Below are 115,343 nucleotides of genomic sequence, written 5' to 3'. Positions count from 1 at the left end.
GCACCGTCAGGTAGGGATGCAGTCGTACCCGCTCGAACTCGCCCGCGCTCAGTGGGCCGGGTTTCGACCAGATCTGGTTCGACACCCCGATCCGGCCCAGGTCGTGCACATGGCCGGCGCGACGGGTCAGCGCGATCGTGTCCGCGTCCAGGCCCGCGACCGCGGCTGCATCACCGGCTAGTTGTGCCACTGCCCGCGAATGACCGAGCGTGAAGGGACATTTCAGGTCGACGAAGTCGCCGAGTGCGATCAACATGGCGTCCAGCCCGTCGTCATCGAGGCACTCGTGACGATCGGGCGCCTCGTGCAGCGCGGCGGCCCACACGTCTCCGGTCGTGGGACCGGCCAGGATCGCGTCCGCATGCCGCACGAACACATCGACGACCCGCGGGTCGAACTGCCCGCCGCGACGGGCAGTTGCCAGCGCCACCGCGCGCGTGACGCCACCGGTGCGGTGGTGCACCTCGGCCAGGTCGGCGAGCTGGGCGATCCGCATCTGGATAGGAATCGCGTCCCCGCCCACACCGGCCGGCATGCCGCCGCCGTCGTACCGCTCGAAGGCGAAGGCCAACGCGGCCTGAACTTCGGGCCCCAGGCCCATCCGGTCGGCCAGTAACGCAGCAGAAGTGCAGTGCGAGTGAATCATCTGCGACAGCTGGCCGCGGGCATCGACGAACAACGTGGCCATCACGTTCAGTCGCCGCCCCAACGGCTCGCCCCTGGCGATGCTGTGCAGCAGGAACCGTAGAAAAGGAAGTCCCTTCGCCTCGACCTGGTAGGTGTCGTGGCGGACGGCGATATCGTCACCGAACCACCGTGCGTATTCGTGGGAATCGGCGTGACACCCGATCCACATGATGAGCGTCGTGTAGTACACGGCGTCACGCTGCGGCCCGGTCAGCCCGAGCCGATCGGCCAGTCTGGTGGCGATGAGCGCAGACCGCAGCATGTGTTCGCCGGGCTGCCCCAGACCGAGATCGACGGCCACCGACAACGCGGCCAGCAATTCGGCGCGAGTGGGTGTTTCGGCCGACGGGGAGACCATCGGCTGATTATGCGCTGCGGTGCACCGCGGGGTCATACGTCTCGAAGTGTCCTGAGCCGACCACGAAAATGCCGCGTTGCGGCGGCCGGAAATCGGCGAGTTCGGCCTGCCGGCGTAGCGGCCCCGGCGCCCCGAGATCCTCGCCGTGCAATGCCGCGCGCCCAGACGCCAGCCACACCTGGCGCGGAGCGATCATGAACTGTTGTCCATTGGGGGCGGTACCGGACAACTGGACGGTCCCGGCGCGCAGCAAGGTGCCCGCTGTCGAGCCGATGAGGCTCAGCGCCGTCGGACTGGTCCAGGCCCGTTCGGGCAGTGCCCGGCCGATCGCACTGACGACACGGGTCATCGGCGTGGCGCGGATATCGACCGTCCACTCCAACAGTCCGTCGATCTTGACGAACACGGTCCACGGGCTGACCCAGGCGACGTCGATATCGCACTGAACCGCTTCCTCGGTCGCTGCGCTGAAATAGCGTGAGCAGCTCTGCTGGCCGGGAGTCGTGGCATAGAAGGTCCACGTCCCCGCGGGGTCGCGGTGCCAGACGGACCGATAGCCCGGGGCGAACGTGGTCGCGGGGAAGTGGCGCAGCGCCAGATAGTGGCCGCTGGCGAACGGAAAGCCCATGACGCCGAAACCGACGAACCGTTCGTCGTCACCGTCGGGCAGGACGGGGTGAGCGAGTACCGCGGTCGCGGCCGCGAGTGGGGTGATTGACATGGTGCCCACGCTGCCCGCCGGCAACGCCCGGTACATGAGGCGTCTGCCTCAAAATGCCGCCGCCGCCGGCTGGGACCGGCAGGTACTGTGGAAGCCGGTGCACATCGGACCCGACCAGGTGGTCAAGACCCCAATCCCGTCACGACGACGACACGCCAGGGACACGGACCGCGTGCCGACGGGTGGCAGACCACCAGGAGAGATATGTTCTCCTGCACGCGAACAAATACCACCGACGCGATTCGGCCCTTCGGTCGCACCGTGACGGAACGAACGGGTAGCGTCGGGTTCACACCCGGGGCAACCCACATTTTTTGAGTGACAGCCAAACAGGAAGTAGGACCCCCCCACATGGCTCGCATCGGAGACGGCGGTGACCTGCTGAAGTGCTCGTTCTGTGGGAAGAGCCAAAAGCAGGTGAAGAAGCTCATCGCGGGGCCGGGCGTCTACATCTGCGACGAGTGCATCGATTTGTGCAACGAGATCATCGAGGAGGAGCTGGCTGACGCCGACGACGTCAAGCTGGACGAACTCCCCAAGCCCGCCGAGATCCGCGAGTTCCTCGAGGGGTACGTGATCGGACAGGACACCGCGAAGAAGACGCTCGCGGTCGCCGTCTACAACCACTACAAGCGCATCCAGGCTCAGGAGAAGAGCCGCGACTCGCGTGTCGAGCCCGTCGAGCTGGCCAAGTCCAACATTCTGATGCTGGGCCCGACCGGCTGTGGCAAGACCTACCTGGCGCAGACGCTGGCCAAGATGCTCAACGTCCCCTTCGCCATTGCCGATGCCACCGCACTCACCGAGGCCGGCTACGTGGGTGAGGACGTCGAGAACATCCTGCTCAAGCTGATTCAGGCCGCCGATTACGACGTGAAGCGCGCCGAGACCGGCATCATCTACATCGACGAGGTCGACAAGATCGCCCGCAAGAGCGAGAACCCCTCGATCACCCGTGACGTCTCCGGTGAGGGCGTGCAGCAGGCGCTGCTCAAGATCCTGGAAGGTACCCAGGCGTCGGTGCCCCCGCAGGGCGGGCGCAAGCATCCGCACCAGGAGTTCATCCAGATCGACACCACGAACGTGCTGTTCATCGTGGCGGGTGCGTTCGCCGGCCTGGAACGGATCGTGTCGGATCGCGTCGGCAAGCGTGGCCTGGGCTTCGGTGCCGAGGTGAAGTCGAAGGCCGAGATCGACACCCAGGACCATTTCGCCGAGGTCATGCCCGAGGATCTGATCAAGTTCGGTCTGATCCCCGAATTCATCGGCCGTCTGCCGGTGGTCGCCTCGGTGACCAACCTGGACAAGGAATCGCTGGTTCAGATCCTGTCGAAGCCGAAGAACGCACTGGTCAAGCAGTACACCAGGTTGTTCGAGATGGATGGCGTCGAACTGGAGATGACACCGGAGGCCCTGGACGCGATCGCCGATCAGGCCATCCACCGCGGCACCGGTGCCCGTGGCCTGCGCGCCATCATGGAAGAGGTCCTGCAGCCGGCGATGTACGACATCCCCAGCCGCGATGACGTCGCCAAGGTCGTCGTCACCAGGGAGACCGTGCAGGACAACGTGCTCCCGACGATCGTGCCGCGTAAGCCCCCGCGCAACGAGCGCCGCGACAAGACCGCATAGCTCCAGCTGCACCTAGACGAAATGGCTGTTCTTCCCCCGGGGAGAACAGCCATTTCGGCTATCTCGACGAGCTCAGGTGCCGTTCGGCGATCACCTCGTCGAGCATGACGGCGATCTCGGCGAGACCGTCGCGCCGAGCGAAGGCCGTCTCCAGCTCGCGCGCCCGGCGCAGGTAGCGGTCATCATCGAGGACCTCGCGTACCGCGGCGCGCACCATCGCCGGGTCGGGTGTGCCCGTCCTGAGGTTGAGGCCCGCCCCGGACCAGGCGACCCGGGCGGCGACCTCCGGCTTGTCCTCGGTACTGCCCGCCACCACCATCGGCACCCCGCACGCCACGGCACGTTGCACCGCGCCGTAGCCGCCGTTGGTCACGATCACGTCCACCCGGGGCAGCAGCACGTCATGCGGCAGGAAGTCGGCGACGTGGGTGTTCGCCGGCACCGGACCAGACAAGGTACCGCCGCACGTGGTCACCACGACCGTCACCGGCTCGGCTGCCAGTGCCGCGATGGTCGGCTCGATCAACCGGCTCAGGTCGGCGTTGTCGACGGTGCCCTGCGTGACGTGCACGACGGGCCGGTCGCCGTCGAGCTCGTGCCACCAGGGCGGCAGCCGGAAGCCGATGGACTTGCGGGGGTGCACCGCGCCGACGAACCGGACATGGGCGGGCAGATCGCTGCGTGGGTACTCGAAGTCGGGCACTGTCGGCACGATCATCCGGTCGGCGAGCCGGCCGCAGTCCAGCAGGAAGACCGGAAGAGGCGGTCGACCGAGTGTCTTCAGCGTGGCGTTGGCCGCGTTTTGTGCCCGGCGCAGCAGAATTCGCTGCGACAGCACGGTCAGCGCACGATTGCGCAGCGGGCTCCCCGGTGCCAGTCCGAGCCCATTCGGTGCGGTGTCGCGGCTGGAGAGCATCAGCGGGGTCGGTGTGTAGTACAGCACCGGCGGACGCTCGGCCGGATCGCCGAGCAGCATCGGCAGCACCCCGAAGAAGCCGTAGTCGGCGATGATCGCGTCGCACCGGTGCTCGGCCAGCACCCTCGACAGCTCGGCGGCCTGATGCGGCATGGGTCGCAGGAACAGCCGGACGATGGCCTCGTTCATGGCTTTCAGCGGGGAGGCACGCCCGCGCATCGCCGCATCGAACTGTTGGTCGTCGAAGTCGGCGATCGGGGGCAACGGATGGGGAGTCGCGCCCACGGAGCGGATCGCCTCGCTGTGGGAGGCACCGGTCAGCACGGTCACGGTGTTGCCGCGTTCGACCTGATCGGCCGCGACGGCCAGAAGCGGTTCGATGTGACCGACCGGTGACAGTGCGGCGATGAGAATTGCGGCCATCAGACCCGCCCCAACTCGGCGGTCCGTGCGGCGATCACCTCGTCGAGCACACCGGCGATTTCGGTGACACCGTCGCGCTCGGCGTATGCGCCCTGCATGCGGCGGGCGGTGTCGCGGAAGGAGCCGTTGCCCAGGATGTCGAGGACCGCGCGACGCACCTCGGTGGGGGTCGGGGTGCCAGTGCGCAGATTGATTCCGGCACCGAAGTATTCGACGCGTGCGGCCACCTCCGGCTTGTCCTCGGTCTGGCCCGCGACCACCAACGGCACCCCGTCGGACAGCGCGCGCTGCACTGCGCCGTAGCCGCCGTTGGTCACCATGACATCCACTGCAGGCAGCAGCACGTCATGGGGCAGGTACTTGGCGGCAAAGGTGTTGGCCGGCAGCGGTATCCGAATCTGCGAGAGCGGGCGCCCGCCGGTGGTGACGATCACGGTGACATCCTCGCCGGCCAGGGCCTCGATCGTGGGCTCGATCAGCCGGCTCAGATCGGCGTTGTCGACGGTGCCCTGCGTGACGTGCACGACGGGTCGTCCGCTGTGCAGCACATCCCACCAGGGCGGCGCCGTGAAATCGTCGCTCGGCAGCGGGTTGATCGCGCCCACGAATCGCACATGAGCGGGCAGATCGCTGCGGTGGTATTCAAACTCGGGGATGGTCGGCACGATCAGCCGGTCGGCGAGCACCCCGCAGTCCAGGACGAACACCGGCAGCGGCGGAAGTCCCAGCGCGGCGAGCATGCGGTTGGCGGCCCGGTGCGAGGGCCGCAGCAACACGTTCTGGACGGCCGAGGTGAGCACACGGTTGCGTATCCGTCCCACCATCCCGCGCATGGGGGTGATGCCGGGGCCGCCTGGTGCGGTATCCCTGCTCGTCAGGAACAAGGGGGTGGTGGTGTAGCTGAGGATGGGCGGGCGGGCCGCCGTGTCGTCGAGCAGCAGCGGCAAGGTGCCGAGGAAGAAGGCATCGGTGAGGATCGCGTCATAGTCATTGTCCACCAGCAGTTCCCGCAGTGCATTGAACTGGTGGGGAAGCGGGCGCACGAAGACGTGCTCGACGTCGAAGTTGATCCGTGCGATACCTGAGGTCTCGGCACGGCCCGGTAGTTCCGCGTCGAAGGCCGAATCGTCGTAGTCGGCGCCCAGCGGGAGCGGACGCGGTTCGGCGCCGGTGGCGCGAACTTTGTCTGCGTGACGTGCGCTGGTGAGGACGGTGACGCTGTCACCGCGGGCGACCAGGCCACGGGCGACGCGCAACAGGGGAGCGATGTGTCCGACGGGCGGGCAGGAGGCGATCAGGATCTTCGGCATGCCGACGATGCTGGCTGATCGGCGGGTGCCCGCACTTGGAGGTTCTATGGAGAAAGCGTGGAGATTCCGAGTTGGTGGCGGACCCGGTCGGGCCGGGTGTAGACGTTCATCGAGTCGCCGCGCAGGAACGCCACCAGCGTCAGACCGGACTGCGCGGCCAGATCCACTGCCAGGGACGACGGTGCGGATACCGCTGCCAGCAGCGGTATTCCGGCCATCACCGCCTTCTGCGTCAGCTCGAAGGAGGCCCGCCCACTGACCAGCAGCACCGTGCCGGTGAGCGGCACCCGGCCGGACTCCAGCGCCCAGCCGATCACCTTGTCCACGGCGTTGTGTCTACCGATGTCCTCACGTACCACCAGTGCGGTGCCGTGCGCGTCGAACAGTGCGGCGCCGTGCAGTCCGCCGGTGGCCGCGAACACCTTCTGCCGGTCGCGCAGCTTGTCGGGCAGTGCGGCCAGCATGGCGGCGTCGACGACCAGCGGATCGTCGCCGGGGGCGTGCTTGCTGCTCAGCCGCACCGCGTCCAGGGAGGCCTTACCGCACACCCCGCATGAGGACGTCGTGTAGAAATTGCGGGTGACATCCACGTCCGGCATCGGGACACCTTGCGCCAATGTCACGTCCAGCACGTTGTAGGTGTTGAGACCATCCGGACCCGCGCCGCTGCAGTACTGCACCGCGGCGATGTCCTCGCGCCGGGACACGAGTCCCTCGGTGAGCAGAAACCCCTGGGCCAGTTCGACATCGGAGCCGGGGGTGCGCATCGTCACCGTCAGAGGCGTGCCGTTGACGCGAATCTCCAGCGGTTCCTCGACGGCCAGCGTCTCGGGCCGGGCGACGGCGTCCGCGGCGGTCACATGCTGCGCGCGGCGGCGTGCGGTGACCCTACCCATCTTTGTCTCCCGTCGCTGCGCTCGACAGGGCGGCCGCTTCCAGCCGGATCACCACGGCCTTGGACACCGGTGTGTTCGACCGTGCGGCAACGTGATCCAACGGGACCAGCGGATTGGTTTCCGGGTAGTACGCTGCGGCGTTACCGGCCGGGGTGGCATAGGCCACCACCCGGAAGTCCGTCGCCCGGCGCTCCTGGCCGCCGAACTCCGAGACCAGGTCGACGCGGTCACCGTCGTGCAGGCCGAGGGCGGCGATATCGTCGGGGTTCACGAACACCACCCGGCGTCCGCCCTTGACCCCGCGGTAGCGGTCATCGAGTCCGTAGATGGTGGTGTTGTACTGGTCGTGGCTGCGCAGGGTCTGCAGGATCAGCCGACCGGGCGGTACCGGAACCCATTCCAGCGGGCACACCGAGAAGTTGGCTTTGCCGGTGGCGGTGTGGAATTCGCGGGAGTCCCGCGGCGGGTGGGGTAGCTGGAAACCATCGGGTTGGCGCACCCGGATGTTGTAGTCGGTGCAGCCCGGCACCACGTCGGCGATGGCGTCGCGGATGCGGTCGTAGTCGGCGTTGAACGCTTCCCAATCGACCGGGTGATCGGGGCCCAGCAGGGTGCGGGCCAGTTGGCAGACGATGGCCACCTCGCTGCGCAACTGGTCACTGGCCGGGGTTAGGCTGCCGCGGGACAGATGCACCATGGACATCGAATCCTCCACGGAGACCAGCTGCTTGCCCGACTCCTGGACGTCGCGGTCGGTGCGGCCCAGGGTCGGCAGGATCAACGCGGTCCGGCCGTGCACCAGATGGCTGCGGTTGAGCTTCGTCGAGATCTGCACCGTGAGAGCGCAACTGCGTAGTGCAGCCTCGGTGACCTCGGTGTCGGGGGTGGCCGAGACGAAGTTTCCGCCCATCCCAATGAAGGTCTTGGCGTGTCCGTCACGCATCGCGCGGATGGCGTCGACCGTGTCGTAGCCGTGCTTGCGGGGGCTGGTGATGCCGAATCGTGAATCGAGCGCCGCGAGAAACGATTCAGGCATCTTCTCCCAGATGCCCATGGTGCGATCGCCCTGCACGTTCGAATGCCCGCGCACCGGGCACACGCCGGCGCCCGGTTTGCCGATCATGCCGCGCAGCAACAGCAGATTGGTGGCCTCGCCGATGGTGGCGACCGCGTGCCGATGCTGGGTCAGGCCCATCGCCCAGCAGATCACCGTCCGCTCGGAGCGGATGAGGATGTCGGCGACCCGGCGCAGCTGAGCCTCGTCAATCCCGGTCGCTTCCAGCACCGTGTCCAGATCGACTGCCCGGGTTTGGCGTTCGTAGTCGTCGAACCCCGCGCAGTGTGTGTCGACGAACAACCGGTCGACCACCGTTCCGGGCGCGCGGTCCTCGGCTTCGAACAGCAGCCGGCCCAGCCCGGCGAACAGCGCCATGTCGCCGCCGATCCGGATCTGCACGAACTCATCGGCGATCGGGATGCCGTCGCCGATCACGCCGTGCACCTTCTGCGGATCCTTGAACCGGATCAGTCCGGCCTCGGGCAACGGGTTGACAGCGATGACTTTGGCGCCGTTGGCCTTTGCCTTCTCCAACGTCGACAGCATTCGCGGATGGTTGGTGCCAGGGTTCTGTCCGGCGATCAGGATCGCGTCGGCGTGCACCACATCGTCGACGGTCACCGAGCCCTTGCCGATACCGATGGAGTCGATGAGCGCGGTGCCCGAGGATTCGTGGCACATGTTCGAGCAGTCCGGCAGGTTGTTGGTGCCGAAGCTGCGGACCAGCAGCTGGTACAGGAACGCGGCCTCGTTGCTGGTGCGCCCGGAGGTGTAGAACAGCGCCTCGTCGGGGAGGCCAGATCATCGAGGTGATCGGCGATCAGCCGGTAGGCGTCGTCCCACTCGATGGGTTCGTAGTGGGTGGCACCGGGACGCAACACCATCGGATGGGTGAGCCGGCCCTGCTGGGAGAGCCAGTATTCGGGCTTCTCGGACAGCTCCGCCACCGAGTGGCGGGCGAAGAAATCGGTGGTGACGGTGCGCTTGGTGGCTTCCTCGGCGACCGCCTTGGCGCCGTTCTCGCAGAACTCGGCGAGCTTGCGGCCGCCGTGCTCCTCGGGCCAGGCGCAGCCGGGGCAGTCGAAACCGTGCCGCTGGTTGAGGCGGGCGAGTGTGGCCGCGGTGCGCAGCGGACCCATCTCGGCGAGGCCGCGCCGCATGCTGACCATGACCGCCTTGACGCCGGCCGCCTCGTGTTTCGGGCCGCTGACGGTGACGTCTCGCTCGTCATAGCTCGCATCGACATCCTTGGCCATATTCTCCAGGCTAACCCTCGTCGGCGGGCGGGCACACCGATCGGGCGCGGTGCATATTTGCCATTTCACATGCAGTGATAGACGGTATCTATCGATGGCAAACGATGTCCTGCTCCAACACCTGGACTACCTGCTGGCACTCGCGGCCGAACGCCACTTCGGGCGGGCCGCCGCGCGCTGTCATGTCAGCCAACCGACGCTGTCGGTGGCGATCCGCCGCCTGGAGAAAGATCTGGGCATCGTCATCGTGCAGCGCGGCCACCGCTTCGAGGGTTTCACCGAGGAAGGGCGCCGCGTCGTGACGTGGGCCCAGCGGATCATCGCCGAACGCGACGAGATGCTCGCCGATCTGGAACGCATGCGGGGCAGGCTGACGGTGACCGCCCGGCTGGGCGCCATTCCCACCGCGGTCCCCGCGAGCCCGTTCATCACCACCGAGTTCCTGCACCGCAACCCGGCCGCCTCGGTGCGGATCGAGGCGCTGTCATCACGCGAGATCGCCCGGCAGCTGGCCGATTTCGAGATCGATGCCGGGTTGACCTATCTCGACGACGAGGCGCCGCCGGGGACGCGTGCGGTCGAGCTGTACCGGGAGCAGTACGTCCTGGTCGCCCCCGCCGACAGCTCATTGATGGGTGAACCGGAAGTGGCCTGGTCGGATGCGGCGGCGCTGGAATTGTGTGTCCTGACCACCACGATGCGCAACCGGCGCATCCTGGACGCCAACATGGCCACCGAGGGCGTTCAGTACCGCCCCGTCGTGGAGGCGTCGTCGGTCGACGCGCTCTATGCCCACATCGCCCATTCGCGACGAGCGACCATTGCGTCCACGGCGTGGTTGCCGCGACTCGGTGTTCCGACGGGGTTCGCCGCGCGGCCGATGGTCCAGCACGGGCCCCGCCCGGCGATCGGACTCGTCGTGCTCGATCGGGCACCGGCGTCGATCGTCGCTGCCGCCCTGGTCGAGGTCGCCGCGGCGGTGGACCTAGGGGCCCACATCGACAGCGCGTGGGACGCCGCTCGGCTCGGGTAGATCACGGTCCGCGGATGCCGGTACTGCGATCGCAGTGGTCGATGAGGACGAGTTCGTGGGGGTTGCGCGTGGCCACGGCGACGGTGCGTGTCTTTGCGTCGACGACGACGCCCGCGGGCGCATCACCGACGCGGAGCTGGCGGCCGGGCAGCCCCGGTGCCGGGGCCGGCGCCCGCTGGGGTTCGGCGGGCGGCGGCAGGCCGTCGTCCGGCGGGCGGGTGCCCTCGGTCGGAACGCCGGTCGGCAGCAGGCCGGTGGTGGTGGGGCTTACGGGTGGAGCGGCAGCGGTCGGACCAGGCTTTTCTGCCGGTGGCGCGCAGCCCGCGACGGTCAGCACCAGTACCACGGCGAAAAGACGGTCTCGGATGGGCAGGGACTACCCATCTGACCGACTTCGACCCACCGTTCGGCCGCCGCGACGGAGGAATTCACCCGCATTCCGCTGTTGACGCCGGCGTAACAAGTTCGGCATCCATTGTTCCTATCGTTGGCCGGTCAACGTCCGTCGAGTAGCTGGCGGACCGCAGTGCAAAGGAATTCCATTGAGCGGAAATTCGGTACGCCTCCAGGCGATCAACAGCGTCGAGGCCTACGTGCCTCCTCCGATCAGTTTTGATCCAGGCGAGGCCCCCGGGGAGATCTTCGGTACCAACGTCTTCACGCTGGCCGAGATGCGGCTGCGCCTGCCCAAGGCGGTCTACAAGTCCATGGTCGCGACGATGGAGAAGGGCGCCAAGCTGGATCCGGCGATCGCCGACTCGGTCGCTTCGGTGATGAAGGACTGGGCGCTGTCCAGGGGTGCCACCCACTACGCGCACGTCTTCTACCCGATGACAGGGCTGACCGCCGAAAAGCACGACAGCTTCCTCGACCCGGTGGGCGACGGAACCACGTTGGCCGAGTTCGCCGGCAAGACCCTGCTCCAGGGTGAACCCGACGCGTCGAGCTTCCCGTCGGGCGGTCTGCGCAGCACCTTCGAGGCCCGCGGGTACACCGGATGGGATATCACCAGCCCGGCCTACATCCTGGAGAACCCGAACGGCAATACCCTGTGCATCCCGACGGTGTTCGTCTCGATGACCGGCGAGGCGCTGGACTACAAGACGCCGCTGCTGCGTAGCCAGCAGGCCATGGGCGCCCAGGCCGAGCGCATCCTGAAGCTGTTCGGCCACACGAACTTTGACAACATCGTGTCGTTCTGCGGCCCCGAGCAGGAGTACTTCCTGGTCGATCGGCACTTCTTCCTGTCACGGCCTGACCTCATCAACGCCGGCCGCACACTCTTCGGTGCGAAGCCGCCCAAGGGTCAGGAATTCGACGACCATTACTTCGGTGCCATCCCGGACCGTGTGCTGGCCTTCATGATGGACACCGAGCGTGAGCTGTTCAAGCTCGGCATCCCGGCCAAGACCCGGCACAACGAGGTCGCCCCCGGGCAGTTCGAGATCGCGCCGATGTTCGAGCGGGCCAATATCGCCGCCGACCATCAGCAGCTACTGATGACGACGTTCAAGACGATCGCCAAGAAGCACGGCATGGAGTGTCTGTTCCACGAGAAGCCGTTCGCAGGCGTCAACGGCTCGGGCAAGCACGTCAACTTCTCGCTCGGTAACTCGCAATTCGGCAGCCTGCTGGTGCCCGGTGACACCCCGCATGAGAACGCGCAGTTCCTGGTCTTCTGTGCAGCCGTGATCCGCGCGGTGCACAAGTTCTCCGGGCTGCTGCGGGTCTCGGTGGCATCGGCCACCAACGATCACCGCCTCGGCGCCAACGAAGCCCCGCCGGCGATCATCTCGATCTTCCTCGGCGACCAGCTGGCCGACGTGTTCGAGCAGATCGCCAAGGGCGCCGCGACGTCGTCGAAGGGCAAGGGCAGCATGATCATCGGTTGCGACACCCTCCCGGTGCTGCCGACCGATCCGGGCGACCGCAACCGCACCAGCCCGTTCGCGTTCACCGGCAACCGATTCGAGTTCCGGGCGCCGGGTTCGGGCCAGACGATCAACGTGCCGATGATCATCCTGAACACGATCATGGCCGACTCGCTGGACTACATGGCCACCGAGTTGGAGAAGGCCGTCGAGAGTGGCACCGAGTTCGACGCCGCCGTGCAGACGCTGCTGACCGACATCATCACCGAGCACGGCGCGGTCGTGTTCAACGGCGACGGCTACTCGGAGAACTGGCAGATCGAAGCCGCCGAGCGTGGTCTGCCGAACCTCAAGACCACCCTGGACGCGATCCCGGAGCTCATCAAGCCGGAGGCGATCGAGGTCTTCGAGAAGTACGGCGTGTTCAGCGAGCGCGAGCTGGAGAGCCGCGTCGAGGTCCGGTACGAGATGTACGCGCTGACGGTCGCAGTCGAGGCCAAGCTGGCACTGGAGATCGGTTCGACCGTGATCCTGCCTGCCGCGGTGCGGTACCAGACCGAACTGGCACAGAACGTCGCGTCTCTCAAGGCAGCCGGCGTCGAACCGGATCTCACACTGCTGCAGATGGTCTCCGAACCCATCGGTGCCCTCACCGCAGCCTTGGCCACCCTCAAGGAGGGGCTGTCGCATCACGCGGACAGTGCCACCGAGGAAGCCAAGCACGCCCAGTCGGCGCTGCTGCCCGCGATGGACGCCGTGCGTGCTGCGGCAGACACCCTGGAGAGCATGGTGGCCGACGATCTCTGGCCGCTGCCCACCTATCAGGAGATGCTCTACATCCTCTGACGCGGACCTGGAGCCGCCCCGGCGGCGACATCGGACATCGCCGGGTGCGGGGGTCAGGCCCGTCCGGGGCCTCTGGTGACCTCAGCCCCCGTGCCCGGCGATCACCCTCGCGACGTGCATTCCGGCGTCGCCTGTACCGCGGCGATATCAGGGACTTAAGTCTCTGCTGCTGCGTGCCCCACGCGGCCTACGTTGGGCGCATGGGAGATCACGATCATCACGCCGCTGTTCTTGCCGACTTGAAGCCGCAGCATCGCGCGTTGTGTCAGATGATTCCAGAGGTCTACGACGGTTTCGGCGCGTTGAGTCGAGCGGCGCTGGGCGCCGGCGCGATCGATGCCAAGACCAAGGAACTGATCGCGATGGTGATCGGCGTCGTGCAGGGTTGCGACGGCTGCATCGCCTCGCACGCACAGGGAGCTGTCCGCGCGGGTGCCACCAAGCAGGAGGCGGCCGAGGCCATTGGTGTGAGCATCATGATGCATGGCGGACCGGCCACGATCTACGGCGCGCGCGCCTACGCGGCCTTCTGCGAGTTCGACGACGTGGCGATCTGATCGGCTCGATGACACCCGATCGCTCGTGATCAGAGAACGGTCCCGGCCGTACCGTCGTCGCGACGTACCGGTAGCCCGGCCTCCCGCCAGGCCTTCATGCCGCCGACCATGTTGTAGACGGTGAACCCGGCGGCCGCGAGTCTCTTTGCCGCTGAACCAGACCTGTTGCCCGACCGGCATACCGCGACCACCGGCGCCACGGCAGCGAAGGTGCGCGGATCGAGTTGACCTAGTCGCACATGAACTGCGCCGGGGGCATGTCCGGCTGTCCACTCGTCGTTTTCCCGAACGTCGAGCAGGATGGCGCCGGATTCGTCGACAAGCCCCATCGCTGCGATCGGATCGACCTGTAATACCTCCATCACGCTTCGCCTTTCACCCGGATCGCGGCCTCGACCTCATCGGCGGGGATTTCCCTGGTGCAGAAGAACCAGTCCTCACACGTGACGCCCTCGTCGTGGCCGTCCATGCGTTCCTTGGCGGTGCCGCAGGAGCCGGCAGGGGAACGATGACGGGCTCGCCGGGTCGCCAGTCGGCGGGTGTGGCGACCGAGAAGTGGTCGGCGGTCTGCAGGGCCTTGATGACGCGAAGCAACTCGTCGAAGTTGCGGCCGAGGCTCAGTGGGTAGTAGATGACGGTCCGGATCTTGCCCTCGGGGTCGATGACGAAGACGGCCCGTACCGCCTTGGTCGAATCCTCTCCGGGCATGATCATTCCGTACAGTTCGGCGATCTTCATCGATGTGTCTTCGATCAGCGGGAACGTAACCTCGACGTTCTTCATGTCGCGGAAGGTGATCTTCTCCTTGATCGTGCGCAGCCAGGCGATGTGACTGTAGAGCCCGTCCACCGACAGTCCAACCAGTTCGGTGTTGTAGGCCGCGAACTCCTGCTGCATCGATGCGAACGTCATGAACTCGCTGGTACAGACCGGGGTGAAGTCGGCGGGATGGGAGAAGAAGATGACCCATTTGCCCGCGTAGTCGGCGGGGAAGGTGATGTCGCCCTGGGTCGTCACGGCGGTGAACGCCGGAGCCGGGTCACCGATTCGCGGCATGCCCGACGCGGCAGGTGTGGTGGGAGAGACAATCTCGTTGCTGGTCATGGGAATTCAGTCCACTTTCATTGACGGTCCGCGGGTGACGAGCCATCGCTAGGAAGCCCAGATATACGGTAGGGGGTATATCCGCCTCCATCGTACATATACCCCTGGGGGTACAGGCAAGGGCGGAATATTTGTCGATCCCGGTGCGGTTAATATACCCGTAGGGGTATAGATAGAGTCGGCGTGAACCCACACGTCGACTCGCCACCAGATGTACCGAGAAGGGAAACCGCGATGTCAACCACGACCATGACCACCGCCGACTTCGAGACCACCATCGCCGAGAATCCGATCGTGCTCGTCGACTTCTGGGCATCGTGGTGTGGCCCGTGCCGCGCCTTCGCCCCGGTCTTCGAACGCTCGTCGCAGTCGCATCCGGAGGTGGTGCACGCCAAGGTCGATACCGAGGCGCAGCAGCAACTTGCCGCTGCTCTGGAGATCCAGGCGATCCCCACGATCATGGCGTTCCGTGACGGAATACTCGTCTATCGCCAACCCGGCGCCATGCCGGCCCCAGCTCTGGAGGATCTGATCACCAGGGTCAAGGCTCTCGACATGGAGGACGTCCGCGCCAAGATCGCCGCTTCGACACCCTAGCCGAATCTCAGATCAGCCAAGGAGAACCCATGTGCTACCCAGAGAAATGCCCGAAGTGTGGCAAGACCGGCTGGGCCGGGTGTGGCCAGCACGTCGACGATGTGATGCGTTCGGTGCCCGCAGCGCAGCGATGCACCTGCGGGCCCGATCCCGCACCGCAACCCCGTCCCCGTGCGGCGAGGTCCTGGTGGCGCCGGTGACCACCCTGCGGTGACCTGAGCGCAAACGTCAGCCGACGAGTGCGGCGGACGATGCCCGGCGCAGCTTGCCCGACGGCGTCTTCGGGATCGAACCCGGTCCCAGCACCGCCACGTTGCGTGGCCGCATGTCGACCTCGGTGACGACCTCGTGTGCGATGTCATGTTTGATCCGGCGGACCTCGGCGGCATCGTCGAAATCGTTGGATTCGACGACGACGGCGAATGATTCACGGGCATCGCCGGCATCCAGTCGTACCGCGACCGCGCACCCCGCACGCACACCCCGGACTCGGCTCGCGGCCCGCTCGATGTCGGTGGGGTAGATGTTGCGTCCCGCCATGATGATCACGTCCTTGACGCGGCCGCAGACCACCAGATTGCCGGTCTCGGTGAGGTACCCGAGATCGCCGGTGTCATACCATCCTTGGGTATTCCGGGCCCCGACGAATCCACCCTTGGTGAGGTAGCCGCGCGTCACGGGCCCGCCGCGCAGTTCGATCACGCCGACACTGCGCGCCGCCATCAGGTCGCCGGCCTCGCCGATGATGCGGGCCTCGAGTCCGTCCAGCAAAGGGCCGAGGCAGGCCAGCCTGGTGGTTCTGCTGCGGTTGTTCGCCGGAACGGCCTGGCCCAGCACGGCCAGCAGATCGGTGTCGACCTCGTCGACCACGAGACCGCCGCCACATTCGGAAAAAGACACCGCGACAGTGGTTTCGGCCATTCCGTAGGCGGGCAGTACGGCTTCCGGCCGTAGCCCGAACGGTCTACCCACCTCGATGAGTTCCTCGACGTCTGCCGGTTCCACGTGTTCGGACCCGGACAGTGCCCAGCGCAGGGTGGAGAGGTCGAAGTCCCCGACTCTCGCCTGTCTGCGGAGCCGTTTGGCGAGCAGGGCGTACGCAAAGTTGGGCGCCGCGGTCATCGTGCCCGCGTACTTGTCGATCAGCCTCGGCCACAGCAGGATGTCGGTGAGGAAGTCCATCGGTGTGATCTTGACCAGTTCGGCGCCGAAATACATCGGCACCGTGAGGAATCCGGTCATGCCCATATCGTGGAACAGCGGCAGCCAGCTCACGATCACGTCGGTGTCGGTATCGACCTCGGCCCCGACGAACATCGCATCGGCATTGGCGACAAGGTTGTCGTGGGTGATCTGGACGGCCTTGGGTGACCCGGTCGAGCCGGACGTCAGCTGCAGCAATGCAATGTCGTTGCCAGTGGTGCGGACCGGTCCGATGCCGTCTGCGGTCAGTAACTCGGCCACCGTCAGGACCGTGACGCCGTGCTCTTCCAAGATGGGAACGGCGGCCATGAAGGGATCGGAGACGATCACGGTCTTGGCTGCGATCATGTCGATGACGCTGATGGTGTCCAGGGCCCACGACACCAGATCGGTCCGGGGCGTCGGCTGGTGCAACATCGTGATGCTGGCACCGCGCATCCACAGTCCCTGTGCGGTGGGGGCAATCTCCACGGGCGCGCCCGCCAGCACGCCGACAGCGTCGCCGTGCCCGACGCCCGCGGCGGCGAGGCCGCCGGCGACCCGGCGCGCGAGGTCATGGATTTCACGCCAGGTGTGGCGGACCGGGTGGTCGGGTTCACCCGTCACCATCCCGTTGACGCTCCATTGAGCGTTCGCAAACATGTTGTCCGTAAAGCGGCTCACGACAATCCTCCGGATCAGGGCGCACATCCCGAGGTCCGGGGGATAGGCGTAGGCCAGCTAGCCGAATTCTAATAGCAAGTCGCGAAGTAGGGGCGTCGACGAGGAGGAAATGAGGCACGGATGTCGCTCGGACGTTCTCGCGCGTGGCTCGAAGTCGTTGTCTAGACGAGCACCGCGGCCGCGGACTCTGCGGCGAGCTTCAACGCGTGCGCCACCGGGAGCCTCCGGAACTCGGAGGACAGGATCTCCACGCCCCACGGTCCACGAAACCCGAAGTAGCGCAACAGCTCGATCAGCCCGACCAGGTCGAAGGACCCATCGCCGCAGAGCAGCCGGTTGTGCACGGTGTCCTCGAACAGGGTGCCGACGATATCGTCGGCGGCGTCATCGAGTTCGACGCCGAAGATGATCTCCGGGGTCAGTGACCGGGCGAGATCACCGATCGTGGTGCCGGCCCGGAACACGTGCCACGCGTCGATGAGCAGCCCGACCGCCGGGTGCGCGGCCGCGCGTGCGAGCGCGGCGCCCGCCGGTACGGTGTCGATGATCGAGAACGGCATGGGTTCGATCGCGATCCTGGTGCCGTGCGCCTCGGCCTGCGCCCCGAGCTCACGCAGGGGAGCGACCACGTCGAGGAGATCTCCGGTGCGGGCCGCCTGTTCGGAGCCGATCTTGATGAAGGCCGGGCAGAGAGTATCCGCCGCCTCGAACAGCAGGTCCCGCACATCGTAGGAGTGACCGAGTCGCCCGCGCGGAATCCACCACCTCTCGATCAACTCGATCTCGATATGGGTGAGCGCGGCCTCGGCGGCCATGTCCCGCAGCGCCGCGAATCCGATCCCCTCGCGGACCGCAATGAGGTCATCGGCGATCAGCCCGAAGCCGACAAAGCCCGCCTCGGCTATCGCGGCCAGCCGATCCGCGATCGGTACCGGACTCGTCGCCGGGTTGAGCATCGGCGACACATCGCCGGCGCTGGTCCACGCGGTGGCGACGAGTTGGGGTGTGGACATGGATCCTCCTCGATCGCGAGCGTGCGCACTGTCCTCCCCGCGAGCGGCGTGTCGGCTTCGGACACGCACGCTCGCGGGAGATTAATTGGTGGGGAAGCCGAGGTTGATGCCGCCGTGGCTGGGGTCCAGCCAGCGGCTGGTGATGGCTTTTTGGCGGGTGAAGAAGTGGACGCCGTCCATGCCGTGGGCGTGGCTGTCGCCGAACAGGGAGGCTTTCCAGCCGCCGAAGCTGTAGTAGGCCATGGGAACCGGGATGGGGACGTTGATGCCGACCATGCCGACCTCGACTTCGTTTTGGAAGCGTCGGGCGGCGCCGCCGTCGTTGGTGAAGATGGCGGTGCCGTTGCCGTAGGGGTTGGTGTTGATGAGTTCGAGTGCTTGGTCGTAGGTGTCGACGCGCAGGACGGACAGGACGGGGCCGAAGATTTCGTCGGTGTAGACGCTCATCTCGGGGGTGACGTTGTCGAGCAGGGTGGGTCCGAGCCAGAAGCCCTCGGCTCCGCCGTCCGCGGTGACGTTGCGGCCGTCGACGACGACCTTGGCGCCGTCGGCTTCACCGGCGTCGATGTAGGAGGCGACTTTGTCGCGGTGGGCTTTGGTGACCAGGGGGCCCATATCGGAGTCTTTGGTGCCGTCGCCGATCTTGAGGCCGACGGTGCGTTCGGTGATTTTGGCGATGAGGTCGTCGGCGACGGGGCCGACGGCCACGCACGCCGAGATGGCCATGCAGCGTTCGCCCGCGGAGCCGAAGCCGGCGTTGACCATGGCGTCGGCGGCCAGGTCGAGGTCGGCGTCGGGCAGGATGACGGCGTGGTTTTTGGCTCCGCCCAGGGCTTGGACGCGTTTGCCCGCGGCGGTGCCGGTGGCGTACACGTACTGGGCGATGGGGGTGGAGCCGACGAAGGACACCGATTTGATCTTGGGGTTGGTGAGTAGTTCGTCGACGACGGTTTTGTCGCCTTGCAGGACGTTGAACACGCCGTCGGGCAGGCCGGCTTCTTTCCACAGTGCGGCCAGCCACAGCGAGGCGGAGGGGTCTTTTTCGGAGGGTTTGAGGATGACGGTGTTGCCGCAGGCGATGGCGACGGGGAAGAACCACATGGGCACCATGGCGGGGAAGTTGAACGGGGAGATGATCCCGACGGGGCCCAGGGCTTGGCGGATGGAGTAGACGTCGACCTTGGTGGAGGCGTTCTCGGTGAATCCGCCCTTGAGCAGATGCGGTATTCCGCAGGCGAACTCGACGACTTCCTGGCCGCGGGCCACTTCGCCGAGGGCGTCGGAGACGACCTTGCCGTGCTCGCTGGTGATGATCTCTGCCAGCTCGCCCTTGCGTTCGTTGAGCAGTTCGCGGAAGGCGAAGAGCACCTGGGTGCGTTTGGCCAGTGAGGTGTCGCGCCAGGCCGGGAAGGCGGCTGCGGCGGCATCGATGACCACGCGGGCATCCTCGACGCTGCCCAGGGCCACCTGGCCGGTGACCTGCCCGGTCGCCGGATTGGTCACCGGCGCATTGGCGCTACTGGCGCCCGCGAAGGACGTGTTGTTCATCCAATGGGAAATCGTGTGTGTCATGGCTACTTTCCGTACTTTGCGACGTATTCGGTCATGGTCTTCAGTTGGTAGCGCGATATTTCGTGCGCCGTCTCGTCCTCGGCGAATACGGATGACACCATCACCGTGTCATCGCGGTCGTAGAAGCCGATTTCGGCCAGGCTGGAGAAGAATTCGTTCCAGTCGACATCGCCATCGCCGATCTTGAGGTGTTGGTGGACTCGCACCGGATTGCCCGGCGGGTTGGTGATGTAACGCAGGCCGTGGCTGCGGTGGTGGTCCATGGTGTCGGCGACGTGCACCAGACGCAGTGTGTCGCCGGCCGCCCGGATGATCTCGGCCATGTTGCCGCCCATGTGGAAGCTGTGGCAGGCGACGTAGACCATGCCGATGTTCGGTGAGTTGACGCCGCGGATGATGCGCAGCGCCTCCATGCCGTCCTCGACGAAATCGTCGGGGTGCGGGTCGATCCGGACGTCGATGCCCTCACGCTCGATGATGGGCAGCAGTTCCTCCATGGACCGGAAGAACGCCCGCTCCGATTCCTCGGCCTTCTCCGGACGGCCGGAGAACTCGGTGTTGATCACGTTGACCCCCAGGTCCACGGTGATCTGCAGGACGCGCTTCCAGTTGCGCACCGCGGCCTCACGGGCGTCCGGATCGGGGCTGGCCCAGCGCAGCACCGGCAACACCGAGGCGATTCCGACGCCCGCGTCGGCGCACGCCTTGCGGAACTTGGCCACCAGATCGTCATTGGCGCGCGGGTGGTTGAAGAACGGGATGAAATCCCGGTGTGGGGTCAGCTGTAGGTACTCGTAGCCCAGCTCGGCGACCAGCTTCGGGAAGTCGAGCAGGTCGTAATCGTGATGGAACGGTGTGGGATCCAGCGCGATCTTCACGTCACGCCCCGGTGATGGATACGCGATCGACCATCGCGACCTCGACGGGCAGACCGCTGTTCAGCGATTCCACGCCGGCTTCGCAGACCGCGGCCGCGGCGTAGCCGTCCCACGCCGACGGACCATCGACATAATTGGTGGCGGAGTCACCGCCCGTTACACCGGTCGATACCGCGTCCACCCAACGCTGGAACTCGGTGTCGTAGGCCTGTCCGAAGCGCTCACGGAAACCGGGGGTGATCTGGCCACCGCGCGAGCCGTCGCTGCGCGACCGGACCAGGTTGACGTCGAGTCCGATCATCGCGCTGCCCTTCTCGGCGACGACCTCGGTGCGTACCTCGTAGGCCACCCCGGTGGTGACGAACAGCTCGACGTCCACGTGCCGGCCCGATGCCGTGCGCAGGATCGCGATCTGCGGGTCCGCAAGACCCTCCGGCGCACCGGGATTGGCCGACGGCGTGATGATCTGGATCGAGACGATCTCTTCGTCGAACAGGAAGCGCGTCACGTCCACCTCGTGCACCAGCGAATCGCGGACGACCATGGCGCTGTCGAAACCGTTCGGGACGGCGGGGTTGCGGTGTGCGCAGTGCATTACCAGCGCGCGGCCCAGGTCGCCCGAGTCCAGCAGTGCCTTCAACTGCGCGTACTCGTGGTCGAAGCGGCGCATGAAGCCCACCTGGATGAGGCGCTTGCCCAGTTCGGCCTCGCGTCTGACGATCTCCAAAGACGTGGCCGCATCTGTGGTCAGCGGCTTCTCGCACAGCACGGGCTTGCCGTGGTCGAGGCAGGAGAGCAACTGCTTCTCGTGCGTGGGGCCGGGGGTGGCCAGCACCACGGCATCGACCTCGGGGGCGGCAATGGCGTCGAGCGGATCGGCGATGGCGCGACATCCCTCGATGCCTGCCGCGATCTGCTCGGCCTTCTCGGCGACGAAGTCATTGACGACCACGACCCGAGCCCCGGAGATGCGGCTGGTCAAGCGGGCGACGTGATCGGCGCCCATGATGCCGACGCCGAGCACGGCGACGCGAAGGTCGGACATGTCCTGAACTCCTACAGATCTAGTCGAAACGAACGGAGGGCACGCCACACGAGCCCAGATATTTCCGGGTGCGCTGGGCGATGGGCAGGGGTGCGTCGACCTCGCAGGGGTACATGTCCTGCTCGACGATCGCGAACACGTCGATACCGAGCTTCTCGATCTCGGCGAGCAGCGGCGGCATCTCCGGAATACCAAGGGGCGGTTCGATCATCGCGCCGAGCTTGACGGCCTCACCGAACGGCAGGTCCTCGGCCTCGACCTTGGCGCGTACCTCGGGGTCGACCTGCTTGAGATGCAGGTAGCCGATGCGCTCCGGGGCGCGGCGGATGATCGCGATGTTGTCGCCGCCGCAGTAGCTGATGTGCCCGGTGTCCAGACACAAGTTGACGAACTCGCCGTCGGTGCCGTCGAGGAAGCGGTACACGTTCTCCTCGGTGTCGACGTGGCTGTCGGCATGCGGGTGGTATTGCGCACGCACACCGTACTTCTCGAACATGGCCTTGCCCAGTTCGTTCATGCCCTGGGTCTTCTTGCGCCACTGCTCGGTGGTGAGGTTGCGGTCTTCCAGCACCGCACCCGTCGCCGGGTCGCGCCACATCTCCGGGATGACGACGACGTGTTTGCCGCCGACGGCCGCGGTCAGCTTGGCGACATCCTCGATCTGCGACCACACGGCATCCCAGCTGTCATCGTGATGCAAGTGTTCGAACACCGTGCCGGCCGACAGCTTGAGGTTGCGTGTGGCGAGCTCGTCGGAGAGCTGCTCCGGATCGGTGGGCAGGTAGCCGTACGGCCCCAGTTCGATCCACTCGTAACCGGATTCGGCGACCTCGTCCAGGAATCGGGTGTACGGGGTCTGCTGTGGATCGTCGGGGAACCAGACGCCCCAGGAGTCCGGGGCGGATCCCACGAGAATTGACGACATCGAACTTTTCCTTTAGCGGTCGGACGGGAATTGGTCAGACGGGCGGAGAAGTGGACGTTGTACTTTCTTCCAGTCCGAGTACCGCGCGTAGGCATCTTGTGTGGAGGCCAATGTCGATACTTGACTGACGGGGACGTCCCACCAGGAGAAGCTGTCCGGGGCGTAGATTCGCGGGTCGGTCTCCACGTAGATGACCGTGGTGACGTCGGCGGACTTGGCGACCTTCACCGCGTCGGCGAATTCGGCGGCGGTGGCGACCTTGATGACATCGGCACCCAGGCTCGCGGCGTTGGCGGCCAGATCGACCGGCAGCTTGTCGCCGTCGAGTCGGCCGTCGGCACCGCGGTAGCGGTAGGCGGTGCCGAAGCGCTGCGAACCGAGGGACTCCGAAAGCCCGCCGATGGAAGCGAATCCGTGGTTCTGCACGAGCACCGGGATCACCTTGATGCCTTCCTGCACCGCCGTGGCGATCTCGGTGGCCATCATCAGGTAGGAACCGTCGCCGACCATGATGAACACATCGCGGTCCGGTGCGCCCATCCGGACCCCGATGCCACCGGCGATCTCGTAGCCCATGCAGGAGAAGCCGTACTCGACGTGGTAACCCTTGCGGTCCCGGGTGCGCCACAGCTTGTGCAGATCACCGGGCATCGAACCGGCCGCACACACCACCACATCGCGCGGGTCGGACAGGGTGTTGACCAGGCCGATGACCTGACTCTGGTTCAGTGGCACACCGTCCTCGGTGGCGTATACCGAGGACACGGTGTCCTCCCACTCGGTAGCGAGTTCGCTGACCCGGGAACGGTATTCGTCGCTCACGCGGTAATCGGACAGGGCGGGTGCCAGTGCCTCGAGCGCCTCGCGCGCGTCGGAGACCACGCTGATGCCGCCCTGCTTGACCGAGTCCAGCGAGGCGACGTTGATGTTCACGAACCGCACATCGGGGTTGTTGAACGCCGTGCGTGAAGCGGACGTGAAATCGCTGTACCGGGTCCCGATCCCGATGACCACGTCGGCCTCGGCGGCCAGCGCGTTGGCTGCGGTGGTGCCGGTCGAACCGATGGCGCCGACACTCTGCGGGTGGTCGTAGCGCAGCGAGCCCTTGCCGGCCTGGCTCTCGGCGACCGGGATGCCGGTCTGCTCGCAGAACGTGGCCAGCGCTTCTTCGCCGAACGCGTAGTGCAGCCCGCCGCCGGCCACGATCAGCGGTTTGGAGGCGGACGCGATGACCTCGGCGGCGCGGGCGATCACCGAACGCTCCGGCAACGGCCGGGCGATATGCCAGGTACGTTCGGCGAACAGCGATTCCGGCCAGTCGTGCGCCTCGGCCTGCACATCCTGCGGGATGGACACCGTCGCGGCGCCCGTCTCGACGGGATCGGTCAGTACCCGCATAGCGCCCAGCAGTGCGGCGGGCAGCTGCTCGGGCCGCCATACCCGGTCGAAGTACCGCGACAATGGCTTGAACGCGTCGTTGACGGTGACATCGCCGGAGGCCGGCAGTTCGAGTTCCTGCAGCACCGGGGAGCTGACCCGGGTGGCGAAGGTGTCGGCGGGCAGCAGCAGCACCGGCAGCCGGTTGATCGTCGCCAGTGCGGCGCCGGTGAGCATGTTGGTCGAGCCGGGGCCGACGCTGGCGGTGACGGCCCAGGTCTGCAGGCGGTCCTTCTGCCGGGCGTAGGCGACGGCGCTGTGCACCATGGCCTGCTCGTTGCGGCCGAGCACGTACTTCAATCCCGGTTCGCGGCCGGCCTGCCGCGACTCGACCTCATCCTGCAGCAGCGCCTGGCCCAGCCCGGCCACGTTGCCGTGCCCGAAGATGCCGAAGCAGCCGGCGAAGAATTTGGTGCGCTCGCCGTCGTGTTCGACGTACTGGTTGGCGAGGAACCGAATGGTGGCCTGCGCGACGGTGAGTCGCACGGAGGACTCGGTGTCGGCCAGCTTCTCGGTTGACTTCGGCGCGGTGGAAACCACGGGTCAGGCTCCTTGGGTCTTGCGCATCGGCAGGCGCGGATCGATTTCCTGGTGTGCCCAGCTGCTGCGTAGCCAGGTGTGGTCGGGGTTGTCGCAGATCAGCCAGGCGCGGTCGGGACCGGACCCGGCCATCACGTTGAGGTAGTACATGTGGTGGCCGGGCGCCGCGATCGATGGCCCGTGATAGCCGTGCGGCACCAGCACGACATCGCCGGAGCGGACCTCTTCGAGCACCTCGATGGGGCGCTCCGGAGTGCCGAACACCCGGTGGTAGCCGAATCCCGTTGTCCCTGCTGGGCTGTCATCGATTTCGAAGTAGTAGATCTCTTCCAGCTGGGTTTCGAGCTCGGTGTTCTCGTCGTGCTTGTGGGCGGGATAGCTCGACCAGTTGCCGCCGGGCGTGATGACCTCACAGGCGATCAGTGAGTCGGCTTCGAAGGTGGTGGCCGTGCCGAAGTTGTGCACCTGCCTGCTGCAGTTACCGGCGCCGCGCAACTCGACGGGCACGTCGGCTGCGGCGACCCGGCGGTTCGGGAACGGGCGGGTGGCACGCGCTCCACAGATGGCGACGCGGCCGTGCCCGGACAGCGAGTAGGCCTGGTTGATGCCCAGGTAGACCATATCGGCCGGCCCATCGAAAACCGATGCGCGGGGCGACAGTTCGAAGGTCTCACCGTCGCAGGTGACGGTGCCACCGCCCGACAGCGGCAGGATCATGACTTCGCCATCACCGGTGCGCCTCGTGACGGACTCGGCATCATCGAGGTCGACGACATGCAGGCTGGACTCGGCCCAGCCGGCCGACTCCGGGGTGACGTCGACGGTGTAGGGGGTGACCGCGGTGTTCGCGGGGATGTACCACTTGCTCTTCATGGTCAGCGCACCAGCTTCACGGCGGTTGCCACGGCTGCGGCGACGTCGTCATCGGGCGGGTAGAGCAGGGTGCGCCCGACGATCAGGCCGCGCACCGCGGGCAGGGACAAGGCCTTCTCCCAGCTGGCGAACGCCTCGTCGGGGTCGGTGGGATCGCCGCCCAAGAGGAGTGTAGGCAATGTCGTGGAATCCATCACCCGGTCCATTTCAGGGACGACCGGCAGCTTCATCCAGGTGTAGGCCGATGTCGAACCCAGCCCCTGACCGATGTGCACGGACTTGATCACGGCATCGGGGGAGAGGTCGTTGCGGACCTTGCCGTCGACCCGCGAGGACATGAACGGCTCCAGCATCGCGATCAGGCCGTTGGCGGCCAGGTCGTCGACGGCCTGGGCGCAGGCGGCGAGGGTGGACACTGTACCGGGATCGTCGAGATCGATGCGGCACAGCATCTTTCCGCCGTTCATCCTGGCCGCCGCGGTGGAGGCCGCCGTCGCACCGGTCATCCGGTCATCCAGCTCGAACGAGGATCCGGCCAGTCCGCCGCGGTTGAAGGAGGAGAACACCACCTTGTCCTCGAGCGCTCCGAGCAGCAGCAGATCGTCGAGGATGTCGGCGGTGGCCAGCACCCCGTCCACGCCCGGGTCGGCGAGCGCGGCGCGCAGCCGGTCCAGCAGATCGATCCGGTTGTTCATCGCGGTCGGGCGCGACCCGACCGCGAGCGCGCCGCGGGCCGGGTGGTCGGCGGCGACGATCATCAGCTGGCCGTCGCCGCGCACGGTGGGCCGGGTGGTGCGGGCCTGCCAGGCCTTGGCCACGGCGCCGGGATCGGCGGCCCGCACGTCCGTGACCTCGGCGTAGGTTTTGGCGGGACTAGACATTGACGGCCTCCACAGCGGTCTGTTCGGCAAGATCGGCCACCTCGGCGGCGGTCGGCATCGCGGTCGAGCATTCGAGGCGGGACGCGACGATGGCACCCGCGGCATTGGCATAGCGCAGCGTCTTCTCCAGGGGCCACCCGCGCAGCAGACCGTGGATGAGGCTGCCGCCGAAGGCGTCTCCGGCACCGAGGCCGTTGATGACGTCGACCTCGTTCGGCGCGACGGTGACCGAGCTGTGCTTGGTTTTTCCCAGCACGCCGCGCGGGCCCTGCTTGACGATGGCGAGTTCGACGCCGAGGTCGAGCAGCGCGTCGGCGGCCTTGTGTGGGCTGGTCTCGCCGACGGCGATCTCGCACTCCTCGCGGTTGCCGACGGCCACGGTGACGTGACCCAGCGCGCGCTGCACCTGCTCGGAGGCCGCGGCCGGCGTCTCCCAGAACATCGGGCGGTAGTCGAGGTCCAGCACCGTCAACGGAGCGCGCTTGCGCGCCGCCCAGGCGGCGAAATGAGCGCTGCGGCTCGGCTCTTCGGACAGGCCGGTGACCGTCGACCAGTACAGCCGGGCGTCGCGGACGGCGTCGGTGTCGATCTCGGCGGCCGCGATCTGGAGGTCGGGCGCCGACGGCTTGCGGTAGAAGTACAGCGGGAAATCGTCGGGCGGAAAGATCTCGCAGAAGGTGACCGGGGTCGGGTACTCGCCGTGGGTACCCACGTACCGGTTGTCCACTCCGAGCCGGGCGAGCTCGTTGCGGACGAACCGACCGAACGGATCGTTGCCGGCGCCGGAGATCAGCGCGGTCCGGTTACCCAGCCGGGCAGCCGCAACCGCGACATTTGCCGCGCTGCCGCCGAGGAACTTGCCGAACGATTCGACGTTCTCGAGTCCGACCCCGGTCTGCAGGGGGTAGACGTCCACACCGCTGCGCCCGATGGCGATGACGTCGAACGGTTCCGCGCTGGACGGCCTTTCAAAAGACACTGTGGCTCCCGAAGATGGTGGGCGGGCTCTGCACTTAAGACTGTGCCTCGCGTCACTCACTCATGTCAATAGTTTGTCCTGACATTCGAACTTTCAGTCATGCTGCTATGGTTCAGCTAATCTGTCTGATCATCGGCCGCAGATCGGAGTGGACGTGCCTTTAGCTGTTGAGCTCGACAGGTCCAGCCCTGTTCCCCTCTACTATCAGCTCGCTCAAGCGATCGAAGCGTCGATCCGCAACGGCGATCTGGCCCCGGGCGACCGTTTCGAGAACGAGCTGGCGCTGGCGAGCAGGCTCGCGTTGTCGCGCCCGACGACCAGGCGCGCCATCCAGGAACTCGTCGACAAGGGCCTGCTGGTCCGTAAGCGCGGCGTCGGCACCCAGGTCGTGCAGAATCCTGTGCACCGCCGGGTCGAGCTCACCAGCCTCTTCGACGACCTCGCGAAGTCCGGACAGGACCCGACGACGCAGCTGCTCGAATACCACTGCGGTATCGCCGATGAGGAGATCGCCGCCGAACTCAACCTCGGCAAGGACCATGAGATCGTCACCATCCAGCGTCTTCGGTGCGCCAATGGCGAGCCGCTCGCGGTCATGACGAACCATCTGCCCGTCGAGATCGCACCGGATGCCGAGGAGCTCGAGGCCAGCGGTCTGTATCAGGCCCTGCGCGGGCGTGGAGTGCACATTCGGCTGGCTCGGCAGCGAATCGGCGCCAAGCCGGCCAACCGTCACGAGGCAAAGCTTCTCGGCGAGAAGGCCGGTGCACCGCTTCTGACCATGAGCCGGACGGCGTTCGACGACTCCGGTCGTGCGGTCGAGTTCGGTAGTCATTGCTATCGCGCCTCGCGCTACTACTTCGAGACCACGCTCGTCGACCGCTAGCTCAGGAGAAGGCCGCGCGGAACGCCTCCAGCGCCGCAACGCTGTCGTCCACATCCCCCCGGTCGCTTCGCTCCAGCCCGCCGGTCGACGCGTACGCCTCCATGCCGACTGTCCCCTCGTATCCGATGTCGCGTAGCGCTTTTGCAACCGCCGGGTAGTGGATCTCACCGGTACCGGGCTCGCAACGGCCGGGTACATCGGCTACCTGGATCTCGCCGATCGCATCACCGCAGCGGCGCACGAGTTCGACGAGGTTCCCTTCGCCGATCTGGGCGTGGTACAGGTCGAGCATCATTTTCACGTTTGGGTGTCCGACCCCCTCGATGAGCGCCAGGGTGTCCTTCGCGCGGGCCAGTGGCACACCGGGATGGTCGACGATGGTGTTGAGGTTCTCGACACAGAATGTCACCCCGGCCGTGGCCCCCAGTTCGCCGATGCGCTCCAGGGTGCGCAGCGCCGTCGACCACATCTGACCGGTGGCGCGCTGGCGCGGTCGGGCTGCCTGGCCGTCGACGAGTTCCGCGGTGTGCAGATTGAGCCGCGGAACACCCAGCACCGCAGCGGCTTTGATGCTCAGCTCGGCGGTGCGCACCACCTCATCGGCGCTCTGCGGGTCGACGAGGTCGCCGTGCAGGTAGCCGGTCATCGACGAGAACCGCGCTCCGGTCGCGGCCAGCGCGTCGAGGTCCTTGTCGTGCCAGCTCCAGATCTCCACATCGAAGCCGAGCTCATCGATCCGCTTCACCCGGTCCAGGATGGGCAGCTCGGTGAACACCATCTCTGAACACACCGCGAGCCTCATGCGCCGACCTCGCAGGCTCCGTCGGCGCATTCAATGCTGCTGATTCGCGTGCACGCTGCGCTCATGCCGACACTCCGCTCAGCATCACAGGCGCCTTGGTCTCGATGGATTCACGGGCCGCCAATGCTATTTCGAGTGCGACGCGGGCGTCGGCCCCCGTCACGGACGGCTCGGTGCCTGCCAGCACGCTATCGGCGAAGTGGGCGAACTGCGCGGTATAGGCATCGGCGAACAACTCGGTGATGATCCGGCCGGCGTGCTCGGGGGCCAGCCCGGCCTGCAGTACGCCGCCGGAGCCGAAGACCTCGCCGCGGATGTCATAGCCGTACACGGCCTGGAAGCTGGCTTCCGCGATCGCGAACGCGCCATTATCGAACCGGATCTGCACCACGGAGGTGTCCAGGAAGCCCTGGTCGGCGAACTGCGGATGGACCAGCGCATCGGCCTGTGCGTATACCTCGGTGACCCGCGCGCCGGGATTGAGCCAGCACAGCGTGTCGAAATCGTGGATGAGCGTCTCGTTGAAGATCGTCCACGGCTTGACGCGGGCGGCGACCTCGGCGGAGATGCCGGGATCACGGGTCAGGGAACGCAACAGCTGCGGGGTACCGATGTCGCCGGCATCGACACGCGCTCGCACGGCGGCGAAATCGGCGGCGAAGCGCCGGTTGAAACCGACCTGCAGTGCCACGCCGGCGGCGTGTGCCGCGGCGATGGCCCGGTCGGCGTCGTCGAGCGTCAGCGCCATCGGTTTCTCGCAGAACACGTGCTTGCCCGCGTGTGCCGCCGCGACCACCAGGTCGGCATGGCTGTTGGCGGGGGAGCAGATGGCCACGGCCTGCACATCGGGATCGGCGATGAGCTCCAAGGGGTCCTGGTAGGCGCGTGCTCCCGAGTACCTTTCCGCCGCGCCGGGTACCGGATCGGCGACGGCGGCGAGCCGGGTGTTGGGCAGGCGCGCGGCAAGGGTCTCGGCATGGAAGCTGCCGATCCAGCCGGCGCCGATGAGGCCGAAGGACAACGGGGAGGACATGGGGACTCCGATCGACTAGAACGTTCTAGGGACGGTAAGCGGATCGGGCGTGTTTCGTCAACAACGTTCCTAGAACGTTCTAGGATCCACATGTGCAACGACGCCCGACGCTTGAGGACGTGGCCACCCGCGCCGGTGTGTCGCGCGCGCTGGTCTCGATCGTCATGCGTGATGCGCCGGGTGCCAGCGAGCAGACGCGTGACCGGGTGCGCCGGGCCGCCGACGCACTCGGGTACCGGCCCGATCACCGGGCGCGCAGGCTGCGCCAGCTGCGCACCAAGCTCATCGGCGTCACCTTCACCGCCGGCCAGGAGTTTCATGCCGATCTCGTCGACGGCGTCTACGTCGCGGCCGACGAGCTCGGCTATGACGTGGTACTCAGTGCCATCACCCCGCACCGCGACGAGACTCGTGCGTTGCGCACGCTGATCGATGAGCAGTGCGAGGGCCTGGTGCTGATCGGCCCGGAGGCGCCGGCGCGGCGCATGATCGAGCTGGCCATGCGGGTGCCGGTGGTGGTGCTCGCCCGCCGGATCCGCGGTGTCGACGCCGTGCGCAGCGACGATGCCGCCGGCGCTCTGCTCGGTGCCGAGCACCTGATCGGGCTCGGCCACCGCCGGATCGTCTATCTCGACGGTGGCCGGGCGCCGGGCGCGGCCGAGCGGCTGCGGGGCTGCCGGCGGGCCGCCGATGCCGCCGGGGTGACGTTGGAGGTTCGTTCCGGCGGGCTCACCGAGCGCGAGGGCGCTGCGGCCGCGATCGCGATGCTGGCCGAATCCGAGCTGCCCACCGCGGTCTTCGCGTTCAACGACCGTTGCGCCCTTGGTGTGCTAGATGTCCTGATTCGTGCGGGAGTGTCGGTGCCGCAACAGATATCGGTTCTCGGCTTCGACGACAGCCCGCTTGCCGGGCTTGCACACGTGGATCTGACCACGGTGCGCCAGGACGCCACGGGATTGGCGGCGGCGGCGGTGCGGCGGTTGGTCGGCCGCCTCGATGGTCCGGACGGGCCCGGCGGGGTGGTGGACGTGGTGCGTGAGCCGACGCTCGTCGTGCGAGGTTCGACGGGCACTCCCGGGGACCGGCCTGCGGAAATGGAACGAGTAAATGACTTGCAGTCCTAATGTCAGGACAAAGTGTTGACTTTCCGGTGTGAGCCGTATTACATCAACTGTGCAGGCGTAGCGTCCGGCACTCGGTCCGCCGGGCCGATGTGGGCGACACGGCGATCTTGAAACGAGGAGAAACAATGGCGTTGAAGCGGCTCGCGGTACTGGCCGGAGCGGGCGTAATGGCGTTGAGCATGGTGGCGTGTTCGTCCAGCGGCGGCAAGCAGGACGGCGCCGGCGAGGGTAGCGGCGGCGGCACCGTCGACACCCCGCGCATGACGATCGCGATGATCACCCACGAGGTGCCCGGTGACTCGTTCTGGGACCTGATCCGCAAGGGCGCCGAGGCGGCGGCCAAGAAGGACAACATCGAACTGCGCTACTCCAACGACCCCGAGGCGCCGAACCAGGCCAACCTGGTCCAGAGCGCGGTCGACAGCGATGTCGACGGCATCGCGCTCACCTTGGCCAAGCCCGACGCCATGCAAGCGGCGGTGCAGGCCGCGGAGGCGAAGAACATTCCGGTGGTCGCCTTCAACGCGGGGATGGATGCCTGGAAGCCCATGGGCGTCAAGGAGTACTTCGGTCAGGACGGCCGGATCGCCGGTCAGGGCGTCGGGGAGCGCCTCACGCAGGAGGGTGCCACCAAGGCGATCTGCGTGATCCAGGAACAGGGTCACGTCGATCTGGAAGCACGCTGCGCCGGGGTCAAGGAGACCTTCCCCGCGACCGAGATCCTGAACGTCAACGGCAAGGACATGCCGTCGGTGGAGTCCACCATCACCGCCAAGCTGCAGCAGGATCCGGGCATCGACTACGTGGTGGCCCTCGGCGCCCCGTTCGCGCTCACGGCAGTGCAGTCGGCCAAGAACGCGGGCAGCACCGCCAAGATCGGCACCTTCGACACCAATGCCGCTCTGGTCGAGGCGATTCAGGGCGGCGACGTCCAGTGGGCCGTGGACCAGCAACCCTTTCTCCAGGGCTACCTCGCCGTCGATTCGCTGTGGCTGTACCTGAGCAACGGAAACGTGATCGGCGGCGGTCAGCCGACCTTGACCGGTCCGGCGTTCATCGACAAGTCCAATATCGACGCGGTCGCCGAGTACGCCAAGGCCGGCACGCGCTGATGACCGCTCGCGCGCAGGAAGGAATGTGATGACTACTCAGGAGGCGCTCGACGTCGCCAACCACACCGTGGTGCGCGACGAGCGGGTCAAGGAACGAAATCGTCTACAGCGGTTCCTGATCCGGCCCGAGATGGGCGCAGGTATCGGTGCGATCGGAATCTTCATCGCGTTCTTCATCGTCGCGCCCCCGTTCCGTGAGGCGTCGTCGCTGGCGACCGTGCTCTACGCCAGCAGCACCATCGGCATCATGGCCTGCGGTGTGGCGGTCCTGATGATCGGTGGCGAGTTCGACCTGTCGGCCGGCGTGGCGGTGACCTTCAGTTCGCTGGCGGCCTCGATGCTCGCGTTCAACCTGCACCTCAACCTCTGGGTCGGGGCGGCACTGGCGCTGGTACTCGCGCTCGGAGTCGGTTTCCTCAACGGTTTTCTGGTGATGAAGACCAAGATCCCCAGCTTCCTGATCACGCTGAGTTCGTTCTTCATGCTTGCCGGTATCAACCTGGCCGTGACGAAACTCGTTGCGGGACAGGTCGCCACCCAGAGTGTCAGCGATATGGACGGCTGGGACTCCGCGCAGAAGGTGTTCTCCTCGACGTTCACCGTGGCCGGCGTCGGAATCCGCGTCACCGTGCTCTGGTGGATCCTGTTCACCGTCGTGGCCACCTGGGTGCTGTTCAAGACGAAGATCGGCAACTGGATCTTCGCGGTCGGTGGGGACGCCGAAAGTGCCAGGGCCATTGGTATTCCGGTGACCAAGGTCAAGATCGGCCTGTTCATGTTCGTCGGGTTCTGCGCCTGGTTCGTGGGCATGCACCTGCTGTTCGCGTTCAACACCGTGCAGTCCGGTCAGGGCATCGGCAACGAGTTCTTCTACATCATCGCCGCGGTCATCGGCGGCTGCCTGCTGACCGGTGGCTACGGCACCGCGATCGGCGCGGCCATCGGCGCGTTCATCTTCGGCATGACCAACCAGGGCATCGTCTATGCGGGCTGGGACCCCGACTGGTTCAAGTTCTTCCTGGGCGGCATGCTGCTCTTCGCGGTGATCGCCAACAACGCCTTCCGTAACTACGCAGCGAAGAAGTGATCTGATGACCGCAACAGTCGAATCCCCCAGCAACGAGGCCGCGGCCGACCGCAAGGTGCCGCTGGTCGAGCTACGCAATGTCGGCAAGTCCTACGGGAACATCACCGCGCTCAAGGACATCAGTCTGCGGGTGCACGCCGGCCAGGTGACCGGCATCCTCGGTGACAACGGCGCGGGCAAGTCGACGCTGATCAAGATCATCGCCGGCCTGCACCAGCAGACCGAGGGCGAGCTCCTGGTCGACGGTGAGGCCACGAAGTTCTCGTCGCCGGCCGACGCGCTGGGCAAGGGCATCGCGACGGTCTACCAGAATCTCGCCGTGGTTCCGCTGATGCCGGTGTGGCGCAACTTCTTCCTCGGCCAGGAGGTGCGCAAGAAGTCGTTCCCGTGGTCGCTGGACGCGAACGCGATGCGGGCCACCACCTTGACCGAGCTGTCGAAGATGGGTATCGAGTTACCCGATGTGGACGCGCCGATCGGGTCGCTGTCCGGTGGCCAGCGTCAGTGCGTCGCGATCGCGCGGGCCGTGTTCTTCGGTGCGCGGGTACTGATCCTCGACGAGCCGACCGCGGCTCTCGGTGTCAAGCAGTCCGGCGTGGTGTTGAAGTACATCACCGCCGCCAGGGACGCCGGCTTCGGTGTTGTGTTCATCACCCACAACCCGCATCACGCGCACATGGTCGGCGATCACTTCGTCCTGCTCAACCGCGGACGCCAGAAGCTGGACTGCACGTATGACGAGATCTCGCTGGAGCACCTGACCCAGCAGATGGCCGGCGGCGATGAGCTGCAGGCGCTGTCCCATGAGCTCGGCCGCAAATAGCCCCTGACGACCTCGGCGCGGTCCTCCGGTTCGCCGGGGTACCGCGCCGATGGCGTATCCGGTCGGGCGCACCGGCGCTGTGTAGCGGCGGCATCCGCCGGGTATAGGGACTCCCATGACCACGTCAACACTGAAGACAGAAGACGCCGGGCCGCGCACCGTGAGCCGCAGTGTCCAGGTGGCCGCCCCGGTCGCGGCGCTGTTCGACCAGATCGCCGACCCGCACCGGCACCACGATCTCGACGGTTCGGGAACCGTGCGAGATGCCGACGTGAAGGGGCCGCACCGGCTCACCGAGGGCGACAAGTTCACTGTTGCCATGACGCAGTACGGCCTGCCCTACTCGATCACCTCGAAGGCCACCGCGGTACAGGAGAATCACCTCGTCGAATGGGAGCACCCATTGGGCCATCGGTGGCGCTGGGAACTCACCGAGGTGAGTCCCGGCACCACGAAGGTCACCGAGACATTCGATTATTCGACGGCCAAGGTGCCGTTCGTGGTGGAACTGCTCGGGTTCCACAAGAAGAACGCCGAGGGCATCGAGTCCACGCTGACGGGTCTGGCCGAGCGGTACGAAACCCACTGAGTATCCGGCGCGACTCGATCGCCGCCCGTCGGGAACTAGGAGCCTCTGGCGGCGTGTTCGTCGCGTAGTTTGCCCTTGAGAACTTTTCCGCCAGGGTTCCGGGGCAACGTTTCGACAATCACGAGCTGCTGCGGTCGTTTGTAGTGGGCGAGATGCGCGCGGCAGTGTGCCTCGATCTCAGCATCGGTCGGTGGATCGGAAGTCTCGCGCGGCACGACCACCGCGATCGGGATTTCGCCCCATTTCGGGTGCGGTACACCTATTACCGCGACCTCGGCAACCTTGTGATGCGCCGCGACAACGTTTTCCACCTCGGCGCTGTAGATGTTCTCGCCACCGGAGATGATCATGTCCTTCTTCCGGTCGACGACGTATACGTAGCCTTCTGCGTCTTGTCGTACGAGGTCTCCGGAGTGGAACCATCCGCCGCGAAACGCTTCGGTGGTCTCGGTCGCCTTGTTCCAGTATTCCTTCATCACCAACGGACCGAGATAGACGATCTCGCCCACCTCACCTCGGGCTACGTCGTTCATCTCGTCGTCCACGATGCGAATCTCGACGTTGAGCATCGGAATGCCCACCGAACCGATCTTGCGGATCGAGTCCTCACCGCGCAGCAGGCAGGTGATGGGGCTGCATTCGGTCTGTCCGAACGCCGCGATGATCTCGGCGTTGTCGAAGGTCTCGACCATTTTGCGTAGCAGCGGCGTGGACGCTGGCGCGGCGCCCCACCAGACGCGGCGAAGTCGCGAGACATCCCGTGACGCCAGGTCCGGCAACGCGAACACGCTCTGCCATTGAGTCGGGGTCATCCAGCAGGAGGTGACGTGTTCGTCGACGATGGTGCTCATGATGGCGTCGGGGTCGAAGCCGACCGAGGGCGTAATGACGGCGGTGCCGCCAGTCAGGAACATCGGCAGCATGCCCGATGCGCCGGCGGTGTGGAACAGGGGTGCCACCGCCATCCAGCAGGTGTCGTCGCTTCGATGGCCGACTGTGGCGATCGAACTGTAGGCGTGCAGGTAGAGGTTGCGGTGGGTGAGCACCGCACCCTTCGGGAAGCCGGTTGTCCCTGACGTGTACATGATGAATGCTGGGGCGTCGTCACCGACGGCGATGTGCGGGACATCGGGTTCTGCACCGCTGAGGATCTGCTCCAGGTCCGGGCCGATGGTCAGCACGGTGAGCAGAGCCGGCAAGCGCGAACGCACTCGCGCCACCGTTGGTTCGAGCGCGGCATCCACGATGACGGCGGCAGCTCCGCTGTCGGCGAGCACGTAGGCGATCTCCTCGGCGACGAGCCGAAAGTTCACCGGCACCGCGATGGCGCCCAGACGCAGGGCGGCAAGCCAGGATTCGACGAGTTCGATGCTGTTGTAGCCGATGACGGCGACCCGGTCGCCGGGTCGGATCCCGCGCGTCGCCAGCGCGTTCGCCAGTCGTGTCACACGTTGGTTGAGCTCGCCGAAGGTCACCCGACGCTTCGGGTCGACGAAAGCACATGCGTGGGGCCGGACCAATGCATGGCGGGTGAGAACATCGCTCAGGGTGATCCCGGTGTTCATGTCGGCTCCTCTGGGGCTGAGGGTCTAGAGGCCTATGCGGTCGGCGAGCACGCTGCGGTGGTATGCGCTGCCGCCGAAGAGGGCCTCGGTGGTCTTGGCCCTGCGGAAGTACAGGTGCATGTCGTGTTCCCAGGTGAACGCGATTCCGCCGTGGATCTGGAACGCGGCACCGGCGCACAGGGTGAAGGTATCGGCGGCCTGCGCCTTGGCCAGCGGTCCGGTGATCCGCAGTTCGTCGGGGTCTGCCGCGCTCATGGCGGCGAACATGACCGCCGCACGGGTGGCGTCGATCTCGATCGACATCTCGGCACACAGGTGTTTGACCGCCTGAAATGACCCGATCGCTCTATCGAACTGCCTACGGCTGCGGGCATATTCGACCGCCATCGCCAGACATCGCTCTGCACCACCGAGCATCTCGGCGGCCAGCAGCACCCGAGCGGTATCAAGCACCTGCTCGATTCCGTCCGGTGGGCCGGCGGTGAGCGACTCGGCCGGCGCCCGATCCAGCCGCAATCGTGCGACTGGCCGCGTGGCGTCGAACGAGGACAGGCGTTCCACTGCGACCCCGGGCGCGCCGGACGCCACCACATGCAGGACCACCCGGCCGTCGATCGCCGCGGGCACCACGAAAAGGTCGGCGACGTGCCCGTGCAGCACGGGGGACACGTCTCCGGTGAGCACGGTCCGGCCGTCGAGCTGGTCGACTCGCACGGTCACCGCCGCGTGGTCGGTGACATCTGGTCCCGCGGCCGCGAGCGTCCCGGCCTGTGCTCCGCTCAGCAATCCGGGAAGCAGCCGGGCCCGCTGCTCCTCGTCACCCATCCGTCGCACGGCTTCGATCGCGAACACTGTGGCCGCCAAGGGCACCGGGGCCAGCGCCCGGCCGAGCTCCTCGAACGCGATGGCAGCCTCGACCAGGGTGCCGCCGGCACCGCCGGCGTCGAGCGGCAGGTGCAGCGCGGGGAGCTCCAGATCGCGACACAGCCGCCGCCAGAGCTCCCGGTCGTGACCGTCGTCCGCGGCTACTTCACGAACCCGCGTAACGGGCGCCGCGGCCAGCAGTAGGCCCCGCAGGGAGGCACGCAAGTCGTCATGTTCGGTGCTGTAGCGAAAGTCCATCTCAGTTTCCCCCGCGCAGACTTGCCGCGGGTACCCGGATATCGGCACGGACCGGTTCCTTCGGCAGCCCCAACAGCTGCTCACCGATTACGTTGCGCTGGATCTGCGAGCTGCCCGCATAGATCGTCGCGGCACGCGCATAGAGCATTTCGTCCATCCAGCAGGCGGGAGAGTTCGGTGTCCCCGGCTCCGGGACGATGAGCGCTTCGCCGTTGCCCGGCCCCGCGGGGCTCAGCGCCTCGAGTCCGAGTATCTCCACGGCCAACTCGGTGTAGCGACGGAAATACTCGCTCCAGATGACCTTGCTGATGGCTGCTTCGCGACCCGGCCGTTGCCCGGCGAGCAACAATGTCAGACCTCGGTAGCCCTGATAACGCATGAGCTGGACACGGGAATAGCACCACGCCAACCCGTCCCGAGTACGCGCATCGGCGAGCAGTCCCCGGTCGCGCGCGAGCGCGCACAGCCGCTCGAACTCGCGCCCGAAGTTGATCGCCGCCGTCGTGACCTGTGACCCCCGTTCGAAGCCGAGCACCGTCATCGCCGCCGACCACCCGTCGCCGACGTCACCGACGACGTTGCGTTCCGGCGTGCGGGCGTCGGTGAAGAAGACCTCGCTGAACGATGCATGCCCGGCGGCGTTGACTATCGGCCGTACGACGACGCCCGGTTGGTCGATCGGTACCAGTAGCAGCGACAGGCCCCGGTGTTTGGGGGCAGCAGGATCGGTGCGCACCAGCACGAAGATCCAATTGGCGGTGGGTCCCGCCGACGTCCAGATCTTCTGGCCGTTGATCACCCACTCGTCATCGTCGCGCACGGCCGCGGTACGCACGGACGCCAGGTCAGATCCCGCTTCGGGCTCCGAGAAGCCCTGGCACCAACGGTCTTCGGCGGTCAGGATGCGCGGCAGGAAATGTCTCTTCTGTTCCTCGGTGCCCAGCGCGATCAGTGTGTTGCCGAGCAGTTCGATCCCCAGCAGATCATTCTCGGCCCGTTCGGGGGCACCTGCACGGGCGAATTCCTCGTCAAGCACCACCTGCTCGATCACAGAGAGACCGGCGCCGCCGTATTCCTTGGGCCAGGACACCGCGACAAGACCGCCGTCCACCAGCGCTCGTCGCCATCGACGGGCCGCAGTCGCACGCTCGTCGGGCGGCAACGACCCGCCGCCGGACCAGTCCGGTGGCAGGTGCTGCGCGAGAAACGCGCGGATGCGGGTACGGAACACCTCGGCTTGCGGCGGGTAGTCGATGTCCATGTGCTGTTCCCTCGGGTCAGGGCCGGCTCTTGGCGGCGGGCAGTATCTCCGGAGCGGTGCGCCAGTCCTCGAGCCCATGTTCGACGGTTCCGATGCCCAGGGGGTTGCCGGTCGCTTCGGACCAGTACGCGTGGTTGAGCTGGTGAATGGTGAAGCATGCGTCCAGCGCCGTGGTGAACCCCATGGCGTCGACGGTCTGGTTCACCGATTCCTTGATGAACAGCGCGGTCGCCGTCGGCAGCTTGGCGATGCGGGCTGCGAATTCGGATGTGCGGTCCGACAACTCCTCGTCGGGGAATACCTTGCTTACCATTCCGAGGGAATGGGCCTCGTCGACGCTGAGCGCGTCCCCGGTGAGCAACAACTCCTTGGCCTTTCGTGGCCCGAACTCCCACGGATGGCCGAAAAACTCCACACCGCACATGCCCAATCGGGTTCCGACGACGTCCGCGAACACGGTGTCCTCGGCAGCGACAATGAGATCGCAACACCAGGCCAGCATCAGACCGGCTGATAGCACCACTCCATGCACTTCGGCGATGGTGATCTTGCGTAGATTGCGCCATCGCTTGGTGTTCTCGTAGAAGTAGTGCCATTCCTGCCGGTGTCGTGATTCCACGCCACCCTTGGTCCCGCCGTTGCACTGGTACGTCGGATGCTGGCCTGGGCCGGGTGCGCGCTCGCGGACGTCGTCGGACGAACCGAGGTCGTGGCCGGCGGAGAATGACGGGCCCGCACCCCGCAGGATCACCACCCGGACGTTGTCGTCGGCTTCGGCGGTCTCGAAGGCCGACCCCAACTCGACGAGCATTCCCCGATTCTGCGCATTGCGCTGCTTCGGACGGTCCAGCGTGATGACGGCAACCCGGCCATGGTCGCCGAGTTCGTAGCTGAGGTACGTGAACGGGCAGTCGACGTGCTGCACTCCAGCACTCCCTTCGGGGAATGGGCACTCATCCGAGTTGACGTGGATGCGGTGTCCTCGGGCAGTCCGCGGGCCGTGCGCACCCCGTGCTGCCCGCGGTGGATCTGACCTTGAGAAGGTTACGGCGCCTCAGCACAAAATGTCCATAGCCGATACGGCAGCGAGTTTTCTCTGAAGAGCTAAATCGCCAAGAAAAGTCGCTATTGCATTCCACGATGTATCTTGTTAGTACTGTGGTGTACGTCGCAGTCGAACGGCTGGGAGGCGGAGGTCCGCCGCCCCGCGGCTTCGGCTCCAAGTCGCTACTGAGGAAGGTTGAAGATGGAGATCGGATTATTTCTCATGCCGGCACACCCGCCGGAGCGCAGCCTGTACGACGCGACCCAGTGGGACCTCGAAATCATCGAGCTCGCTGACCAATTGGGCTATGTTGAGGCCTGGGTGGGAGAGCACTTCACGGTTCCATGGGAGCCGATCTGCGCTCCGGACCTGTTGCTGGCGCAGGCGCTGCTTCGGACCACGTCGATCAAGCTCGCCCCGGGCGCCCATCTGCTGCCCTACCACCACCCGGTAGAACTGGCCCACCGAGTCGCGTATTTCGACCATCTCGCGCAGGGGCGCTTCATGCTGGGCGTCGGCGCCAGCGGGATCCCTGGCGACTGGGCCCTGTTCGACGTGGACGGGCAGAACGGCGAGCATCGCGAGATGACCCGAGAAGCGCTGGAGATCATGATCAAGGTCTGGACCGAGGACCAGCCTTGGGAGTTCCGCGGAAAATACTGGAACGCCAACGGAATTGCGCCGATGTTCGACGGACTGATGAAGCGTCACATCAAGCCCTTCCAGGCGCCGCACCCGCCGATCGGAGTCACCGGATTCAGCGCGGGATCCGAGACGCTCAAACTCGCCGGCGAGCGTGGCTATCTACCGATGAGCCTCGACCTCAACACCGAATACGTCGCGAGCCACTGGGATGCCGTGTTGGAAGGTGCAGCCCGCAGTGGCCGCACGCCGGATCGCCGCGACTGGCGCCTCGTGCGCGAGGTCGTCGTGGCCGAAACCGACGAGCAGGCGTTCCGGTATGCCGTCGACGGCATGATGGGCCGCAACATGCGCGAGTACGTGCTCCCGACCTTCCGCATGTTCGGCATGACCAAGTTCTACAAGCACAACCCCTCGGTGCCCGACGATGACGTGACCCCGGAGTACCTGGCCGAGAACACGTTCGTCGTCGGTTCGGTCGAGACCGTGGTGGACAAACTGGAGGCCACTTACGACCAGGTTGGTGGGTTCGGGCACCTGTTGATCCTGGGCTTCGACTACCGCGATGACCCGGGCCCATGGAAGGAATCGATGCGACTACTGGCCGAAGAGGTGATGCCGCGACTCAACGCGCGCATCGCCAAGAAACCCGGCGTCGCGATCATCTAGTCACCGACAACCCGTACGAAGGAGCTGAGCTGTGGTGGTTCGTCAGGTCACCGTCGGATATCTGGACGGGACACGCAAGACGATGCCCGTGCATGCCGGGCAGACGATCCTGGAGGCGGCCGAGGACCACGGCGTCGCCATCGTCAATGAATGTCAGAGCGGGATCTGCGGCACCTGCGTGGCCACGTGCACGTCCGGCGAATACGAGATGGGTCGCACCGAGGGACTCTCCGACGTCGAGAGGGACGCCCGGAAAGTACTGACCTGCCAGACCTTCCCGGGAACCGACTGCCAGATCGAGTTGCAATATCCCGCCGATGACAATGCCGCCATGCTGACCACCGGTCTCGGCACGGTGACCAGGGTCGACCGGGTATCGTCCTCGACCGCGCTGCTGGGCATCGATGTCTCGGACATGGGTGTGATCGACTACCGGCCCGGCCAATTCGCGCAGTTGCAGGTCCCGGGCACCGAGGTGTGGCGGAATTACTCCTACGCCCACCCCGCTGACGGTCGAGCCGAACTGGAGTTCATCATCCGACTGCTACCGGAGGGGGTGATGTCCGGGTATCTGCGCGACCGGGCCAAACCGGGCGACCGGATCGCGCTCCGGTGCAGCAAGGGCGGCTTTCATCTGCGCCCGCTCGCGCGTCCGGTGGTCATGGTCGCCGGCGGTACCGGGCTCTCGGCGATCCTGGCGATGGCGGAAAGCCTGGAGACCACCGCGGGGCAGCCTGTGCACCTGCTCTACGGCGTGACCGGCGTGGAGGACCTTTTTAAGAGAGCCGAACTCGAAGAACTCGAGCGACGCATCGCGGGCCTTGCCGTTCATGTCACGGTCTCGAAGTCCGATCCGCGTTGGAAAGGTGCTGTGGGACGTGTGACAGACCTGCTCCGCGAGGACATGTTCGGCGGCGGTGATGCCGATGTGTATCTGTGTGGACCTGCACCTATGATCGAGAGCTGCCGAAACTGGCTGCACGATAACGGCTTCCATGGCGCCGGCGTGTACTACGAGAAGTTCGTGCCCAGTGGCAGCGCCCGTCGACGCACCCCGCCACTGCTGGACTATGCGGGAATCGATGGGGGCGATGTCCGCCGACGAGGTCGCGGGACGGCGGTGGTCATCGGCGGCAGCATCGCGGGCATCGCCGCCGCGAAGGTTCTCAGTGAGACCTTCGAGCGGGTCATCGTCCTCGAGAAGGACGATCCGCACCGCCGCCGTGAGGGCAGGCCCGGCGCCGCCCAGGGTTGGCACCTGCATCACCTGCTCACTGCCGGTCGTATCGAGTTGGAACGGTTGTTCCCCGGCATCATCGACGACATGGTGCGCGAGGGTGCCTTCGATGTCGACATGGCTGCCCAGTATCGAATCCGTCTCGGTGGCACGTGGAAGAAGGCAGGAACGGGCGACATACAAATCGTCTGTGCCGGTCGACCACTGCTCGAGTGGTGTGTGCGTCGCCGCCTGGACGACGAAGCCCGCATCAGTTTCCGCTACGAGTCCGAGGTGGCCGACCTTGTCTACGATCGCGACAGCAACTCGGTCATCGGTGTCGGTGTCGGCCGCGATGGTGGCGATCTCGAGGTGGTGCCGGCGGAGTTCGTGGTGGACGCGTCGGGCAAGAACACCCGCATCCCGGATTTCCTCGACCGCATCGGCATCGGGGCCCCCGAAGTCGAGCAGGACATCATCAACTGCTTCTACTCCACGATGTATCACCGGGTGCCGCCGGAACGGCAATGGAGCGACAAGGTGATGATGATCTGCTATGCCTACCGACCCTATGAGGACACCTACGCGGCGCAGTACTACACGGACAGCTCGCGCACGATCCTGTCCACCACGTTGGTTGCCTACAACTGCTATTCGCCACCGCGCACCCCGGGGGAGTTCAGACAGTTCGCCGACTTCATGCCCTCGCCGGTGATTGGTGAGAACATCGACGGACTGGAACCGGCATCACCCATCTACAACTTCCGGTATCCGAACATGCTGCGGCTGCTCTATGAGAAGAAGCGCAATCTGCCAAGGGGATTGCTCGCGGTCGGCGATTCCTACACCAGCGCCGATCCCGTTTCCGGTCTGGGAATGACGCTGGCCCTCAAAGAGGTTCGGGAAATGCAGGTACTGCTGGCGAAGTACGGACCGGGGCACGCGGACCTTCCGAGACGCTACTACCGCAGGATCAGCCGACTGGCCGACACGGCGTGGTTCGTGATCCGCGAGCAGAACCTGCGTTTCGACTGGGTTCAGGATGCGGACAAGAAGCGCCCCTTCTACTTTCGTGGACTCACCTGGTACATGGACCGTGTCATGGAGTTGGTGCACGACGACCCCGCGACCTACAGTCAGTTCCTGGCGGTTGTGCACCTCGTCAAACCTCCTGCGGCGTTGTTGACACCGAAGGTCGCCGCGAAGGTGCTGGGGAAATGGGCGCGCACCCGACTGTCAGGCCAGAAGACGCTCATCGCGCGCAACTATGAAAACCGCACCATTCCGCCCGTCGATCACCTGGTGCGAAGCGAGGAATTGCCGGTCGGTCTTGTCGGATCCCGTACCCACTAGCCAAGGGACTGAGATGTCACAGATACATCGGATGCTGAATTGCCGGGGCACCCGTATCCACGCAGTGGAGCAGGGAGAGGGGCCGCTCGTGATACTGGTCCACGGCTTCCCCGAGTCCTGGTATTCCTGGCGTCACCAGATTCCGGCACTCGCCGAGGCGGGATACCGCGTGGTGGCCATCGACCAGCGCGGCTACGGGCGCTCATCCAAGTACCGGGTGCAGGAGGCCTATCGCATCGGAGAGTTGGTCGACGATATCGTCGGCGTGATCGATTCCTACGGCGCCCAGAATGCGGTCGTGGTGGGTCACGACTGGGGCGCTCCGGTTGCCTGGACTTTCGCCTGGCTGCATCCAGCAAGATGTCGGGCGGTTGTCGGCATCAGTGTTCCCTTTGCGGGTCGCGGCGTGATCGGATTGCCCGGCAGTCCATTCGGCGAACACCGTCCCAATGACTACCACGTGGAGCTGGCCGGGCCCGGCCGGGTCTGGTACCAGGACTACTTCTCCGCACAGGATGGCATCGTCACCGAGATCGAGGAGGATCTGCGCGGCTGGTTGTGGGGCCTGACCTACACGGTCTCTGGTGACGGGATGGTCGCGGCCACCAACGCCGCCGTCGCTGCAGGGGTCGACCTGGAATCGATGGACCCGATCGACGTCATCCGAGCCGGCCCGTTGTGTATGGCCGACGGAGCCCGGCTCAAGGATGCGTTCGTCTACCCCGAGACGATGCCGGGCTGGTTCACCGATGCCGACCTCGACTTCTACACAGGTGAATTCGAGCGCTCGGGATTCGGCGGTCCGTTGAGCTTCTATCACAATATCGACAACGACTGGCATGACCTTGCCGACCAGGCCGGCACACCGCTGACGCCTCCGGCGGTGTTCATCGGTGGGCAGTACGATGTCGGCACCATCTGGGGGGCAGAGGCGCTTGAGCGCGCAGCCGAGGTGATGCCGAACTACTGCGGGACGCACCTGGTGCCCGATGTGGGGCATTGGATCCAGCAGGAGGCCCCAGCGGAAACCAACCGGCTGCTGCTGGAGTTTCTGCGCGGGCTGGACTAGGGAATCGACTGTGTCGATGAGACTTCGGGACTGCCCCGCCGACATCACGGAACTGCGGCGGGCATTCGGCTGCTTTCCGTCCGGGGTCACAGCCGTCTGTGCGTTCGTCGGCGGCGAGCCGGTCGGGATGGCGGCGAGTTCGTTCACCCCGGTATCGATCGACCCGCCGCTGGTGTCAATCTGTGTGCAGAACAGCTCGGCGACCTGGCCGCGACTGCGAGACCAGCCCCGCCTCGGTCTGAGCGTGCTGGCCGAAAGCCACACCGATGCTGCTATGAGCTTGTCGCGCAAGGTTGGCGACCGGTTCGACGGGGTGGCGTGGGCCGATCTGCCCAACGGGGGAGTGTTCGTCGACGGTGCCAGCGCATGGTGGGATTGCCGGGTTTACGCGGAGGTACCGGCCGGCGATCACACCATCGTGCTACTGGAGATCTGCGCGCTGGATGCCGACCCGGACACGCCGCCGCTGGTGTTCCACGCCAGCCGGTTCCGTCGACTGGCGGTGGTGGAAAGGGAGCGAACATGAATACCGCCGATGTGCGGGTGCGACGCGCGATCGCGGCGGTGCGGACGGGCCGTCCCGTCGTGCTGATCGACGACGGAGAGCCCGACGGTGAGGGCTATCTGGTGTTCGCCGCCGACGCCTCGACTCCGGAGCTGCTCGCGTTCACCGTGCGGCACACCTCGGGCTATATCCGAGTCGCGTTGCCCCCCAAGGAGTGTGTGCGACTGAACTTGCCGCCGATGTGCCATGGCGATTCAGTGGGGTCGCGCGCCGCGGGCCATCGGGTGGCGGTCGACACCGGCGGTACCGGCACGGGGATCTCCGCGACCGACCGAGCCCGCACGATCGCGGCGTTGGCGTCCGCCGACTCCCGGCCGGAGCACTTTCGGCGCCCGGGCCACGTAGTCCCGGTGCAGGCCGAAGCAGATGGTGTACTGGACCGTCAGGGGCCCGCCGAGGCGGCTTTGGACCTCGCCCGCCTCGCGGGCCGGCGCCACGCCGCCGGACTCTGCGAGATCGTCTCCGGTGACCGTCCCATCGCGATCGCCAGCGGGGCCGAATCGGTCGAGTTCGCACTCGAACACGGGCTGGCCCGCGTTTCGGTGACGGAGCTCGCCGTGTACCGGCGACGGACCGAACGCCAGGTCATCCGGCTGGCCGAGACCATCCTGCCCACCCGCGGTGGCACCCACCGGGTCATCGGATTCCGCGATGCGCGTGGCGGTGGCGAACACCTCGTCGTGATCATCGGCGCGGTGGGCTCCGGACAACCGGCGCCACTGCATGTGCATGTGGAGTGCCTCACCGGAGACGTATTCGGATCGGGGGCGTGCCGGTGTGGCGGGGAACTCCGGCACGCCATGACCGCGATGACCGCCGCGGGTAGCGGTGTGATCGTGTACCTGCGTCCCACCGGTCCGATGCACGCCTGCGGATTGGCCGCGTCTGACGCTGAGCCCGCTCCGGGACTGCCGCCGGACACGCTGGCCTGGATCCTGCGCGATCTTGGTGTCTATTCCGTCAGACTTGCCGATGATGCACCGGGATTCGGGCTCGTGATGTTCGGCGCCATCCGCGAGAAATCGGTGGCCGCGTGAGAAGGATTCGGATGCAATGTAATACGCAGGAGATGCGATGACGTACGCGGATCTGGCCGGAAAGGCCGCGATCGTGACGGGGGCAGGTGCCGGAATCGGACGAGCGATCGCCGAGCGCCTCGCCGTCGAGGGATGCAAGGTGGTGTGCGCGGACATCGACAGTGCCGCGGCCGCGAGAGTGGCCGCGCAGATCGGAGGTGGCGCAATCGGCTATGCCGTCGACGTGAGCAACGAACAACAGGTAATGGGCATGGTAGAGGCCTGCGTCGGTGCCTTCGGTGGGGTCGACAAACTGGTGGCGAATGCCGGGGTGGTGCACTTCGCGCCGTTGACCGAGACGGCGGTGGAGGATTTCGATCGCGTCATCGCCGTCAACCTGCGCGGCGCGTGGCTGTGCACCAAGCACGCTGCACCGCGGATGGCTGAGGGCGGCGGGGGCGCCATCGTGAACATGTCGTCGCTCGGCGGTCTTGTCGCGGCCGGCGGCACCGCCGCCTACGGAATGTCCAAGGCGGGGGTCATCCACCTCAGCAGGATTACCGCAGCTGAACTTCGTTCCGCCAATATCCGTTCCAATGCTGTGCTTCCGGCGTTTGTCGACACTCCGATGCAGCAGACCGCGATATCGACGTTCGACGCCGCGCTCGGCGAAGGAGGCGCCAACACCATGATCGGTCGTCTTCAGGGCCGGATGGCCGGACCCGAGGAGATGGCGGGCGTCGTTGCCTTCTTGTTGTCTGACGAGGCATCGATGATCAACGGAACCGCTCAACTCGCTGATGGCGGTACCGTCGCTGCACTGTGGTGAGTCCGGTCAGTCCCTGCTGGTGAGGATCGCCAGGGCGATAGCGGTGATTTCATCGGCCACCCCGTGGAAGCGGGTCAGGTGCCAGGTGCGCACGACATCGTCGATGAAGCTGTTCGCCGCAGCCACCAGGAGCCGCGCCTGGGCGGGGGTGGTACGGGGAACGAGCTTGCCGATGAGATCGCTCCACACCGCTTCGCGGTCGGCTTGATTTCTCACATACCGGTCGCGGACCTCGCTGGAGGCGTACGAGAGCTCGGTAACCGACACCGCCACCAGGTCTGGGTCGTCCAAGCTGACCCGGACGCGGCCTGCGACCAGGGCACGGAGGCACTCTGTTGCGTCACTGTCGGCGCGCAACGTCCGAATGCACTCCAGGGTCCACCAGTCGTCAAGGCGACTGACGAGGGCATCGAGGATTGCCTGTTTGGAGGAGAATGACCGGTACAGACCCGGGCCGGCGATACCGACACCCTTTCCGATCTCACTGGTGCTCACTGCCGGGTAACCCTGCGCGCGAAAGAGGTGTGCCCCCGCGGCGAGCAGTGTCTCGTGCCTGGAGAACAGTGCGCGGCCACCAGTGCTCGGCGGCTCGTCATCGGTATCGAGGGCGCGGACGGGGCGAGTCGATGCAGCCGCCGTGCATGCCGCAATGAGCAGCTGGTGGAGCTCGTCGTTGGGCAGCGTGAAATTGTGCCTGCCAAGACTGGTGATCACACTCGACACCGCCCATGCCCGCAGTTCAGAGTGTCTCGAGTTCAGCTCCGGCATTTCGAGACGAATGCTCGCCTCGATGCCGGCCACGATGGCGTTGATGCGGTGGCGGACCTCCATGCGCTCTGTGACGTCGAGATAGCGCGCCTCGCGCTGCCAGAGCACCGTGAGCGATCGAGAGGCCACCGCCGCGGTGACGAGGTCCGGCAAGTCGGCGCTCAAGGGTCTGTGCGTCGACACCGATTCCCCGTCGGCGAGTAGGCGGGCGCTCTGATACTGCTCCTGGCCGGCGCGGATGGCGGCGGCCAACAGTGCATGTTTGTTGTCATAGTGGCGGTACACCGCTCGTGCGGTGACCCCCGATGCCTCCGCGATGTCCTCCAGCTTCACGGAGTGAAACCCACGGTCGATGAACAGTCGAACGGCTTGCTCGAGGATCTGTTGCTTGCGGTCCTTGGGCCTGCGTTTGACGGCTGAGGGCACCGGCTCCACTGCGCTACGCTCCTTCTTCCTGGTCACCCGCAGGAAATCCTGCCAGATGTCTTCGATGGTCGGCGCACGACTCCGCGACCGTCGCGCGGGAGTGCGCCGAAACATTCTCCGCTGCTGATGAACTCGCCGATGCCGTGAGTGACACGCCGGAGGTGACAACGGATTCCGGACCCGAGCTACGCCGTTGCGGCCCGCACGGGGACACCGGTGGGCCGGTAGTCGCTCGAGTACCACGTGAAGCCATGTTCGATTGCCCCCGTCAGCGGTAAACACGTCGTATTGACTAGATACATTACTACCCTTAAGTGCTTGCCACGGCGACAATATCGCGACATTTGAGTGAGGATGTAGCATACTGGCTATAGACATAGCGACTGGCCGGCGCGTAGCCTGGCTTGCGTCAACGACCCCGTCGACCCGTCCGGATGGCCCCCATGAGCAGTTCGTACCGATACCTCGGTCCCGAGTTCTGTCAACCGGTTTCGGCAGTGACGGTGGCGCACAGTGAACGGTTGATGTGGGGGATCCGATGTCTCCTACGGGTGGCCGAAACCGAATCATCGGCGCGAGCATGATGGTGAGCGCGCAGGTGGCGACCCGACCCTTCCGTGCTCTCGGCGGTTTCTTCGCGATGTCGCTGGACACATTCGTGTTGATGTTCCAGCGGCCGTTCGCCTGGCGTGAGTACGTCATCCAGACCTGGTTTGTCGCGCGCGTCTCGGTCCTGCCCGCGCTGATGCTGACCATGCCTTACTCGGTACTCTTGGTCTTCACGTTCAACATCTTGCTCAATGAGTTTGGCGCATCGGACTTCTCGGGAACGGGAGCCGCGATCGGGACCGTGAATCAGATCGGGCCGATCGTGACCGTGCTCGTGGTCTCCGGTGCCGGCGCGACGGCGATGTGTGCAGACCTGGGAGCGCGGACCATCCGCGACGAGCTCGATGCGCTCCGGGTGATGGGGATCAATCCGATCCAGGCGTTGGTGGTACCGCGCGTGCTGGCGGCGACCACCGTTGCCCTCGCACTGTCGGCATCGGTGATCATCGTCGGACTCGCCGGCGCATTCCTCTTCTGCGTCCACATCCAGAATGTTTCTGCGGGAGCGTTCATCTCAGGTCTGACGCTGCTGACCGGCGCCGGGGACGTTCTCGTATCCCTGGTCAAGGCAACTCTTTTCGGGCTGGCCGCGGGCCTGATCTCCTGCTACAAGGGAGTGTACGTCGGGGGCGGTCCGGCCGGAGTCGGCAACGCGGTCAACGAGACCGTGGTGTTCACCTTCATGGTGCTGTTCGCGATCAATGTGGTCGTGACCGCGGTCGGCATCCAGTTCACGGTGTCATGAGATGACGCCGATGAGCACCAGCGTACCCAGTAGGCCGTTCGGGCGACTGTTCAACGCTGTGGACGACTTCGCTGCGGGCTGGAACCGGATAGGAGGTCAGGTCCGTTTCTACGCCGAGACGCTGGCCGCGGTGCCCGACGCGGTCGTCCACTATCGCACCGAGCTGTTGCGGTTGATCGCTCAGATGGGTCTGGGTAGCGGCGCTCTCGTCGTCGTCGGCGGCACCGTGGCGATCGTCGGATTTCTGACGATGACGACGGGCGCTTTGGTTGCCGTGCAGGGATACAACCAGCTGGCATCGGTGGGATTCGAGGCACTCACGGGATTCGCTTCGGCGTTCTTCAACGTGCGGCTGATCGTCCCGGGGACGACGTCGGTGGCGTTGTCCGCGACGATCGGGGCGGCGGCGACTGCCCAACTCGGCGCGATGCGGATCAATGAGGAAATCGATGCGCTCGAGGTGATGGGCATCCGAAGCGTGACATTCCTTGCCTCCACCCGCGTCCTGGCCGGCGTGATCGTGGTGATCCCGTTGTATTGCGTCGCAGTGATGATGGCCTTTCTGGCTGCCCGCTTCGGGACAACGGTGATCTACGGACAAGGTTCCGGCGTCTACGACCACTACTTCGGTACGTTCCTGAGTCCCACCGACCTCATCTGGTCGTTCTTTCAGTGCGTGTCGATGACGGTGGTCATCATGCTGGTCCACACCTACTACGGCTTCACCGCCTCGGGTGGACCTGCGGGCGTTGGCGAGGCGGTGGGACGTGCCGTGCGCACCTCGATGGTCGTCGCGGCGGTGGAGATCGTGATGATCTCACTGGCCGTCTACGGTCAGTCGGGCAACTTCGATCTGGCCGGTTAGCATGCGATCGCGCTCGGGTGGACCCCGAATCCACAACGCATGGTGGACGGCGATGCTCCTGGTGATGATCGCGGCGTTCCTCCTCGTCACGGCGGGGGTCTACAACGGTACGTTTCGTACCTACGTGCCAGTCACTTTGACGTCCGAGCGTTCCGGGCTCGTGATGGAGACCGGCGCGAAAGTCAAGTTGCGTGGCGTCGAGGTCGGACGGGTCAAGACCATCACCGGCGGCGAAGCCCAGGCCAGCCTGGAACTGGCCCTCTACCCCGACCAGATCCGGTTCATTCCCGCCAATGTGCAGGCGCAGATCCAGGCCACCACCGCGTTCGGCGCCAAGTTCGTCGACCTCGTGTATCCCAGGGACCCGAGCCCGGACCGGCTCGCTGCCGGCGCGGTGTTGCGATCCACCAACGTCAGCACCGAGGTCAACACCATCTTCGCGAACCTGTCCGAGCTGCTCCAGATGATCGACCCGGCGAAGCTCAACGCGGTGCTGACCGCCGTGGCAGACGGTGTCCGCGGCAAAGGCCAGCGGATGGGGCAGGCCACCACAGACCTGAACACCGTCCTCACCGCGCTCAACGAACGCAACGAGACCATCCGGGGAGACTGGCGCTCCTTCAGGCGCTTCAACGACACCTATGCGGCCGCCGCGTCTGACATCCTCACGATCCTCGATGGAGCCAGCACCACCAGCGCCACCGTTGTCAGCCGCGCTGACGAGCTCGATGCACTGCTGCTCAACACAATTGGTCTGTCGAGGTCGGGAACCGAGCTTCTCGGATCCAGCAAGGACAGCTTCGTCGATCTGGTCAGCGCGCTGGAACCGACGACCGCCCTGCTCCACAAGTACAGCCCGGTGTACACCTGCTGGCTACAAGGGGCGACCTGGTTCCTCGACAACGGCGGGTTCGACGTCTGGGGCGGGGGCAACGGACGCTCGATCCAGCTCGACGTCGGCCTGCTCTTCGGTAACGACCCCTACAAGTATCCGGAGAATCTGCCTGTCATCGCGGCCAAGGGCGGTCCGGACGGCAGGCCGGGTTGCGGGTCGCTGCCGGACGCCACCAAGAACTTCCCGGTGCGCCAGCTCATCGCGAACACCGGGTGGGGAACCGGCGTGGACGTCCGGCCCAATCCTGGTATCGGGCAGCCCTGTTGGGCGAACTATCTTCCGGTGACCCGCGCGAATCCGCAGCCGCCGAGCATCAGGCAGTGCCTGCCCGGGCCTGCGCCGGGGCCGATCCCGTATCCGGGCGCGCCGCCCTACGGGGCGCCGTTGTACGGCGCGGGTGGTGCACCGTTGTTTCCGGGAGTAGCTCCCGCCGAGCCCACACCACCCGCTCCGTGACGCGACTATTCCGAACACAGGAGATGACACCGTGAAGGACGACTTCAGGGGCGCGGCGTGGCGCCTGGTGGTGTTCCTGACCGTGTGTGGGTTCGCGACCTTCGCGCTGCTGACGGTGTTCGCCGAGTTCCGGTTCGGGGACGGCAAACGCTATTTCGCCGAGTTCCGCAACGTCTCCGGGCTCAAGAGTGATGACCTGGTGCGGATAGCCGGGGTCGAAGTGGGCAGCATTCAGGGCATCTCGTTCAACGCCGACTCGACGGTTCGCGTGGAGTTCTCCACCGACGACACGGTCGTGCTCACCGATGGGACCCGCGCGGCGATCCGCTATGACAATGTGTTCGGCGGGCGATACCTCACGCTGGAGGAGGGGGGCGGGGGGCTTCTGCCGCTGCCACCGGGCGGGACGATCCCGGCGACACGAACCGAGCCGGCGCTGGACCTGGATTCGGTGATCGGAGGGTTCAAGCCGCTGTTCCGGGCCCTCGATACCGACCAGGTGAATGCGCTCAGTGGCCAGTTGATTTCGGCCCTTCAGGGCCAGGGCGCCACCATCGGGTCGTTTCTCGAGCAGGCGGCGGCAGTGACGCACACGCTGGCCGATCGGGACATGCTGGTCGGTCAGGTCGTCGACAACCTCAATGTGGTTCTCGGGTCGCTGGGCGGCCAGACCGATCGCCTCGACCTGGCGGTGACCTCGTTGTCGGAGTTGGTCGCGGGGCTCGCCGAGCGTCGTACCGACATCTCGAACAGCCTGGCCTACGTCGACGCCGCCGCCGGATCGGTCACCGACCTGCTGGCCCAGTCACGCCAACCGTTTTCACGCGTGGTGCGCGAGACCGACCGTAGTGCCGCGATTGCCGCGGCAGACCACGTCTACCTCGACAACCTGTTCAACACATTGCCGGACAAGTACCGGGCGCTGGGACGCCAGGGCATGTACGGCGACTTCTTCAGCTTCTACCTCTGCGAGATCGTGCTCAAGCTCAATGGAAAAGGTGGTCAGCCGGTGTACGTGAAGGTCGCCGGACAGGACTCGGGCAGGTGCGCACCGAGATGAAACCCTTCGCTGAACGCAGCCCGTTGGTGATCGGGATCGTCGGTGCCGTGGGCGTCGCGCTGGTTGTCACGGGAGCTCTGCAGTACCAGAACCTGCCACTGGTCAATCAGGTCAATTCCTATTCTGCCGAGTTCGCCGACGCGGGCGGGCTGTTCACCGGGGCCACCGTCGAGGTTTCCGGCTATCCGGCGGGCAGGGTCTCCTCCATCGAACTCGATGGAGCGGTGGTGCTGGTGCGCTTCACGGTCGACAAGAACATCACGATGGGTGAGTCGACGGAGGCGGGGATCAAGACAAAGAGCCTGCTGGGAACCAAGATGCTCGCGGTGACCCCGCTCGGCGGCGGCCGGCTCGAGGGTCCGATCCCGATGAACCGGACGGTGTCGCCCTATCAACTGCCCGACGCGCTGGGCGATCTTGCCGACACGATCAGCGGGCTGGACACCGATCAACTGTCGGACTCCTTGGCCACGGTGTCGGAGGCGTTCGCGGACACCCCCGAGGAACTGCGGGACGCCGTGCACGGTGTGGCGCGATTCGCCAAGACCCTCAATGACCGCGATGCCGAGTTGCGCAACCTGTTGGACAACGCCGCCAAGGCAACGGGGGTCCTGGCCCACCGCAGCGATCAGATCGCCCGCCTCGTCTCCGACACCAACGCGTTGCTCGCAGCGCTGCGCACACAAAGCGATGCGGTCAGCCAGATCTGGGTGAACATTTCCGGTGCGGCACAACAACTCAAAGCATTCATCGCCGAGAATCGTCAGCAGCTGCGGCCGGCCCTGGACAAGCTCAACGAGGTGCTGGCCGTCGTCGACAACCGCAAGGAACGCCTGCAGGAGGCGGTCAAACTGCTCAACAAGTACGCGATGTCGCTGGGGGAGTCGCTGTCGTCGGGGCCGTTCTTCAAGGCGTATGTGGTCAACCTGCTGCCCGGTCAGTTCGTGCAGCCGTTCGTCGATGCCGCGTTCTCCGATCTGGGGCTGGATCCGAATGTGCTGTTGCCGTCGCAGCTGACCGACCCGCAGACCGGTCAGCCGGGCACACCGGCATTGCCGGTGCCCTACCCGCGCACCGGGCAGGGCGGCGAGCCACAGCTGAACCTGCCTGACGCCATCACCGGCAAGCCGGGCGACCCGCGCTACCCCTATCGCGAGCCGCTGCCCGCGCCGCCGCCGGGCGGTGCTCCGCCGGGACCACCCGCGCTCGAACCGGTGATGCCATGACGAACGGGCGACTGCGGCGGGGGCGTAACGGTTTGGCTGCCGTGCTGGTGCTGATTATGGCTGCCGGAATCCTGGTCGCGGCCCGATCCGCGGACCATGTCGGGAGAACTTGGGTGACAGCGTATTTCGAGAACAGCAACGGCATCTTCGCCGGCGACGACGTGCGCATCCTCGGCGTTCCCGTGGGTCGGGTCGACAGCATCGTGCCAGAGCCCACGCGGGCCAGGATCACGTTCTGGGTGCACGGTGACTACCCCATTCCCGCCGAGGCCAAGGCGGTGATTCTGTCCCAACAGTTGGTGACGGGTCGGGCGATCCAGCTCACGCCCGCCTACACCGGGGGACCGGTGATGGCGACGGGCACGGTCGTCGGACAGGAGCGCACCGCGGTGCCGGTGGAATGGGATGATGTGCGAGTTCAATTGCAGCGCTTGACGAAACTGCTTCAGCCGACCGAACCCGGCGGTGTCAGCACCCTCGGATCGCTGATCAACACCGCCGCAGGCAACCTGCGGGGGCAGGGGGCGAACATCCGGGAGACCGTCATCAGACTCTCCCAGGCGCTGGCGACTCTGGGGGATCACAGCGATGACATCTTCGCCACGTTCCGCAATCTGTCGACACTGGTGTCAGCGCTCCACGATAGCGCCGATCTCCTCGAACAGCTCAACCAGAACCTGGCCGCGGTCACGTCGTTGGTGGCCGACGATCCGCACAAGGTGGCGCGCACGGTGCAGGATCTGGGCGGGGTCATCGGCGATGTCAAGGACTTCGCCGAGGACAACTCCGAAGCGATCGGCACCACGACCGACAGGCTGGCGTCCATCAGCACCGTGCTGGTCGACAGCCTCGACGATCTCAAGCAGACATTGCACATCGCCCCCGGGACGGTGGCGAACTTCCACAACATCTTCGAGCCCGCGAATGGATCGCTGACGGGTGCGCTGGCCGTGAACAATTTCGCCAATCCCATCAGCTTCATCTGCGGTGCGGTTCAGGCGGCATCTCGGCAAGGCGCCGAGCAGTCGGCGAAGCTGTGCGCTCAGTACCTGGCGCCCATCGTGAAGAACCGGCAGTACAACTTCCCGCCGATCGGGGAGAACCTCCTTGTCGGCGCGCAGGCCAGACCCAACGAGGTCACCTACAGCGAGAACTGGATGCGGCCCGACTTCGTCCCCGCCGCCGCCTCGTCTCCCGGTCCACCGCAGGCGGTGGTGATCGACCCGGGCGCCGGCCTGGCGGGAATGATGGTGCCCGCCAACGGAGGTGGGTCATGAGCCCAACGTGGTGGCGCCGGACCGCGGCGACGGTCGCGACGATCGCCTTCGCGGTGGGGATGACCGGTTGCTCGGACTGGCAGGGCCTGAACTCGTTGCCCATGCCGGGTACCCAGGGCGGTGGACCCGGCTCGTATGTGATCCAGGCGCAGCTTCCCGACGTCAACAACATCCAGCCGAATGCGCGGGTCCGCGTCGCAGATGTGAACGTCGGTACGGTGACCAAGATCGAGCGTCAGGGCTGGCATGCATTGTTGACGATGCGGCTCAACGCCGATGTGATTCTGCCCGAGAACTCCATGGTCACCATCGGTCTGACCAGCCTGCTGGGATCTTTGCACATCGAACTATCGCCGCCCACCGGGGTTGCGCCGCGGGGGCGGCTGCGTGGGGGCTCGCTCATCCCGCTGTCGAGCGGCGGAGCGTTCCCGAGCACAGAGCAGACGCTCGCAGCCCTGTCGATGGTGCTCAACGGGAGCGGGCTCGGCCAGGTGCATGACATCACCGAGGCGTTCTCCACGGCTTTCCATGGCAGGGAGCACGACGTGCGCAGCTTGATCGGTCAGCTGGAGACCTTCACCCGAAACGTCAACGGCCAGACCGGCGATATCATTGCCGCCACCGAGAGTCTGGACAACCTGGTCGGACGGTTCGCGGCCCAACGGCCGGTGCTCGACCGCGCCCTGGCGACCATCCCGGACGCGCTGGGGGTGCTCAACGACGAGCGAGAGAATCTCATCGATGCCGCCGACCAGTTCGGCAAGTTCAGCGCGTTGACCGTCGACACGGTCAACAAGACGAAGGACAACCTGGTCAAGGAACTCAACGACGTGGGCCCGGTGTTGGCATCGTTGGCTGACGCCGGTCCGAGTATGACCAGGGCGCTGTCGCTCATCCCGACCTTCCCGTTCCCGAACGAGACGATCGAGAAATGGCAGCGCGGCGACTACGCCAACCTGACGGCGATCGCCGACCTCACGCTCAGTCGGATCGACGCAGGCATGTTCACCGGAACGCGCTGGGAGGGCGACCTGACGGAGCTGGAATTGCAGTGGGGCCGCACAATTGGCCAGTTTCCCAGCCCCTACACCCGGGCCAACCCCTTGACGGTGCCCTATCGCTGGGATCAGGGGTCCTAGATGCGACTCGACAGGCGAATACAGATCCAGCTCGTGGTGTTCACGGTGATCGCTACGGTGGCGATCAGTGTGATGGGCCTGCACTTCATGAAGCTGCCGGCCAAGCTCTTCGGCGTCGGCCGATACACGGTCATCGTCCAGTTGCCCCAGACCGGAGGACTCTACAGCGGAGGAAACGTCACGTATCGGGGCACCGAGGTGGGTCGGGTCGATGAGGTGCGGCTGACACCGGCGGGGGTGGAGGCGGTGCTCTCGCTGAAGTCCGGTATCGACGTCCCCTCCGACCTGCGGGCGGAGGTGCACAGCCAGTCGGCGATCGGCGAGCAGTACGTGGCGTTGCTGCCGCGCACCGGCGAGGCCCGGCCACTGCGGGACGGCGATGTCATTCCGCTCGCCGACACGTCGGTGCCGCCCAACGTCAATACCCTGCTTGCCGACGCAAACGCCGGACTGCGGGCGGTGCCGCGCGACAATCTCAAGACCGTCGTCTACGAGTCCTATGTAGCGGTGGGTGGACTCGGTCCGGAGCTTTCTCGGATCGTGGACAGTTCAACCGATCTCGCCATCGAGGCCCGCGAAAACCTCGACCCGATGATTGCGCTGATCGAGCAGTCACAGCCCGTCCTGGATTCGCAGACTCGCACCTCGGAGGCGATCCAGGCATGGGCAGCGCAGCTGGCCACGGTGACCGCGCAACTGCAGACCCACGATGAAACCGTCGCCCGTATCATCCAGGACGGGGGCGCGACCGCCGATTCGGTGCGCCAACTTATCGAGCGGGTGAAGCCGACGCTGCCGGTCGTGCTGGCCAACCTGGTCAGCGTGGGGCAGGTTGCGCTGACCTACCACGACAACATCGAACAACTTCTGGTTCTCTTCCCGGCCGTCGTGTCGGCAGAGCAGGCCGGCCTGGTGGCCAACGTCGACACCAAACAGGACTACAAGGGCCAGTACCTGAGCTTCAACCTGAACATCAACCTGCCGCCGCCATGCACCACCGGTTTCCTGCCCGCGCAGCAGCAACGCTCGGCAGTCTTCGAGGATGCGCCCGAGCGCCCACCCGGTGACCTGTACTGCCGTGTTCCGCAGGATTCGCCACTCAATGTCCGTGGTGCGCACAATATTCCGTGCGCGACCAGGCCGGGTAAGCGAGCTCCCACCGTCGCCATGTGCGAGAGCGACGAGACCTATGTACCGCTCAACGACGGATTCAACTGGAAGGGGGATCCGAACGCGACGACATCGGGTCAGCAGGTGCCGCAGCTACCGCCGGCAGCCGGGCCGCAAGCGCCACCACCCGCGTTGCCCGCCGCCGCATACGACCCGGCGACCGGTAGTTATGTCGGGCCCGACGGCCGCACCTACACCCAGACGGACCTGGTGCCGGGCGCGCCGAAAGACCAGACCTGGCAGACGATGCTGCTGCCGCCGGGGAACTGACCGATCAATCCGCGACGATGCGCAGCGCACCCGACGGGCACATCCGCACCGCGTTGCGGGCGGTCAGCACGCCGACCCCGGCGCCCTCAACGGGTGAACGCCTGCAGCGTGCGCGCCGAATTCATGAAATCCCGGAAGTACAGCCAGCGACCGGCGCGCAAGGTGATGATGTGCGCGAACTCCGATTCCCATTCGTAGCCCGTCGCGAGTAGGCGGAACCGCTGGCGGCCCCAGGCCGCCAGATCGTCACCCTGGGCGATGAACTTCCACGCCTCCATCTCGGTGATGGCGATCGTCTGCCCCACCGTGGTGAAGAAGGCCACGGCTTCGTCGATGCCGCGGTAGTCGCCCGCGTACGGGATTGCGTCGACGCCGTAGTAGGTGATGCGCACCTCCGGATCCAGCAGATCCAGTGCGGTCTGCAGATCGCCCGCCGGAATCGCGGCGTAAATGGCTTTCGTCGCAACGATATTGCGCGACTCACTGACGGCGGTGGTCATGACAGGTGCAGGGGGAGACGAACGTAGGCATGGGTCAGCAGGCTCGCCGTTTGCTTGGTGCCCGGGTCGTCGGTCAGCGCAATCGTCTGGTACCTGTCGAGCACCGCGTTGAGCACGGCCACCACTTCCAGGCGGGCCAGTGCTGCGCCGAGGCAGAAGTGCAGACCGTGTCCCATCGACAGCTGCTGGCGGATATTCGGCCGATCGATGTCCAGCACGTCGGGATCGGCGAACACGGCCGGGTCCCGGTTGGCCGAACCGAAGAACAGCGCGACCCACTCACCCTTGCGGATCAGCTTCCCGCCGACTTCGACATCGCGGGTGGCGATCCGAAAGAGCCGCTGCGGCGGCCCGTCCAGTCGCATCGATTCCTCGACGAAGGCGTTCACCAACGAGCGCTCGGCACGCATTCGCGCGGTGATCTCGGGTTCGCGCGCCATCGCGTGCAGGAGGTTGCCGATCAGGAATGTGGTCGTTTCACTGCCGGCGACCACCAGCGTGACACAGAACCGGAGGATCTCCTCGGGGGTGAGACGCTGCCCGCCGACCTCGGCGCGCAGCAGCGCCGAAATGAGGTCCTCGGCATCCTCGACATCGCCGGTGGGTGGGCTTTCGGCCAACCGGGCGGTGTGCTCGGCGAGCCGGGTGGCGAACGTCGTGACCATCTCCTCGTTGCTGGCGATGCGTTCCTCGGGGGTCAGTGACGACGAGAGCATGAACGCGTTTGCCCATTGCCGGAACCGGACGTGGTCCCCTTCGGGCAATCCGAGCAGACGCACCATCGCGCGGGTGGGAATCTCGGCGGCGAACTCCATCACCTCGACATCGCCCGTGCCGAGCTCGTCGAGCAGGCGCGGGATCAGTTCGCCGAGCCATCCCTCGAGCCGCTTGACCCGGCGGGGCGAGAACGCCTGGCTCACCAACTTCCGCTCTACCTCGTGTTTCGGAGGGTCGGTGTTGACGAGCATCAGGCTCGGTGCCGACGACGCCTCCTGGAGCGGATCACGCGATGAGAACGTCGCGCTGTCCCGGGCGGCTTCGAAGATCTGGTCGTAGCGAAACAATGCCCACGCCGTGACGGGCTCGTCGGCTCCGGGAATCGTCCCCGGTGGCCAGTCCCGATAGCCCGCCACCGGCGACAACGACCGCAATTGGTCGTACAGCGGATACGGGTTGGCGATGCCCTGCGCGGTGGTCAGCAGATCCAGAGCCGAGACAGTGGTGGATGACATGGTCTTCAGCCTCTGACAGCGCGCGCGCCGAAACGATCCCCCGTAGGGGAGGACTCGTGCCCCCAAGGGAGGCCAATTCCGACCTTGTCGGGAAAACCACCGCACCTGCGCGCCGCATCGGAGGACAGTCGAACCGTGACCGACATCTCCGAGACGCCCTCCATCGGTGATCTGGCCGACGGTGACCACCCGGGTTGGGCGTCGCGGCAGCCGGAGGAATCCGCAGCTGCCCGGCGCTATCGGGAGACGTTCGAGTGTTGTGATATCGACCCGACCGACGACCCGATGACCGTGGTGGCGGAGGCGGTCGACGCGAAGGTGACAGTGGTGCGCGGCGCGTTGGAAGCACTCGGCGACGAGGCGGCACTCAACGCGCTCGAGGCGGTGCTGGACCTCGCGTCGATGGAGCGTGAGCTGATCGAGGACGGTGCGCGGCGGCGCACCTTCGCGCTGCTGCAGGTGCAGGAAGCGCTCAGCAAGCTGCGCGTCGTCGACGATGTCGCCACCATCGTCGACCGGGCGCCCCGCGAGCTGGTCGAGTCCTGCGGGTTCGACCGCGCCGTGCTCTTCCGCGTGCACGAGAGCCGGATGGTCATGGAGTCGGCGTATTTCGGCGACGACCGTGACGGGGCGGAGAAGATGGTCGCCTTCGCCCAGTCGGTGGCTCCGCCGCTCAACCACATGCTGCTCGAGACCGAGATGATTCGCAGGCATGCACCCGCGATCGTTCGTGACGCCCGCAATGATCCGCGCGTCAACCGGCCCATCGTCGACTTCTCGATGACGCACTCCTATGTGGCCGCGCCGGTGATGCCGACGGGCAAGGTGATCGGGTTCCTGCACGCTGACCGGCTCTATTCGGGCCGTCTGGTGGACGACATCGACCGCGACACGGTGTGGGCCTTCGCCGAGGGTTTCGGTTACGCCTACGAACGCACGGTGCTGTTGGAGAGAACGCGTCGCCAGCATGCCGAGGTGCGGCGCGCATTGAACGCGGCCGACGAGGCTGTGCGTGCGTTGCAGGACGCTGACCTGGACCTGCGCAAGATCGAACCGGTGGAGCGCAGCCCGGCCGCGCAGTCGCTGGCCGAGGTGCACACCCGGGTGCTGTCGATGCTGACACGTCGCGAGGTCGAGGTGCTCCGCCTGATGGCCGCCGGCCGGACCAATCAGCAGATCGCCGACGAACTCGTGATCTCAACGGGGACGGTGAAGTCGCACGTCAAGCGGGTTCTGCGAAAACTGCGGGCCACCAACCGTGCCGAGGCGGCGTCTGCGTACGTGCGGTTGGCAACCGCTCCGGCACAAGGCAGCCAGCTGCACTGACCGAAAACGGCGTCGGGTGCCGCGTGCGGGGGAGACCTGATCCGGGGTGCTGCGGAAAGTCGCCGTGGGTGACATCTGTTTGCCAATATTTACGCAGAAGTTAATTTGTACAACTGCCCCCGGTGGCGCCGTTCGTTGCCAGCCGCTCGTCGAATGTCGCCGTTCCTCAGCAAACGTCACGTGTGGACGTGCGGCGCGCCCACACCTCGGGTAGCCGTGAACTGGGAATATTGCGATAACAAATACGCGCGGCGGCGAGCGGCTTCCTGGGACGCGGGTGCCGAAACCGGCGTCGGTCGCTTTGCGTGTCGTGGTTGCCCGCGCGAACAGTGTTGCGCAGCAGTCGGATCACGCCGCGAAACGCCGGTGTGCACCGGTCGTTTGCCGGGCCGCACGGCGTCGATGGTGCCGGGCTTCTTCTTGACGTAAAGCACCCACTTGTCAACTTACTTCTGAGTAAATTACTCACCGTTCACAAATGTGTGCACACCAGAGGAGGATCCATGCACGCTGCAATCAGGCCGTACCTGGCAACCGGAGTCGCGTTGGTGGGGGCCGCATCCATCGCGGTCATGCCCATTCAACCGACGAACCCGTTGCTCTCCGTTCCGGCGGTTCCGGCCATCTCGTCGCAGGCCTTCACCCTCACCGCGCAGACCAACCCCATCGCGTTGTGGGCGAGTGTCTTCAACGACGCGATCACCAACGTCGGCGCGCTGGGCGGGGACGTGCTCTCGGACCCCGCGCCGGTCGTGCGCCAGCTCCTCAGGAACCAGCTCGGATACCTGGGCACCGCGGTCGGTGCCGGCAAGTCGATGGTCGACGGGGCGGTTCAGTACCTGTCCCCGAGCAACCCCTTCAGCCTTCCCGCCGGCATCGATACGGCCATCGGGCAGCTGAGGTCGGGTCAGATCGCGGAAGCATTCATCACCCTGTCCGCAGCGCTGATCTCCACGCCGATCATGATGATTGTCGGCCTTCCGCTGGCCACTTCGGGCCTTCTCGATGTTCCGGTGAAGATGGCCCAGAATTTCGCCAACGTGGTGTCCACGGTGCTCTCGCTCAACACGGCGCTGCCGCTGCTGTCGAGTGCGCTGGGGCCGGTCGTCGGGGCCGTCGACGCCCTCGGTGGGTCACTGCAGGACGCTGTCCAGGCCTTGGGCAGTGGTCGCCTCGTCGAGGCGATCACCGCGGTGATCAACATCCCCGCGCAGCTGACCGCGGCAGTCCTCAACGGGTACACCGATGTTCAGGGTGTCGCCCATCCGGGACTGCTGACCTTCAGTGACGACCCCTTCGGCGGCGGGCTGGTCCAGACGCTGCTTGTCACGATTCCGCGTGCCATCGCGACGGCTCTGGGCGTTGCCCCGCCCGTCGAGCCGGCGGGCGCCGCTGCCACCGACGCGGTGTCCGCACCGCTCGCCGCGGCCGCGAATGTCGTCACGCTGAGCGTGTCCGCAGGCGAAAGCCCCGCGGCGGCAGGTGTCGTCGAGGAATCGGCGATCACCGCGGAGCCGGCTTCCGCCGGTCCGGACGCTGTCGAGATGCAGGCGCCCGTGGCGGCCCCGGGCCCCGAGCCTGCCGCCGAGGTCCCCGCCACCGACATCGCTGATGACGTCAGCGCCGCCGAGCCCACGGACGGGGAGGCGCAGCCGGTTGACGGTGCGGTCACCGAGCCCACCGACGCTGTGTCCGAGGACGGCGAACCGAAGGCCGACGAGACCGAATCCGCGGATTCGGGCGCCCTCGATGCCGAGGTGGACGACTCCGAGGTCGCCGACGCAAAGGTCACCGGGACGCTACGCGGCGCCAAGAGCGCAAAGGACGGCGCACGCAGCGCCGCCAGTGCCCGGACGGCAAAGCGCATTTCCGCACGGGGGTAACACCTCTCGGGCCGCGTAGCGGCTGGCGGCGCAGGCCCCCGGTTCCACTCAGGGGGCCTGCGTTCGTCGCAGCTACCTCGGCTCGAGGCCGGCCGCCCGGTAGGCCGCGTCCACCAATGCCATATTGGCCACCGCGTCATCGACCCCGAACGGCAGCGGCGCACCGCTCTGCACGTGCGCGGCGAAGGCTTCCAGCTGATGGCTGTAGGACGGCCGGGTGCCGTGCCGCTCGACGGTGGTGCCGCCGGCGGTGGTCAGGGTCAGCCGGTCGTCGGCGGCGGGGTGGATGAAATCGTGCACGAAGGCCTCACCGGCGCTGCCGATGATCTTCAACGTGAACGAATAGCCGGGCGCCACCATCGAATTGGTGGACCGTCCGGTTGCTCCGTTGGGGAACTCGAGCTCGACATCGCAGCGTGCGTCGACACCGGGGGAGCGCAGTTCGGCGCGCGCCCGGGTGACGGCCGGATCGCCCAGCCCGAGCCTGCCCAGGCTCCGCATGATGTGCAGGCCGTAACAGCCGAGGTCCATCAGCGCACCGCCGGCCAGATCCAGAGACCAGCGCGGATCGTCGTCGCCGGGTGCGGGCATCGCCATCCGGACCTCGACCCGGCGGATCTCACCCAGCTCACCGTCACCCGACAGCCGGAACGCCCGGCGGGTCACCGGGTGGAAAAAGTAATGGAATCCCTCCAGCACCGGCACACCGGCCGCCTCGGCGGCACGGGCCACCCGAACCGCCTCGGAATGGTCGCGGGCAAACGGCTTTTCGCTCAGCACCGGTTTGCCCGCCGCGATGGCGGCAAGATTCCACGGCGCGTGCAATGCGTTGGCCAGCGGGTTGTAGATCACGTCGACCTGCGGGTCGTCGATCACGTCCTGGTAGGAATCCAGCACGCGCTCGACGCCGTACTTGTCGGCGAAGGTCTCGGCGCGACCGCGGTCCCGGGCCGCCACGGCCACCAGGCGGTGACCGAGTTCGGCCGCGGGACCGACGATCGCCACCTCCGCGATCCGGGAAGCGCCGAGCACCCCGATCCGGAGTGGGCTCATCCAGTCACGCTGTTCAGGTACGCGACACTGGCACGCACATCGGCCAGCGGTCCGTCACCGTCGGGTGCGCCCTCGAGGATGGTGTCCTGTTCCATCACGAACCAGCCGTCGAAGCCGTTGTCGCGCAAGATGCGGACGATAGCTGCTATATCAATGTCGCCGGTTCCCAGCGGCGTGTACATCCCGGCCTTCACGGCGTCGGTGTAGCTCAGCTCCCCGGACTGCACCTTGGCGGCCAGCGCGGCGTCCACATCTTTGAGGTGGGTGTGGGCGATGCGCTGCGGTACCGCCTTGGCCAGCTCCAACGGATCGGTGCCACCGATGAGCAGGTGCCCGGTGTCCAGGCACAGCGGAATCGACGATCCGGCCAGCACCCGGTCCACCTCGGCGCGGGTTTCGACCATGGTGCCCACATGCGGGTGCAGGACCGCGAGCAGACCCCGGTCGGCGACGATCCCGGCCAGCCTGTCCACATTGGTGAGCAGGGTGGCCCATTGCGGTTCGTCGAGCACCGGACGCGAATCGTAGCCGTCGGCACCGGTGGCGGCGGCCAGCACCACCACGCCGGCACCCGCGGCCACCAATGAATCGAGTGGTCCGGCAAGGTCATCGGCCGGATCGTGGTCGGCCTTGTGGAGCACCACCGGGACGAAACCGCCCACGCAGGCCAGTTGATGCTGCGCCAGAACGGATTTCAGCTCGTCGGTGTCGGTGGGCAGGAACCCCTCCGGACCGAGCTCGGTGGCGGTCAAACCGACACCGCGCATCTCGGTGAGCACACGATCGGGTTCGAGCTGGAAACCCCAGCCGGGGACCTCGCACACGCCCCAGGATATGGGTGCACCGGCGATCTTGATTCCCCGGTCGCTGCGCTCCTGCCCGCCGGTCTTGATGCTCGTGCTCATGCTCATGCGTTGCGTACCTCCGCGATGGTCACCGGGGCGCCCCGGCGCAGGGATTCGGTGGCGGCTTCGGCAAGCCAGGCCACCTCGACGGCGTCGGCCACGGTCGCGCCGCGGACCGGTCCGCCCTCGGCGACCTCGACGAAGCCGGCAAGCTCGGTGCGGAACGCCTCGGTGAAGCGGTCCATGAAGAAGTTGTGTGCCGGACCCGACGGGAAATCGTTGCGCGGGTCCGTGTTCAGCAGCGGCACACCCTGATCCCAGCCGGCGGCGACGCTGTCCTGGAAGCCGTGTACCTCGAGGCGGCAGTCGTACCCGCGGGCGTTGTAGCGGGCGTTGGAGACCACACCGAGTGCGCCACCGTCGAAACGCACCACCACGGCAGCCGAATCGACATCGCCGTACTCGGCGAACAACGGGTCGCCCTGCACCGTTCCGGTGGCATACACCTCGACGGCGTTCTGGCCGGTGATCCAGCGGATGATGTCGAAATCGTGTACGGCGCAATCCCGGAAGATGCCGCCGGAGCCCTTGATGTAGTCCATCGGCGGGGGAGCGGGGTCCATCGTGGTGCTCCGCACGGTGTGCAGGATGCCCAATGTGCCTGCGTCGACGGCATTCTTGGCCGCAGCGAAGGCGGCGTCGAAGCGGCGTTGGTAGCCGACCTGCACCGGCACGCCTGAGCGGCTGATGATCTCGGCGACCCGGGCACTCTCGGCGGCCGTGGAGGCGATCGGCTTCTCGCAGAACGTCGGGATACCGCGCTCCACGGAGGCCAGGGTGAGTTCCGCGTGCGCCGGGGTGGCCGCGGCCACCACCACGCCGTCGACGCCCGAGGCCAGCAGCTCCTCGACGGAGCCGACGGCCCTGGCGCCGTGCTTGGCGGCCACCGACGCAGTCACGTCCGCGCGTTCATCGGTGATCACCAACCCGTCGATTCCGGGCAGCCCGGAAAGGGTTTCGGTGTGGAATGCGCCGATGCGGCCCAGTCCGATCACTCCGATGGTGGTCATGGGGTTCTCCGTTCGTCTTGTGCGTCCAGTACTGCAATGAGTCCGTCGAGTTCGAGTCCGTCGGCCAGGGCGGCCAGCACGGTGTCGACCTGGCTGGGTGGGGCGAGGCTGCCGATCGGTTGATCGTTGTCCAGGTTGGTCGGAAACGCGTAGCCCTCGGCGGTGGCATTGACGATGTTGACCAGGTCAGCGAGCGGCCGGCCGGCCCGCTGCATCCGCAGCAGCGCCGGGTACACCGCCTTGACCATCGCGGTGCGATCCAGTGACTCCATCGCGCGACCGAAGGGCGAGGAGATCTGCAGCAGGTTGGCCATCCGGCTGATATCGGCCGACGTGTTTTCTCCTGCACCGTGATACAGCGCCGGATTGAAGAACACCGCGTCACCCTTGCGCAGCGGCACCTGGACGTGATGCTCGGCGAAGAACTCGATGAACTCGGGCCGGTAGAAGGCGATATAGCCGGCCTCGAACCGCTGCGAGTACGGCAGCAGCATGGTCGGCCCGCTCGCCAGCGGCATATCGCAATGCGCGACCGCGCCCTGCAGCGTCAGTGCCGCGGACATCCGGTGCAGGTGCGCCGGATAGTGCGCCAGCTGGTCGGCATAAACGAATCCGAGATGGTAGTCCCGGTGCGGAACCTGCGCGGCGCCTCCGGGATTGACGACGTTCACCTGCGAGGTCACCTGATAGCGCGGTCCGAGCCAGGCCTGCGAGACCAGCGCCAGGGTGTCGGCGGCGTAGTACTCGGCGTACGCCTCGGGAGCGTGCAGGGCGAGTTTCTGCGCGGCGTTCCAGACCCGGTCGTTGGCCCCGGCCGCACCGAAGTGGTCTCCGGCCGCGCCACCCCGCGCACGCTGGGCGTCGATGATGTCGTTGAACGCCGCGGAGACACGGTCGGTGACCGCACCATCGAAAGCGTTCTCGAAGACCACCACGCCGGGCCCCTCGCTGAGCGCACGGATCACCTCGGACTGCAGCGCCCGGCGATCGGCCGCGGCGATGCCGGCGGCCGAGTACACCAGGACGTTGCGCCGGATGTCGACGGCGTGCGGGTAAGCGGCCAGATCGGTGTCGCGCAGCACCTGGCGACGGAACTCATCGAGGTCGCAGGCGGACTCGGTGATCCACTCGGAGGCGGTGAGCGAAGCGGGCATGGCGGTTAGTCTTGCTGTGATACCCACCGCAATCAACAGCAAAAAGCCATCAAAAAACCATCACGAGGCATCACCGTCCACTCGCGAGAGAAGTCGCGGGAGAAGAGGGGCCGCACGATGCACCGCTACAAGGTTCGCGAGATCGCTCAACAATCCGGGCTGAGCGAGGCGACCGTCGACCGGGTCCTCAACGACCGGCCCGGCGTCCGGGAGAACACCCGCGCTGAGGTCATGCAGGCCATCGCCGACCTGGACAAGCAACGAGCCCAGCTGCGGCTCAACGGTCGCCGCTACCTGATTGACGTGGTGATGCAAACCCCGCAGCGGTTCTCCGACGCGTTCCGGTCGGCGATCGAGGCCGAGCTGCCCGCCTTCGCCCCGGCCGTACCCCGGGCCCGGTTCCATCTGTGGGAGTCGGGCTCGGCCGCGCAGACCGCCGAGGTGCTGGCCCGTATCAAGGGCAGTCACGGTGTCATCCTCAAGGCACAGGACGAGCCCGAGGTCGCCGAGGCCGTGGACAGGCTCGTCGCCGCGGGCGTGCCGGTGGTCACCTACAGCACCGACGTGGCCAACAGCGACCGCTGCGCCTACGTGGGCATCGATAACCACGGTGCCGGCCTGACAGCGGCGTTCCTGGTGGACCAGTGGCTCGGAGAGGCGCCGTCGGGCGTGCTGATCACGGTCAGCCGCACGGTGTTTCGCGGGGAAGGTGAACGTGAGGTCGGATTCCGGTCCGGGCTGCGCGGCACCGGACGTGACATCGTCGAGGTGAGCGACAGCGACGGTATCGATGCCACCAACGAGCGGCTGGTGCTCGATGCACTGAAACGCCATCCGGGGATCGAGGCCGTCTACTCGCCGGGCGGCGGCAACGACGCGACCGTGCGGGCATTCGAGCGTTTGGGGCGGGTGTGCCGGGTGTTCGTCGCCCACGACCTCGATGTCGACAACCGCAGGCTGCTCCGCGAGGGCAAGCTCTCGGTAGTGCTGCACAACGATCTGCGGGCCGACGCCCGGCTGGCCATCCGGGTCATCTTCGCCCAACACCGGGCCCTTCCCGAGGAGCCGGTCCGGCCCGCTCCGATCCAGGTCATCACCCCTTACAACCTGCCCGCGCCCTAGTGCGCACGCGTCTTCGAACGCGAGCTCCGAAACTGCGGAATCGCTGAAAGCGCGCGATGCGGACTACCATTTCCGCGCACGGCCACGTCACCATGTGCCGACGACAGGACAAACCGCAAGCAGGGGAATCGATTGATGGCGCCAGAGCTCGTCCCGGGCGTGACTGTGCTGGGAAACCTGGCCATCGACGTCATCAACGGGGCTCCGCCGAGCCCGGGTGGATGCGCTTCGTTCGCCGGCGTGGCACTGGAATCCGCGCCGGGCACCGCCCACATCGTGGCGATGGGCGAGGAGAAGCATCACGAGCTCTTCGACCCGGTGCTCGAGCGGTTCGGCTCCCTGGTGCGCCTGCTGCCATCGGATCGCACCAGCGGATTCAGCCTGGACTACGACGACACCGACCACCGGCACATGGGGGTCCAGGCGATCGGCCCGGTATGGACACCGCGCGATGTCGACACTGACGACCCCCGCACCACCTGGATCCACCTGGCCCCGCTGTTGCGCACCGATTTTCCCGCCGAGACCCTCGCTCACCTGGCGGCCCGCGGTCACCGCATCGCCTACGACGGCCAGGGTCTGGTGCGCGCGGACCACGTCGGCCCGCTGAAACTGGACCGGCATTTCTCCCCGGAGTTGCTGCGCCACCTCGACGTGCTGAAGCTCGCCGAGGACGAGGCCGTCATCGTCGCCGATGGCGCCTTCGACCTCGCGACGGCCGAGGCGCTCGGGGTGCCCGAGATCCTGGTGACCTACGGCTCAGAGGGCTGCGACATCTATAAGGACGGCCGCGTGGTGCGGGTGCCCGCCGCCTGGCGCGTGATGGATGTGCAGACGACCGGCGCCGGCGACATGTTCACCGCCTGCTACGTCGCGCACCGGGCAGCCGGGGCCGACCCGCGGCGCGCCGTGGAGGTCGCCAGCGAGCTGGTGGCCCGCGAATTGCAGAAGCGCGTCGGGGTGCGTTCGGCTCAGGCGTAACCGCTGGTTGAAACGATCCACTTGACACCCGTCAAGTTTGACCGGCAGAGTTCTACTGCACGGTAACCAGATCCTTAGAGAATGACGTTCTCCAAAAGTGATGAAGACCACATCGTGACGGGAACTCGTCCTGCTTCACTGCCCTGAACAGGCAGTTTTTCTCGACGAAACCCGCGTGTCGCCGGCTCGCCGGTGATTGGTCACCCTAAGAGAAGTGCCATACTGGTTACCGGCAGTGACACCAAAAGTTTTTGACGCAAACGCCCCCGCGACCGATGCGCGACTCGCGCGGGTGTGAAAGGCAGGAAGTCGTGGGCCAGAACGGCAACTCGGGGACACCCCGGCAGAAGCTGGAGAAGGTGGTCATCCGCTTCGCCGGTGACTCCGGAGACGGCATGCAGCTCACCGGGGACCGGTTCACGACCGAGGCTGCCCTCTTCGGCAACGACCTTGCGACACAGCCCAATTACCCCGCCGAGATCCGCGCACCACAGGGCACCCTGCCCGGTGTGTCGTCCTTCCAGATCCAGATCGCGGACTACGACATCCTGACCGCCGGCGATCGTCCCGATGTTCTCGTCGCGATGAATCCTGCCGCATTGAAGGCCAACGTGGGGGACCTCCCTCGCGGCGGCCTGATCATTGCCAACTCCGACGAGTTCACCAAGCGCAACCTGGCCAAGGTCGGCTACGACGCCAGCCCCCTGGACAACGACGAACTGTCCGACTACGTCGTGCAGCCGGTGGCGATGACGACCCTGACGCTGGGTGCGGTCGAAGCGATCGGTGCGTCCAAGAAGGACGGTCAACGCGCCAAGAACATGTTCGCCCTCGGTCTGCTGTCGTGGATGTACGGCCGCGAACTCGAGGCCAGCGAGAGCTTCATCCGGGACAAGTTCGCCCGCAAGCCCGAAATCGCCGAGGCCAATGTGCTGGCGCTCAAGGCGGGCTGGAACTACGGCGAGACCACCGAGGCCTTCGCCACCACCTACGAGGTCGCCCCGGCCAAGCTCAAGAGCGGCGACTACCGGCAGATCTCCGGTAACACCGCGCTGGCCTACGGCGTCGTGGCCGCCGGGCAACTCTCCGATATCCAGGTCGTGCTGGGTACCTACCCCATCACCCCGGCCTCCGACATCCTGCACGAACTGTCCAAGTACAAGCACTTCAACGTGATGACCTTCCAGGCCGAGGACGAGATCGCCGGCATCGGGGCCGCCATCGGCGCCTCCTACGGCGGCGCGCTCGGCGTCACCAGCACCTCAGGTCCCGGTGTCTCGCTGAAGTCCGAGGCCATCGGCCTGGCAGTGATGACCGAACTGCCCCTGCTGGTCATCGATGTGCAGCGCGGCGGCCCGTCCACCGGGCTGCCGACCAAGACCGAGCAGGCCGATCTGCTGCAGGCCCTGTACGGGCGCAACGGTGAGTCGCCGGTCGCGGTGCTCGCGCCGTGCTCTCCGTCGGATTGCTTCGACATCGCCATCGAAGCGGTGCGGATCGCCATCGGCTATCACACGCCGGTGATCATCCTGTCCGACGGCGCGATCGCCAACGGTTCGGAGCCGTGGCGCATCCCGGACATCAGCACCTACCCGGCCATCGATCACACGTTTGCCAAGTCCGGCGAGCCGTTCGAGCCCTACGCCCGCGATCCGGAGACCCTGGCGCGTCAGTTCGCCGTGCCGGGCACGCCGGGCCTGGAACACCGCATCGGTGGTCTGGAATCGGCCAACGGCTCGGGCAACATCTCCTATGAGCCCAAGAACCACGATCTGATGGTCCGGCTGCGCCAGCTCAAGATCGACGGCATCACGGTGCCGGATATCGAGGTCGACGACCCGGACGGTGACGCCGAACTGCTGCTGCTCGGCTGGGGCAGCTCGTATGGGCCGATCGGGGAGGCGTGCCGTCGCGCCCGCCGCAACGGCATCAAGGTCGCGCACGCACAATTGCGCTATCTCAACCCGTTCCCGGCCAACCTCGAAGAGGTGCTGCGCCGCTACCCGAAGGTGGTCGTGCCGGAGATGAACCTCGGCCAGCTGGCGCTGCTGCTGCGCGGCAAGTTCCTGGTCGACGTGCAGTCGGTCACCAAGGTCGAGGGCATGGCGTTCCTGGCCGACGAGGTCGAGGGCATCATCGACGCGGCGCTAGATGGAACGCTGCGCGAAAAGGAAACCGACAAAGCCAAGTTCGCCCGGTTGGCCGCGGCCACCGTGGAATCTGTGGGAGCGAGCGCATGACCGACCTGATCGGCTCTGATCTGGGCCTGACCGAATCCCTGAGCAAGACTGCGCTGGTCCCGACGACGGACCAGCCGCAGAAGGGCAAGGACTTCACCAGTGACCAGGAGGTCCGCTGGTGCCCGGGTTGCGGTGACTACGTCATCCTGAATACGATCCGCAACTTCCTGCCGGAACTGGGTCTGCGCCGCGAGAACATCGCGTTCGTCAGCGGTATCGGCTGCTCCAGCCGGTTCCCGTACTACCTGGAGACCTACGGTTTCCACTCGATCCACGGCCGCGCGCCGACCATCGCCACCGGTCTGGCACTGGCTCGTGAGGACCTGTCGGTGTGGGTGGTCACCGGTGACGGTGACTCGCTGTCCATCGGCGGCAATCACCTCATCCATGCGCTGCGCCGCAATATCAACATCACCATCCTGCTGTTCAACAACCGGATCTACGGTCTGACCAAGGGCCAGTACTCGCCGACCTCCGAGGTCGGCAAGGTCACCAAGTCCACGCCGATGGGCTCGGTGGACTACCCGTTCAACCCGGTGTCGCTGGCGCTGGGTGCCGAGGCCACCTTCGTCGGGCGGGCGCTCGACTCCGACCGCAAGGGTCTGACCGAGGTGCTGCGCGGTGCCGCGGCTCATCGCGGTGCCGCCCTCGTGGAGATCATGCAGGACTGCCCGATCTTCAACGACGGTTCCTTCGACGCGCTGCGGAAGGAAGGCGCCGAAGACCGACTGATCAATGTCACCCACGGGGAGCCGATCACGTTCGGCGCCGACGGTGAGTACGCCGTGGTCAAGTCCGGGTTCGGCCTGGAGGTCGCCAAGACCGCCGATGTACCCGCCGATCAGATCGTCGTCCACGACGCGACGATCGACGACCCGGCGTACGCCTTCGCGCTGTCGCGGCTGTCCGAGCAGAACCTCGATCACATGGTGATGGGCATCTTCCGGCAGGTGAGCAAGCCGACCTACGACGACGCCGCGCGCCAGCAGATCAGCGCAGCCCGCGAGGCCAAGGCGCACGACACGGCCGCACTGCAATCGCTGCTTCGCGGCAAGGACACCTGGTCGGTCGACTAACGTCAGCGCGGTGACCGCATCCCAGGGGCTCTCAGCTGACACGGGCCTGGCTGGGATCGTGCTGGCCGGCGGCGCTTCGCGCCGGATGGGGCGCGACAAGGCCACCCTGGTGGTTCGTGGCCAGACACTCGTCGAGCGAGTGGTGAGCACCGTCGGCACCCGCTGTGCACCGGTTTTTGTCATCGCAGCTCCCGGCCAGGCGCTTCCCGACCTGACTGCGCAGGTCCTGCGCGACGAGGTCCGCGGCGTCGGTCCGCTGCTGGCGACGGCACGGGGACTGCGGGCTGCCGCGGATGCGGGTCGGACATGGGCCTTCGTCTGCGCGGTCGACATGCCGCACCTGGGCGCCGGCGTCATCGATGAACTGTCCGAGGCCGCCGCATCCTCGGTGGCCGATGTGGTCCTGCCCTGGGACGGGCGCGACCATTATCTCGCCGGCCTCTACCGCACTGCACTGGCGGCCAGAGCCGATGAGTTGGTGGCGGCCGGCGAGCGCAGCATGCGTGCGCTGGTGGATGCCGCGGACACCCAGCGCATCGTCATGGAGCAACGGCGCGAGCTGACCAACGTCAATACGCCGCAGGATCTGGACTGACCGCTCGCCAATCCGCGGCCGAACATCCAGCAAATTTGCAATTGATACGCAAATCCCGCTCCATTTGCGTGCAACCGAGTTTATGCGCTCCGATCATGTTCGAATAACGTGTATGCAATTGTTGTATTGCGTACGCATGCGGCCGGGTGGTGCCGGTGCCGGTATGTCGCAGTGCTCCCAGACACCCTCTGGCAGAGATGATTTGAGCCAACTGGGCGCGCGCTGTCAATGTCCTGTGCGGCTGGTCTGATTGGGCGTTGAGCCCGCCGACGGTCGAAATGCGAGGTGTGTGCGCCCAGTCGGCGACCACCCGCGCGGGGTATCGGCACGCGAGTGTCGCCGGTGCATGGCACTTCGGTCTCTGTAGGTGCCAAAATCATTGTAGTGCAGGCTATTTAGACGATGAACTACGAATAGAGCTGCGCCGCTATGTAGTTGCTCTACATAGCTGCATGGTTGTGAAAACGCCTTCATATCAATGGAATTGATGTTCACGACGGATATCGGCGGAAGGCGGCCGGTCAGCGAACAGATCGTGACCGGGGACCGCTTGTCGGATGTGTGAGGGCGGCGATTTCGGGGAATCCTGCACCATCTCGGCCGCCGCCGCGCGATATCGGTGGTGCAGCTCACAAAAACCCTGTGATCTGCCTCACCGAAAAGGCCTCGACCTGCAATTCAGGCTTTGCCGCGGAATTCCGTGCTGACCTGCGCCGTCCGAGCGGATTCCCCGCCGTGATCATCCTGTTATCTGAAAGCGACACGTTCGACATCGAAGTGACTTCGCTGCGCGTTTTTTGTACGTTCATGTCAACTCCAGAGCCGGAGCAAATAACTACATAATCAAGAACCTGCGTGTGAGTGGGCCGACGACGGGACGAGATGTCCGTCGGGCAATCGGATGTGTCATCCGGTGAGACGTCATGTGTCTCCACTGTCGTGCCTGACCGAGATGGCACGCCCCAAATTCTGAGCCTGAGTATTCAGGCATGCCGTCCGCGTTCGCGCGGGCGCTCTTTGGCGCGCGCTCGGCGAGAGGATTGACGTTGAAGAACATCCGCAAAACGTTCGGTATGGCCACCTTTGCCGGGGCGATCGCTGTTGCTCCGCTGGCTATGGCCACAGGTACCGCACATGCGGACTCCGTGAACTGGGATGCCGTCGCGGCCTGCGAGTCGGGCGGCAACTGGGCCATCAACACGGGCAACGGCTACTACGGTGGCCTGCAGTTCACCATGGGGACCTGGCGCTCCAACGGTGGTTCGGGTGCGCCGCACGCCGCCAGCCGCGAAGAGCAGATCCGCGTCGCGGAGAACGTTCTGCAGAGCCAGGGCATCGGTGCCTGGCCCTCCTGCGGTGGCCGGGGATAACCCGATATCAGACGAATCACAATGGCGCCGGGCTTTCCGCCCGGCGCCATTGTTTTCTCATGAACAACGCTGATATCCAGCCGCCTCATAAGAAACTGCTAAAACTTCCGCCCCCTCCGTAACGGGTGACGCCGATCACCCGAAACACCGGATAACCGCGTCGCAAGAACGCTTCACACCTTGTTCGCGGCCCTCGTGTCACCGGTCGGGGAAGGACCGCAAATGAAGAACATCCGAATCGCCATCAAGAACATCCTGACGAAGAGCCTTTGGGTGGCCGCCGCGACCGGCGCGCTCTCGGTGGCTCCGATGGCCATGTCGGCCACCGCCAGCGCCGACAGTGTCAACTGGGACGCCATCGCGCAGTGCGAGTCGGGTGGCAACTGGGGCATCAACACCGGCAACGGTCACTATGGCGGCCTGCAGTTCAAGCCGGCGACCTGGAGCGCCAACGGCGGGGTGGGTTCGCCGGCCGGCGCGTCGCGGGCCGAGCAGATCCGCGTCGCCGAGAACGTGCTACGGACCCAGGGCCTGGGCGCCTGGCCCAAGTGCGGCCCCCGCGGCGCCACTCCTGCGGTCTTCAGCACCCCCGGCACCCAGACTCCCGCTCCGGCGGCCGTCGGCTGCCAGGCCATCCGCGGCGGCGCGGTGTTGGGGATCTTCGACTTCCGCAAAATGTGCACGATGGTGCAGACCGCGGCTTCGGCCTTCCAGCCGCGCTGACATCGCCGGGTAGTACTCAGTCGCGGGGTAACACGAAGGCCGACCGCCCGGCCACCGCGGCCAGATGCCTGGCCAGCGCCGCCTCGGGGATCAGCGCCGTGGCCCTGGCGGCCAGCCCACCGAGTGCAGCGGGTCGCATGTTGATGACGCGCCCGACGGTCCGGGATTCCAGCACCAGTGCGCGCACCCGACGCCTCCGGAACTGCGCGAAGCGCTCGAATGCGCCCGACAGATCGGTCTCCCCGCCGACGGTCAGCGCCGCGAGAATCGCCGCATCCTCCACGCCCTGGCAGCCGCCCTGACCGAGGTGGGGGCGCATCGGATGCGCGGCGTCACCGACGAGCACCGCCCGGCCGCGGGCCCACGTGGCGGCGGGAGCGCGGTCGTAGAGATCATTGCGGAGCACCGCCGCCGGGTCGGTGGCCGCCAACAGGGCGGGAATCGGTTCCGGCCAGTCGCCGAATACGCGCTGCAGGTGTGCGTGCTCCCCGCCCGCTGCCGTCTGCCCCTGCGGTACCCGCTGAGTGGCGAACCAATAGGTGTGCGCCGGGCCCATCGGCACATGGCCCACCTCGAGTCCGGGTCCCATCGTCTCCCCGGCAAGGTCGGGATCCAGTGCGTACGAGGCGATCCCGCGCCAGGCGGTGTAACCCGCGTACTGCCGGGAGAGCTCGCCGTTGAGATGCCGTGCCACCAGTGAGTCCACGCCGTCGGCACCCACCACGGCGTCGACGGTGGCAACGGACCCGTCTGACAACGTGATCCGGGCTCCGGTGCCCGACACCTCGAGCGCGGTGGCGGCGACACCACGCGTCACCGTGTCTCCGGGCAGGGCCCCGGCCAGGATCTCGGTGAGCGTGCCGCGGTGGATGATGACCAGTGGTTCGCCCAACGCCCGCACGATCCGGTCGGCGGCCGGTCTGCGCAGCCACCGGCCATCGCGCCAGCGCAGCGCACCGGCGCTGACCCTGCCGCCGGCGGCGCGCACCTGCTCGCCGAGGCCCAGCACGTCGAGTGCGGCCAGTGCATTGGGCCAGATGCTGATACCGGCACCGATGGCGGTATCGGTGCGCTGTTCGATCACGGTCACGTCATGACCCACCCGGCGCAGGGCCACCGCGGTGGCCAGTCCGGCGATACCGGCGCCGACGATCATGATGCGCTCGGCCATGTCGCCGACCATATCGGGCGCCACGTCAACCAGACGAGACAGTGAGGTCACATCACCGAAACGCAGCTTTGGTTTCCTGAAGGTCAACCTCGTCAACCACTGGTGTCCACAGGAAGGGCTCATGCGACCGGACCTCGAGCTGACAAGTGTGCCCGGCTGGGCGCTGAACCCCACCCAACCCGATGCCGACCTCTCCGGGCGGGCCTGGACCATCATCGCCTTCGGGCCGCGCGGCGCCGAGGTCGCACGTGACTGGATGGCCCAGATCGTCTCGGCCGGTCGCGAATCCGCGGTACGTCTGCATCAGGTGGATGCCGGGCAGGCGCTCGCGGCACTGACAGCAGACCTGGCCGACGCGCGGGTGGGGTGGCGGCTGATGATGGCCGGACCCGCCGATGCGTGCCTGGAACTGCGTGGCGCCGCGACCGGCCTCGGCGTCGCGGATGACGAGATGACAGTGGCGTCCACCGACGTCGATTCGCGCGCGGTGCACTGTGTGCACTGTGGGTCCGTCACCCGCGCCCGGGTGCAGCTCGACGAGGTGCTTCCCTGCGCATCGTGTGAGCGGAAACTACTGGTATATCACCATGTTTCGCGTCGAGGCGGTACATATCTGGGGTTCATGGTCGATGCCGAGTGCCCGGCCGAGGTCGTGTCGTGAACACCCTCAAACTCGTCGTGACCGCGGTCGATGACAGGATCGCCGGCATCCGGACACTCACCTTGGCCGATCCCGACGGAACGGCCCTGCCGTCCTTCACACCCGGCAGTCACATCGTCGTGGAGTGCGGTGGTAGCGCCAATGCCTATTCGCTGACCGGTGACGGCAATTCGCCGATGTCGTACGTGATATCCGTGCTGCGCTGTGACGAAGGCGCCGGTGGTTCGCGGTGGATTCACGACGAACTTGCGCTGGGTGACACCGTCGCCGCAAGCCCCCCGCGCAGCGCGTTCGCACCGGTGCTGCGCGCGCGCCGACACCTGCTGGTCGCCGCGGGAATCGGCATCACCCCGATGGTGTCGCACCTACGCAGTGCCCGGCTCTGGGGACGTGACGTCCGCCTGCTCTACATCCACCGACAGGGGAGGGGGGCCTATGCGGACACCATCGCCCAACTCGGCGGGCACGCCTCGATCCATACCGGCCGTGCGGAGTTCACGAACGAGTTGCTCGCCGCACTTGCCGACCAACCCTTCGGTACCCATCTCTACGTGTGCGGGCCTGCCTCGTTCATCGAGTACGTCACCGTCGCGGCCGCGGATCTGGGCTGGCCGGCCAGCCGGATCCACGTGGAACACTTCGGATCCGACGCGCTCGATCCGGGTGAGCCGTTCGCCGCCCGGGTCACCTCCACCGGTGAGGAGTTCGTCGTCGACGCCGGTGTCTCGCTGCTGGAGGAGTTGGAGCGCCGCGGCTTCGAGGTGCCCAACCTGTGTCGCCGCGGGGTGTGCGGAGAATGCCGCCTGCCGGTCGCGTCCGGTGCGATCACCCACCGCGACCTGTACCTGACCGATGCCGAGAAGAAGGCCGGTGATGCGCTGATGGCCTGCGTGTCGCGTGGCGGAGACGACACCCTGGAGGTAGCACTGTGATCTCGACACCCGATCTCGTCCGCACCTTTCCTTTTCCCTTCGCCGCCGACACGTACCGCTACAGCACCAATGTCGAGCCGGCCGGGGCTGCGGTGGCGACCCCGGTCGGCCGGTGGGGCGAGCGGGTGGTCGATGTCGACAGCGAGTACGAGCACGAACTGGCCGAGCGGGCGGCCATTCTGGCCACCGATCCGACCCGGAGTGCGGTCCTGCCGCATATGCGCCCGGCCTGCTGGGACACCATGCTGACCCTGATGCGTGAGCTCGCGGCCGGCTATCCGGACAGCATGTCCCTGCACCGACACGGCACCGGGTGGCGTTGGCGCAACGACAGATTGGGCATCGAACAGGACTTCGTCCTCGGCGATGAGAGCACGCTGCCCAGTGAACCGCTTGCCTATATCGCCGGCCAGGTGCAGGAGGACATTGTCCTGCTCGATCAACGCGATGGCGATCTCTTCGGTGATGCGGGTGTGGTCACCTTCGCCGCCGACTGGTCGTTCGGATTCGATGTCGGCATGACGTTCCTGGAGATCCACGGGCCGGTGCCCCGGCTGCGGGCAACCGGGGTGATCACCCGTGCCCGGGAATTCCTGATGCGGTTGCAGCCCGGTGAGACCTACCGGCGCACGAACTGGACGCTGACCATCGGTCGCCGCCTTGACGTCTCGACCGAGCTGTATCACGAGTGGGGCCCGGACCGCACGATGATCAACGGAGTCACCGACGAGGAATTCGGGCGACTGGTGCACTTGCGTGTCGAGGTACAGCATCTGATCCGGTTGCCGGAATCGGGTTCCATCTGCTTCCTGATCCGCACCTACATGTTGCCGCTGGCCGATGTGGCTGCCGTCGACGCCTGGCGGGTGCGGGCGGCGGCCGTACTGGCCGAGCTGCCCGAAGACATCGCCGACTACAAGGGCATCATCGGGTACCGCGACCGCGCGGTGCAATGGTTGCGGCAGGCCTGACAGAATAGGGAAATCGCCCGAATCCATGCGGATTCGGGCGATTTCCCTGTGGTTGCTCAGTAGGGTGTCGGCTCGCCTTCGGCAACCGGGCCGGGCTCCACCGGCTTGTGCTCGATGATCGCCTTGTAGGCGGCGTTCTCGTGCTGGATCATGCGGACGAAGAAACCGATGAACAGCAACACCGCGAGGATCGACACGATCCACACGCCGAGCGAGTATCCGCCGAAGGTGAACACCACGCCTGCTTCGTCGTAACTGTCGATGGGACTGAACATTTACTTGACCTCCTCGGTGACCACCAGTACCGCGCCGTTGGTCCGCATCGCGGTGATCGGAATACCCTCGGGGTACGGCGTGGCCGGGACCTCGCTGAGATCCAGACCCTGCTCCTCCACCTCGGGCGGAATGCGCAGCAGGCCAACCTTCTTCAGGCCCAGCGAGACCAGATAGGCGGGAATGAAGCCGAGTGCGGCGAAGACCACCGCGCCAACCGCCTGGCCCCAGAACGAGACCGACGGGTTGCCATCGGTGTTCGGGTAGCCCGACAGGAAGACGCCGGCCATCAACACCGAGTACAGGCCGATGCCACCGTGCACCGAGACCGCGCCGACCACGTCGTCGATCTTGAACTTCTCCAACAGCTTTCCGATGAACGGCGCGATCGCGCCGGCGCCCAGTGCGATGATGAAGCCCAGCGCCGGGTGGTACAGATCCATCCCGGATGCCACGCCGATGACACCACACAGGCCGCCGGAGATGGTCCAGAACGGTTCGCCCCGTGATGTGACGTAGGCGCCGATGATGCCGCCGGCCAGGCCCATCAGGGTGTTGAAGGCGAACGCGCTCAACGTCGTCGGGCTGCCATAGATGGTGGCGTAGCCGGTGGGACCATAGATGACGCAACCCATCAGGAAGCCGAAGAAACCGGTGAATATCAGCATCAGGCCGACCATCGTCAGGGGCAGGTTGTGCGGGCGGATGGTCACCGGGGTGCCGTCGGGCAGGAACCGCCCGATGCGCGGCCCGAGGTTGATCAAGATGCCCAGCGTCGCGAAACCGGCGATCATGTGCACGCAACCGGCCGCACCGACATCGTGGAAGCCGAGCTTGGTGAGCATCCACCCGGCGCCGTGCCACCCCCAGGCTGCGCCGATGATCCACGTGACCGATCCCACCATGACGGTGAGCACCAGGAATCCGCTCGTCCGAATGCGTTCCAGTACAGCCCCGGACATGATCGATCCGGTGGTGGCGGCGAACAGCGCGAAGGCCCCCCAGAAGATGCCGCTCGCCGGGTCCTGCACGTTCGGGCCCATGTTGTCGCTCCACGGGAGCGCAGCGCGCGCCGCGTCGGTCATCTCGATGAAGCCGCTGGGCATCGCGTTGTACAGGAACCAGCCGACGAAAAAGAACGACGCCACGATCGTTGCGAAGGCCAGCAGGTTCTTCATTGCGGTGGCGAGCACATTTTTCGACCTCGACGCGCCGACCTCGTAGGCGAGGAAGCCCGCGTGGATGAGCATCATCAAGGCTATGGACATCCAGTAGAAGAACTCGTTGTTGACGGCCGCCATCGTTGAGAAGGCGTCCTCCACTTCAGGTGTCAAAAGGACCTCCGCCGATCGTTTCTGGGGGATGTGGTGGGGTGGGGGAGGCACTGCGTTTAATCACAGTGGCCTTGAGGTACTGACGGTGTACCGGATTGAAACTAACTGCGCGAATGTGTCCGAGCGGTCAATGCGAGTTAATTCCGCGTGAAGAGGTGTGCCGCGCCGAACTTGGGATCGGTAGCGCCGGTCGCCCGCCACGCTCTGAGCCATGACGACATTCACCCGCCTCGGCCTCGGCCTGGCCGCCACTGCAGTTTCGATCTCCGTGCTGACCGGATGCTCGCGGATCGACGACATCAAGGCCTTCACCGACGCGGCCACCACCGCCGTCGAACAGCTCAGCGACACGGCCGAGGGATTGAACGATCTCGCCGCAGGCGGACTGGTCACCGTCGACGGAATCGAGACGGCGTTCGGCGCGATCTCCGAGCGCGTGGGTGCCGACCCGATGAACGTGGTCGAGATCGTCATCACCGGGCAGGTGGTCACCGTCCAGGCCGTCGACCCGGCCGCGCCGACGGAACTCAACCAGTGGACCTACACCGCAGGCCATGTCGGCGATCTGCGGCCCGTCGACTACAACGACGACACCGAGGCTCTGCAGCAGAACCTGTTCCCGGTGACCGATGTGCCCGCCACGGCCATCATGACCGCGGTCGACAACGCGATCGGGGCCAGCGGTGTCGCCGACGGCGCGGTGCAATCCGTCGTCGTCAAGCGAAATCTGCCGTTCTCGGACGATCTGCAGATCCTGGTCAGCGTGCAGGGCGAGCGCAGCAACAAGCAGGTGCGTGCCGATGCCACAGGTCAGGTCACCGAGGTCCTTTGAGTGACGGAGCGACACGGCGGATGAATCGCAGCGATACGGTGATGCCATGACGCCGTTCGACGATCTGGATGCCTACTTCGCGTTGCCCAGGGTGGCCGGCCTTGCCGTTGCTCCCGACGGTGAGCGCGTGGTGACCATGATCAGCGAACTGAACCACGAACGCACCGAATACATCACCGCCATATGGGAATTGGATCCGAAAGGGGTCCAACCCGCCCGGCGGCTGACGCACGGCGTCAAGGGCGAGTCCGGGCCCGCTTTCACCGCCGACGGTGACTTGCTGTTCGTCGCGGTCCGTCCGGGGGACGGTCAGGACGACCCACCTGCAGCGCTGTGGAGACTGCCCGCCGCCGGCGGGGAGGCGGTCGAAGAACTTGCGCTGCCGGGCGGAGTGGCCGCGGTGCGCGTCGCGCAGCGCGCCGCGCGGACCGTCGTCACCGCACCGGTCCTGCCCGCGGCGACGAATCTGGACGAAGACAAGCGGCTGCGTGCGCTGCGCAAGGAGAACAAGGTCTCGGCGATCCTGCACACCGGATATCCGGTGCGGCACTGGGATCACGACCTGGGCCCCGACCAGCCCCACCTGTTCGACACCGACGGCCCGCGCGATCTGACTCCCGGTCCGGGCGGTGCCCTGCGCGACACCGCGCTCGATGTCAGCGCCGACGGCACGTTCGTGGTCACCGCCTGGAACGCCGCGGCGCCCGGGGTGGCGCTGCGTTCGCGCCTCATCCGTATCGATATCGCCACCGGCCGGCACAGCACGGTCGCCGATGATCCCGGCGCAGATCTGGGGCAGCCCGCCATTTCTCCGGACGGAAGCCGGCTGGCTTTTCTTCGCGAGACAACCTCCACGCCAACCGAAGCGCCGCGGATCACGCTGTGCTGCATGAGCTTCGGCGGGGCCTGGGTGGAGCTGGGCGACTGGGACCGTTGGCCGACATCGGTGAGCTGGTCTGCCGACGGCACACAGTTGATCGTCACCGCGGACGAGGGCGGGCGCGGGCCGGTCTTCGCCGTCGATCCCGGCACGGCCGCGGTCACCCGCCGCACCGCCGACGACTACACCTACAGCGATGTGCGGACCGCGCCCGGCGGGGTGATCTTCGCCGTGCGCAGTTCCTATCTCACGCCGCCGCACCCGGTGCGAATCGATCCCGGCGGTTCCGTCACGGTGCTGCCGTGCGTCGCGCTGCCCGAGCTGCCCGGGCACGTCGAGGAGGTGGTGACGACCGCGCATGACGGCGTCACAGTCCGGTCCTGGCTTGTGCTTCCCGACAAGGTGGAAGAGGGCGGTGCCGGCCAGGCTCCCTTGCTCCTCTGGATTCACGGCGGTCCGCTGGCCAGTTGGAACGCCTGGCACTGGCGGTGGAACCCGTGGCTGCTCGCGGCGCAGGGTTACGCCGTGCTGCTACCGGACCCGGCGCTGTCGACGGGATACGGCCGGGCCTTCATCCAGCGTGGTTGGGGAGCGTGGGGTGCGGCGCCCTACACCGATTTGATGGCGGTCACCGACGCCGCCTGCAAGCACCCGCGGGTCGATGAGTCCCGCACTGCGGCAATGGGCGGATCCTTCGGCGGCTACATGGCGAACTGGATCGCCGGGCATACCGACCGCTTCGACGCCATCGTCACCCACGCCAGTCTGTGGGCCCTCGATCAGTTCGGCCACACCACCGACGGCGCCTACTGGTGGGTGCGGGAGATGACCGAGGAGATGACGCAGCGCAATTCCCCGCACCACCACGTGGCCGACATCCGGACTCCGATGCTGGTCATCCATGGTGACAAGGACTACCGCGTACCCGTCGGCGAGGGACTGCGACTGTGGTACGAGCTGCTGAGCATGTCCGGTCTGCCCGCCGACGACGACGGCAAGAGCGCCCATCAGTTCCTCTACTACCCGTCCGAAGGACACTGGGTCGGCGCCCCGCAACACGCCAAGATCTGGTACCAGGTGGTCACCGCATTTCTGGGCAACCATCTATTTGGTCGGGAGGTGGGCCCGCCGGAAGTCCTCGGGTAGCTTCGGGACCCATGACCTCCTCACAGCGCGAATTCGACATCGTCCTGTACGGCGCCACCGGGTTCGCCGGCAAGCTCACCGCGCAGTACCTGGCCGAGGCCGGGAAGGGCGCGCGGATCGCCCTGGCCGGGCGTTCGCTGGTGAAGGTCCGCGATGTGCGCGACACCCTCGGCGCCGAGGCGCAGTCCTGGCCGTTGATCGAGGCCGACACCGCACAACCGTCCACGCTGGCCGATATGGCCGCGCGCACGCAGGTGGTCATCACCACCGTCGGGCCGTACACGAAGTACGGGCTGCCACTGGTGCAGGCATGTGTGGCGGCGGGCACTGATTACGCCGACCTCACCGGTGAGACGCTGTTCATCCGGGACAGCGCCGAACAGTTCCACAAGCAGGCTGTCGACACCGGCTCGCGTATCGTGCATTCCTGCGGATTCGATTCCGTGCCTTCGGATATCACCGTCTACGCACTGCACGACAGGGTGCGCAAGGACGGTGCGGGTGAACTCGCCGAGACCGCCCTGGTGCTGCGCTCGTTCGCCGGCGGTGTGTCCGGCGGCACCGTTGCCTCGATGATCGAATTCATGCGGACAGCGGCCGACAACCCGCAGTCGCGCGACGATCTCGCGGACCCGTACACCCTGACCACCGATCGCGGTGCCGAGCCGGACCTGGGCTACCAGTCCGATAATCCGTGGCGCCGCGGGCGTGAGATCGCCCCCGAACTCGACGGCGTCTGGACCGGTGCGTTCGCCATGGCCGCACCCAATTCCCGCATCGTGCGGCGCAGCAACGCCCTGCTGGACTGGGCGTACGGGCGCACCTTCCGGTACTCCGAACAGATGAGCATGGGTTCTTCGGTCGTGGCACCGGTGGCCGCCGCACTCGACACCGCGGTCAACGTGGGGATGTTCGGTCTGGGCACCCGCTACATCAACAAGGTGCCCAACGGACTCCTCGAGCGCGTGCTACCCAAGCCGGGGACGGGCCCGAGCGAGCGGACCCGGGAAAAGGGGCATTACCGCGCCGAGACGTACACCACGACCACCACCGGCGCGCGGTATCGGGCCACCATCGCCCAGCAGGGGGACCCCGGTTACAAGGCCACCGCGGTGCTGCTCGGCGAGTGTGGGCTGGCGCTCGCGCTCGACCGGGACAAGCTCTCGGATCTGCGCGGAGTGCTGACCCCGGCCGCCGCCATGGGCGATGCGCTGCTGTCCCGGCTGCCCGCTGCCGGGGTGACGCTGGAGACCGCTCGCCTCAACTGATTCGGGTGGCAGGGTCGGGCCTGCGCCGAACACCTGTGGGCCATGATCGAAAGGGTTAGGGTCCAGGTCAGGGGTACCTGACATCGACAGAGGTGAGTGGGAAACGGCCGGTCTGGATGAACTCTTCGCACAAATTCCTGTACAGGACATTGCGGCGAAACTCGGAGCGGATCAAGGCGAGGTGAACAACGCCATCCGGACGTTGGTGCCGGCACTGGTGGGTGGGCTGCAGGCCAACGTCGCGGCCGACGACATCGATTCCACCGACCTGGAGGCCGCGGTCGGCGCACAGGCCGCGAGCGGCCTGCTCGACGGCGGGGTCAAGGTCGACGATGTGGACGCCGGTGAGGGCGACAAGATCGTCGCCAACATCTTCGGCGGCAACGACAGCAATTCGGTCGCCTCGGCGCTGGCGGGCACGGGTGCCGGCAGCGGCGATCTGATCAAGAAGTTGCTGCCGATCCTGGCGCCGATCGTGCTGGCCTATATCGGCAAGCAGTTCTCCGGCAACTCCGCCCCCGCGCAACCGCAGGCCGCACCCTCCGGGGGCGGGCTCGGCGATGTGCTCGGCAGCATCCTCGGCGGCTCCGGTGGTGGCGGTGACAATCCGCTGGGCAGCATCCTGGGCGGCGTTCTCGGCGGCGGCGGCCAGGGCGGCAATCAGGGCAATGTCATCGGGGACATTTTGGGTGGCCTGTTGGGTGGGAAGAAATAGCCCAGCGCGGTTTCCCTAGAATCGACGGGTGACCGACAGCCCGCGTGACCGTGCCGATTCCCTTCCCAAGTCCTGGGAGCCGAGCGCGGTAGAGAGCGAGCTGTACCAGGGGTGGGTGGACGCCGGGTACTTCACCGCCGATCCGGCCAGCGAGAAGCCGGCCTACTCGATCGTGCTGCCGCCGCCGAACGTGACGGGCAGCCTGCACATGGGCCACGCGCTGGACCACACCCTGATGGACGCGCTGACCCGGCGCCGGCGCATGCAGGGCTATGAGGTGCTGTGGCTGCCGGGGATGGACCATGCCGGTATCGCCACCCAGTCCGTGGTGGAGAAGCAGCTCGCGGTCGACGGCAAGACCAAAGAGGACTTCGGGCGCGAACTGTTCATCGACAAGGTGTGGGAGTGGAAGCGTGAGTCCGGCGGCACCATCGGCGGGCAGATGCGCCGCCTCGGTGACGGTGTGGACTGGAGCCGCGACCGGTTCACGATGGATGAGGGCCTGTCTCGTGCGGTGCGCACCATCTTCAAACGGCTCTACGACGCCGGGCTGATCTATCAGGCCGAACGGCTGGTCAACTGGTCCCCGGTGCTGCAGACGGCCATCAGCGATCTCGAGGTCAAGTACGAGGACGTCGAGGGTGAACTGGTGTCGTTCCGGTACGGCTCGATGAACGACGACGAGCCGCACCTCGTGGTCGCCACTACCCGGCTGGAGACGATGCTCGGTGACACCGCCATCGCGGTGCACCCCGATGACGACCGCTACCGCGCGCTGGTCGGCCAGACATTGGCGCACCCGTTCCTGGACCGCCAGATCGTGGTGGTGGCCGACGGCCATGTCGACCCCGAATTCGGTACCGGCGCAGTCAAGGTCACCCCCGCACACGACCCGAACGACTTCGAGATCGGGGTGCGGCACAACCTGCCGATGCCCTCGATCCTGGACAAGGCCGGCGCCATCACCGGAACCGGGACCCGATTCGACGGGATGGACCGGTTCGAGGCGCGGGTCGCGGTGCGCGAGGCGCTGGCGGCCGAGGGGCGCATCGTCGCGGAGAAGCGGCCGTACCTGCACAGCGTCGGGCACTCCGAACGCAGCGGCGAGCCGATCGAGCCGCGGCTGAGCCTGCAGTGGTGGGTGAACGTCGAATCGATGGCCAAGGCCGCCGGCGATGCGGTCCGCAACGGCGACACCGTGATTCACCCCGCCAGCCTGGAACCACGCTGGTTTGCCTGGGTGGACAACATGCACGACTGGTGCATCTCGCGGCAGCTCTGGTGGGGCCACCGCATCCCCATCTGGCACGGGCCCGACGGGCAGCAGGTGTGTCTCGGGCCGGACGAGACCCCGCCCGAGGGCTGGGTCCAGGATCCCGACGTGCTGGACACCTGGTTCTCCTCGGCGCTGTGGCCATTCTCCACGATGGGCTGGCCCGAGCGCACTCCCGAACTCGAAAAGTTCTACCCGACAACTGTTCTGGTCACCGGCTACGACATCCTGTTCTTCTGGGTGGCGCGCATGATGATGTTCGGTACCTTCGTGGCCGGCGACGACGCGATCACCACCGAGGCGGCGCACGGGCCGCAGGTCCCCTTCCAGAACGTCTTCCTGCACGGCCTGATCCGCGACGAGTTCGGCCGCAAGATGAGCAAGTCCAAGGGCAACGGCATCGACCCGTTGGACTGGGTCGAGAAGTTCGGTGCGGACGCGCTGCGCTTCACCCTGGCCCGCGGGGCCAGCCCCGGCGGGGACCTGTCCATCGGTGAGGATCACGCCCGGGCGTCGCGCAACTTCGCGACCAAGATCTTCAACGCGACCAAGTTCGCGTTGATGAACGGTGCGGCGTTGGCTCCGCTGCCGGGGCTCACGGAGCTCACCGATGCCGATCGCTGGATTCTGGGTCGGCTGGAAGAGGTTCGCGCCGAAGCCGATTCGGCGTTGGAGAGCTACGAGTTCAGTCGCGCCTGCGAGTCGATCTACCACTTTGCCTGGGACGAGTTCTGCGACTGGTATCTGGAACTGGCCAAGGTGCAGTTCGGGCAGTCCGAGCACGCCGCCCACACGGCGGTGGTGCTGGCCACGGTGCTGGACAGTCTGCTCAAGCTGTTGCATCCGGTGATGCCGTTCGTCACCGAGACGTTGTGGAAGACGCTCACCGGCGGGGAGTCCATCGTCATCGCCGAATGGCCGTCGTCATCCGGTATCGCTGTGGACTCCGTTGCCACGCAACGCATCACCGATATGCAGAAGCTGATCACCGAGGTGCGCAGGTTCCGCAGCGACCAGGGTCTCAACGACCGTCAGCGGGTGCCGGCCAAGGTGGTCGGTATTGATGCCGTGGGGCTGGACGCCCAGTTGCCTGCGATCGCCGCGCTCGCCTGGCTCACCGAGCCCGCGGACGGGTTCACCCCCTCGGCGGCCGTCGAGGTGCGGGTGACCGGGGGCACCGTGGTCGTCGAACTCGACACCTCGAGCACCGTCGACGTCGCCGCCGAACGCAAACGGCTGGAGAAGGATCTGGCCGCCGCGCAGAAGGAACTCGCCCAGACCGCAGGCAAACTCGGCAACGAGGCCTTCCTGGCGAAGGCGCCCGAAGCCGTCGTCGACAAGATCAAGGCCCGCCAGCAGCTGGCACATGAAGAGGTCGAGCGCATCACGGCTCGCCTCGGCGGCCTGCGATGAGCCGATGAACCAGCCCGCCCCCGACGAGATCGCGGCGCTGCTGCAGGTCGAGCATCTGCTCGACCAGCGGTGGCCGGAGACCAAGATCGAGCCCAGCACGGCGCGGATCTCCGCACTGATGGAGCTGCTGGGCTCACCGCAGCGCAACTACCCGGCGATCCACATCGCCGGCACCAACGGCAAGACGTCGGTGGCCCGCATCATCGATGCGCTGCTGACGGCACTGCACCGGCGCACCGGGCGTACCGTGAGCCCGCACCTGCAGTCGGCGGTCGAGCGCATCTCCATCGACGGCAAGCCGATCACCCCGGCCCAGTACGTGGAGACCTATCGGGAGATCGAACCGTTCATCGAGTTGGTGGACCAGCAGTCCGAAGCGGCCGGGGGCCCGCGCATGAGCAAGTTCGAGGTGCTCACCGCGATGGCGTTCGCCGCGTTCGCCGACGCGCCGATCGATGTGGCGGTGGTGGAAACCGGGTTGGGCGGGCGCTGGGACGCCACCAACGTGATCGGCGCTCCGGTCGCGGTGATCACCCCGATCGGGCTCGACCACACCGACTACCTCGGTGACACCATTGCCGAGATCGCCGGGGAGAAGGCCGGAATCATCATCAAGGCAGAAGATGACCTGGTTCCGATCGACACCGTGGCGATCATCGGCAAGCAAGATCCCGAGGCGATGGAGGTGCTGCTGGCCGAGGCGGTGCGCGCCGATGCCGCGGTGGCACGCGAGGATTCGGAATTCGCGGTCCTGGAACGTCAGGTCGCCATCGGCGGCCAGCTGCTGACCCTGCAGGGCCTCGGCGGGGTGTATCCGGAGATGTTCCTGCCCCTGCACGGAGAACACCAGGCGCACAACGCCGTGCTCGCGCTGGCCGCGGTCGAGGCGTTCTTCGGGGCCGGCGCCGACCGTCAGCTCGATGTCGACGCGGTGCGCACCGGCTTCGCCTCGGTGAGCAGCCCGGGCCGGCTGGAACGGGTGCGCAGCGCGCCGACGGTGTTCATCGACGCCGCCCACAATCCCGCCGGCGCCGCGGCACTGGCCCAGGCACTGGCCGACGAGTTCGACTTCCGCTACCTGGTCGGCGTGGTCTCGGTGATGGCGGACAAGGATGTCGACGGCATCCTCGCGGCGCTGGAGCCCGCGTTCGACATGATCGTGGTCACCCACAACGGATCACCGAGGGCGATGGAGGTGGAACTGCTCGCCGCCAAGGCCGAGGAGCGGTTCGGCCCGGAACGGGTGGTCGCTGCGGCCGCGCTGCCCGATGCCATCGAGACCGCGACGGCCCTGGTGGAAGAGTCCGGCAACGACGGCGAAGGATATTCGGGGAGCGGCATGGTCATCACCGGTTCGGTCGTCACCGCGGGTGCGGCGCGCACCCTGTTCGGGCGGGATCCGCAGTGAGCGCCACACCGGCCGGGGAGACACCGGACCCGGATGCGACACCGCAGGCGCCGGTACCCGGTGACCCGTGGCGCAGCTTCCGCGGCATCATGGCCGCCGCGCTGATCCTGGAAGCCATCGTCGTACTGCTGGCCCTTCCGGTGGTGTCGGCGGGTGACCAGGGCCTGACCGCGCTGAGCGGAACGTTCCTGATCGGTATGGCCGTCGTGCTGGTGCTGATGTCCGGGGTGCAGGGCAGGCCCGGGATCATCTGGGTGAACCTCGGGATCCAGGCGGTGTTCGTCGCCGGGGCGTTGATCCACGGTGCCATCGGGTTCATCGGCGTGGTGTTCGCCGGGGTCTGGGCGCTGATGATCTACCTGCGCAGCGAGGTCAAACGCCGCCAGGACCGCGGGCAGTTGCCCTTCCAGCAGGCCGCTCCGCCACCCGAGCGGGACTAGTCATTACTGCCCGGTAGGCTGTGCGCCGTGACTGAGCGGACCCTGGTTTTGATCAAGCCTGACGGCGTACAGCGGCACCTGATCGGTGAGATCATCGGCCGGATCGAGCGCAAGGGGCTGACGTTTGCCGCTCTCGAACTCAAGGCCGTCTCCGACGAGCTGGCCCGGCAGCATTACGCCGAGCACGACGGCAAGCCGTTCTTCGGCTCGCTGCTCGAATTCATCACCTCCGGTCCGGTGGTGGCCGCGGTCGTCGAGGGCCCGCGTGCCATCGCAGCGTTCCGACAGGTCGCCGGTGGCACCGATCCGGTGGAAAAGGCAACACCCGGCACCATCCGTGGTGACCTGGCACTTGTCACCCAGGACAATCTGGTGCACGGCTCCGATTCGCCCGAGTCGGCGGCCCGGGAAATCGCCCTCTGGTTCCCGGAACTGACCGGCGCCTAGCCGCACGTTCTCACCGCTTCGTCAGATTCCGGCGAGCGGTGTGGGATACTTACCCCGGGAGTCCGGCGCCACAACAGGGTCGGTCACCCGGATGAAGACTTCGACGAGCGCGACCATCGCGTTAGCGGTGCGGCGCCAGAGCGTCCAGCCATCATTCAGCCAGGCGCCGAGTTTGTTCCTTGCGAACCGCTCGGGGCGAGACCATAACAAGTTCGGGAGAAGCTCCCCGGACCCATAGCGGAAGCCCTCGCGTGGCCGCGTCATCACGACGCGCCCGGGGGCTTGAGGAGAATTTGTGGCCGAAGACGCCCCTACCCAAGACCTGTCCGAGAACACCCAGAGCATCGAAGAACTGCCGGCGAAGCTGAGAGTTCACTCGCTGGCCCGCGTGCTGGGCACCACGAGCAAGCGCATCGTCGATGCACTCGCCGAGCTGGACGGCCGTGCCCGCAGCCCGCACTCGACCGTCGAGCGGGCCCAGGCCGAACAGGTCCGCGACGTGCTCAACGCCGAAGCCGCCGCAACCGCGGCCGAGGTCCCGGTCCCCGAAACCCCGGCCGACGCCCCCGCCGCCGAGGCGCCCGCCCCTGAGGCGCCGGCCGCCGAGCCGGAGCCCGCCGCGGTCGTCGAAGAGCCCGAATCCCGCCTGCTGCTGGAGGCCCCGCCGGTCCCCGACGCAGCCACCGAGGACGGCGAAAAGTCCGCCGAACCGGCGCCCTATCTGCCGCTGTTCGTGGCCCCGCAGCCGGTGACGGCGCTCAAGTCGCGTCCTGCGCCCGCTGTCGAGGACACCGAAGACACCGACGACGACACCGACGAAGCCGACGGCGACGACGCCGGGGACGATGATCAGTCCGAGCGGCCCGCCGCGCGGCGGCGCCGTCGGGGCCGCCGTGGCCGTGGCCGCGGACGCGGTGAGCAGAGCGCCGAGGACGGCGACGACACCGGTGACGACGAGACCGATGGCGCCGATCAGGCCGGCGCCGAGGACACAGATGGCGAGGACACCGACGGCGAGGACGCCGACTCGGAGGACAACGATGCCGATGATGACGGCGGTGAGGACGGAGCGGGCTCGGAGGCGGGCAGCCGTCGCCGGCGCCGTCGCCGGCGTCGCAAGTCGGGTGCGGCAGAGTCCGACGAACCCGTCGCACCCGATGATCCGCCCAACACGGTCGTGCACGAGCGTGCTCCCCGGGCCAAGTCGGCGAAGGCCGGCCGCGACCCCGACGAGATCCAGGGCATCTCCGGGTCCACCCGACTGGAGGCCAAGCGCCAGCGCCGCCGTGACGGCCGCGACGCCGGTCGCCGGCGTCCGCCGATCCTGAGCGAGGCCGAGTTCCTGGCCCGCCGCGAAGCCGTCGAGCGCACCATGATCGTGCGCGACAAGATCCGCACCGAACCGCCGCACGAGGGCGCCCGCTACACCCAGATCGCGGTCCTCGAGGACGGCGTCGTGGTCGAACACTTCGTCACCTCGGCGGCCTCGGCATCGCTGGTCGGCAACATCTACCTCGGCATCGTGCAGAACGTGCTGCCCTCGATGGAGGCGGCGTTCGTCGATATCGGCCGCGGGCGCAACGGCGTCCTCTACGCCGGCGAGGTCAACTGGGAGGCCGCCGGTCTCGGCGGTGCCCAGCGCAAGATCGAACAGGCCCTCAAGCCCGGCGACTACGTCGTCGTCCAGGTCAGCAAGGACCCGGTCGGTCACAAGGGCGCCCGGCTCACCACGCAGGTCTCGTTGGCCGGTCGCTACCTGGTGTACGTACCGGGTGCGTCATCCACCGGTATCAGCCGCAAGCTGCCCGACACCGAGCGGCAGCGCCTCAAGGAGATCCTGCGCGAGGTCGTCCCGGCCGGTGCCGGCGTGATCATCCGCACCGCGTCGGAGGGCGTCAAGGAAGACGACATCCGTTCCGACGTGAACCGGTTGCAGGAGCGCTGGGGGCAGATCGAGGCCAACGCCGCCGAGGTCACCAAGAAGAAGGCCGGCGCCGCGATCGCGCTCTACGAAGAGCCCGATGTCCTGGTCAAGGTCATCCGCGACCTGTTCAACGAGGACTTCTCCGGCCTCATCGTGTCCGGTGAGGATGCCTGGAACACCATCAGCAACTACGTCAGTTCCGTTGCACCGGAGCTGGTTCCGCGGATGACGAAGTATGAGCCCAGCGCGCCGGACGGCCCCGACGTGTTCGCGGTGCACCGCATCGACGAACAGCTGGCCAAGGCGATGGACCGCAAGGTGTGGCTGCCCTCGGGCGGCACCCTGGTCATCGATCGCACCGAGGCGATGACTGTCGTCGACGTCAACACCGGCAAGTTCACCGGCTCCGGCGGCAACCTCGAGCAGACGGTCACCAAGAACAATCTCGAGGCCGCCGAGGAGACGGTGCGCCAGCTGCGGCTGCGCGATATCGGCGGGATCATCGTCATCGACTTCATCGACATGGTGCTGGAGTCCAACCGCGACCTGGTGCTGCGCCGGCTGACCGAGGCGCTGGCGCGGGACCGCACCCGCCATCAGGTGTCGGAGGTGACCTCGCTCGGCTTGGTGCAGCTGACCCGTAAGAAGCTCGGCACCGGCCTGATCGAGGCGTTCTCCACGACCTGCACGCACTGCGCGGGCCGCGGCATCCATCTGCACGCCGATCCGGTGGACTCGGCGGCACCGTCCGGGGGCGGCGGCGGGCGTAAGTCCGAGCCTGGCTCCGGTAACAGCCGACGCAGTAAGCGGGGCAAGAAGGCGGCCAAGCCAGAAGAGGTCGCCGAAGACATCCAGATGGCGAAGGTGCCGGCCCACGCGGCCGGTGAGCACCCGATGTTCAAGGCGATGGCGGCCGGCCTGCACGGACCGGACGACGACGCCACCGTGGACGTCGACGATGAGACCGGCGATTCCGACGAGCCGACCGTGGACGGCGCCGAAACCGAGGAACCGGCCATCGGTGCCGGCTTCGAGGAGCCTGACGACGACTCCGACGACGACGATTCGGACGATGACGAGTCCGATGAGGACGATCTCGACCTCGACGACGACGATGACGAAGAGGACGACGACGAGATCGAGGTTCTCGACGACGATTCCGACGACGACGATTCCGACGACGAGGATGACTCCGACGAGGACGATTCCGAAGACGAGGATGACGATGATTCTGACGAGGACGACACCGATGAGGATGACGACTCCGAGGACGACGAATCGGCGGCCTACGAGCCCCCTGTCGCGGCCCCCAGGGGTCGGGTCCGCAGGCGGGCGGCGGCCCGACCGGCAGGCCCACCGGCCGGTTAGACGGGATCGAACAGGCGGTTTGACCCTCTACCCGCTGGTCACGTACCCTTGACCAGTTGTCGCGGGGCTTGCAGCCGCAACTGCTGGCTCGGCCCGCACCCAAGACCCGCACGTGCATGTCCCAATTTGCGCGCGCCCAGACGAACGAAGCAGAGGTAGATCCACGATGGCAGCCGATAACGCCACGTACGCAGTCGTCAAGACTGGCGGCAAGCAGTACAAGGTCGCCGTCGGGGACATTGTCAAGGTCGAGAAGATCGAGTCCGAGCCCGGCTCGTCGGTCTCTCTGCCGGTTGCTCTCGTCGTCAACGGCGCCAATGTCACCACCTCGGCCGACGATCTGGCCAAGGTCGCTGTCACCGGCGAGATCCTGGAGCACACCAAGGGCCCCAAGATCCGTATCCACAAGTTCAAGAACAAGACCGGCTATCACAAGCGCCAGGGCCACCGTCAGCAGCTGACGGTGCTCAAGGTCACCGGAATCAAGTAGGAACGGGAGCGAACAGACATGGCACATAAGAAGGGCGCTTCCAGCTCACGCAACGGTCGCGACTCCAATGCCCAGCGGCTTGGCGTCAAGCGTTTCGGCGGCCAGGTCGTCAAGGCCGGCGAGATCCTGGTCCGCCAGCGCGGCACCCACTTCCACCCGGGCGTGAACGTCGGCCGCGGTGGCGACGACACCCTGTTTGCCACGGCGCCCGGCGTCGTGGAATTCGGCGCCAAGCGCGGCCGCCGGACGGTCAACATCGTCCGTCTCGTGCGCTCGGAAGCCTGATAACCCGAGGACTTTCTGCGAACGTGAAGCTGCTGCGGGTTCTCTAGACAAGACTCGCAGCAGCTTTCGTTTTTCGGAAGGACTTATCCCATGCCCCGTTTCGTCGATCGCGTGGTCATCCATGCGCAGGCCGGCAACGGCGGTAACGGCTGTGCCTCGGTGCACCGCGAGAAGTTCAAACCCCTCGGCGGTCCCGACGGCGGCAACGGCGGCCGCGGTGGCTCCATCGTGCTGGTGGTGGACCCGCAGGTGCACACCTTGCTGGACTTCCACTTTCATCCGCATGTGGTCGCCACCTCGGGTAAGCCCGGCGCCGGTAGTAACCGTGAAGGCGCCAGCGGCGCGGACCTCGAGGTCAGGGTTCCCGACGGCACCGTGATCCTCGACGAGGACGGCCGGATGATCGCCGACCTCGTGGGTGCGGGTACCCGGTTCGAAGCCGTGGCCGGTGGTCGTGGTGGCCTGGGCAACGCGGCACTGGCCTCGCGGGCCCGCAAGGCCCCCGGTTTCGCCCTGCTCGGCGAGAAGGGCCAGGCCCGCGATCTGACCCTGGAACTCAAGACCGTCGCCGATGTCGGTCTGGTCGGGTTCCCGTCGGCGGGTAAATCCTCGCTGGTATCCACCATCTCGGCGGCCAAACCCAAGATCGCCGACTACCCGTTCACCACCCTGGTGCCCAATCTGGGCGTGGTGTCCGCCGGTGACCACACCTTCACCGTCGCCGATGTGCCCGGCCTGATCCCCGGCGCTTCGGCCGGTCGCGGTCTCGGCCTGGATTTCCTGCGCCACCTGGAACGGTGCGCGGTGCTGGTCCATGTCGTCGACTGCGCCACCATGGAACCCGGCCGCGACCCGATCTCCGATATCGAGGCCCTGGAAGCCGAGTTGGCCGCCTATCAGCCGACCCTGCAGGGTGACTCGACGCTCGGAGATCTCGCCGACCGTCCGCGTGCCGTGGTGCTCAACAAGATCGATGTTCCCGACGCCCGTGAACTGGCCGAGTTCGTTCGCGACGAGGTCGCCGAGAAGTTCGGCTGGCCGGTGCTGGAGATCTCGACGGTGAGCCGGGATGGCTTGCGCCCGTTGATCTTCGCATTGTGGGACATGGTGGCCGCCTACCGCGCCGCCCAGCCCGAGGTGACACCGCGCCGCCCCGTGATCCGCCCGATCGCGGTCGACGAGACCGGTTTCACCGTGACCCCGGACGGCCAGGGCGGTTTCGTGGTGCGCGGCACCCGTCCGGAGCGTTGGATCAACCAGACCCAGTTCGACAACGACGAGGCTGTCGGTTACCTCGGGGATCGGCTCGCCCGGCTCGGCGTCGAGGATGCGCTGCTCAAGCAGGGCGCCAAGCCCGGGTGTGCGGTCACCATCGGTGATGTCACCTTCGACTGGGAGCCGCAGACCCTGGCCGGTATCGATACCCAGATGTCCGGCCGCGGAACCGATCTGCGCCTGGAACAGACCGACCGCATCGGTGCGGCCGAACGTAAGGTTGCCCGCCGGGAGCGTCGTCTCCCCGACGTGGACGAGTCGTGAGCCTGCACCGGGAGGCGGTCCGCACGGCGCGCAGTGTCGTCGTCAAGATCGGCACCACCGCGCTGACCACGCCCTCCGGCGTGTTCGACGCGGGACGGCTGGCCGGACTGGTCGAGGCCATCGAAGGCCGGATGAAGGCCGGCTCGGATGTCGTGATCGTGTCCTCGGGTGCTATCGCCGCCGGCATCGAACCGCTCGGATTGAGCAGGCGACCCACCGATCTGGCGACCAAGCAGGCCGCCGCCAGCGTCGGGCAGGTGGCGCTGGTCAATGCGTGGAGTGCGGCGTTCGCACGCTATGAGCGGACCGTCGGACAGGTTCTGCTGACCGCACATGACATCGCGATGCGGGTGCAGCACAACAACGCTCAGCGCACCCTGGACCGGCTGCGTGCCTTGCACGCGGTCGCGATCGTCAACGAGAACGACACGGTGGCCACCAACGAGATCCGGTTCGGCGACAATGACCGACTCTCGGCATTGGTGGCGCACCTGATCGGAGCCGACGCGCTGGTGCTGCTCTCCGATATCGACGGTCTCTACGACGGCGATCCGCGAAAGGCCACGGCCGACAAGCCGGCCCGGTTCATTCCGGAGGTCGCTGCCGACGGTGACCTCGACGGTGTGATCGCCGGGCGGGGGAGCAGTCTGGGCACCGGGGGAATGGCCTCGAAGCTGTCCTCGGCTCTGCTCGCGGCGGACGCCGGGGTGCCGGTCCTGCTGGCGGCCGCAGCCGATGCCGCGGCCGCTCTCGACGATGCGTCGGTGGGCACGGTCTTCGCGCCGCGCCCCGAACGCATGTCGGCGCGGCGGTTCTGGGTGCGCTACGCGGCCGAGGCCAGTGGCGCACTGACGTTGGACGAAGGCGCGGTCCGCGCGGTCGTCGGCGGCAGGCGATCGCTGTTGCCTGCCGGTATCACGGCGGTGTCCGGCAAATTTCACGGCGATGACGTCGTCGAACTGCGCGGGCCCGACGGAGAGACGGTCGCCCGTGGCGTGGTGGCCTACGACGCGGCCGAACTGGTCGCGATGATCGGCCGGTCCACCCGCGATCTGCCACCGGAACTGCGACGTCCCGCCGTGCACGCGGACGATCTCGTCGCCACCTGAGGCAAAACCGCCGGTATCGGCATTTCACAGGTACCTGTGAAAATCAGCTAATACCGGTTGGCAAATTTGTCGCATGCAAATGCAGCGTTGCCTGCACCTTTTCGGTCGGGCCGCGTTGTCGCTGATCATGAATACAACGCCCCTGCATGACGCCGTTGCGAGCTAATGCCGACACCGCGCGGAACAACGCGGTATGCTCCGAATCAATTCGGTGTCAGCAAAGGGGAAGCAGGGGCATGACGCGTCGATCGGTACTCGCGGTGGGGGCCCACCCCGACGATATCGAGCTTGGCTGCGGGGGTGCCTTGGCTAAACATGTCGCGGCCGGTGACAAGGTCGCCATGCTGGTGGTCACCCGCGGCGAGGAGGGCCCGGGCCGGTCGGCCCAGCGTGTTTCCGAGCAGCTTGCCGCCGTCGATGTGCTGGGCGTGGACACCTTGCTGTGGGGCGAGGGATTCCTGGATTGTCGGGTGTCGCTGCAGGAGTTCGAACTCGTGCACCTCATCGAGGACGCGATCGAGCAGGTTTCGGCCACCGTCATCTACACCCACATGGCCAATGACAGCCATCAGGATCATCGGGTCGTCTCGCGCTGCACCATGGGCGCCGCGCGCTGGGTGTCGACCATCATGGCCTACGGCGGTCCGTCGGCGGTCAGCTTCAACCCCACCTCGTTCATCGACATCTCCGATTCCCTCGACAAGAAGATCGAGGCGCTGATGTGCCATGTCTCGCAGGCAGAAGCCAGTGAGAAGGTCAGCGCTTCCTGGGTGCGCAGCTCGGCCGAGCATTACGGATTCCTGTGCAGGCGCCCGTTCGCCGAGGGTTTCGAACCGATCCGCCAGGTCGTCGACTTCTAAGCTGTGCCAACGTTTCTCGTAGTAGGCGCCGGCACCACCGGCATCGGCGCCGCAGTCCGCCTCACCGAACTCGGCATCGATCACCTCGTGGTGGACGCCGGGGAACGGCTGGGCGGTATGTCCGCCTCAGTGACCGACGACGCCGGTTTCACCTGGGATCTGGGTGGTCATGTACTGCACAGTCACTTCGCCGACTTCGACCGCGCCGTCGAGGCCAGCGGAGTCGCCCTGAACCACGTCACCCGCAACGGCTGGGTGTGGCTGTGCGGCGACGGTCCGCAGAGCCTGGTGCCCACGCCCATTCAGCAGCAGCTCACCGAGCTGCCTCTCGATCTGGACCCCGACGCCCCGGTCGCCCATCTGGCCGACTACTACCGCAACAACTTCGGTCGCCGCCTCTACGACGAGTTCTTCGAGCCCTACAACCGCAAGATGTGGACGCTGCCGCTGGAGGACGTCGACCACGAATGGACCTCGCTGCGCAGCGGAAGCACCGCGCGCAATGTCCCGGTGCTCGGGTTGGCCGGCGGCCCACCGCCCCCGGCATCGACGTTTCCGTATCCGGTCGGGGGAACCGGCGCGCTGTGGCAGGCGGTACACGACCGGTTGATGACGCCGGGTTCGGTCCGGCTGCGTACCCGGGTGCTCGGCGTCGATACCGCTGCCCGGGAGGCGCATCTCGATGACGGCAGCACGGTGGGTTTCCGGTTCTGCATCAGTACCGCCCCGGTCACCACCGCGCTGAGCTGGATCGGCTGGTCCGAGCCGGCGCAGACCCTGCGCGCCAGCCGGGTCCACGCGGTCGGACTGGGCTATGACGGGGAACCACCGGCGACGCTGGCGGACAAGACCTGGCTGTACTGCCCGGCGGAATCCGTGCCCTGGTACCGCGCGACGATGCTGAGCAATTACGACCCGGCCAATGCCGGACCCGGCCGGTGGAACATCCTCTGCGAGGTACCGGTTTTCGCCGGCGACCCGATATCGGCGCCGGACGCGGTCGAGGGTGTGCAGCGCTCACTGCAGCGCCTCGGCGCCGACCCGGCACGGGTGGTCAGCCGTTTCGCCGACACCCTCGAGTTCGGCTATCCGGTGCCCACACTGGGCCGTGATCGACTGCTGCGTGCTGCCGACGAACGGTTGCGCGCACACGGCATTTACAGCCGGGGCCGTTTCGGAGGGTGGCGATACGAGTCGTCGAACCAGGACTACGGCTACGTCCAGGGCCGCCAGGCCGTCGACAACGCGGTCTCGGGCACACCCGAGGATGTGTACTGGCACCCGGAGCGGTTCTGAAGCTCTCCGGCCTCACCCTTCCAAGTACAGTGCGCCCCTGATGATTTGGGTGAGTGACGCGGCCAGTTCGTCATCATAGGAGCTCGGCTGCGTCGGCAGGGTCTGCTGGCAGACCCGTTCCACCATCCAGACCAGGCTGCTGGCCGTGATGGCAGCGGGCAGCGTGGCGCGGATGGATCCATCTGCCTGCCCGGCCTCGATGACGGCGGCGAATTGCGCGCCGATCCCGGTGAGCAGCTCCCGATAGGTCTCACCGACCTGGGTGTCGTAGCCGGCCATTTCGTTGAGGGCGATGAGCACGGGTTGGTGGCGCCGGTAGCTGGCGATGATGCGGGCCATGGCCGAGTGGATGTCGGCGGGGTCCCGGCGGCCGGCGACCGTCCACCACTGGGCTGCATCGGCGGTCAGGTCGCCGAAGACCTGGCGGGCCAGTCGGCGCAGCAGGTCGCCCTTGTCCTCGAAGTAGATGTAGAAGCTGGCGCGCGAGATGCCGGCCTCGGTGGCGAGCCGGTCGACGCTGAGCTCGGTGAAGCTGGTGCCGTCGGCCATCAGCCGGTCGGTCGCGTCGAGCAGTTGGCGTTCGATCTGTTCGCGGCGTTCCTGGCGGTTGGCCTGCGGCTTGCGGGTCGCGCGGGTCACCGATGCCATGAGCCCAGCGTATCGGCCGATGCGCCATCTTGACTAGACACGTTGTCTAGACTTATTGTCGCAGCCATGACTGTGTCACCGATCACAACTGCTCGGCGCTCCTACGACCCCATCGACATCTCGTCGAAGGCTTTCTGGTCCACGACGGCGGCCGAGCGAGAGCGGTCGTTCGCCCAACTGCGGGCCCAACGCCCGGTGAGCTGGCATCGGCCCGTCGAGGAGACGCTCATGCCCGACCCCGAGGATCCCGGCTATTGGGCCGTCACCCGCCATGCCGACATCCAGGCCGTGAGTCGCGACAGCGAGACGTTCTTGTCCGGGAAGGGCGTGCTGTTCGACACCGTGCCCGAAGAGCTGCTGGAGGCATCGCAGTCGTTCCTGGCCATGGATGCGCCGCGGCACACGCTGATCCGCAAGCTCGTGCACTCGGCCTTCACGCCGCGACAGGTGGCCCGGATCGAAACCTCCATCAAGGCCAATGCCCGCGCGATCGTCGAGGAGCTCAAGGACGCGGGCAGCGGGGTCGACTTCGTCGACCAGTGCGCCAAGGAGCTGCCGATCCGCACGCTCTCGGACATGGTGGGTATCCCGGCATCAGAGCGCCAGCAGGTGGCTCACGCCGCCGACGCGTTGGTGTCCTGGGCCGACCCGATCTACCTGGACGGCCGCAACCCGCTGGAAGTGCTGGTGACCAACCAGATGTATCTGCATCAGGTGGCGCAGGCGCTGGCCGCCGACCGCCGGCAGAACCCGGGCACCGATCTGATCAGTGCGCTGGTGCACGCCGAGGTCGACGGTGACCGGCTGACCGACGCCGAGGTGTCGGCGTTCTTCGTGCTGCTGGCGGTCGCCGGAAACGACACCACCCGCCAGGCCAGCAGTCACGCGCTGAAGGCGCTGACCGACTTCGGCGACCAGCGGGCCTGGCTGATGGAGGATTTCGAGGACCGCATCGGCGGCGCGGTCGAGGAGTTCGTGCGCTGGGCCAGCCCGGTGATGACCTTCCGGCGCACCGCCGCCGTCGATGTCGAACTCGGAGGTCAGCAGATCGCGGCCGGCGACAAGGTGGTCATGTTCTACGCATCGGGCAACTGGGACACCGAGGTGTTCGACCGCCCCGACCGGTTCGACCTCAACCGGAAACCGAACGCGCATCTGGGCTTTGGTGGTGGTGGACGGCACTTCTGTCTCGGCGCCCATGTCGCCCGGACGCAGCTTCGGGCGTTGTTCGGTGAGCTGCTGACCCAGTTGCCGGATATCGCCGCCGGTGAACCCGCCTATCTGCAGGGCAATTTCGTGCACGCAATCCGCGCGATGCCCTGCACGTTCTAGCGCACGGCGGGCGCGGTGAGCTCGCCGGCGAGCAGGGCCAGCAGCTCCGAGCAGCCGGCCTCGACCTTGACGGTGGCCAGCCCATCACCGCGGGTCGGACCGCGGTTGACGATGGCGATCGGCATGCCCGCGGCCGCGGCATGCCGGACGAAACGGTAGCCGGAGAACACCGTCAGCGAGGAACCCGCGACCAGCAGGGCGTCGGCGGCGTCGACCATTGAAAAGGCTTGTTGCACGCGATCTTTGGGGACACTCTCGCCGAAGTACACGATATCGGGCTTGAGCATGCCGCCGCAGCGCGGGCAGTCCAGATACCGGAAGTCCGAGGTGTCGGCCACCACGGCATCGGCGTCGGGGGCGACCGCGATACCGCCGACCCGCTCGGCGCGTTCGGCGAACCCGGGGTTGAGTGCTTCCAGCTCGTCGGCGAGGGCCTCTCGCGACATGGTGAGCCCGCAGTTCAGGCACACCACCTGGGCGTAGGTGCCGTGCAAATTGACCACCTGCCGGCTGCCGGCCTTCGTGTGCAGCAGATCGACGTTCTGGGTGATCAATCCCGACACCACACCGGCAGATTCCATGCGTGCCAGCGCGCGGTGCCCGGCATTGGGGGCGGTGTCGTCCATGTGGCGCCATCCGAGATGGTTGCGCGCCCAGTAGCGCTGCCGGAAGACCGGGTCGGAGCGGAACTGGCCGATCGTCATGGGGTTGCTCGGCGGGGAATCCGGCCCGCGGTAATCGGGAATCCCCGAATCGGTCGACATTCCCGCACCGGTGAGGACCGCCACCCGGCGTCCGGCCAAAGCCGCGATGAGTTCGGGAGCATCCACCCCACCGAGGATAGGCGCGTCCAGCCGATCGACGCATGGCATGGTGACCCCATGGTGTGGCTTTCACCCGATCAGCTTGCCGACCGCCGCCGGCGCGCCGCGGGGGCGGCACTGGAGGCCGGTCGTGCGCTCGGACTGGAGGCCGAGTCCGCGACCGTCCTGCACGACGTGTTCTCGGTGGTGGTGCGCCTGGACCCGACCCCGGTGGTGGCCCGCGTCCCGGTGGTGCTGCCGCAGGGATATACGCCCGAATTGCAGCACGCCCGCCAGCAGCGCGAACTCGACGTGGTCGCCTGGCTGGACGGACGGGGAGTGCCGGTGGTGCCGCCCAGCCCGCTGGTGCCGCGGACCCCGGTGCGTCACGGCGGATTCCCGATGACGTTCTGGGAGTTGGCCGACGTGGCCACCGATCACGAGCCCTATTCGGGGGTGGCCATCGCCAAGAGCGCCGAGCTGCACGCCGGGCTGTCCGGCTACCGTGCACCGCTGCCTTTCCTCGCCCCGTTCAACGAGGCCGGGCCGGGCATGTTCGCCGCCCTCGAGGAATCCGACCTGCTGAGCGCCGCCGATATCGACCGGGCCCGCCACGAGTACGCCTCTCTGCGCGCGGTGCTCAGCGATCCGGCCGCGTTCGCCGCGCGGCATCCCGGTGTCAGCGTGCAGGCCGTGCAGGGAGATGGTCCGTCGCACAACGTCATCCGGACCACCAGTGGTATCCGGTTCTCCGACTTCGAGGACGTGTCCCTGGGCCCCGTCGAATGGGATCTGGCAATGCTGGGCCCCGAGGCGGTGGCCGAGTACGACGAAGCCGCCGTGCGGCTCGGGCTGCGACCCACCGACGCGGCGGTGCAGCGTCTCATGGACACCGCCCGTGCCCTGCAGTTCATCAGCTGCGCGACGTTGGTGCCGCAGCTGCCGATCCTGGCCGACGGGTTGGCCTCGGTCATCGCGGAGTGGCGGCGCTCGGCCTGACCTGACATGGGGTGTTTGCGTCTGATGCCAGAATGACCGGGTGGACTTCTACTCCGCCTACCGACACGGGTTCGTGCGGGTGGCCGCCTGCACCCACCACACCACGCTGGCCGATCCCGCTGCCAACGCCGAATCGGTGCTGCGGCTGGCCCGGGAATGCCACGACGAGGCCGTCGGGCTGGCGGTGTTCCCGGAACTGACGCTGAGCGGATACTCGATCGAGGACATCCTGCTCCAGGACACCCTGCTCGACGCGGTGGAAGAGTCGCTGGCCACCGTGGTCGACGCGTCCGCAGGCCTGCTGCCCGTGCTGGTCATCGGTGCACCGCTGCGGCACCGCAACCGGGTGTACAACACGGCCGTGGTGATCCACCGCGGCGCGGTTCTCGGGGTGATTCCGAAGTCCTACCTGCCGAACTACCGGGAGTTCTACGAGAAGCGCCAGCTCGCCGCCGGTGACGATATCGACGGGATGATCCGGCTCAACGGGGTGGACGTGCCCTTCGGGCCCAACCTGCTGTTCGCCGCCACCGATCTGCCCGACTTCGTGCTGCACGTCGAGATCTGCGAGGACATGTGGGTTCCGGTGCCGCCCAGCGCGCAGGCGGCGCTGGCCGGCGCCACGGTGCTGGCGAACCTGTCCGGCAGTCCGATCACCATCGGCCGGGCAGACGACCGCAAGCTGCTGGCCCGCTCGGCATCATCGCGATGCCTGGCTGCCTATGTCTACGCCGCTGCCGGCGAGGGCGAGTCGACCACCGATCTGTCCTGGGACGGTCAGACGATGATCTACGAGAACGGGGTACTGCTCGCCGAGTCCGAGCGCTTCCCGAAAGGGGAGCGACGCAGTGTCGCCGATGTGGACACCGGGTTACTGCGCGCCGAACGACTGCGGATGGGCAGCTTCGACGACAACGCCCGGCACTACCGCGTGGCCGGCGATGCCTTCCGCACCATCGAGTTCACTCTCGATCCGCCGAGTGGCGACATCGGGCTGCGCCGGCTGGTCGAGCGCTTCCCGTTCGTGCCCTCGGATGCCACTCGGCTGCAACAGGACTGCTACGAGGCCTACAGCATCCAGGTCTCCGGGCTGGAACAGCGGCTGCGGGCACTGAACTTCCCGAAGGTCGTCATCGGGGTCTCCGGGGGTCTGGACTCCACCCACGCCCTCATCGTCGCCGCCCGCGCGATGGACCGGGAAGGCCGGCCCCGCAGCGACATTCTCGCGTTCACCATGCCGGGGTTCGCGACCGGCGATCGCACCAAGGGCAACGCCATCGCGTTGAGCCGGGCGCTCGGCGTGACGTTCGCCGAGATCGACATCCGCGAGACCGCGCAGCTGATGCTCACCGAGATGGATCACCCATTCGGCCGCGGCGAGAAGGTCTACGACGTCACCTTCGAGAACGTGCAGGCCGGGCTGCGCACCGACTACCTGTTCCGGCTGGCCAACCAGCGCGGCGGCATCGTGCTGGGCACCGGAGATCTCTCCGAGCTGGCGCTGGGCTGGTCCACCTACGGTGTAGGTGACCAGATGTCGCACTACAACGTCAACGGTGGTGTGCCGAAGACGTTGATCCAGCACCTGATTCGGTGGGTCATCTCATCGGGTCAGTTCGAGGACGCCGTCGACGACGTGCTGCAGTCGGTACTCGACACCGAGATCACCCCGGAGCTGGTGCCCGCGGGCGAGGACGAAGAGATCCAGAGCAGCGAGGCCAAGGTGGGCCCCTATGTGCTGCAGGATTTTTCGCTGTTCCAGGTGCTGCGCTACGGGTTCGGTCCGGCAAAGGTGGCATTCCTGGCCTGGCATGCCTGGCATGACGCCGAGCGTGGGCACTGGCCGCTGGGGTACCCGCTGGACAAGCGGCCGCAGTACTCGCTCAAGGAGATCCGGCGCTGGCTGACGGTGTTCGCGCAGCGCTACTACTCGTTCTCCCAGTTCAAACGATCGGCACTGCCCAACGGCCCCAAGGTCTCGGCCGGCGGGGCGCTCTCGCCACGCGGTGACTGGCGTGCGCCCTCGGACATGTCCGCCCGGATCTGGCTTCACGAGATCGAGCGGCACATCCCGGAGGACTAGCCAAAGCTCACACGGCTGATGGTGTTTCGGCTGTGGACCGGCGAGGCTGGTTGGGCTCGTCGGCGCGTGCGCGGGCGGCGGCGTGGACCACCACCCCGAAGCAGATGGTGATCGGGATGCCGGCACCGTCCATGCCGCCGGCGATGATCGCGTCGGCAGCGGTGAAGGCGGGTGGCACGATCAGCGAGAACAGGGTCACCGACACCGGGGCTGCGGTGAACCCCCAGAGCAGCCATCGCCATTGCCGTTCCCGGGCCGTGTCACCCCGGTTGCGGGAGCGGGCCACGCCGACCGCGGCCAGCGCGATGGCGATCCAGAGTGGCACCAGGTGGAACGCCACCAGAGTGTGCGGTATCGGTTCGGGCAATCGCAGCGTCATGGCGGTGTAGGTGAGCGAGCCCGCCACCGCCACCGCCACCGCGGCGCCATACCGCCATGCCGGCACCGGTGTGGCCACATCGTCGGGAAGGGGCCGCTGGGAGACCATGAACGCCGCTGCCGCGGCGCCCGGCGCGACGACACCAAGAATCAGGGAGGCCACACCGATGTTGGTCAGCAGGTCGTGTTGCGGGATCAGAGGCTGTATCCCGATCCAGATGAACCGCAGCAGCGGTGCGGTCAACATGAAGGCGATGCTGTAGGTCATCCAGGCCCGGTGGGTGACGACATCGCGGGTGCGGATCGCGTACACCGCGTACCACGCGCTGGCGAAGGTGGCTATCGCCAGTGCCCGTAGCTGAGTCTCGAACGCGGGCCCGATGAAATGCTCGGCCGGCGGGGTGGCGTAGAGGAATATCAGGGCGGTGAGCATGCTGACCGACATCAGCGCGAGGTAGGCCCGGCCGATCCAGCGATGGACCGCGGGCCGGCGCTCCCGCAGCCGGGACGAGAACTGAAACAGGGCCAGCGCCAATGCCAATGCGCCCAACGTGGTGTGCACCAGCAGCACCACCCGGTGCTCGGCGTAGGCGGCGTCCCGGACTGATTGGACCGATCCCTCGTCCACGGCGTACTCACGGCCGTTGAGGAACGTGTTCACGACGTCCTGCCAGCGCGACACGCCCGAGTCGAAGAGCGGCCACGTGTAGTTCAGCGCCAGCGGGAGATAGAGGGCTGTCACGATGGCGGTGACGATGAAAAGCCCCCGCGAAACCGCCCTCTGCTTGTGGTTGTCCATTTCAAGATCAGATATTAGGCGGCGATATCGACGTGTCGCTCCGTTCGGCTGATCTTGATACGTTCGACCGACGGGGAGCAGGTTCTAGAGCCGGCCGTCGATCCGTAGGTCGGGGTGCACCCAGTCCGGCGAGCGGCGCTCCTTGAACGCCACGAAGCCCTGCCGGGCCTCGGGTCCGCTGTAGCTGGCCTTCATGCCGATGCGGTCGAACAGGCCCAGGTAGTTGTCCAGGCTCGACTTGATCACCGACCGGGCGGCCGGTGCGGTCCGGCAGACCTGTGCCAGAACCTCTTTCGCCTCGGCGAGCAGATCGTCATGGGCTACCACCCTGGTCACCAGGCCCCAGTCGAGGGCCTCGGCGGCGGTCAGGACCCGGCCGGTGAACATCAGGTCGCGGGTGCGCACCGGGCCGATCAGCCGGGCCAGCATCTGGCTGTAGTAGGTGTCGGCGATGCCGCGGAACAGTTCGGGCACCCGGAAGGTCGCGCGTTCGCTGACCACCGCCATATCGCTGCACAGCGCGATCTGCATACCCCCGCCCTGGGCGAGACCGTTGACCGCCGACACCACCGGCTTGACCGACTGGCGCAGCGTCTCGAACGGCGTCACGTCCATCGACAGTGCCGAGCCCCACGGCATCCAGTCGTCGGTGCCGTCACCGCCGCCCAGATCACCGCCCGGGGCGAACACATCACCGGTGCCCGTGATCAACAGGCCGGCCAGATCGGGATCGGTGTCTACGAGGCTGACCGCGTACCGGATGCCGAAGTACATTGCCGGGGTCATGGCGTTGCGCGCCTCGGGCCGGTCCAGGCGCACCACCCCGAACGGGCCGTGGCGCTCGAACGTCAGGAACGGGGTACCGAGCCAGTCGCCCTCGGGCGGTCGTGCTGTCATGGCAGCCGACTATAACGGCAACTGTTGACGTTCCAGTTGAACGCCGTTTCAGCCGAGCGCGTCCTCGATTGCCTCGTCGTCCGGGGCGCAATCGCCGGCGCCCGGCACCAGCGTGGCCAGCGCGCCCGCCGCGCAGGCGCGCCGCAACGCGTGCGATGGGCCGCCCGCCCAACCGGCGGCCAGCACGCCCGCGAACACATCGCCGGCTCCGGTGGTGTCCACGGCCTCCACGTCCGGGGCCGCGACGGCGATCTCGCCGTCGGCGCTGCGGTGGGTGGCCCCGCGGGCGCCGAGTGTGGTGACCAGATGTGGCACCGGCCAATTCCAGCGTTTCGCCTCGGATTCGTTGACGATGACGACGTCGGTGACCTCGGCCAGCTGCGCCAGGATGCCCGGATCAGCGCCCACCGGGGAGGCATTGAGCACAACCGTCGCCCCGGCGTCCCGCGCGATCCGGGCCGCGGCGAGCGCCGTCTCGCCGGGGATCTCCAACTGCATCAGCAGCACCTCACAGCCGGCGACCAGATCGCGCAGATGCGGCGAGCTCAGGCTGAGATGCCGATTGGCCCCCGGCGCCACCACGATCACGTTCTCCGCGTGCGCATCCACCACGATGCTCGCCGTGCCGCTGGGCATCGGTAGCGCGACGACGCCGCTGACGTCCACCTTGTTGGCTTCCAGATGGGCCCGAAGCGCCGCCCCCGTGTCGTCCTCGCCGACCGCGGCCACCAGCACGACATCGGCGCCGGCGCGGGCCGCGGCCACCGCCTGGTTACCGCCTTTGCCGCCGGGGGCCCGGACCATCGACGAGGCCAGCACCGTCGCACCGGGTGCCGGCAGTACCTGCACGGCGAAAACCAGGTCCATGTTCACGCTGCCCACCACACATACCCGCGCCACGCACCAACGGTAACCCCCACCGGGCCGGACGCGGGGATGCCCGATACGCTGGCTTAATGAGTGTGCAGACACCTGTCACGGCCGACTTGCGCCAGCAGGTCCACGATGCTGCGGCAGCCGCCCGGATCGCGTCCCGCGCGCTGGTCACCCTCAGCACCGTCGCGAAGAACCGCGCGCTACATGCCGCCGCGGACGCGGTGCTGTCGCACGCCCACGACATCCTGGCCGCCAACGCGGAGGACCTCGACGCGGCGCGTGCGGCGGGTACCGCCGAGGCGATGCTGGACCGCCTGGCCTTGAATCCGCAGCGCATCGACGGCATCGCGGCCGGGTTGCGGCAGGTGGCGGGCCTGCCCGACCCGGTGGGCGAAGTCCTGCGCGGCAGCACGTTGCCCAACGGTCTGCAGCTGCGCCAGCAGCGGGTGCCCCTCGGCGTGGTCGGGATCGTCTACGAGGGCCGCCCCAATGTCACCGTGGACGCCTTCGGGCTCACCCTGAAATCCGGTAACGCGGTTCTGCTGCGCGGCAGCTCCTCGGCGGCGCGCTCCAACGCGGCGCTGGTGTGGGCACTGCGCGAGGCGCTGGTTGCCGAGGGGCTGCCCGCCGATGCGGTGCAGTTGCTGCCCAGCGAGGACCGGTCCAGTGTCACCCACCTGATCCAGGCCCGCGGCCTCGTCGACGTCGTCATTCCGCGCGGTGGCGCCGGACTGATCGCCGCCGTGGTCCGCGACGCCACCGTCCCCACCATCGAAACCGGTGTCGGCAACTGTCACGTCTTCGTGCACGCTGCCGCCGATGTTGATGTGGCAGAACGCATCCTGCTGAACGCCAAGACCCGGCGGCCCAGCGTCTGCAATGCCGCCGAGACGTTGCTGGTGGACCGGTCCGCCGCCGACACCGTGTTGCCGCGGCTGCTGAACGCGCTGCAGGGCGCCGGCGTCACCGCCCACCTCGACCCCACCGATGAGGAGCTGCGCGCGGAGTTCCTGTCCATGGACATCGCCGTGGCACTCGTCGACGGCGTCGACGGCGCCATCGCGCACATCAACGAATACGGCACCGGTCACACCGAGGCCATCGTCACCACCGAACTTGCTGCCGCACAACGGTTCACCGAGCGGGTGGATGCCGCCGCGGTGATGGTGAACGCGTCCACCGCCTTCACCGACGGCGAGCAGTTCGGTTTCGGCGCCGAGATCGGCATCTCCACCCAGAAGTTGCACGCCCGGGGCCCGATGGGGCTCCCCGAACTGACCTCCACCAAATGGATCGTGTGGGGCGACGGCCAGACCCGTCCCGCCTGAACACCGCTGCGAAAAGAGCACATGTGAGCCTCCCCGCCCGCCCGGCCCCGCTGTTCACCGATATCGACGATGTCGCCAAGCGGCTCGCCGAAACCGGCTACCTGCCCGACAAGGCCACCGCCACTGCGGTGTTCCTGGCCGACCGGCTGGGTAAGCCGCTGTTGGTGGAGGGTCCCGCCGGCGTCGGAAAGACCGAACTGGCCCGCGCCGTCGCGCAGACCACCGGATCGGAACTGGTCCGCCTGCAGTGCTACGAGGGCGTGGACGAAGCGCGTGCCCTCTACGAGTGGAACCACGCCAAACAGATCCTGCGGATCCAGGCGGGAACCGCAGGCACGGGTGACTGGGACCAGACCAAGACCGACGTGTTCAGCGAGGAGTTCCTGCTGAGCCGTCCGTTGCTGACCGCGATCCGACGCACCGAGCCGACCGTGTTGCTCATCGACGAGACCGACAAGGCCGATATCGAGATCGAGGGCCTGCTGCTGGAGGTGCTCTCCGATTTCGCGGTGACGGTGCCCGAACTCGGCACCATCAGAGCCGAGCGGACCCCGTTCGTGCTGCTGACCTCCAACGCCACCAGGGAGCTGTCCGAGGCGCTCAAACGGCGGTGTCTGTTCCTGCACATCGACTTCCCCGACCCCGATCTGGAACGGCGCATCCTGCTGTCCCGGGTTCCCGAGCTGCCCGAGCGGATCGCCTCGGAGCTGGTGCGGATCATCGGGGTGCTGCGCGGGATGCAACTCAAGAAGGTGCCGTCGGTGGCCGAGACGATCGACTGGGGCCGCACGGTGCTCGCACTGGGCATGGACACCATCGACGACGAACTGATCGCGGCGACGCTCGGTGTGGTGCTCAAACACCAGTCCGATCAGGTCAAGGCGGCCGGCGAGCTCAGGCTGAACTGATGGCGTCCCGCCGCACCCGCCCACCACAGCCGCTGGCCCCCAACGGAATCCCCGGACACCTGGTGGAGTTCGTGGAGGCGCTGCGCGGCGTGGGCATCGCGGTGGGGCCGTCGGAAACGGTGGACGCCGGCCGGGTGATGACCGTGCTGGGGCTGGGGGACCGGGAGGCCCTACGCGAGGGCCTGGCCTGCGCGGTGCTGCGTCGCGCCGACCATCGCGACACCTACGACGCCATGTTCGACCTGTGGTGGCCGGCCGCGTACGGCGCACGAACCGTCATCGAGGACGAACCCGATGCCGAGGCCGGCCCGGAGGGTATGCCGCCCGAGGACATCGAGGCGATGCGCGCGGCGCTGATCGACATGCTGGGCCCCGACAGCGATCTGGAGAATTTCGACGACCGGTTGGCCGCCATGATCGCCCGGATCGTGGAGGCCTACGGGCGGTACAACTCCAGTCGTGGTCCGTCGTACTCGTCGTATCAGGCGCTCAAGGCGATGGCACTGGACGAACTTGAAGGCCGGCTGCTGGCCGGGTTGCTGGCGCCCTACGGCGAGGAACCCACCCCGACGCAGGAAGAAATCGCCAAAGCGATGGCCGCGCAGCGGGTTTCGCAGCTGCGCCGGATGGTGGAGGCCGAGACCAAGCGGCGCACCGCCGAACAGCTGGGCCGTGACCATGTGCAGATGTACGGGGTGCCGCAGCTCGCCGAGAACGTCGAGTTCCTGCGCGCCTCCGGTGAGCAGCTGCGCCAGATGCGCAAGACGGTGCAGCCGCTGGCCCGCACGCTGGCGACCCGGCTGGCGGCCAAGCGGCGGCGATCGGCGCACGGCCAGATCGATCTGCGCAAGACGCTGCGCAAGTCGATGTCGACCGGTGGCGTGCCGATCGAAGTGGTGCTCAAGAAGCCTCACCCGGCGCGACCGGAACTGGTGGTGCTCTGTGACGTCTCGGGCTCGGTGGCCGGTTTCAGCCACTTCACGCTGATGCTGGTCGCGGCACTGCGCCAGCAGTTCTCCCGGGTGCGGGTGTTCGCGTTCATCGACACCACCGACGAGGTGACCCACATGTTCGGGCCGGAAGCGGACCTGGCCGTGGCGGTGCAGCGCATCACCCGCGAAGCCGGCGTCTACACCCGAGACGGGCACTCCGATTACGGGCACGCATTCGTGTCGTTCGCGCAGAATTTCCCCAACGTGCTGTCGCCGCGTTCCTCGCTGCTCATCCTCGGTGACGCCCGTAACAACTACCGCAACCCCGAGACCGAGCTGCTGACCCGGATGGTGAACGCCAGCAGGCACGCGCACTGGCTCAACCCCGAGCCCAGGCACCTGTGGGGCAGCGGTGACTCGGCCGTCCCGCGCTACACGGACCTGATCCCGATGCACGAGTGCCGGTCGGCCAAGCAGCTTGCCGCGGTGATCGACGCCCTGCTGCCGGTCTGACCCGTCGGCACCGTCGAGCGACCCGGAACACTGCCGTAAGCTGGCTCTTCGTGGCAGCACGGCGCAGGTTGGGTGTGATGGGTGGGACGTTCGATCCCGTGCATCATGGACACCTGGTCGCCGCCAGCGAAGTCGCCGACCAATTCGAACTCGACGAGGTCGTCTTCGTGCCGACCGGGCAGCCCTGGCAGAAGCGTGACCGCCACGTCACCGCCGCCGAGGACCGCTACCTGATGACGGTGATCGCCACCGCGGCCAACCCCCGTTTCTCGGTGAGCCGGGTCGACATCGACCGTGGCGGCGCCACCTATACGACGGACACACTGCGCGACCTCGCCGCCCAGAATCCCGACACCGACCTGTACTTCATCACCGGGGCGGACGCGCTGGCCTCGATCCTGTCCTGGCAGAACTGGGAGGAACTGTTCTCCCTGGCCCGTTTCGTCGGGGTGAGCAGGCCCGGCTACGAACTCGACGGCGAGCACATCGCCGCGGCCATGAAGGAACTGCCCGAAAATGCCCTGACCCTGGTGGAGGTACCCGCATTGGCGATCTCGTCGAGTGACTGCCGGCTGCGCGCCCGGCAGGCCCGACCCATCTGGTATCTGGTGCCCGACGGTGTCGTGCAGTACGTGTCCAAACGCAACCTCTACCCCGCATCGGCGGCGACCGGGGACAACACACAGGAGAAACCCTCATGACCGCCACCCAGGAAGCCGTCGAGATGGCTACCGTCGCGGCCCGTGCCGCCGCGGACAAGCTCGGCAACGACGTCTTGGTCATCGATGTGTCCGAGCAGCTGGTCATCACCGACTGCTTCGTGATCGCGTCGGCGTCCAACGAACGCCAGGTCAACGCCATCGTCGACGAGATCGAGGACAAGATGCGCGCCGCCGGGCACAAGCCCGCCCGCCGCGAGGGAACCCGTGAAGGGCGCTGGACCCTGCTCGACTACGTGGACATCGTGGTGCACGTCCAGCACACCGACGAACGCGAGTTCTATGCGTTGGAGCGGTTGTGGCGGGACTGCCCGGTGGTGCCCGTGGATCTCGGCGAGCCAGACGCGCCGCAGGATGGCAAGTGAGTGTGCGCCGGCTGGTGCTGTTGCGGCACGGGCAGACCGAGTGGAACGCCGGCAGCCGGATGCAGGGCCAACTCGACACCGACCTGACCGAACTGGGGCGCGAGCAGGCCAACGCGGCCGCCGAGGTGCTGGCCAAGCGCCAGCCCCTGGTCATCATGTCCTCGGATCTGCGGCGCGCCCTGGACACCGCCACCGCACTGGGCGAGCGGTCCGGCCTGGAGGTGTCCATCGATGAGCGCCTGCGCGAAACCCATCTGGGGGACTGGCAGGGTCTGACCCACCTCGAGGTCGACGCCGTGGCGCCGGGTGCCCGGCTGGCCTGGCGCGATGACGCCCGGTGGGCCCCGCACGGCGGGGAGAGCCGGGTCGACGTCGCGGACCGCAGCGTTCCGCTCGTCACCGAAATCGTTGCCGCCCAACCAGGCTGGGGTGCCGATGAGCCGGACCGCCCGGTGGTGCTGGTGGCGCACGGCGGGTTGATCGCCGCGCTGACGGCCGGACTGCTGGATCTGCCGGTGGACAACTGGCCGGTGCTGGGTGGTATGGGTAACGCCAGCTGGGCGCAGCTGTCCGGGCACGACGTGGCAGGTGCCATCAAGTGGCGTCTCGATGTGTGGAATGCCTCGGCGCAGGTGGCCAACGATGTCCTCTGAGGCGCCTCGCCGAACCCTGCTCGTCTTCTGCGATTCGCTGTCCTACTACGGGCCGACCGGTGGACTACCCGCCGATGACCCCAGGATCTGGCCGAATATCGTTGCAGAACAACTTGGTTGGGATGTCGAACTGATCGGCCGCATCGGCTGGACCTGTCGCGACGTGTGGTGGGCGGCCACCCAGGACCCCCGTTCCTGGGCGGCGCTGCCGCGTGCCGGCGCGGTGATCTTCGCGACGTGTGGAATGGATTCGCTACCCTCGCCGCTGCCGACCGCGGTGCGCGAACTGATCCGCTACGTTCGCCCGCCGTTCCTGCGCCGGTGGGCCCGCGACGGGTACGGCTGGCTGCAGCCGCGACTGTCCCCGGTGGCGCGGCCGGCGCTGCCCCCGCACCTGACCGTGGAGTATCTCGAAATGACTAGGGCCGCACTGGATTTCAACAGGCCGGGACTGCCTGTCGTGGCCACGATACCGTCGGTGCACATCGCCGAGACCTACGGCAACTCGCATCGCTGGCGCGAACCGATCGTCAAAGCCATCACCGGCTGGGCCGATGAGCATCGGGTGCCCGTGGTCGATCTGAAGGCCGCGGTCGGTGCGGAAGTGATGGCCGGGCGGGGCAATCCCGACGGAATCCACTGGAACTTCGAGGCGCACGCCGCGGTCGCGGATCTGATGCTCAAGGGTCTCGCCGAAGCCGGTGCGTACCAACCGGACACCTCAGATCGGTCATGACCGTCCAGGTGGTGACCGATTCGTCGTCACGGCTGAATCTCGACGAACTCAAGCAATGGTCGATCCGGCAGGTGCCGCTGCACGTCCTCGTCGACGACCTCGACCTGCGCGACAGTATCGACGAGATCCCCAACGACGTGTTCGACCGCAATCAGGTGACGACCTCGGGCGCCTCGCCGACGGATCTGGCGCAGGCCTATCGGGAGGCGTTGGCCGACAGCGACGGTGACGGTGTCGTCGCGGTGCATCTGTCGGCGGCACTGTCCAGCACCTTCAGTTCCGCCGTGGCGGCCGCCCGTGAGTTCGGTTCGGCGGTGCGCGTGGTCAACACCCGCTCGGCCGCGATGGGGGTGGGCTACGTCGCGCTGGCCGCGGCACGTGCCGCCCAGACCGGCGCCGAGCTCGACGCCGTCGAGGCCGCGGCCCGCGCAGTGGTTCCGCGGGGGCATGTGTTCATCGTCGTGCACCGCCTGGACAATCTGCGTCGCAGCGGGCGCATCGGTACCGCGGCGTCCCGGCTGGCCACCGCGCTGTCGGTGAAGCCGCTGCTACGCCTGGACGTCGACGGCCGGTTGGTGCTGGCGCAGCGGGTGCGCACGGTGTCCAAAGCACATGCCGCGATGGTGGATTCGATCGCCGAGGTGGTGGGTGAGCGTTCCGCGTCGATCACGGTGCACCACGTGGACAATCACGATGCCGCCGCCGAGTTGGGCGCGGCACTGACGGCCCGGTTGCCGCAGCTGGAGTCGCTGACGGTCCGCGATATGGGTGCGGTGCTGGCCGTGCACGTGGGCGCCGGCGCCGTCGGTGCGTGCGTCAGCCTCGCCGAGTGATTCAGCCGGCGAAGCGCCCGGTCACCGGTGGCAGGTCCTTGAGGGTGGCGATGCCCGGGGCGGCGGCGACCACGGCGGGTACCGCGTTGGTGACCGGCATGGCGGTGTAGATCATGCCCAGGCCCATGAACCCGGGTTCGGCCCAGTCCTTGGGCGGCAGGCAATGCAGCACGGTGCGCATGTTGGGCAGGCCGAATACCTGGATGACATGGCCGTGCTCAAGGGGTTTGGGCGGTGTGACGTGGTCGCCCATCGTCCAGTTGAACCCCACGCTCACGACATTGCGGTCGCCGACCCATCCGCGGTGGTAGCCGAGCACGCTGCCGACGGTGCCCTTCGGGATCGTCAT

General features: G+C 66.8%; 100 protein-coding genes and 4 pseudogenes (2 of these 104 only partly in view). 63 read left to right on the top strand and 41 right to left on the bottom strand.

Annotation, left to right across the window (positions count from 1 at the left end; all coding sequences use genetic code 11):
• Window positions 1–1,045 carry the 5' portion of an HD domain-containing phosphohydrolase gene (locus C6A86_RS19145; RefSeq protein WP_233213059.1) on the bottom strand. 509 nt of this gene lie to the left of the window's left edge, so 1,045 of the gene's 1,554 nt are visible here — the first part of the coding sequence; the start codon lies at window positions 1,043–1,045; the stop codon falls past the left edge of the window.
• A gap of 7 nt (window positions 1,046–1,052) precedes the next feature.
• Window positions 1,053–1,766 (bottom strand): hypothetical protein, encoded by a 714-nt coding sequence (locus tag C6A86_RS19140; protein ID WP_311100828.1) that lies wholly within the window; start codon window positions 1,764–1,766, stop codon window positions 1,053–1,055.
• A gap of 351 nt (window positions 1,767–2,117) precedes the next feature.
• Here C6A86_RS19140 and clpX point away from each other — a divergent pair, with 351 nt between their 5' ends.
• The gene (gene clpX / locus C6A86_RS19135; RefSeq protein WP_105363347.1) at window positions 2,118–3,398 is read left to right on the top strand and encodes an ATP-dependent Clp protease ATP-binding subunit ClpX; all 1,281 of its coding nucleotides are present in this window, start codon (window positions 2,118–2,120) and stop codon (window positions 3,396–3,398) included.
• 58 nt (window positions 3,399–3,456) lie between these two features.
• On the opposite strand, the gene C6A86_RS19130 is transcribed toward clpX, so the two are convergent.
• The 4 genes and pseudogenes from C6A86_RS19130 to C6A86_RS19115 all read right to left on the bottom strand — a co-directional run bounded on the left by C6A86_RS19130 (window position 3,457) and on the right by C6A86_RS19115 (window position 9,256).
• On the bottom strand, window positions 3,457–4,737 hold the full coding sequence (locus tag C6A86_RS19130) for a glycosyltransferase (protein WP_105363348.1): 1,281 nt from the start codon (window positions 4,735–4,737) through the stop codon (window positions 3,457–3,459).
• Window positions 4,737–6,047, bottom strand: coding sequence for a glycosyltransferase (locus tag C6A86_RS19125; RefSeq protein WP_105363349.1), 1,311 nt, complete (start codon window positions 6,045–6,047; stop codon window positions 4,737–4,739). The genes C6A86_RS19130 and C6A86_RS19125 overlap by 1 nt, the downstream gene beginning before the upstream one ends.
• A 44-nt stretch (window positions 6,048–6,091) precedes the next feature.
• Window positions 6,092–6,943: a formate dehydrogenase accessory sulfurtransferase FdhD gene (fdhD, locus tag C6A86_RS19120; RefSeq protein WP_105363350.1), complete on the bottom strand. Its 852-nt coding sequence runs from the start codon at window positions 6,941–6,943 to the stop codon at window positions 6,092–6,094.
• Window positions 6,936–9,256 (bottom strand): annotated as a pseudogene (locus C6A86_RS19115) (FdhF/YdeP family oxidoreductase). Before C6A86_RS19115 ends, fdhD begins: the two are co-directional and overlap by 8 nt.
• A gap of 94 nt (window positions 9,257–9,350) precedes the next feature.
• Between C6A86_RS19115 and C6A86_RS19110 the strand changes: the two are divergent.
• A complete protein-coding gene (locus C6A86_RS19110; protein WP_105363352.1) occupies window positions 9,351–10,289 on the top strand; it encodes a LysR family transcriptional regulator in 939 nt (312 codons plus the stop codon).
• Between the two features lies 1 nt (window position 10,290).
• On the opposite strand, the gene C6A86_RS19105 is transcribed toward C6A86_RS19110, so the two are convergent.
• The gene (locus C6A86_RS19105) at window positions 10,291–10,635 is read right to left on the bottom strand and encodes a hypothetical protein (protein ID WP_105363353.1); all 345 of its coding nucleotides are present in this window, start codon (window positions 10,633–10,635) and stop codon (window positions 10,291–10,293) included.
• 196 nt (window positions 10,636–10,831) lie between these two features.
• On the opposite strand from C6A86_RS19105, the gene C6A86_RS19100 reads away from it, so the two are divergent.
• Both C6A86_RS19100 and C6A86_RS19095 read left to right on the top strand, forming a co-directional pair.
• A complete protein-coding gene (locus C6A86_RS19100; protein WP_105363354.1) occupies window positions 10,832–13,006 on the top strand; it encodes a glutamine synthetase III in 2,175 nt (724 codons plus the stop codon).
• Between the two features lie 200 nt (window positions 13,007–13,206).
• The gene (locus C6A86_RS19095; RefSeq protein WP_105363355.1) at window positions 13,207–13,563 is read left to right on the top strand and encodes a carboxymuconolactone decarboxylase family protein; all 357 of its coding nucleotides are present in this window, start codon (window positions 13,207–13,209) and stop codon (window positions 13,561–13,563) included.
• Between the two features lie 29 nt (window positions 13,564–13,592).
• On the opposite strand, the gene C6A86_RS19090 is transcribed toward C6A86_RS19095, so the two are convergent.
• Entirely contained in the window at window positions 13,593–13,925 is a 333-nt protein-coding gene (locus C6A86_RS19090) for a rhodanese-like domain-containing protein (RefSeq protein ID WP_105363356.1), read from the bottom strand.
• Window positions 13,925–14,667 (bottom strand): annotated as a pseudogene (locus C6A86_RS19085) (peroxiredoxin). The gene C6A86_RS19090 and the pseudogene C6A86_RS19085 overlap by 1 nt, the downstream one beginning before the upstream one ends.
• Window positions 14,668–14,901: 234 nt before the next feature.
• On the opposite strand from C6A86_RS19085, the gene trxA reads away from it, so the two are divergent.
• Window positions 14,902–15,264, top strand: a complete 363-nt coding sequence (gene trxA, locus C6A86_RS19080; RefSeq protein WP_105363357.1) for a thioredoxin — start codon at window positions 14,902–14,904, stop codon at window positions 15,262–15,264.
• Between the two features lie 228 nt (window positions 15,265–15,492).
• On the opposite strand, the gene C6A86_RS19075 is transcribed toward trxA, so the two are convergent.
• The 10 genes from C6A86_RS19075 to iolC all read right to left on the bottom strand — a co-directional run bounded on the left by C6A86_RS19075 (window position 15,493) and on the right by iolC (window position 27,273).
• Window positions 15,493–17,130: a fatty acyl-AMP ligase gene (locus C6A86_RS19075; protein ID WP_105363364.1), complete on the bottom strand. Its 1,638-nt coding sequence runs from the start codon at window positions 17,128–17,130 to the stop codon at window positions 15,493–15,495.
• Between the two features lie 161 nt (window positions 17,131–17,291).
• Entirely contained in the window at window positions 17,292–18,143 is an 852-nt protein-coding gene (locus tag C6A86_RS19070) for a sugar phosphate isomerase/epimerase (protein WP_105363358.1), read from the bottom strand.
• Window positions 18,144–18,224: 81 nt separating this feature from the next.
• Window positions 18,225–19,715: a CoA-acylating methylmalonate-semialdehyde dehydrogenase gene (locus C6A86_RS19065; RefSeq protein WP_105363359.1), complete on the bottom strand. Its 1,491-nt coding sequence runs from the start codon at window positions 19,713–19,715 to the stop codon at window positions 18,225–18,227.
• Window positions 19,716–19,717: 2 nt separating this feature from the next.
• On the bottom strand, window positions 19,718–20,593 hold the full coding sequence (locus tag C6A86_RS19060) for a sugar phosphate isomerase/epimerase (RefSeq protein ID WP_105363360.1): 876 nt from the start codon (window positions 20,591–20,593) through the stop codon (window positions 19,718–19,720).
• A gap of 1 nt (window position 20,594) precedes the next feature.
• The gene (locus tag C6A86_RS19055) at window positions 20,595–21,638 is read right to left on the bottom strand and encodes a Gfo/Idh/MocA family protein (protein ID WP_105363361.1); all 1,044 of its coding nucleotides are present in this window, start codon (window positions 21,636–21,638) and stop codon (window positions 20,595–20,597) included.
• A gap of 19 nt (window positions 21,639–21,657) precedes the next feature.
• A complete protein-coding gene (locus C6A86_RS19050) occupies window positions 21,658–22,563 on the bottom strand; it encodes a sugar phosphate isomerase/epimerase (protein ID WP_105363362.1) in 906 nt (301 codons plus the stop codon).
• A gap of 12 nt (window positions 22,564–22,575) precedes the next feature.
• Window positions 22,576–24,540 (bottom strand): 3D-(3,5/4)-trihydroxycyclohexane-1,2-dione acylhydrolase (decyclizing), encoded by a 1,965-nt coding sequence (iolD, locus tag C6A86_RS19045; RefSeq protein WP_311100827.1) that lies wholly within the window; start codon window positions 24,538–24,540, stop codon window positions 22,576–22,578.
• Window positions 24,541–24,543: 3 nt separating this feature from the next.
• Window positions 24,544–25,413: a 5-deoxy-glucuronate isomerase gene (iolB, locus tag C6A86_RS19040; RefSeq protein WP_105361780.1), complete on the bottom strand. Its 870-nt coding sequence runs from the start codon at window positions 25,411–25,413 to the stop codon at window positions 24,544–24,546.
• A 2-nt stretch (window positions 25,414–25,415) separates the two neighbouring features.
• On the bottom strand, window positions 25,416–26,294 hold the full coding sequence (locus C6A86_RS19035; protein WP_105361779.1) for an aldolase: 879 nt from the start codon (window positions 26,292–26,294) through the stop codon (window positions 25,416–25,418).
• Window positions 26,287–27,273 (bottom strand): 5-dehydro-2-deoxygluconokinase, encoded by a 987-nt coding sequence (gene iolC / locus C6A86_RS19030; protein ID WP_105361778.1) that lies wholly within the window; start codon window positions 27,271–27,273, stop codon window positions 26,287–26,289. Before iolC ends, C6A86_RS19035 begins: the two co-directional genes overlap by 8 nt.
• 148 nt (window positions 27,274–27,421) lie before the next feature.
• Here iolC and C6A86_RS19025 point away from each other — a divergent pair, with 148 nt between their 5' ends.
• On the top strand, window positions 27,422–28,159 hold the full coding sequence (locus C6A86_RS19025; RefSeq protein ID WP_304465998.1) for a GntR family transcriptional regulator: 738 nt from the start codon (window positions 27,422–27,424) through the stop codon (window positions 28,157–28,159).
• 1 nt (window position 28,160) lies between these two features.
• Here the strand turns inward: C6A86_RS19025 and C6A86_RS19020 are convergent, their stop codons facing one another.
• Together C6A86_RS19020 and C6A86_RS19015 are read right to left on the bottom strand one after the other, a co-directional pair.
• The gene (locus tag C6A86_RS19020) at window positions 28,161–28,961 is read right to left on the bottom strand and encodes a TIM barrel protein (protein WP_105361777.1); all 801 of its coding nucleotides are present in this window, start codon (window positions 28,959–28,961) and stop codon (window positions 28,161–28,163) included.
• A gap of 61 nt (window positions 28,962–29,022) precedes the next feature.
• Window positions 29,023–29,994, bottom strand: coding sequence for a Gfo/Idh/MocA family oxidoreductase (locus C6A86_RS19015; RefSeq protein ID WP_105361776.1), 972 nt, complete (start codon window positions 29,992–29,994; stop codon window positions 29,023–29,025).
• Window positions 29,995–30,086: 92 nt separating this feature from the next.
• On the opposite strand from C6A86_RS19015, the gene C6A86_RS19010 reads away from it, so the two are divergent.
• The 5 genes from C6A86_RS19010 (at window position 30,087) to C6A86_RS18990 (ending at window position 34,729) form a co-directional block, all read left to right on the top strand.
• Window positions 30,087–31,118, top strand: a complete 1,032-nt coding sequence (locus C6A86_RS19010; RefSeq protein WP_311100826.1) for a LacI family DNA-binding transcriptional regulator — start codon at window positions 30,087–30,089, stop codon at window positions 31,116–31,118.
• A gap of 125 nt (window positions 31,119–31,243) precedes the next feature.
• Window positions 31,244–32,230, top strand: coding sequence for a substrate-binding domain-containing protein (locus tag C6A86_RS19005; protein ID WP_105361876.1), 987 nt, complete (start codon window positions 31,244–31,246; stop codon window positions 32,228–32,230).
• Window positions 32,231–32,258: 28 nt separating this feature from the next.
• Window positions 32,259–33,317 carry an ABC transporter permease gene (locus C6A86_RS19000; protein ID WP_105361877.1) on the top strand — a complete coding sequence of 353 codons (1,059 nt, stop codon included), beginning with the start codon at window positions 32,259–32,261 and terminating at the stop codon, window positions 33,315–33,317.
• 4 nt (window positions 33,318–33,321) lie between these two features.
• Window positions 33,322–34,140: an ATP-binding cassette domain-containing protein gene (locus C6A86_RS18995; RefSeq protein ID WP_105361878.1), complete on the top strand. Its 819-nt coding sequence runs from the start codon at window positions 33,322–33,324 to the stop codon at window positions 34,138–34,140.
• A gap of 115 nt (window positions 34,141–34,255) precedes the next feature.
• Entirely contained in the window at window positions 34,256–34,729 is a 474-nt protein-coding gene (locus C6A86_RS18990) for an SRPBCC family protein (protein ID WP_105361879.1), read from the top strand.
• A 35-nt stretch (window positions 34,730–34,764) separates the two neighbouring features.
• On the opposite strand, the gene C6A86_RS18985 is transcribed toward C6A86_RS18990, so the two are convergent.
• The 4 genes from C6A86_RS18985 to C6A86_RS18970 are packed head-to-tail and all read right to left on the bottom strand — an operon-like array spanning window position 34,765 to window position 39,602.
• Window positions 34,765–36,294 carry a long-chain-fatty-acid--CoA ligase gene (locus tag C6A86_RS18985; RefSeq protein WP_105361880.1) on the bottom strand — a complete coding sequence of 510 codons (1,530 nt, stop codon included), beginning with the start codon at window positions 36,292–36,294 and terminating at the stop codon, window positions 34,765–34,767.
• A 24-nt stretch (window positions 36,295–36,318) separates the two neighbouring features.
• Complete coding sequence (locus C6A86_RS18980) at window positions 36,319–37,416, bottom strand: acyl-CoA dehydrogenase family protein (protein WP_105361881.1); 1,098 nt, start codon at window positions 37,414–37,416, stop codon at window positions 36,319–36,321.
• A 1-nt stretch (window position 37,417) separates the two neighbouring features.
• Complete coding sequence (locus C6A86_RS18975) at window positions 37,418–38,677, bottom strand: acyl-CoA dehydrogenase (RefSeq protein ID WP_105361882.1); 1,260 nt, start codon at window positions 38,675–38,677, stop codon at window positions 37,418–37,420.
• A 16-nt stretch (window positions 38,678–38,693) separates the two neighbouring features.
• Window positions 38,694–39,602 carry an enoyl-CoA hydratase gene (locus C6A86_RS18970; protein ID WP_105361883.1) on the bottom strand — a complete coding sequence of 303 codons (909 nt, stop codon included), beginning with the start codon at window positions 39,600–39,602 and terminating at the stop codon, window positions 38,694–38,696.
• Window positions 39,603–39,923: 321 nt separating this feature from the next.
• Between C6A86_RS18970 and C6A86_RS18965 the strand changes: the two genes are divergently transcribed.
• From C6A86_RS18965 to C6A86_RS18940, 6 genes are read left to right on the top strand one after another with little or no spacing between them, the layout of a single operon-like run.
• Entirely contained in the window at window positions 39,924–41,033 is a 1,110-nt protein-coding gene (locus C6A86_RS18965; RefSeq protein ID WP_311100825.1) for an LLM class flavin-dependent oxidoreductase, read from the top strand.
• A gap of 31 nt (window positions 41,034–41,064) precedes the next feature.
• On the top strand, window positions 41,065–43,602 hold the full coding sequence (locus C6A86_RS18960) for a 2Fe-2S iron-sulfur cluster-binding protein (RefSeq protein WP_311100824.1): 2,538 nt from the start codon (window positions 41,065–41,067) through the stop codon (window positions 43,600–43,602).
• A gap of 13 nt (window positions 43,603–43,615) precedes the next feature.
• A complete protein-coding gene (locus C6A86_RS18955) occupies window positions 43,616–44,671 on the top strand; it encodes an alpha/beta fold hydrolase (RefSeq protein ID WP_105362183.1) in 1,056 nt (351 codons plus the stop codon).
• 16 nt (window positions 44,672–44,687) lie between these two features.
• Entirely contained in the window at window positions 44,688–45,197 is a 510-nt protein-coding gene (locus tag C6A86_RS18950; protein ID WP_105362182.1) for a flavin reductase family protein, read from the top strand.
• On the top strand, window positions 45,194–46,273 hold the full coding sequence (locus C6A86_RS18945; protein WP_105362181.1) for a 3,4-dihydroxy-2-butanone-4-phosphate synthase: 1,080 nt from the start codon (window positions 45,194–45,196) through the stop codon (window positions 46,271–46,273). The genes C6A86_RS18950 and C6A86_RS18945 overlap by 4 nt, the downstream gene beginning before the upstream one ends.
• Window positions 46,274–46,310: 37 nt before the next feature.
• A complete protein-coding gene (locus C6A86_RS18940) occupies window positions 46,311–47,081 on the top strand; it encodes a glucose 1-dehydrogenase (RefSeq protein WP_105362180.1) in 771 nt (256 codons plus the stop codon).
• Window positions 47,082–47,087: 6 nt separating this feature from the next.
• Here the strand turns inward: C6A86_RS18940 and C6A86_RS18935 are convergent, their stop codons facing one another.
• Window positions 47,088–48,284 (bottom strand): TetR/AcrR family transcriptional regulator, encoded by a 1,197-nt coding sequence (locus C6A86_RS18935; protein WP_233212906.1) that lies wholly within the window; start codon window positions 48,282–48,284, stop codon window positions 47,088–47,090.
• 574 nt (window positions 48,285–48,858) lie between these two features.
• Between C6A86_RS18935 and C6A86_RS18930 the strand changes: the two genes are divergently transcribed.
• From C6A86_RS18930 to C6A86_RS18895, 8 genes are read left to right on the top strand one after another with little or no spacing between them, the layout of a single operon-like run.
• On the top strand, window positions 48,859–49,629 hold the full coding sequence (locus tag C6A86_RS18930; protein ID WP_105362186.1) for an ABC transporter permease: 771 nt from the start codon (window positions 48,859–48,861) through the stop codon (window positions 49,627–49,629).
• A gap of 10 nt (window positions 49,630–49,639) precedes the next feature.
• Window positions 49,640–50,494 carry an ABC transporter permease gene (locus tag C6A86_RS18925; protein WP_105362185.1) on the top strand — a complete coding sequence of 285 codons (855 nt, stop codon included), beginning with the start codon at window positions 49,640–49,642 and terminating at the stop codon, window positions 50,492–50,494.
• Between the two features lies 1 nt (window position 50,495).
• Window positions 50,496–51,845 (top strand): MCE family protein, encoded by a 1,350-nt coding sequence (locus C6A86_RS18920; protein WP_105362178.1) that lies wholly within the window; start codon window positions 50,496–50,498, stop codon window positions 51,843–51,845.
• 31 nt (window positions 51,846–51,876) lie between these two features.
• On the top strand, window positions 51,877–52,905 hold the full coding sequence (locus C6A86_RS18915) for an MCE family protein (protein WP_311100823.1): 1,029 nt from the start codon (window positions 51,877–51,879) through the stop codon (window positions 52,903–52,905).
• Window positions 52,902–54,131, top strand: a complete 1,230-nt coding sequence (locus C6A86_RS18910) for an MCE family protein (protein ID WP_105363979.1) — start codon at window positions 52,902–52,904, stop codon at window positions 54,129–54,131. Before C6A86_RS18915 ends, C6A86_RS18910 begins: the two co-directional genes overlap by 4 nt.
• Window positions 54,128–55,408, top strand: coding sequence for an MCE family protein (locus C6A86_RS18905; RefSeq protein WP_105363974.1), 1,281 nt, complete (start codon window positions 54,128–54,130; stop codon window positions 55,406–55,408). Before C6A86_RS18910 ends, C6A86_RS18905 begins: the two co-directional genes overlap by 4 nt.
• Complete coding sequence (locus C6A86_RS18900; RefSeq protein ID WP_105363973.1) at window positions 55,405–56,547, top strand: MCE family protein; 1,143 nt, start codon at window positions 55,405–55,407, stop codon at window positions 56,545–56,547. The genes C6A86_RS18905 and C6A86_RS18900 overlap by 4 nt, the downstream gene beginning before the upstream one ends.
• The gene (locus tag C6A86_RS18895) at window positions 56,548–57,987 is read left to right on the top strand and encodes an MCE family protein (protein ID WP_105363972.1); all 1,440 of its coding nucleotides are present in this window, start codon (window positions 56,548–56,550) and stop codon (window positions 57,985–57,987) included. It abuts the gene before it with no gap.
• An 86-nt stretch (window positions 57,988–58,073) separates the two neighbouring features.
• Here the strand turns inward: C6A86_RS18895 and C6A86_RS18890 are convergent, their stop codons facing one another.
• Complete coding sequence (locus tag C6A86_RS18890) at window positions 58,074–58,487, bottom strand: nuclear transport factor 2 family protein (protein WP_199196246.1); 414 nt, start codon at window positions 58,485–58,487, stop codon at window positions 58,074–58,076.
• Window positions 58,484–59,719 (bottom strand): cytochrome P450, encoded by a 1,236-nt coding sequence (locus C6A86_RS18885; RefSeq protein WP_105363971.1) that lies wholly within the window; start codon window positions 59,717–59,719, stop codon window positions 58,484–58,486. The genes C6A86_RS18890 and C6A86_RS18885 overlap by 4 nt, the downstream gene beginning before the upstream one ends.
• A gap of 135 nt (window positions 59,720–59,854) precedes the next feature.
• Here C6A86_RS18885 and C6A86_RS18880 point away from each other — a divergent pair, with 135 nt between their 5' ends.
• Both C6A86_RS18880 and C6A86_RS18875 read left to right on the top strand, forming a co-directional pair.
• Complete coding sequence (locus C6A86_RS18880; RefSeq protein WP_105363970.1) at window positions 59,855–61,045, top strand: LuxR C-terminal-related transcriptional regulator; 1,191 nt, start codon at window positions 59,855–59,857, stop codon at window positions 61,043–61,045.
• Window positions 61,046–61,548: 503 nt separating this feature from the next.
• Window positions 61,549–62,928: a hypothetical protein gene (locus C6A86_RS18875; RefSeq protein ID WP_105363969.1), complete on the top strand. Its 1,380-nt coding sequence runs from the start codon at window positions 61,549–61,551 to the stop codon at window positions 62,926–62,928.
• 72 nt (window positions 62,929–63,000) lie between these two features.
• Here the strand turns inward: C6A86_RS18875 and C6A86_RS18870 are convergent, their stop codons facing one another.
• The 4 genes from C6A86_RS18870 to C6A86_RS18855 are packed head-to-tail and all read right to left on the bottom strand — an operon-like array spanning window position 63,001 to window position 67,050.
• On the bottom strand, window positions 63,001–63,981 hold the full coding sequence (locus tag C6A86_RS18870; protein WP_105363968.1) for a Gfo/Idh/MocA family protein: 981 nt from the start codon (window positions 63,979–63,981) through the stop codon (window positions 63,001–63,003).
• Window positions 63,978–64,892, bottom strand: coding sequence for a sugar phosphate isomerase/epimerase (locus C6A86_RS18865; RefSeq protein WP_233213053.1), 915 nt, complete (start codon window positions 64,890–64,892; stop codon window positions 63,978–63,980). The genes C6A86_RS18870 and C6A86_RS18865 overlap by 4 nt, the downstream gene beginning before the upstream one ends.
• A complete protein-coding gene (locus C6A86_RS18860) occupies window positions 64,889–65,896 on the bottom strand; it encodes a Gfo/Idh/MocA family oxidoreductase (RefSeq protein ID WP_105363966.1) in 1,008 nt (335 codons plus the stop codon). The genes C6A86_RS18865 and C6A86_RS18860 overlap by 4 nt, the downstream gene beginning before the upstream one ends.
• Window positions 65,893–67,050, bottom strand: coding sequence for a phytanoyl-CoA dioxygenase family protein (locus C6A86_RS18855; RefSeq protein WP_105363965.1), 1,158 nt, complete (start codon window positions 67,048–67,050; stop codon window positions 65,893–65,895). Before C6A86_RS18855 ends, C6A86_RS18860 begins: the two co-directional genes overlap by 4 nt.
• 117 nt (window positions 67,051–67,167) lie before the next feature.
• Between C6A86_RS18855 and C6A86_RS18850 the strand changes: the two genes are divergently transcribed.
• The 7 genes and pseudogenes from C6A86_RS18850 to C6A86_RS18820 form a co-directional block, all read left to right on the top strand.
• Window positions 67,168–68,172, top strand: a complete 1,005-nt coding sequence (locus C6A86_RS18850) for a LacI family DNA-binding transcriptional regulator (RefSeq protein WP_105363964.1) — start codon at window positions 67,168–67,170, stop codon at window positions 68,170–68,172.
• A gap of 135 nt (window positions 68,173–68,307) precedes the next feature.
• Entirely contained in the window at window positions 68,308–69,153 is an 846-nt protein-coding gene (locus tag C6A86_RS18845; RefSeq protein WP_199196245.1) for a PfkB family carbohydrate kinase, read from the top strand.
• A 311-nt stretch (window positions 69,154–69,464) separates the two neighbouring features.
• Window positions 69,465–71,393 (top strand): 2-oxoacid:acceptor oxidoreductase subunit alpha, encoded by a 1,929-nt coding sequence (locus tag C6A86_RS18840; protein WP_105363962.1) that lies wholly within the window; start codon window positions 69,465–69,467, stop codon window positions 71,391–71,393.
• Complete coding sequence (locus C6A86_RS18835; protein WP_105363961.1) at window positions 71,390–72,469, top strand: 2-oxoacid:ferredoxin oxidoreductase subunit beta; 1,080 nt, start codon at window positions 71,390–71,392, stop codon at window positions 72,467–72,469. Before C6A86_RS18840 ends, C6A86_RS18835 begins: the two co-directional genes overlap by 4 nt.
• Before the next feature lie 85 nt (window positions 72,470–72,554).
• The gene (mobA, locus tag C6A86_RS18830) at window positions 72,555–73,064 is read left to right on the top strand and encodes a molybdenum cofactor guanylyltransferase (protein ID WP_105363977.1); all 510 of its coding nucleotides are present in this window, start codon (window positions 72,555–72,557) and stop codon (window positions 73,062–73,064) included.
• A 1,136-nt stretch (window positions 73,065–74,200) separates the two neighbouring features.
• Window positions 74,201–74,434 (top strand): annotated as a pseudogene (locus C6A86_RS18825) (transglycosylase family protein); the annotation flags it as partial.
• Between the two features lie 333 nt (window positions 74,435–74,767).
• Window positions 74,768–74,998, top strand: a pseudogene (locus C6A86_RS18820) (transglycosylase family protein); the annotation flags it as partial.
• A gap of 175 nt (window positions 74,999–75,173) precedes the next feature.
• Here the strand turns inward: C6A86_RS18820 and C6A86_RS18815 are convergent.
• Window positions 75,174–76,328 (bottom strand): FAD-dependent oxidoreductase, encoded by a 1,155-nt coding sequence (locus C6A86_RS18815; protein ID WP_105363975.1) that lies wholly within the window; start codon window positions 76,326–76,328, stop codon window positions 75,174–75,176.
• A 121-nt stretch (window positions 76,329–76,449) separates the two neighbouring features.
• Between C6A86_RS18815 and C6A86_RS18810 the strand changes: the two genes are divergently transcribed.
• From C6A86_RS18810 to C6A86_RS18800, 3 genes are read left to right on the top strand one after another with little or no spacing between them, the layout of a single operon-like run.
• Entirely contained in the window at window positions 76,450–76,989 is a 540-nt protein-coding gene (locus C6A86_RS18810) for a dimethylamine monooxygenase subunit DmmA family protein (RefSeq protein WP_105363959.1), read from the top strand.
• A complete protein-coding gene (locus C6A86_RS18805; RefSeq protein WP_105363958.1) occupies window positions 76,986–77,921 on the top strand; it encodes a PDR/VanB family oxidoreductase in 936 nt (311 codons plus the stop codon). Before C6A86_RS18810 ends, C6A86_RS18805 begins: the two co-directional genes overlap by 4 nt.
• The gene (locus tag C6A86_RS18800; protein ID WP_105363957.1) at window positions 77,918–78,892 is read left to right on the top strand and encodes a DUF3445 domain-containing protein; all 975 of its coding nucleotides are present in this window, start codon (window positions 77,918–77,920) and stop codon (window positions 78,890–78,892) included. The genes C6A86_RS18805 and C6A86_RS18800 overlap by 4 nt, the downstream gene beginning before the upstream one ends.
• A 56-nt stretch (window positions 78,893–78,948) precedes the next feature.
• Here the strand turns inward: C6A86_RS18800 and C6A86_RS18795 are convergent, their stop codons facing one another.
• Together C6A86_RS18795 and C6A86_RS18790 are read right to left on the bottom strand one after the other, a co-directional pair.
• Window positions 78,949–79,167 carry a hypothetical protein gene (locus tag C6A86_RS18795; protein WP_105363956.1) on the bottom strand — a complete coding sequence of 73 codons (219 nt, stop codon included), beginning with the start codon at window positions 79,165–79,167 and terminating at the stop codon, window positions 78,949–78,951.
• Window positions 79,168–80,499, bottom strand: a complete 1,332-nt coding sequence (locus C6A86_RS18790; RefSeq protein WP_311100822.1) for an ammonium transporter — start codon at window positions 80,497–80,499, stop codon at window positions 79,168–79,170. It abuts the gene before it with no gap.
• A 211-nt stretch (window positions 80,500–80,710) separates the two neighbouring features.
• Here C6A86_RS18790 and C6A86_RS18785 point away from each other — a divergent pair, with 211 nt between their 5' ends.
• From C6A86_RS18785 to C6A86_RS18715, 15 genes are all read left to right on the top strand, one after another.
• On the top strand, window positions 80,711–81,331 hold the full coding sequence (locus C6A86_RS18785; protein ID WP_105364232.1) for a hypothetical protein: 621 nt from the start codon (window positions 80,711–80,713) through the stop codon (window positions 81,329–81,331).
• Window positions 81,332–81,377: 46 nt separating this feature from the next.
• On the top strand, window positions 81,378–83,357 hold the full coding sequence (locus C6A86_RS18780; RefSeq protein WP_105364233.1) for a S9 family peptidase: 1,980 nt from the start codon (window positions 81,378–81,380) through the stop codon (window positions 83,355–83,357).
• Between the two features lie 11 nt (window positions 83,358–83,368).
• Complete coding sequence (locus C6A86_RS18775) at window positions 83,369–84,625, top strand: trans-acting enoyl reductase family protein (RefSeq protein WP_105364234.1); 1,257 nt, start codon at window positions 83,369–83,371, stop codon at window positions 84,623–84,625.
• An 82-nt stretch (window positions 84,626–84,707) separates the two neighbouring features.
• Complete coding sequence (locus C6A86_RS18770) at window positions 84,708–85,340, top strand: DUF937 domain-containing protein (protein ID WP_105364235.1); 633 nt, start codon at window positions 84,708–84,710, stop codon at window positions 85,338–85,340.
• Window positions 85,341–85,368: 28 nt separating this feature from the next.
• Window positions 85,369–88,026 carry a valine--tRNA ligase gene (locus C6A86_RS18765; protein ID WP_105364236.1) on the top strand — a complete coding sequence of 886 codons (2,658 nt, stop codon included), beginning with the start codon at window positions 85,369–85,371 and terminating at the stop codon, window positions 88,024–88,026.
• Window positions 88,027–88,030: 4 nt separating this feature from the next.
• The gene (locus C6A86_RS18760; RefSeq protein ID WP_105364255.1) at window positions 88,031–89,434 is read left to right on the top strand and encodes a folylpolyglutamate synthase/dihydrofolate synthase family protein; all 1,404 of its coding nucleotides are present in this window, start codon (window positions 88,031–88,033) and stop codon (window positions 89,432–89,434) included.
• An 89-nt stretch (window positions 89,435–89,523) separates the two neighbouring features.
• Window positions 89,524–89,874, top strand: coding sequence for a DUF4233 domain-containing protein (locus C6A86_RS18755; RefSeq protein ID WP_105364256.1), 351 nt, complete (start codon window positions 89,524–89,526; stop codon window positions 89,872–89,874).
• A 27-nt stretch (window positions 89,875–89,901) separates the two neighbouring features.
• On the top strand, window positions 89,902–90,321 hold the full coding sequence (ndk, locus tag C6A86_RS18750) for a nucleoside-diphosphate kinase (RefSeq protein ID WP_105364237.1): 420 nt from the start codon (window positions 89,902–89,904) through the stop codon (window positions 90,319–90,321).
• Window positions 90,322–90,616: 295 nt separating this feature from the next.
• Window positions 90,617–93,613, top strand: coding sequence for a translation initiation factor IF-2 N-terminal domain-containing protein (locus tag C6A86_RS18745; RefSeq protein ID WP_105364239.1), 2,997 nt, complete (start codon window positions 90,617–90,619; stop codon window positions 93,611–93,613).
• A gap of 166 nt (window positions 93,614–93,779) precedes the next feature.
• A complete protein-coding gene (gene rplU / locus C6A86_RS18740; RefSeq protein WP_105364240.1) occupies window positions 93,780–94,103 on the top strand; it encodes a 50S ribosomal protein L21 in 324 nt (107 codons plus the stop codon).
• 18 nt (window positions 94,104–94,121) lie between these two features.
• Complete coding sequence (gene rpmA / locus C6A86_RS18735) at window positions 94,122–94,388, top strand: 50S ribosomal protein L27 (RefSeq protein ID WP_105364241.1); 267 nt, start codon at window positions 94,122–94,124, stop codon at window positions 94,386–94,388.
• A gap of 90 nt (window positions 94,389–94,478) precedes the next feature.
• A complete protein-coding gene (gene obgE, locus C6A86_RS18730) occupies window positions 94,479–95,927 on the top strand; it encodes a GTPase ObgE (protein WP_105364242.1) in 1,449 nt (482 codons plus the stop codon).
• On the top strand, window positions 95,924–97,036 hold the full coding sequence (gene proB, locus C6A86_RS18725) for a glutamate 5-kinase (RefSeq protein ID WP_105364243.1): 1,113 nt from the start codon (window positions 95,924–95,926) through the stop codon (window positions 97,034–97,036). Before obgE ends, proB begins: the two co-directional genes overlap by 4 nt.
• A gap of 236 nt (window positions 97,037–97,272) precedes the next feature.
• Entirely contained in the window at window positions 97,273–97,896 is a 624-nt protein-coding gene (locus C6A86_RS18720; RefSeq protein WP_105364244.1) for a PIG-L deacetylase family protein, read from the top strand.
• A 3-nt stretch (window positions 97,897–97,899) separates the two neighbouring features.
• Window positions 97,900–99,192: an NAD(P)/FAD-dependent oxidoreductase gene (locus tag C6A86_RS18715; protein ID WP_105364245.1), complete on the top strand. Its 1,293-nt coding sequence runs from the start codon at window positions 97,900–97,902 to the stop codon at window positions 99,190–99,192.
• A 12-nt stretch (window positions 99,193–99,204) separates the two neighbouring features.
• Here C6A86_RS18715 and C6A86_RS18710 read toward each other — a convergent pair whose 3' ends face one another.
• Window positions 99,205–99,831, bottom strand: coding sequence for a TetR/AcrR family transcriptional regulator (locus C6A86_RS18710; RefSeq protein WP_105364257.1), 627 nt, complete (start codon window positions 99,829–99,831; stop codon window positions 99,205–99,207).
• A 75-nt stretch (window positions 99,832–99,906) separates the two neighbouring features.
• On the opposite strand from C6A86_RS18710, the gene C6A86_RS18705 reads away from it, so the two are divergent.
• On the top strand, window positions 99,907–101,172 hold the full coding sequence (locus C6A86_RS18705; protein WP_105364246.1) for a cytochrome P450: 1,266 nt from the start codon (window positions 99,907–99,909) through the stop codon (window positions 101,170–101,172).
• On the opposite strand, the gene C6A86_RS18700 is transcribed toward C6A86_RS18705, so the two are convergent.
• Window positions 101,169–102,002, bottom strand: coding sequence for an NAD-dependent protein deacetylase (locus tag C6A86_RS18700; RefSeq protein WP_105364247.1), 834 nt, complete (start codon window positions 102,000–102,002; stop codon window positions 101,169–101,171). The genes C6A86_RS18705 and C6A86_RS18700 overlap by 4 nt on opposite strands.
• Before the next feature lie 51 nt (window positions 102,003–102,053).
• Between C6A86_RS18700 and C6A86_RS18695 the strand changes: the two genes are divergently transcribed.
• Both C6A86_RS18695 and C6A86_RS18690 read left to right on the top strand, forming a co-directional pair.
• Window positions 102,054–102,974 carry a phosphotransferase gene (locus tag C6A86_RS18695; RefSeq protein WP_105364248.1) on the top strand — a complete coding sequence of 307 codons (921 nt, stop codon included), beginning with the start codon at window positions 102,054–102,056 and terminating at the stop codon, window positions 102,972–102,974.
• Between the two features lie 40 nt (window positions 102,975–103,014).
• Entirely contained in the window at window positions 103,015–105,057 is a 2,043-nt protein-coding gene (locus C6A86_RS18690) for an NAD(+) synthase (RefSeq protein ID WP_105364249.1), read from the top strand.
• Between the two features lie 7 nt (window positions 105,058–105,064).
• Here the strand turns inward: C6A86_RS18690 and C6A86_RS18685 are convergent, their stop codons facing one another.
• The 3 genes from C6A86_RS18685 to C6A86_RS18675 form a co-directional block, all read right to left on the bottom strand.
• On the bottom strand, window positions 105,065–106,234 hold the full coding sequence (locus C6A86_RS18685) for a DUF2306 domain-containing protein (protein ID WP_105364250.1): 1,170 nt from the start codon (window positions 106,232–106,234) through the stop codon (window positions 105,065–105,067).
• Window positions 106,235–106,318: 84 nt separating this feature from the next.
• The gene (locus C6A86_RS18680; RefSeq protein ID WP_105364251.1) at window positions 106,319–107,131 is read right to left on the bottom strand and encodes an enoyl-CoA hydratase/isomerase family protein; all 813 of its coding nucleotides are present in this window, start codon (window positions 107,129–107,131) and stop codon (window positions 106,319–106,321) included.
• A gap of 48 nt (window positions 107,132–107,179) precedes the next feature.
• Window positions 107,180–108,031, bottom strand: coding sequence for a ribokinase (locus C6A86_RS18675; protein WP_105364252.1), 852 nt, complete (start codon window positions 108,029–108,031; stop codon window positions 107,180–107,182).
• 56 nt (window positions 108,032–108,087) lie between these two features.
• Here C6A86_RS18675 and C6A86_RS18670 point away from each other — a divergent pair, with 56 nt between their 5' ends.
• The 8 genes from C6A86_RS18670 (at window position 108,088) to C6A86_RS18635 (ending at window position 114,994) form a co-directional block, all read left to right on the top strand.
• On the top strand, window positions 108,088–109,335 hold the full coding sequence (locus tag C6A86_RS18670) for a glutamate-5-semialdehyde dehydrogenase (protein ID WP_105364253.1): 1,248 nt from the start codon (window positions 108,088–108,090) through the stop codon (window positions 109,333–109,335).
• A gap of 23 nt (window positions 109,336–109,358) precedes the next feature.
• Entirely contained in the window at window positions 109,359–110,243 is an 885-nt protein-coding gene (locus tag C6A86_RS18665; protein ID WP_105364476.1) for a MoxR family ATPase, read from the top strand.
• A complete protein-coding gene (locus tag C6A86_RS18660) occupies window positions 110,243–111,688 on the top strand; it encodes a VWA domain-containing protein (protein WP_105364475.1) in 1,446 nt (481 codons plus the stop codon). Before C6A86_RS18665 ends, C6A86_RS18660 begins: the two co-directional genes overlap by 1 nt.
• 77 nt (window positions 111,689–111,765) lie before the next feature.
• Window positions 111,766–112,389 carry a nicotinate-nucleotide adenylyltransferase gene (gene nadD / locus C6A86_RS18655; protein ID WP_233213096.1) on the top strand — a complete coding sequence of 208 codons (624 nt, stop codon included), beginning with the start codon at window positions 111,766–111,768 and terminating at the stop codon, window positions 112,387–112,389.
• Window positions 112,386–112,772, top strand: a complete 387-nt coding sequence (gene rsfS / locus C6A86_RS18650) for a ribosome silencing factor (protein WP_105364473.1) — start codon at window positions 112,386–112,388, stop codon at window positions 112,770–112,772. Before nadD ends, rsfS begins: the two co-directional genes overlap by 4 nt.
• Window positions 112,769–113,425, top strand: a complete 657-nt coding sequence (gene gpgP, locus C6A86_RS18645) for a glucosyl-3-phosphoglycerate phosphatase (RefSeq protein WP_105364472.1) — start codon at window positions 112,769–112,771, stop codon at window positions 113,423–113,425. Before rsfS ends, gpgP begins: the two co-directional genes overlap by 4 nt.
• Window positions 113,415–114,161 (top strand): diglucosylglycerate octanoyltransferase, encoded by a 747-nt coding sequence (gene octT, locus C6A86_RS18640; RefSeq protein ID WP_105364471.1) that lies wholly within the window; start codon window positions 113,415–113,417, stop codon window positions 114,159–114,161. The genes gpgP and octT overlap by 11 nt, the downstream gene beginning before the upstream one ends.
• Window positions 114,158–114,994 carry a DegV family protein gene (locus C6A86_RS18635; protein ID WP_105364470.1) on the top strand — a complete coding sequence of 279 codons (837 nt, stop codon included), beginning with the start codon at window positions 114,158–114,160 and terminating at the stop codon, window positions 114,992–114,994. Before octT ends, C6A86_RS18635 begins: the two co-directional genes overlap by 4 nt.
• A 1-nt stretch (window position 114,995) precedes the next feature.
• Here the strand turns inward: C6A86_RS18635 and C6A86_RS18630 are convergent, their stop codons facing one another.
• Window positions 114,996–115,343 carry the 3' portion of a dihydrodipicolinate reductase gene (locus C6A86_RS18630; RefSeq protein ID WP_105364469.1) on the bottom strand. The gene runs 708 nt beyond the window's last position, so the window shows 348 of its 1,056 coding nt (coding positions 709–1,056); its start codon lies off the right edge, out of view; the stop codon is at window positions 114,996–114,998.

The sequence above is a fragment of the Mycobacterium sp. ITM-2016-00316 genome (assembly GCF_002968335.2).
Taxonomy (GTDB): domain Bacteria; phylum Actinomycetota; class Actinomycetes; order Mycobacteriales; family Mycobacteriaceae; genus Mycobacterium.
Note: the sequence above shows the minus strand (reverse complement) of the source record. Positions and strands in the feature narration are given on the sequence as shown.

Excerpts from the sequence above, each read along its gene's own strand:
- C6A86_RS19140 (WP_311100828.1), bottom strand. The coding sequence starts at position 1,766 with ATGTCAATCACCCCACTCGCGGCCGCGACCGCGGTACTCGCTCACCCC.
- clpX (WP_105363347.1), top strand. The coding sequence starts at position 2,118 with ATGGCTCGCATCGGAGACGGCGGTGACCTGCTGAAGTGCTCGTTCTGT.
- C6A86_RS19130 (WP_105363348.1), bottom strand. The coding sequence starts at position 4,737 with ATGGCCGCAATTCTCATCGCCGCACTGTCACCGGTCGGTCACATCGAA.
- C6A86_RS19125 (WP_105363349.1), bottom strand. The coding sequence starts at position 6,047 with ATGCCGAAGATCCTGATCGCCTCCTGCCCGCCCGTCGGACACATCGCT.
- fdhD (WP_105363350.1), bottom strand. The coding sequence starts at position 6,943 with ATGGGTAGGGTCACCGCACGCCGCCGCGCGCAGCATGTGACCGCCGCG.
- C6A86_RS19110 (WP_105363352.1), top strand. The coding sequence starts at position 9,351 with ATGGCAAACGATGTCCTGCTCCAACACCTGGACTACCTGCTGGCACTC.
- C6A86_RS19095 (WP_105363355.1), top strand. The coding sequence starts at position 13,207 with ATGGGAGATCACGATCATCACGCCGCTGTTCTTGCCGACTTGAAGCCG.
- C6A86_RS19090 (WP_105363356.1), bottom strand. The coding sequence starts at position 13,925 with ATGGAGGTATTACAGGTCGATCCGATCGCAGCGATGGGGCTTGTCGAC.
- trxA (WP_105363357.1), top strand. The coding sequence starts at position 14,902 with ATGTCAACCACGACCATGACCACCGCCGACTTCGAGACCACCATCGCC.
- C6A86_RS19070 (WP_105363358.1), bottom strand. The coding sequence starts at position 18,143 with ATGTCCACACCCCAACTCGTCGCCACCGCGTGGACCAGCGCCGGCGAT.
- C6A86_RS19065 (WP_105363359.1), bottom strand. The coding sequence starts at position 19,715 with ATGACACACACGATTTCCCATTGGATGAACAACACGTCCTTCGCGGGC.
- C6A86_RS19055 (WP_105363361.1), bottom strand. The coding sequence starts at position 21,638 with ATGTCCGACCTTCGCGTCGCCGTGCTCGGCGTCGGCATCATGGGCGCC.
- C6A86_RS19050 (WP_105363362.1), bottom strand. The coding sequence starts at position 22,563 with ATGTCGTCAATTCTCGTGGGATCCGCCCCGGACTCCTGGGGCGTCTGG.
- iolB (WP_105361780.1), bottom strand. The coding sequence starts at position 25,413 with ATGAAGAGCAAGTGGTACATCCCCGCGAACACCGCGGTCACCCCCTAC.
- C6A86_RS19035 (WP_105361779.1), bottom strand. The coding sequence starts at position 26,294 with ATGTCTAGTCCCGCCAAAACCTACGCCGAGGTCACGGACGTGCGGGCC.
- C6A86_RS19020 (WP_105361777.1), bottom strand. The coding sequence starts at position 28,961 with ATGAGGCTCGCGGTGTGTTCAGAGATGGTGTTCACCGAGCTGCCCATC.
- C6A86_RS19015 (WP_105361776.1), bottom strand. The coding sequence starts at position 29,994 with ATGTCCTCCCCGTTGTCCTTCGGCCTCATCGGCGCCGGCTGGATCGGC.
- C6A86_RS19005 (WP_105361876.1), top strand. The coding sequence starts at position 31,244 with ATGGCGTTGAAGCGGCTCGCGGTACTGGCCGGAGCGGGCGTAATGGCG.
- C6A86_RS19000 (WP_105361877.1), top strand. The coding sequence starts at position 32,259 with ATGACTACTCAGGAGGCGCTCGACGTCGCCAACCACACCGTGGTGCGC.
- C6A86_RS18995 (WP_105361878.1), top strand. The coding sequence starts at position 33,322 with ATGACCGCAACAGTCGAATCCCCCAGCAACGAGGCCGCGGCCGACCGC.
- C6A86_RS18990 (WP_105361879.1), top strand. The coding sequence starts at position 34,256 with ATGACCACGTCAACACTGAAGACAGAAGACGCCGGGCCGCGCACCGTG.
- C6A86_RS18985 (WP_105361880.1), bottom strand. The coding sequence starts at position 36,294 with ATGAACACCGGGATCACCCTGAGCGATGTTCTCACCCGCCATGCATTG.
- C6A86_RS18980 (WP_105361881.1), bottom strand. The coding sequence starts at position 37,416 with ATGGACTTTCGCTACAGCACCGAACATGACGACTTGCGTGCCTCCCTG.
- C6A86_RS18975 (WP_105361882.1), bottom strand. The coding sequence starts at position 38,677 with ATGGACATCGACTACCCGCCGCAAGCCGAGGTGTTCCGTACCCGCATC.
- C6A86_RS18965 (WP_311100825.1), top strand. The coding sequence starts at position 39,924 with ATGGAGATCGGATTATTTCTCATGCCGGCACACCCGCCGGAGCGCAGC.
- C6A86_RS18955 (WP_105362183.1), top strand. The coding sequence starts at position 43,616 with ATGTCACAGATACATCGGATGCTGAATTGCCGGGGCACCCGTATCCAC.
- C6A86_RS18950 (WP_105362182.1), top strand. The coding sequence starts at position 44,688 with ATGAGACTTCGGGACTGCCCCGCCGACATCACGGAACTGCGGCGGGCA.
- C6A86_RS18945 (WP_105362181.1), top strand. The coding sequence starts at position 45,194 with ATGAATACCGCCGATGTGCGGGTGCGACGCGCGATCGCGGCGGTGCGG.
- C6A86_RS18940 (WP_105362180.1), top strand. The coding sequence starts at position 46,311 with ATGACGTACGCGGATCTGGCCGGAAAGGCCGCGATCGTGACGGGGGCA.
- C6A86_RS18930 (WP_105362186.1), top strand. The coding sequence starts at position 48,859 with ATGGTGAGCGCGCAGGTGGCGACCCGACCCTTCCGTGCTCTCGGCGGT.
- C6A86_RS18925 (WP_105362185.1), top strand. The coding sequence starts at position 49,640 with ATGAGCACCAGCGTACCCAGTAGGCCGTTCGGGCGACTGTTCAACGCT.
- C6A86_RS18920 (WP_105362178.1), top strand. The coding sequence starts at position 50,496 with ATGCGATCGCGCTCGGGTGGACCCCGAATCCACAACGCATGGTGGACG.
- C6A86_RS18910 (WP_105363979.1), top strand. The coding sequence starts at position 52,902 with ATGAAACCCTTCGCTGAACGCAGCCCGTTGGTGATCGGGATCGTCGGT.
- C6A86_RS18905 (WP_105363974.1), top strand. The coding sequence starts at position 54,128 with ATGACGAACGGGCGACTGCGGCGGGGGCGTAACGGTTTGGCTGCCGTG.
- C6A86_RS18900 (WP_105363973.1), top strand. The coding sequence starts at position 55,405 with ATGAGCCCAACGTGGTGGCGCCGGACCGCGGCGACGGTCGCGACGATC.
- C6A86_RS18895 (WP_105363972.1), top strand. The coding sequence starts at position 56,548 with ATGCGACTCGACAGGCGAATACAGATCCAGCTCGTGGTGTTCACGGTG.
- C6A86_RS18890 (WP_199196246.1), bottom strand. The coding sequence starts at position 58,487 with ATGACCACCGCCGTCAGTGAGTCGCGCAATATCGTTGCGACGAAAGCC.
- C6A86_RS18885 (WP_105363971.1), bottom strand. The coding sequence starts at position 59,719 with ATGTCATCCACCACTGTCTCGGCTCTGGATCTGCTGACCACCGCGCAG.
- C6A86_RS18875 (WP_105363969.1), top strand. The coding sequence starts at position 61,549 with ATGCACGCTGCAATCAGGCCGTACCTGGCAACCGGAGTCGCGTTGGTG.
- C6A86_RS18870 (WP_105363968.1), bottom strand. The coding sequence starts at position 63,981 with ATGAGCCCACTCCGGATCGGGGTGCTCGGCGCTTCCCGGATCGCGGAG.
- C6A86_RS18865 (WP_233213053.1), bottom strand. The coding sequence starts at position 64,892 with ATGAGCATGAGCACGAGCATCAAGACCGGCGGGCAGGAGCGCAGCGAC.
- C6A86_RS18860 (WP_105363966.1), bottom strand. The coding sequence starts at position 65,896 with ATGACCACCATCGGAGTGATCGGACTGGGCCGCATCGGCGCATTCCAC.
- C6A86_RS18855 (WP_105363965.1), bottom strand. The coding sequence starts at position 67,050 with ATGCCCGCTTCGCTCACCGCCTCCGAGTGGATCACCGAGTCCGCCTGC.
- C6A86_RS18850 (WP_105363964.1), top strand. The coding sequence starts at position 67,168 with ATGCACCGCTACAAGGTTCGCGAGATCGCTCAACAATCCGGGCTGAGC.
- C6A86_RS18845 (WP_199196245.1), top strand. The coding sequence starts at position 68,308 with ATGGCGCCAGAGCTCGTCCCGGGCGTGACTGTGCTGGGAAACCTGGCC.
- C6A86_RS18835 (WP_105363961.1), top strand. The coding sequence starts at position 71,390 with ATGACCGACCTGATCGGCTCTGATCTGGGCCTGACCGAATCCCTGAGC.
- mobA (WP_105363977.1), top strand. The coding sequence starts at position 72,555 with ATGGGGCGCGACAAGGCCACCCTGGTGGTTCGTGGCCAGACACTCGTC.
- C6A86_RS18815 (WP_105363975.1), bottom strand. The coding sequence starts at position 76,328 with ATGGCCGAGCGCATCATGATCGTCGGCGCCGGTATCGCCGGACTGGCC.
- C6A86_RS18810 (WP_105363959.1), top strand. The coding sequence starts at position 76,450 with ATGCGACCGGACCTCGAGCTGACAAGTGTGCCCGGCTGGGCGCTGAAC.
- C6A86_RS18795 (WP_105363956.1), bottom strand. The coding sequence starts at position 79,167 with ATGTTCAGTCCCATCGACAGTTACGACGAAGCAGGCGTGGTGTTCACC.
- C6A86_RS18785 (WP_105364232.1), top strand. The coding sequence starts at position 80,711 with ATGACGACATTCACCCGCCTCGGCCTCGGCCTGGCCGCCACTGCAGTT.
- C6A86_RS18780 (WP_105364233.1), top strand. The coding sequence starts at position 81,378 with ATGACGCCGTTCGACGATCTGGATGCCTACTTCGCGTTGCCCAGGGTG.
- C6A86_RS18775 (WP_105364234.1), top strand. The coding sequence starts at position 83,369 with ATGACCTCCTCACAGCGCGAATTCGACATCGTCCTGTACGGCGCCACC.
- C6A86_RS18760 (WP_105364255.1), top strand. The coding sequence starts at position 88,031 with ATGAACCAGCCCGCCCCCGACGAGATCGCGGCGCTGCTGCAGGTCGAG.
- C6A86_RS18755 (WP_105364256.1), top strand. The coding sequence starts at position 89,524 with ATGGCCGCCGCGCTGATCCTGGAAGCCATCGTCGTACTGCTGGCCCTT.
- rplU (WP_105364240.1), top strand. The coding sequence starts at position 93,780 with ATGGCAGCCGATAACGCCACGTACGCAGTCGTCAAGACTGGCGGCAAG.
- rpmA (WP_105364241.1), top strand. The coding sequence starts at position 94,122 with ATGGCACATAAGAAGGGCGCTTCCAGCTCACGCAACGGTCGCGACTCC.
- obgE (WP_105364242.1), top strand. The coding sequence starts at position 94,479 with ATGCCCCGTTTCGTCGATCGCGTGGTCATCCATGCGCAGGCCGGCAAC.
- C6A86_RS18720 (WP_105364244.1), top strand. The coding sequence starts at position 97,273 with ATGACGCGTCGATCGGTACTCGCGGTGGGGGCCCACCCCGACGATATC.
- C6A86_RS18705 (WP_105364246.1), top strand. The coding sequence starts at position 99,907 with ATGACTGTGTCACCGATCACAACTGCTCGGCGCTCCTACGACCCCATC.
- C6A86_RS18695 (WP_105364248.1), top strand. The coding sequence starts at position 102,054 with ATGGTGTGGCTTTCACCCGATCAGCTTGCCGACCGCCGCCGGCGCGCC.
- C6A86_RS18685 (WP_105364250.1), bottom strand. The coding sequence starts at position 106,234 with ATGGACAACCACAAGCAGAGGGCGGTTTCGCGGGGGCTTTTCATCGTC.
- C6A86_RS18680 (WP_105364251.1), bottom strand. The coding sequence starts at position 107,131 with ATGACAGCACGACCGCCCGAGGGCGACTGGCTCGGTACCCCGTTCCTG.
- C6A86_RS18670 (WP_105364253.1), top strand. The coding sequence starts at position 108,088 with ATGAGTGTGCAGACACCTGTCACGGCCGACTTGCGCCAGCAGGTCCAC.
- C6A86_RS18660 (WP_105364475.1), top strand. The coding sequence starts at position 110,243 with ATGGCGTCCCGCCGCACCCGCCCACCACAGCCGCTGGCCCCCAACGGA.
- nadD (WP_233213096.1), top strand. The coding sequence starts at position 111,766 with ATGGGTGGGACGTTCGATCCCGTGCATCATGGACACCTGGTCGCCGCC.
- rsfS (WP_105364473.1), top strand. The coding sequence starts at position 112,386 with ATGACCGCCACCCAGGAAGCCGTCGAGATGGCTACCGTCGCGGCCCGT.
- octT (WP_105364471.1), top strand. The coding sequence starts at position 113,415 with ATGTCCTCTGAGGCGCCTCGCCGAACCCTGCTCGTCTTCTGCGATTCG.
- C6A86_RS18635 (WP_105364470.1), top strand. The coding sequence starts at position 114,158 with ATGACCGTCCAGGTGGTGACCGATTCGTCGTCACGGCTGAATCTCGAC.